General features: G+C 59.2%; 114 protein-coding genes and 1 pseudogene (2 of these 115 only partly in view). 58 read left to right on the top strand and 57 right to left on the bottom strand.

Going from position 1 to position 111,905, the window contains the following annotated elements; genetic code table 11:
- Positions 1-39, bottom strand: the 5' end (the start) of a protein-coding gene (gene bolA, locus ABLX76_RS08160) for a transcriptional regulator BolA (RefSeq protein WP_002891649.1). 279 nt of this gene lie to the left of the window's left edge; only the first 39 of its 318 coding nucleotides appear in the window; its start codon is at positions 37-39; its stop codon lies off the left edge, out of view.
- A 302-nt stretch (positions 40-341) separates the two neighbouring features.
- Between bolA and ABLX76_RS08165 the strand changes: the two genes are divergently transcribed.
- The 8 genes from ABLX76_RS08165 to ABLX76_RS08200 all read left to right on the top strand — a co-directional run bounded on the left by ABLX76_RS08165 (position 342) and on the right by ABLX76_RS08200 (position 8,285).
- A complete protein-coding gene (locus ABLX76_RS08165; RefSeq protein ID WP_004204800.1) occupies positions 342-920 on the top strand; it encodes a lipoprotein in 579 nt (192 codons plus the stop codon).
- A gap of 43 nt (positions 921-963) precedes the next feature.
- Positions 964-2,439 (top strand): muropeptide MFS transporter AmpG, encoded by a 1,476-nt coding sequence (gene ampG, locus ABLX76_RS08170; RefSeq protein ID WP_023288612.1) that lies wholly within the window; start codon positions 964-966, stop codon positions 2,437-2,439.
- Positions 2,440-2,918: 479 nt separating this feature from the next.
- Complete coding sequence (cyoA, locus tag ABLX76_RS08175; protein ID WP_004204802.1) at positions 2,919-3,863, top strand: cytochrome o ubiquinol oxidase subunit II; 945 nt, start codon at positions 2,919-2,921, stop codon at positions 3,861-3,863.
- A 19-nt stretch (positions 3,864-3,882) separates the two neighbouring features.
- A complete protein-coding gene (gene cyoB, locus ABLX76_RS08180) occupies positions 3,883-5,874 on the top strand; it encodes a cytochrome o ubiquinol oxidase subunit I (RefSeq protein WP_004204804.1) in 1,992 nt (663 codons plus the stop codon).
- Positions 5,864-6,475: a cytochrome o ubiquinol oxidase subunit III gene (locus tag ABLX76_RS08185; RefSeq protein ID WP_002891635.1), complete on the top strand. Its 612-nt coding sequence runs from the start codon at positions 5,864-5,866 to the stop codon at positions 6,473-6,475. Before cyoB ends, ABLX76_RS08185 begins: the two co-directional genes overlap by 11 nt.
- Positions 6,475-6,804, top strand: a complete 330-nt coding sequence (locus tag ABLX76_RS08190) for a cytochrome o ubiquinol oxidase subunit IV (protein ID WP_002891634.1) — start codon at positions 6,475-6,477, stop codon at positions 6,802-6,804. The genes ABLX76_RS08185 and ABLX76_RS08190 overlap by 1 nt, the downstream gene beginning before the upstream one ends.
- Positions 6,805-6,815: 11 nt before the next feature.
- Positions 6,816-7,703, top strand: a complete 888-nt coding sequence (gene cyoE / locus ABLX76_RS08195; protein ID WP_002891629.1) for a heme o synthase — start codon at positions 6,816-6,818, stop codon at positions 7,701-7,703.
- Between the two features lie 249 nt (positions 7,704-7,952).
- Positions 7,953-8,285: a hypothetical protein gene (locus tag ABLX76_RS08200; protein ID WP_348874411.1), complete on the top strand. Its 333-nt coding sequence runs from the start codon at positions 7,953-7,955 to the stop codon at positions 8,283-8,285.
- 38 nt (positions 8,286-8,323) lie between these two features.
- Here ABLX76_RS08200 and ABLX76_RS08205 read toward each other — a convergent pair whose 3' ends face one another.
- Positions 8,324-9,082, bottom strand: coding sequence for an IclR family transcriptional regulator C-terminal domain-containing protein (locus ABLX76_RS08205; protein ID WP_348874412.1), 759 nt, complete (start codon positions 9,080-9,082; stop codon positions 8,324-8,326).
- A gap of 152 nt (positions 9,083-9,234) precedes the next feature.
- Here ABLX76_RS08205 and ABLX76_RS08210 point away from each other — a divergent pair, with 152 nt between their 5' ends.
- The 8 genes from ABLX76_RS08210 (at position 9,235) to ABLX76_RS08245 (ending at position 19,050) form a co-directional block, all read left to right on the top strand.
- Entirely contained in the window at positions 9,235-10,056 is an 822-nt protein-coding gene (locus ABLX76_RS08210; RefSeq protein WP_348874413.1) for a shikimate dehydrogenase, read from the top strand.
- Positions 10,053-11,729 (top strand): FAD-dependent oxidoreductase, encoded by a 1,677-nt coding sequence (locus ABLX76_RS08215; RefSeq protein ID WP_348874414.1) that lies wholly within the window; start codon positions 10,053-10,055, stop codon positions 11,727-11,729. The genes ABLX76_RS08210 and ABLX76_RS08215 overlap by 4 nt, the downstream gene beginning before the upstream one ends.
- 13 nt (positions 11,730-11,742) lie before the next feature.
- A complete protein-coding gene (locus tag ABLX76_RS08220) occupies positions 11,743-12,063 on the top strand; it encodes an NIPSNAP family protein (protein WP_288360797.1) in 321 nt (106 codons plus the stop codon).
- A 10-nt stretch (positions 12,064-12,073) separates the two neighbouring features.
- Entirely contained in the window at positions 12,074-13,765 is a 1,692-nt protein-coding gene (locus ABLX76_RS08225) for an FAD-dependent oxidoreductase (protein WP_348874415.1), read from the top strand.
- Between the two features lie 58 nt (positions 13,766-13,823).
- A complete protein-coding gene (locus ABLX76_RS08230) occupies positions 13,824-14,642 on the top strand; it encodes a TIM barrel protein (RefSeq protein ID WP_086075213.1) in 819 nt (272 codons plus the stop codon).
- 10 nt (positions 14,643-14,652) lie between these two features.
- On the top strand, positions 14,653-16,014 hold the full coding sequence (locus ABLX76_RS08235; RefSeq protein WP_348874416.1) for an aromatic acid/H+ symport family MFS transporter: 1,362 nt from the start codon (positions 14,653-14,655) through the stop codon (positions 16,012-16,014).
- A 333-nt stretch (positions 16,015-16,347) separates the two neighbouring features.
- The gene (locus tag ABLX76_RS08240; RefSeq protein WP_023288604.1) at positions 16,348-17,526 is read left to right on the top strand and encodes a Gfo/Idh/MocA family oxidoreductase; all 1,179 of its coding nucleotides are present in this window, start codon (positions 16,348-16,350) and stop codon (positions 17,524-17,526) included.
- 159 nt (positions 17,527-17,685) lie between these two features.
- Positions 17,686-19,050 carry an MFS transporter gene (locus tag ABLX76_RS08245; RefSeq protein ID WP_023288603.1) on the top strand — a complete coding sequence of 455 codons (1,365 nt, stop codon included), beginning with the start codon at positions 17,686-17,688 and terminating at the stop codon, positions 19,048-19,050.
- A 43-nt stretch (positions 19,051-19,093) separates the two neighbouring features.
- On the opposite strand, the gene ABLX76_RS08250 is transcribed toward ABLX76_RS08245, so the two are convergent.
- The gene (locus ABLX76_RS08250) at positions 19,094-19,585 is read right to left on the bottom strand and encodes a YajQ family cyclic di-GMP-binding protein (RefSeq protein ID WP_002891465.1); all 492 of its coding nucleotides are present in this window, start codon (positions 19,583-19,585) and stop codon (positions 19,094-19,096) included.
- Positions 19,586-19,803: 218 nt separating this feature from the next.
- On the opposite strand from ABLX76_RS08250, the gene panE reads away from it, so the two are divergent.
- Genes panE through ABLX76_RS08265 form a run of 3 tightly spaced genes read left to right on the top strand, consistent with a single transcriptional unit; the run spans position 19,804 to position 21,799 of the window.
- Positions 19,804-20,715 (top strand): 2-dehydropantoate 2-reductase, encoded by a 912-nt coding sequence (panE, locus tag ABLX76_RS08255; RefSeq protein WP_023288602.1) that lies wholly within the window; start codon positions 19,804-19,806, stop codon positions 20,713-20,715.
- Entirely contained in the window at positions 20,678-21,271 is a 594-nt protein-coding gene (gene yajL / locus ABLX76_RS08260; protein WP_050533094.1) for a protein deglycase YajL, read from the top strand. The genes panE and yajL overlap by 38 nt, the downstream gene beginning before the upstream one ends.
- Before the next feature lie 51 nt (positions 21,272-21,322).
- Positions 21,323-21,799 (top strand): SRPBCC family protein, encoded by a 477-nt coding sequence (locus ABLX76_RS08265; RefSeq protein ID WP_023288600.1) that lies wholly within the window; start codon positions 21,323-21,325, stop codon positions 21,797-21,799.
- Between the two features lie 66 nt (positions 21,800-21,865).
- Here the strand turns inward: ABLX76_RS08265 and thiI are convergent, their stop codons facing one another.
- A complete protein-coding gene (gene thiI, locus ABLX76_RS08270) occupies positions 21,866-23,314 on the bottom strand; it encodes a tRNA uracil 4-sulfurtransferase ThiI (protein ID WP_004151340.1) in 1,449 nt (482 codons plus the stop codon).
- A 181-nt stretch (positions 23,315-23,495) separates the two neighbouring features.
- On the opposite strand from thiI, the gene xseB reads away from it, so the two are divergent.
- From xseB to ABLX76_RS08290, 4 genes are read left to right on the top strand one after another with little or no spacing between them, the layout of a single operon-like run.
- Entirely contained in the window at positions 23,496-23,738 is a 243-nt protein-coding gene (gene xseB, locus ABLX76_RS08275) for an exodeoxyribonuclease VII small subunit (RefSeq protein ID WP_004204824.1), read from the top strand.
- Positions 23,739-24,638 carry a (2E,6E)-farnesyl diphosphate synthase gene (gene ispA, locus ABLX76_RS08280; RefSeq protein ID WP_004204826.1) on the top strand — a complete coding sequence of 300 codons (900 nt, stop codon included), beginning with the start codon at positions 23,739-23,741 and terminating at the stop codon, positions 24,636-24,638.
- A gap of 18 nt (positions 24,639-24,656) precedes the next feature.
- Entirely contained in the window at positions 24,657-26,519 is a 1,863-nt protein-coding gene (gene dxs, locus ABLX76_RS08285) for a 1-deoxy-D-xylulose-5-phosphate synthase (protein ID WP_023288599.1), read from the top strand.
- Positions 26,520-26,579: 60 nt separating this feature from the next.
- Positions 26,580-27,554, top strand: a complete 975-nt coding sequence (locus tag ABLX76_RS08290) for an aldo/keto reductase (protein WP_348874417.1) — start codon at positions 26,580-26,582, stop codon at positions 27,552-27,554.
- Between the two features lie 45 nt (positions 27,555-27,599).
- Here ABLX76_RS08290 and pgpA read toward each other — a convergent pair whose 3' ends face one another.
- The 6 genes from pgpA to nrdR form a co-directional block, all read right to left on the bottom strand.
- On the bottom strand, positions 27,600-28,103 hold the full coding sequence (gene pgpA / locus ABLX76_RS08295) for a phosphatidylglycerophosphatase A (protein ID WP_004177266.1): 504 nt from the start codon (positions 28,101-28,103) through the stop codon (positions 27,600-27,602).
- Complete coding sequence (gene thiL / locus ABLX76_RS08300) at positions 28,096-29,067, bottom strand: thiamine-phosphate kinase (protein WP_023288597.1); 972 nt, start codon at positions 29,065-29,067, stop codon at positions 28,096-28,098. The genes pgpA and thiL overlap by 8 nt, the downstream gene beginning before the upstream one ends.
- Before the next feature lie 71 nt (positions 29,068-29,138).
- Positions 29,139-29,558, bottom strand: a complete 420-nt coding sequence (nusB, locus tag ABLX76_RS08305; RefSeq protein ID WP_002891356.1) for a transcription antitermination factor NusB — start codon at positions 29,556-29,558, stop codon at positions 29,139-29,141.
- A gap of 19 nt (positions 29,559-29,577) precedes the next feature.
- Positions 29,578-30,048, bottom strand: a complete 471-nt coding sequence (ribE, locus tag ABLX76_RS08310) for a 6,7-dimethyl-8-ribityllumazine synthase (RefSeq protein WP_001021161.1) — start codon at positions 30,046-30,048, stop codon at positions 29,578-29,580.
- An 87-nt stretch (positions 30,049-30,135) separates the two neighbouring features.
- Positions 30,136-31,239 (bottom strand): bifunctional diaminohydroxyphosphoribosylaminopyrimidine deaminase/5-amino-6-(5-phosphoribosylamino)uracil reductase RibD, encoded by a 1,104-nt coding sequence (ribD, locus tag ABLX76_RS08315; RefSeq protein ID WP_348874418.1) that lies wholly within the window; start codon positions 31,237-31,239, stop codon positions 30,136-30,138.
- A gap of 3 nt (positions 31,240-31,242) precedes the next feature.
- Positions 31,243-31,692, bottom strand: coding sequence for a transcriptional regulator NrdR (gene nrdR / locus ABLX76_RS08320; protein ID WP_002890417.1), 450 nt, complete (start codon positions 31,690-31,692; stop codon positions 31,243-31,245).
- A 147-nt stretch (positions 31,693-31,839) separates the two neighbouring features.
- On the opposite strand from nrdR, the gene ABLX76_RS08325 reads away from it, so the two are divergent.
- Both ABLX76_RS08325 and ABLX76_RS08330 read left to right on the top strand, forming a co-directional pair.
- Positions 31,840-32,379, top strand: a complete 540-nt coding sequence (locus ABLX76_RS08325; protein WP_348874419.1) for a DUF3251 domain-containing protein — start codon at positions 31,840-31,842, stop codon at positions 32,377-32,379.
- A gap of 300 nt (positions 32,380-32,679) precedes the next feature.
- Positions 32,680-33,564 (top strand): nucleoside-specific channel-forming protein Tsx, encoded by an 885-nt coding sequence (locus ABLX76_RS08330; RefSeq protein ID WP_004204836.1) that lies wholly within the window; start codon positions 32,680-32,682, stop codon positions 33,562-33,564.
- A gap of 42 nt (positions 33,565-33,606) precedes the next feature.
- Here ABLX76_RS08330 and ABLX76_RS08335 read toward each other — a convergent pair whose 3' ends face one another.
- The 8 genes and pseudogenes from ABLX76_RS08335 to ABLX76_RS08370 all read right to left on the bottom strand — a co-directional run bounded on the left by ABLX76_RS08335 (position 33,607) and on the right by ABLX76_RS08370 (position 40,520).
- Positions 33,607-34,302 (bottom strand): YafY family protein, encoded by a 696-nt coding sequence (locus ABLX76_RS08335; protein ID WP_049013800.1) that lies wholly within the window; start codon positions 34,300-34,302, stop codon positions 33,607-33,609.
- Between the two features lie 24 nt (positions 34,303-34,326).
- Complete coding sequence (locus ABLX76_RS08340) at positions 34,327-34,692, bottom strand: VOC family protein (protein WP_016160371.1); 366 nt, start codon at positions 34,690-34,692, stop codon at positions 34,327-34,329.
- A 136-nt stretch (positions 34,693-34,828) separates the two neighbouring features.
- Entirely contained in the window at positions 34,829-35,800 is a 972-nt protein-coding gene (gene secF / locus ABLX76_RS08345; RefSeq protein WP_008805371.1) for a protein translocase subunit SecF, read from the bottom strand.
- Positions 35,801-35,810: 10 nt separating this feature from the next.
- On the bottom strand, positions 35,811-37,658 hold the full coding sequence (secD, locus tag ABLX76_RS08350) for a protein translocase subunit SecD (RefSeq protein WP_008805370.1): 1,848 nt from the start codon (positions 37,656-37,658) through the stop codon (positions 35,811-35,813).
- A gap of 26 nt (positions 37,659-37,684) precedes the next feature.
- Positions 37,685-38,017 (bottom strand): preprotein translocase subunit YajC, encoded by a 333-nt coding sequence (gene yajC, locus ABLX76_RS08355; RefSeq protein WP_002890398.1) that lies wholly within the window; start codon positions 38,015-38,017, stop codon positions 37,685-37,687.
- A 22-nt stretch (positions 38,018-38,039) separates the two neighbouring features.
- On the bottom strand, positions 38,040-39,167 hold the full coding sequence (gene tgt / locus ABLX76_RS08360) for a tRNA guanosine(34) transglycosylase Tgt (protein ID WP_002890395.1): 1,128 nt from the start codon (positions 39,165-39,167) through the stop codon (positions 38,040-38,042).
- 108 nt (positions 39,168-39,275) lie between these two features.
- Complete coding sequence (gene queA, locus ABLX76_RS08365) at positions 39,276-40,340, bottom strand: tRNA preQ1(34) S-adenosylmethionine ribosyltransferase-isomerase QueA (protein ID WP_004204841.1); 1,065 nt, start codon at positions 40,338-40,340, stop codon at positions 39,276-39,278.
- 64 nt (positions 40,341-40,404) lie between these two features.
- Positions 40,405-40,520 (bottom strand): annotated as a pseudogene (locus ABLX76_RS08370) (hypothetical protein).
- A gap of 88 nt (positions 40,521-40,608) precedes the next feature.
- Between ABLX76_RS08370 and acpH the strand changes: the two are divergent.
- Positions 40,609-41,190 carry an ACP phosphodiesterase gene (gene acpH / locus ABLX76_RS08375; RefSeq protein ID WP_065882833.1) on the top strand — a complete coding sequence of 194 codons (582 nt, stop codon included), beginning with the start codon at positions 40,609-40,611 and terminating at the stop codon, positions 41,188-41,190.
- 127 nt (positions 41,191-41,317) lie between these two features.
- Entirely contained in the window at positions 41,318-41,920 is a 603-nt protein-coding gene (locus ABLX76_RS08380) for a peroxiredoxin (RefSeq protein WP_004178733.1), read from the top strand.
- A gap of 180 nt (positions 41,921-42,100) precedes the next feature.
- Here ABLX76_RS08380 and ABLX76_RS08385 read toward each other — a convergent pair whose 3' ends face one another.
- Entirely contained in the window at positions 42,101-42,211 is a 111-nt protein-coding gene (locus tag ABLX76_RS08385) for a hypothetical protein (RefSeq protein WP_065882852.1), read from the bottom strand.
- A gap of 55 nt (positions 42,212-42,266) precedes the next feature.
- Here ABLX76_RS08385 and ABLX76_RS08390 point away from each other — a divergent pair, with 55 nt between their 5' ends.
- From ABLX76_RS08390 to fba, 5 genes are all read left to right on the top strand, one after another.
- Entirely contained in the window at positions 42,267-42,710 is a 444-nt protein-coding gene (locus tag ABLX76_RS08390) for a PTS sugar transporter subunit IIA (RefSeq protein ID WP_065882834.1), read from the top strand.
- A 5-nt stretch (positions 42,711-42,715) separates the two neighbouring features.
- On the top strand, positions 42,716-43,003 hold the full coding sequence (locus ABLX76_RS08395) for a PTS sugar transporter subunit IIB (RefSeq protein ID WP_017898931.1): 288 nt from the start codon (positions 42,716-42,718) through the stop codon (positions 43,001-43,003).
- A 20-nt stretch (positions 43,004-43,023) separates the two neighbouring features.
- Positions 43,024-44,415, top strand: a complete 1,392-nt coding sequence (locus tag ABLX76_RS08400) for a PTS ascorbate transporter subunit IIC (protein WP_032453580.1) — start codon at positions 43,024-43,026, stop codon at positions 44,413-44,415.
- Between the two features lie 65 nt (positions 44,416-44,480).
- On the top strand, positions 44,481-45,443 hold the full coding sequence (locus ABLX76_RS08405; RefSeq protein WP_348874420.1) for a PfkB family carbohydrate kinase: 963 nt from the start codon (positions 44,481-44,483) through the stop codon (positions 45,441-45,443).
- A gap of 35 nt (positions 45,444-45,478) precedes the next feature.
- Positions 45,479-46,333 (top strand): class II fructose-1,6-bisphosphate aldolase, encoded by an 855-nt coding sequence (fba, locus tag ABLX76_RS08410; RefSeq protein ID WP_072199152.1) that lies wholly within the window; start codon positions 45,479-45,481, stop codon positions 46,331-46,333.
- 58 nt (positions 46,334-46,391) lie between these two features.
- Here the strand turns inward: fba and ABLX76_RS08415 are convergent, their stop codons facing one another.
- The 3 genes from ABLX76_RS08415 to ABLX76_RS08425 form a co-directional block, all read right to left on the bottom strand.
- On the bottom strand, positions 46,392-48,260 hold the full coding sequence (locus ABLX76_RS08415; RefSeq protein ID WP_317590543.1) for an amidohydrolase: 1,869 nt from the start codon (positions 48,258-48,260) through the stop codon (positions 46,392-46,394).
- A 24-nt stretch (positions 48,261-48,284) separates the two neighbouring features.
- Complete coding sequence (locus ABLX76_RS08420) at positions 48,285-48,830, bottom strand: antibiotic biosynthesis monooxygenase (protein WP_023288586.1); 546 nt, start codon at positions 48,828-48,830, stop codon at positions 48,285-48,287.
- A gap of 136 nt (positions 48,831-48,966) precedes the next feature.
- Positions 48,967-49,608 (bottom strand): hydrolase, encoded by a 642-nt coding sequence (locus tag ABLX76_RS08425; RefSeq protein WP_002890357.1) that lies wholly within the window; start codon positions 49,606-49,608, stop codon positions 48,967-48,969.
- Positions 49,609-49,873: 265 nt separating this feature from the next.
- Between ABLX76_RS08425 and ABLX76_RS08430 the strand changes: the two genes are divergently transcribed.
- Positions 49,874-50,776 carry a LysR substrate-binding domain-containing protein gene (locus ABLX76_RS08430; RefSeq protein ID WP_348874421.1) on the top strand — a complete coding sequence of 301 codons (903 nt, stop codon included), beginning with the start codon at positions 49,874-49,876 and terminating at the stop codon, positions 50,774-50,776.
- Here ABLX76_RS08430 and malZ read toward each other — a convergent pair.
- From malZ to phoB, 5 genes are all read right to left on the bottom strand, one after another.
- Positions 50,773-52,590 (bottom strand): maltodextrin glucosidase, encoded by a 1,818-nt coding sequence (gene malZ, locus ABLX76_RS08435; protein ID WP_348874422.1) that lies wholly within the window; start codon positions 52,588-52,590, stop codon positions 50,773-50,775. The genes ABLX76_RS08430 and malZ overlap by 4 nt on opposite strands.
- Positions 52,591-52,741: 151 nt before the next feature.
- A complete protein-coding gene (proY, locus tag ABLX76_RS08440) occupies positions 52,742-54,115 on the bottom strand; it encodes a proline-specific permease ProY (protein WP_023288583.1) in 1,374 nt (457 codons plus the stop codon).
- An 86-nt stretch (positions 54,116-54,201) separates the two neighbouring features.
- Positions 54,202-55,521, bottom strand: a complete 1,320-nt coding sequence (gene brnQ, locus ABLX76_RS08445; protein ID WP_023288582.1) for a branched-chain amino acid transporter carrier protein BrnQ — start codon at positions 55,519-55,521, stop codon at positions 54,202-54,204.
- 414 nt (positions 55,522-55,935) lie between these two features.
- Entirely contained in the window at positions 55,936-57,231 is a 1,296-nt protein-coding gene (gene phoR, locus ABLX76_RS08450) for a phosphate regulon sensor histidine kinase PhoR (RefSeq protein WP_023288581.1), read from the bottom strand.
- A 21-nt stretch (positions 57,232-57,252) separates the two neighbouring features.
- On the bottom strand, positions 57,253-57,942 hold the full coding sequence (phoB, locus tag ABLX76_RS08455; protein WP_004204861.1) for a phosphate response regulator transcription factor PhoB: 690 nt from the start codon (positions 57,940-57,942) through the stop codon (positions 57,253-57,255).
- Between the two features lie 182 nt (positions 57,943-58,124).
- Here phoB and sbcD point away from each other — a divergent pair, with 182 nt between their 5' ends.
- A complete protein-coding gene (sbcD, locus tag ABLX76_RS08460) occupies positions 58,125-59,330 on the top strand; it encodes an exonuclease subunit SbcD (protein WP_086075225.1) in 1,206 nt (401 codons plus the stop codon).
- On the top strand, positions 59,327-62,464 hold the full coding sequence (gene sbcC, locus ABLX76_RS08465) for an exonuclease subunit SbcC (protein ID WP_348874423.1): 3,138 nt from the start codon (positions 59,327-59,329) through the stop codon (positions 62,462-62,464). Before sbcD ends, sbcC begins: the two co-directional genes overlap by 4 nt.
- A 74-nt stretch (positions 62,465-62,538) precedes the next feature.
- On the opposite strand, the gene mak is transcribed toward sbcC, so the two are convergent.
- A complete protein-coding gene (gene mak / locus ABLX76_RS08470; RefSeq protein WP_049013804.1) occupies positions 62,539-63,453 on the bottom strand; it encodes a fructokinase in 915 nt (304 codons plus the stop codon).
- A gap of 91 nt (positions 63,454-63,544) precedes the next feature.
- Here mak and rdgC point away from each other — a divergent pair, with 91 nt between their 5' ends.
- Entirely contained in the window at positions 63,545-64,456 is a 912-nt protein-coding gene (gene rdgC / locus ABLX76_RS08475) for a recombination-associated protein RdgC (protein WP_002890285.1), read from the top strand.
- A gap of 72 nt (positions 64,457-64,528) precedes the next feature.
- Here the strand turns inward: rdgC and ppnP are convergent, their stop codons facing one another.
- From ppnP to aroL, 4 genes are all read right to left on the bottom strand, one after another.
- Positions 64,529-64,813 (bottom strand): pyrimidine/purine nucleoside phosphorylase, encoded by a 285-nt coding sequence (gene ppnP / locus ABLX76_RS08480; protein WP_002890284.1) that lies wholly within the window; start codon positions 64,811-64,813, stop codon positions 64,529-64,531.
- Between the two features lie 77 nt (positions 64,814-64,890).
- Positions 64,891-65,571 (bottom strand): AroM family protein, encoded by a 681-nt coding sequence (locus ABLX76_RS08485; RefSeq protein WP_072096489.1) that lies wholly within the window; start codon positions 65,569-65,571, stop codon positions 64,891-64,893.
- A 249-nt stretch (positions 65,572-65,820) separates the two neighbouring features.
- On the bottom strand, positions 65,821-66,012 hold the full coding sequence (locus tag ABLX76_RS08490) for a YaiA family protein (protein WP_008805350.1): 192 nt from the start codon (positions 66,010-66,012) through the stop codon (positions 65,821-65,823).
- 71 nt (positions 66,013-66,083) lie between these two features.
- Positions 66,084-66,617 (bottom strand): shikimate kinase AroL, encoded by a 534-nt coding sequence (gene aroL, locus ABLX76_RS08495; RefSeq protein ID WP_023288577.1) that lies wholly within the window; start codon positions 66,615-66,617, stop codon positions 66,084-66,086.
- A 328-nt stretch (positions 66,618-66,945) separates the two neighbouring features.
- Here aroL and ABLX76_RS08500 point away from each other — a divergent pair, with 328 nt between their 5' ends.
- Positions 66,946-67,638, top strand: a complete 693-nt coding sequence (locus tag ABLX76_RS08500; RefSeq protein WP_023288576.1) for a DUF2076 domain-containing protein — start codon at positions 66,946-66,948, stop codon at positions 67,636-67,638.
- Here the strand turns inward: ABLX76_RS08500 and ABLX76_RS08505 are convergent.
- Entirely contained in the window at positions 67,635-68,093 is a 459-nt protein-coding gene (locus ABLX76_RS08505; RefSeq protein WP_004204870.1) for a YaiI/YqxD family protein, read from the bottom strand. The genes ABLX76_RS08500 and ABLX76_RS08505 overlap by 4 nt on opposite strands.
- 116 nt (positions 68,094-68,209) lie before the next feature.
- Here ABLX76_RS08505 and proC point away from each other — a divergent pair, with 116 nt between their 5' ends.
- Complete coding sequence (proC, locus tag ABLX76_RS08510; protein WP_023288574.1) at positions 68,210-69,019, top strand: pyrroline-5-carboxylate reductase; 810 nt, start codon at positions 68,210-68,212, stop codon at positions 69,017-69,019.
- Positions 69,020-69,085: 66 nt separating this feature from the next.
- Here the strand turns inward: proC and psiF are convergent, their stop codons facing one another.
- The 5 genes from psiF to ABLX76_RS08535 form a co-directional block, all read right to left on the bottom strand.
- Positions 69,086-69,403 (bottom strand): phosphate starvation-inducible protein PsiF, encoded by a 318-nt coding sequence (gene psiF / locus ABLX76_RS08515; RefSeq protein ID WP_048296829.1) that lies wholly within the window; start codon positions 69,401-69,403, stop codon positions 69,086-69,088.
- Positions 69,404-69,494: 91 nt separating this feature from the next.
- Entirely contained in the window at positions 69,495-70,925 is a 1,431-nt protein-coding gene (phoA, locus tag ABLX76_RS08520; protein WP_032428614.1) for an alkaline phosphatase, read from the bottom strand.
- A gap of 89 nt (positions 70,926-71,014) precedes the next feature.
- On the bottom strand, positions 71,015-71,275 hold the full coding sequence (iraP, locus tag ABLX76_RS08525; protein ID WP_004204875.1) for an anti-adapter protein IraP: 261 nt from the start codon (positions 71,273-71,275) through the stop codon (positions 71,015-71,017).
- A 301-nt stretch (positions 71,276-71,576) separates the two neighbouring features.
- The gene (locus ABLX76_RS08530; RefSeq protein ID WP_023288571.1) at positions 71,577-72,776 is read right to left on the bottom strand and encodes a multidrug efflux MFS transporter; all 1,200 of its coding nucleotides are present in this window, start codon (positions 72,774-72,776) and stop codon (positions 71,577-71,579) included.
- Positions 72,777-72,945: 169 nt separating this feature from the next.
- A complete protein-coding gene (locus tag ABLX76_RS08535; RefSeq protein ID WP_023288570.1) occupies positions 72,946-73,629 on the bottom strand; it encodes an extensin family protein in 684 nt (227 codons plus the stop codon).
- Between the two features lie 99 nt (positions 73,630-73,728).
- On the opposite strand from ABLX76_RS08535, the gene ddlA reads away from it, so the two are divergent.
- The gene (gene ddlA, locus ABLX76_RS08540) at positions 73,729-74,826 is read left to right on the top strand and encodes a D-alanine--D-alanine ligase (protein ID WP_023288569.1); all 1,098 of its coding nucleotides are present in this window, start codon (positions 73,729-73,731) and stop codon (positions 74,824-74,826) included.
- 31 nt (positions 74,827-74,857) lie between these two features.
- On the opposite strand, the gene ABLX76_RS08545 is transcribed toward ddlA, so the two are convergent.
- Complete coding sequence (locus ABLX76_RS08545) at positions 74,858-75,061, bottom strand: DUF2754 family protein (protein ID WP_004204881.1); 204 nt, start codon at positions 75,059-75,061, stop codon at positions 74,858-74,860.
- A gap of 252 nt (positions 75,062-75,313) precedes the next feature.
- Here ABLX76_RS08545 and ABLX76_RS08550 point away from each other — a divergent pair, with 252 nt between their 5' ends.
- Complete coding sequence (locus ABLX76_RS08550) at positions 75,314-75,616, top strand: YaiY family protein (RefSeq protein WP_023288568.1); 303 nt, start codon at positions 75,314-75,316, stop codon at positions 75,614-75,616.
- Here the strand turns inward: ABLX76_RS08550 and ABLX76_RS08555 are convergent.
- The 3 genes from ABLX76_RS08555 to ABLX76_RS08565 form a co-directional block, all read right to left on the bottom strand.
- Positions 75,613-76,719: a DUF1615 domain-containing protein gene (locus ABLX76_RS08555; protein ID WP_117135869.1), complete on the bottom strand. Its 1,107-nt coding sequence runs from the start codon at positions 76,717-76,719 to the stop codon at positions 75,613-75,615. The two genes, ABLX76_RS08550 and ABLX76_RS08555, sit on opposite strands and share 4 nt — an antisense overlap.
- Before the next feature lie 18 nt (positions 76,720-76,737).
- Entirely contained in the window at positions 76,738-77,958 is a 1,221-nt protein-coding gene (gene sbmA / locus ABLX76_RS08560; protein WP_032453450.1) for a peptide antibiotic transporter SbmA, read from the bottom strand.
- 117 nt (positions 77,959-78,075) lie between these two features.
- Positions 78,076-78,588, bottom strand: a complete 513-nt coding sequence (locus ABLX76_RS08565) for an isochorismatase family protein (protein WP_072096510.1) — start codon at positions 78,586-78,588, stop codon at positions 78,076-78,078.
- 219 nt (positions 78,589-78,807) lie between these two features.
- On the opposite strand from ABLX76_RS08565, the gene ampH reads away from it, so the two are divergent.
- The 4 genes from ampH (at position 78,808) to ABLX76_RS08585 (ending at position 83,693) form a co-directional block, all read left to right on the top strand.
- Positions 78,808-79,968 (top strand): D-alanyl-D-alanine-carboxypeptidase/endopeptidase AmpH, encoded by a 1,161-nt coding sequence (gene ampH / locus ABLX76_RS08570; RefSeq protein ID WP_044521218.1) that lies wholly within the window; start codon positions 78,808-78,810, stop codon positions 79,966-79,968.
- A 106-nt stretch (positions 79,969-80,074) separates the two neighbouring features.
- On the top strand, positions 80,075-81,049 hold the full coding sequence (hemB, locus tag ABLX76_RS08575; RefSeq protein WP_002890201.1) for a porphobilinogen synthase: 975 nt from the start codon (positions 80,075-80,077) through the stop codon (positions 81,047-81,049).
- Between the two features lie 255 nt (positions 81,050-81,304).
- Positions 81,305-81,796, top strand: a complete 492-nt coding sequence (locus ABLX76_RS08580; RefSeq protein WP_072013399.1) for a transposase — start codon at positions 81,305-81,307, stop codon at positions 81,794-81,796.
- Between the two features lie 178 nt (positions 81,797-81,974).
- Entirely contained in the window at positions 81,975-83,693 is a 1,719-nt protein-coding gene (locus ABLX76_RS08585) for a GNAT family N-acyltransferase (RefSeq protein WP_072422257.1), read from the top strand.
- Positions 83,694-83,854: 161 nt separating this feature from the next.
- On the opposite strand, the gene tauD is transcribed toward ABLX76_RS08585, so the two are convergent.
- The 7 genes from tauD to ABLX76_RS08620 form a co-directional block, all read right to left on the bottom strand.
- On the bottom strand, positions 83,855-84,706 hold the full coding sequence (gene tauD / locus ABLX76_RS08590; protein WP_023288563.1) for a taurine dioxygenase: 852 nt from the start codon (positions 84,704-84,706) through the stop codon (positions 83,855-83,857).
- Positions 84,703-85,530, bottom strand: coding sequence for a taurine ABC transporter permease TauC (gene tauC, locus ABLX76_RS08595; RefSeq protein ID WP_348874424.1), 828 nt, complete (start codon positions 85,528-85,530; stop codon positions 84,703-84,705). The genes tauD and tauC overlap by 4 nt, the downstream gene beginning before the upstream one ends.
- Positions 85,527-86,294, bottom strand: coding sequence for a taurine ABC transporter ATP-binding subunit (tauB, locus tag ABLX76_RS08600; RefSeq protein WP_023288561.1), 768 nt, complete (start codon positions 86,292-86,294; stop codon positions 85,527-85,529). The genes tauC and tauB overlap by 4 nt, the downstream gene beginning before the upstream one ends.
- Before the next feature lie 11 nt (positions 86,295-86,305).
- Complete coding sequence (tauA, locus tag ABLX76_RS08605; RefSeq protein WP_087849702.1) at positions 86,306-87,268, bottom strand: taurine ABC transporter substrate-binding protein; 963 nt, start codon at positions 87,266-87,268, stop codon at positions 86,306-86,308.
- Positions 87,269-87,508: 240 nt separating this feature from the next.
- Positions 87,509-88,441, bottom strand: a complete 933-nt coding sequence (gene mmuM / locus ABLX76_RS08610; RefSeq protein ID WP_348874425.1) for a homocysteine S-methyltransferase — start codon at positions 88,439-88,441, stop codon at positions 87,509-87,511.
- The gene (gene mmuP, locus ABLX76_RS08615; protein ID WP_032453383.1) at positions 88,428-89,837 is read right to left on the bottom strand and encodes an S-methylmethionine permease; all 1,410 of its coding nucleotides are present in this window, start codon (positions 89,835-89,837) and stop codon (positions 88,428-88,430) included. Before mmuP ends, mmuM begins: the two co-directional genes overlap by 14 nt.
- A gap of 82 nt (positions 89,838-89,919) precedes the next feature.
- Positions 89,920-90,048, bottom strand: coding sequence for a hypothetical protein (locus ABLX76_RS08620; RefSeq protein ID WP_072199122.1), 129 nt, complete (start codon positions 90,046-90,048; stop codon positions 89,920-89,922).
- 62 nt (positions 90,049-90,110) lie between these two features.
- Between ABLX76_RS08620 and eat the strand changes: the two genes are divergently transcribed.
- Genes eat through eutC form a run of 3 tightly spaced genes read left to right on the top strand, consistent with a single transcriptional unit; the run spans position 90,111 to position 93,661 of the window.
- Positions 90,111-91,490, top strand: coding sequence for an ethanolamine permease (eat, locus tag ABLX76_RS08625; protein WP_023288557.1), 1,380 nt, complete (start codon positions 90,111-90,113; stop codon positions 91,488-91,490).
- A gap of 9 nt (positions 91,491-91,499) precedes the next feature.
- Complete coding sequence (locus tag ABLX76_RS08630) at positions 91,500-92,888, top strand: ethanolamine ammonia-lyase subunit EutB (RefSeq protein ID WP_023288556.1); 1,389 nt, start codon at positions 91,500-91,502, stop codon at positions 92,886-92,888.
- Positions 92,885-93,661: an ethanolamine ammonia-lyase subunit EutC gene (gene eutC / locus ABLX76_RS08635; RefSeq protein ID WP_023288555.1), complete on the top strand. Its 777-nt coding sequence runs from the start codon at positions 92,885-92,887 to the stop codon at positions 93,659-93,661. The genes ABLX76_RS08630 and eutC overlap by 4 nt, the downstream gene beginning before the upstream one ends.
- A gap of 442 nt (positions 93,662-94,103) precedes the next feature.
- Here the strand turns inward: eutC and ABLX76_RS08640 are convergent, their stop codons facing one another.
- A complete protein-coding gene (locus tag ABLX76_RS08640; RefSeq protein WP_032428606.1) occupies positions 94,104-94,247 on the bottom strand; it encodes a hypothetical protein in 144 nt (47 codons plus the stop codon).
- On the opposite strand from ABLX76_RS08640, the gene ABLX76_RS08645 reads away from it, so the two are divergent.
- From ABLX76_RS08645 to ABLX76_RS08665, 5 genes are read left to right on the top strand one after another with little or no spacing between them, the layout of a single operon-like run.
- The gene (locus tag ABLX76_RS08645; RefSeq protein WP_072096492.1) at positions 94,240-95,346 is read left to right on the top strand and encodes an ABC transporter substrate-binding protein; all 1,107 of its coding nucleotides are present in this window, start codon (positions 94,240-94,242) and stop codon (positions 95,344-95,346) included. The genes ABLX76_RS08640 and ABLX76_RS08645 overlap by 8 nt on opposite strands.
- A 19-nt stretch (positions 95,347-95,365) precedes the next feature.
- Entirely contained in the window at positions 95,366-96,265 is a 900-nt protein-coding gene (locus tag ABLX76_RS08650) for a branched-chain amino acid ABC transporter permease (RefSeq protein WP_002890128.1), read from the top strand.
- Positions 96,265-97,314 (top strand): branched-chain amino acid ABC transporter permease, encoded by a 1,050-nt coding sequence (locus tag ABLX76_RS08655; protein WP_049013815.1) that lies wholly within the window; start codon positions 96,265-96,267, stop codon positions 97,312-97,314. The genes ABLX76_RS08650 and ABLX76_RS08655 overlap by 1 nt, the downstream gene beginning before the upstream one ends.
- Positions 97,301-98,083 carry an ABC transporter ATP-binding protein gene (locus tag ABLX76_RS08660; RefSeq protein WP_032453292.1) on the top strand — a complete coding sequence of 261 codons (783 nt, stop codon included), beginning with the start codon at positions 97,301-97,303 and terminating at the stop codon, positions 98,081-98,083. Before ABLX76_RS08655 ends, ABLX76_RS08660 begins: the two co-directional genes overlap by 14 nt.
- Positions 98,076-98,771, top strand: a complete 696-nt coding sequence (locus ABLX76_RS08665; RefSeq protein ID WP_004204908.1) for an ABC transporter ATP-binding protein — start codon at positions 98,076-98,078, stop codon at positions 98,769-98,771. Before ABLX76_RS08660 ends, ABLX76_RS08665 begins: the two co-directional genes overlap by 8 nt.
- A 116-nt stretch (positions 98,772-98,887) precedes the next feature.
- Here the strand turns inward: ABLX76_RS08665 and ABLX76_RS08670 are convergent, their stop codons facing one another.
- Positions 98,888-99,058, bottom strand: a complete 171-nt coding sequence (locus tag ABLX76_RS08670) for a hypothetical protein (RefSeq protein ID WP_002890108.1) — start codon at positions 99,056-99,058, stop codon at positions 98,888-98,890.
- Positions 99,059-99,885: 827 nt separating this feature from the next.
- Between ABLX76_RS08670 and ABLX76_RS08675 the strand changes: the two genes are divergently transcribed.
- The 4 genes from ABLX76_RS08675 to ABLX76_RS08690 are packed head-to-tail and all read left to right on the top strand — an operon-like array spanning position 99,886 to position 102,943.
- Positions 99,886-100,695, top strand: a complete 810-nt coding sequence (locus tag ABLX76_RS08675) for an ABC transporter substrate-binding protein (RefSeq protein WP_002890106.1) — start codon at positions 99,886-99,888, stop codon at positions 100,693-100,695.
- Between the two features lies 1 nt (position 100,696).
- The gene (locus tag ABLX76_RS08680) at positions 100,697-101,515 is read left to right on the top strand and encodes an amino acid ABC transporter ATP-binding protein (RefSeq protein ID WP_023288551.1); all 819 of its coding nucleotides are present in this window, start codon (positions 100,697-100,699) and stop codon (positions 101,513-101,515) included.
- Positions 101,512-102,264 carry an amino acid ABC transporter permease gene (locus tag ABLX76_RS08685; RefSeq protein WP_023288550.1) on the top strand — a complete coding sequence of 251 codons (753 nt, stop codon included), beginning with the start codon at positions 101,512-101,514 and terminating at the stop codon, positions 102,262-102,264. Before ABLX76_RS08680 ends, ABLX76_RS08685 begins: the two co-directional genes overlap by 4 nt.
- Complete coding sequence (locus ABLX76_RS08690; protein ID WP_017900979.1) at positions 102,254-102,943, top strand: amino acid ABC transporter permease; 690 nt, start codon at positions 102,254-102,256, stop codon at positions 102,941-102,943. The genes ABLX76_RS08685 and ABLX76_RS08690 overlap by 11 nt, the downstream gene beginning before the upstream one ends.
- Positions 102,944-102,946: 3 nt before the next feature.
- Here ABLX76_RS08690 and ABLX76_RS08695 read toward each other — a convergent pair whose 3' ends face one another.
- The 6 genes from ABLX76_RS08695 to ABLX76_RS08720 form a co-directional block, all read right to left on the bottom strand.
- Positions 102,947-103,657: a fimbria/pilus periplasmic chaperone gene (locus tag ABLX76_RS08695; RefSeq protein WP_065882846.1), complete on the bottom strand. Its 711-nt coding sequence runs from the start codon at positions 103,655-103,657 to the stop codon at positions 102,947-102,949.
- Complete coding sequence (gene ecpD, locus ABLX76_RS08700; protein WP_194859298.1) at positions 103,626-105,269, bottom strand: fimbrial adhesin EcpD; 1,644 nt, start codon at positions 105,267-105,269, stop codon at positions 103,626-103,628. Before ecpD ends, ABLX76_RS08695 begins: the two co-directional genes overlap by 32 nt.
- Positions 105,259-107,784, bottom strand: coding sequence for a fimbrial biogenesis outer membrane usher protein (locus ABLX76_RS08705; RefSeq protein ID WP_023288547.1), 2,526 nt, complete (start codon positions 107,782-107,784; stop codon positions 105,259-105,261). The genes ecpD and ABLX76_RS08705 overlap by 11 nt, the downstream gene beginning before the upstream one ends.
- 25 nt (positions 107,785-107,809) lie before the next feature.
- The gene (locus tag ABLX76_RS08710; RefSeq protein WP_023288546.1) at positions 107,810-108,478 is read right to left on the bottom strand and encodes a hypothetical protein; all 669 of its coding nucleotides are present in this window, start codon (positions 108,476-108,478) and stop codon (positions 107,810-107,812) included.
- 58 nt (positions 108,479-108,536) lie between these two features.
- The gene (gene ecpA / locus ABLX76_RS08715) at positions 108,537-109,124 is read right to left on the bottom strand and encodes a common pilus major fimbrillin subunit EcpA (RefSeq protein ID WP_023288545.1); all 588 of its coding nucleotides are present in this window, start codon (positions 109,122-109,124) and stop codon (positions 108,537-108,539) included.
- Positions 109,125-109,197: 73 nt separating this feature from the next.
- Positions 109,198-109,740 carry a helix-turn-helix transcriptional regulator gene (locus ABLX76_RS08720; RefSeq protein WP_023288544.1) on the bottom strand — a complete coding sequence of 181 codons (543 nt, stop codon included), beginning with the start codon at positions 109,738-109,740 and terminating at the stop codon, positions 109,198-109,200.
- A gap of 901 nt (positions 109,741-110,641) precedes the next feature.
- Here ABLX76_RS08720 and phnC point away from each other — a divergent pair.
- Positions 110,642-111,484, top strand: coding sequence for a phosphonate ABC transporter ATP-binding protein (gene phnC / locus ABLX76_RS08725; RefSeq protein ID WP_102003836.1), 843 nt, complete (start codon positions 110,642-110,644; stop codon positions 111,482-111,484).
- Between the two features lie 22 nt (positions 111,485-111,506).
- Positions 111,507-111,905: the beginning of a phosphonate ABC transporter substrate-binding protein gene (gene phnD / locus ABLX76_RS08730; RefSeq protein ID WP_032428601.1), read on the top strand. It continues 540 nt past the right edge of the window; the window shows 399 of its 939 coding nt (coding positions 1-399); its start codon is at positions 111,507-111,509; its stop codon lies off the right edge, out of view.

Genomic DNA, 111,905 nt, shown 5'->3' on the forward strand with positions numbered 1-111,905 from the left:
TGCTCTAAGTTTTGCTTCGATCTGTTCACGTATCATCATGAATTTTCTCCTCCGACAACGCTGAGATGCCGCCACTCCTTTTAAATGTTAGCCGCTTTTACCGCTTCCATTAGGAGAAAACAACAAAAAATTAGCATTGTTCTGATATTTTCATTCAAAAGTATCACGTTTACTGGCTCTGGTCGCCAGATCCGCCGGGGAAAGAGCGATTAACCGTAGCGGGGCGCTCAGAAAACCGCCAGGGCGATGGATTTACACGCGTTGCCACTTCCCCTTGCCGTTGGCAATGCTATGATGGCGGTAATTTTCCTTATAACAACACCATGCGTTGAGACCTGAACATGCTTAAGAAGATCCTTTTCCCGTTGGTCGCCATGTTTATGCTGGCAGGATGCGCCACGCCGCCGACCACCATTGAAGTATCGCCGAAAATCACGCTGCCGCAGCAGGATCCGAGCCTGATGGGCGTGACCGTCAGCATCAACGGCGCCGACCAGCGTCCGGACCAGGCGCTGGCGAAAGTGACGCGCGACAACCAACAGGTCACCCTTACCGCCTCCCGCGATCTGCGCTTCCTGCTGCAGGAAGTGCTGGAGAAACAAATGACCGCGCGCGGCTACATGATTGGCCCGAACGGCGCAGTCGATCTGCAGATCATCGTCAACAAACTCTACGCTGACGTCTCCCAGGGCAACGTGCGCTACAACATCGCCACCAAAGCCGATATCGCCATCATCGCCACCGCGGCAAACGGCACGAAGATGACCAAAAACTACCGCGCCAGCTACTCGGTTGAAGGTGCCTTCCAGGCCTCGAACAAAAACATCGCTGATGCCGTCAACAGCGTCCTGACCGATACCATCGCCGATATGGCGCAGGACACCAGCATTCACGATTTCATCAAGCAAAACGCGCGTTAATGCCACCACGAACCCGGCCTCCGCCGGGTTCGTGCTTTATGCTATGTCCAGTCACTACTTACGCATTTTTCAGCAGCCTAAATCAGCGATTTTGCTGATCCTCGGCTTCGCCTCCGGTCTGCCGCTGGCCCTCACCTCCGGTACCCTGCAGGCCTGGATGACGGTGGAAAACATCGATCTGAAAACGATCGGTTTTTTCTCGCTGGTCGGCCAGGCCTATGTCTTTAAATTCCTCTGGTCCCCGCTGATGGACCGCTACACGCCGCCGTTTCTCGGCCGACGTCGCGGCTGGCTGGTCACCACCCAGATCCTGCTCCTGTTGGCCATCGCGGCGATGGGCTTTCTTGAACCCGTCTCCCAGCTGCGCTGGATGGCGGCGCTGGCGGTGGTGATCGCCTTCTGTTCAGCGTCGCAGGACATTGTCTTTGACGCCTGGAAAACCGACGTTCTGCCGGCGGAAGAGCGCGGCGCCGGCGCCGCGATCAGCGTGCTGGGCTATCGCCTCGGGATGCTGGTCTCCGGCGGTCTGGCCCTGTGGCTCGCCGACCGCTATCTCGGCTGGCAGGGGATGTACTGGCTGATGGCGGCGCTGCTGGTGCCCTGCATCATCGCCACGCTGCTGGCGCCCGAGCCGAGCGACGTCATCCCGGTTCCCCGATCGCTGGAGCAGGCGGTGGTTGCCCCGCTGCGTGATTTTTTCGGCCGTAACAACGCCTGGCTTATTCTGTTGCTCATCGTTCTTTATAAGCTTGGCGATGCGTTTGCCATGAGCCTGACCACCACCTTTCTTATCCGCGGCGTCGGTTTTGACGCCGGTGAAGTGGGGATGGTGAACAAAACCTTAGGCCTGTTCGCCACCATTCTCGGCGCCCTGTACGGCGGCGTCCTGATGCAGCGGCTGACGCTGTTCCGGGCGCTGCTGATTTTCGGTCTGCTGCAGGGGGTCTCCAACGCCGGCTACTGGCTGCTGTCGATTACCGATAAGCACCTCTATTCCATGGCGACCGCGGTATTCTTTGAGAACCTGTGCGGGGGAATGGGCACGGCGGCGTTTGTGGCGCTGCTGATGACGTTGTGCAACAAGTCGTTCTCCGCCACCCAGTTCGCGCTGCTCTCGGCGCTGTCCGCGGTTGGCCGCGTGTACGTCGGGCCGATCGCCGGCTGGTTCGTCGAGGCCCACGGCTGGTCCACCTTCTATCTCTTCTCTGTGGTCGCGGCGGTGCCGGGGATCGCGCTGCTGCTGCTGTGCCGGCAAACGCTCGAGCATACCCAACGCACGGCAAGCTTTATACCGCGTAGCGAATATCCGCAGGCCTATGCGCTGGCGCTGGGGATCCTGACGCTGGGCTGCCTGCTGCTGGCGGTATGGCTGGGTCTGCTGATCCTCAACGCGCTGGGTTATACGTCGTTCAGCTTCCTGTCCGGCCTGCTGGAGGTTGCCGCGCTGACGGCCGTTGGCGGTATTTTGCTCGGCGGCCTGCTCGACTACCTGGCGCTGCGTAAAACCCACCTGATTTAAGGACGCTGCATCATTATTAGCCGTTGTAATTACGAAGCGTAATTATAACGGCTTATTAACGCTTTTATATTGCCCGCCGCGCTATTTGTTGTTTTGTGCGTTTTTGTTTTCTGGAAATTATTGACAGTTTTCATTCGATTCTTTAAATAATTTAACCGATTCAGCTACGCCGTTTTTATTTCACGTTTCCACAATGTCTTTTATTTGATAATTAAATGTTAAACAATTGTTCTAATTTTTGGGTGGTTATGCCCATTCGCCGCTAAGCACTCCTTTTCTTATCCCTTTCGTTATCGATCCCACGAAAATCAGGCATTGCAAGCGATTACGTAACACTACGTAACATATGTGACAAAGCAAGCAGAAGCCGCTAACACAGAACTGACAGAGATCCAATCATGTTTACAGTAATGCAACCTTACCGTAAAATGCCCGTACACTTTAAACGCCACCAGATCCCGTGGAATTGAGGTCGTTCAATGAGACTCAGGAAATACAATAAAAGTTTGGGATGGATGTCATTAATCGCAGGTACTGTATTACTCAGTGGTTGTGATTCTGCACTCCTTGACCCAAAAGGACAGATTGGACTGGAGCAACGCTCTTTGATTCTGACGGCCTTCGGCCTGATGATGATTGTCGTTATTCCCGCCGTCTTGATGGCAGTAGGATTTGCCTGGAAGTATCGCGCGAGCAATAAAGATGCGAAGTATAGCCCGAACTGGTCACACTCCAATAAAGTGGAAGCTGTGGTCTGGACGGTACCTATTCTGATCATCCTGTTCCTGGCCGTTCTGACCTGGAAAACCACTCACGCACTGGAGCCAAGCAAACCGCTTGTCCATGACGAGAAACCAATCACCATCGAAGTCGTATCGATGGACTGGAAATGGTTCTTTATCTATCCGGAACAGGGTATTGCTACCGTTAACGAAATCGCCTTCCCGGCGAACGTACCGGTACACTTCAAAGTGACCTCTAACTCGGTGATGAACTCGTTCTTTATTCCGCGCTTAGGCAGCCAGATCTACGCAATGGCCGGGATGCAGACTCAGCTGCACCTCATTGCTGACGAAGCTGGTACTTATGACGGTATCTCCGCTAGCTACAGTGGCCCGGGCTTCTCTGGTATGAAGTTCAAAGCGATTGCTACCCCGGATCGTGCAACTTTCGATCAGTGGGTTGAAAAAGCGAAACAGTCTCCGAACGCTATGGACTCTATGGCCGCGTTCGAGAAAGTGGCTGTGCCTAGCGAATATAACAAAGTGGAATACTTCTCTAACGTGAAGCCGGATCTGTTCAAAGATGTTGTGAACAAATTCATGTCTCACGAGAGCATGAACATGTCCAAACCTGAAGGCGAGCATGCCGCTCACGACGGGATGGAAGGCATGGACATGAGCCACGCGGAAACCGCTCACTAAGGGGCCGAGGAAGAAAACGATGTTCGGAAAACTTACACTGGATGCAGTGCCCTACCACGAACCTATTATCGTGGTAACGGTGGCTGCGATTATCATTGGGGGACTGGCGCTTCTGGCGGCCATCACTTACTTCGGTAAGTGGTCCTACCTATGGAACGAGTGGCTGACCTCTGTCGACCACAAACGTCTCGGTATCATGTACGTTATCGTGGCAATCGTCATGCTGCTGCGTGGCTTTGCTGACGCCATCATGATGCGTAGCCAGCAGGTGCTGGCCTCGGCCGGGGAAGCAGGCTTCCTGCCGCCTCATCACTACGATCAGATCTTTACCGCCCACGGCGTTATCATGATCTTCTTCGTGGCGATGCCGTTCGTTATCGGTCTGATGAACCTGGTGGTTCCGCTTCAGCTCGGCGCACGCGACGTAGCCTTCCCGTTCCTCAACAACCTGAGCTTCTGGTTCACCGTTGTGGGCGTGATTCTGGTTAACCTGTCTCTGGGCGTCGGTGAGTTCGCGCAGACCGGTTGGCTGGCCTATCCGCCGCTGTCGGGAATTGAGTACAGTCCTGGCGTAGGGGTCGACTACTGGATTTGGGCGCTGCAGCTCTCCGGTATCGGTACTACCCTGACCGGTATTAACTTCTTCGTGACCATTATCAAGATGCGCGCCCCGGGCATGACCATGTTCAAGATGCCGGTATTCTCCTGGGCATCTCTATGCGCTAACATCCTGATTATCGCCTCTTTCCCAATTCTGACCGTCACCATCGCGCTGCTGACCCTGGATCGTTACCTGGGCACCCATTTCTTTACCAACGATATGGGTGGCAACATGATGATGTACATCAACCTGATTTGGGCCTGGGGTCACCCGGAAGTGTACATCCTGGTTCTGCCGGTGTTCGGGGTCTTCTCCGAAATCGCCGCGACCTTCTCGCGTAAGCGTCTGTTCGGTTACACCTCTCTGGTGTGGGCAACCGTCTGTATTACCGTTCTGTCGTTCATCGTTTGGCTGCACCACTTCTTCACCATGGGTGCCGGCGCGAACGTAAACGCCTTCTTCGGTATTACCACCATGATTATCGCGATCCCGACCGGGGTTAAGATCTTCAACTGGCTGTTCACCATGTATCAGGGTCGCATCGTCTTCAACTCGGCGATGATGTGGACTATCGGCTTTATCGTGACCTTCTCCGTAGGTGGGATGACCGGCGTGCTGCTGGCGGTACCGGGCGCGGACTTCGTTCTGCACAACAGCCTGTTCCTGATCGCGCACTTCCATAACGTTATCATCGGCGGTGTGGTGTTCGGTTGCTTCGCCGGTCTGACCTACTGGTGGCCGAAAGCCTTTGGCTTCACCCTGAACGAAACCTGGGGCAAACGCGCTTTCTGGTTCTGGATCATCGGCTTCTTCGTAGCATTTATGCCGCTGTACGTGCTGGGCTTCATGGGGATGACCCGTCGTCTGAGCCAGCAGATCGATCCGCAGTTCCACCCGATGCTGGTTGTTGCAGCTTGCGGTGCGGCGCTGATCGCCTGCGGTATCCTGTGCCAGCTGATTCAGTTCTACGTCTCTATTCGCGACCGCGATCAGAACCGTGACCTGACCGGTGACCCGTGGGGTGGCCGTACGCTGGAGTGGGCAACCTCTTCTCCACCGCCGTTCTACAACTTCGCTATCGTTCCTCAGGTTCACGAGCGTGACGCCTTCTGGGAAATGAAAGAGAAAGGTGAAGCGTACAAACAGCCTGCTCACTATGAAGAAATTCATATGCCGAAAAACAGCGGCGCCGGCATCGTCATTGCCGCCTTCGCGACGGTATTTGGTTTCGCCATGATCTGGCATATCTGGTGGATGGCGATCGCCAGCTTCATCGGCATCGTAGCGACCTGGATTATTAAGAGCTTTGACGAGGACGTGGATTACTACGTACCGGTTGCAGAAGTCGAAAAACTGGAAAAACAGCATTTCGATGAGATTAACAAAGCAGGGCTGAAAAATGGCAACTGATACTCTTGCGCATACTGCCCACGCGCATGAACACGGGCACCATGATACAGGACCGATGAAGGTATTCGGTTTCTGGATCTACCTGATGAGCGACTGCATTATCTTCGCTACGCTGTTTGCTACCTATGCCGTTCTGGTGAACGGCACGGCCGGCGGACCGACTGGCAAAGATATTTTCGAACTGCCGTTCGTTCTGGTTGAAACCGCACTGCTGCTGTTCAGCTCCATCACCTACGGCATGGCGGCTATCGCCATGTACAAAAACAACAAGAGCCAGGTGGTTTCCTGGCTGGCGTTGACCTGGCTGTTTGGCGCCGGATTTATCGGGATGGAAATCTATGAATTCCATCACCTGATCATGGAAGGCTTTGGTCCGGATCGTAGTGGCTTCCTGTCCGCGTTCTTCGCGCTGGTCGGCACCCACGGTCTGCACGTGACCTCTGGCCTTATCTGGATGGCGGTGCTGATGTTCCAGGTTTCACGTCGTGGCCTGACCAGCACTAACCGCACACGTATCCTGTGCCTGAGCCTGTTCTGGCACTTCCTGGACGTCGTGTGGATCTGCGTGTTCTCGGTTGTCTATCTGATGGGGGCGATGTAATGAGTCATTCTACCGATCATAGCGGCGCTTCTCACGGCAGCGTGAAGAGCTACATGACAGGATTTATCCTGTCCATCATCCTGACGGTCATTCCGTTCGCCATGGTGATGAGTGGCTCCGCCTCGCATGCGGTTATCCTTGGCACCATTCTGGTGACCGCTGTGGTGCAGATCGTGGTACACCTCGTGTACTTCCTGCATATGAACAGCAAGTCCGATGAAGGCTGGAACCTGACCGCATTTATCTTCACCGTAATCATCATTGCGATCGTGGTTGTCGGCTCCATCTGGATTATGTGGAACCTGAACTACAACATGATGATGCACTAAGAGCGGCGAGTATGTTTAAGCAATACCTGCAAGTTACGAAACCAGGCATTATTTTTGGCAACCTGATCTCCGTGATCGGCGGTTTCCTGCTGGCCTCCAAAGGCCACATCGACTATCCGCTGTTCGTCTGGACGCTCCTTGGAGTATCCCTGGTGGTCGCCTCGGGTTGTGTATTCAACAACTACATCGACCGGGACATCGATCGTAAGATGGAACGGACGAAAAACCGGGTGCTGGTCAAAGGGCTGATCTCGCCAGAAGCTTCGCTGGTGTACGCCACCTTGCTGGGTATTGCTGGCTTTATGCTGCTGTGGTTCGGCGCAAATCCGCTGGCCTGCTGGCTGGGGGTGATGGGGTTCGTGGTTTATGTCGGCGTCTACAGCCTGTACATGAAACGCCACTCTGTCTACGGCACGCTGATTGGCTCACTCTCCGGCGCAGCGCCGCCGGTGATTGGCTACTGCGCGGTCACCGGTGATTTCGACAGCGGTGCGGCGATCCTGCTGGCTATCTTTAGCCTGTGGCAGATGCCTCACTCCTACGCCATCGCGATTTTCCGCTTTAAGGATTATCAGGCGGCGAATATTCCGGTGCTGCCGGTGGTGAAAGGCATTTCGGTCGCCAAAAACCATATTACGCTGTACATCGTCGCCTTTGCCGTTGCGACCCTGATGCTCTCGCTGGGCGGTTACGCCGGGTATAAATACCTGGTCGTGGCGGCAGCGGTCAGCGTCTGGTGGCTGGGTATGGCGCTGCGTGGCTACAAAGTGGCAGATGACAAAGTCTGGGCGCGCAAGCTGTTCGTCTTTTCCATCGTCGCCATCACTGCGCTGTCCGTGATGATGTCCGTTGACTTTATGGTGCCGGATTCACATAGCCTGCTGGCTTACGTGAGATAATCTTGCTCTCCAGTACGATATAAAGCCCCGTTTTGACGGGGCTTTTTCTTTTCTGTTGCAAATTGGTTCCTTTCTCATTTCATACTTCCCCTCCCCTCCCCCGCACCGGTTTCGCTATCTCACGCCCAAAAAATGAGGAAAAAATGAGCTTGTGCTAACCGGGTATCGCTCGCGCCGCACGCGCCCGCGATGCTACTTTTCGCCTCGGGTTTACCCCCGTTTGGGAAATATTCACTACAAGGAATCGCAATGAAAGAATTAACACTGAACGAAATGGAGTACATCTCCGGCGGCTTTAACCTGTTCGGCGCGTCCAACGGCTTCGCCAGCTTTGTCGCCAACTCTGCCGTCGGCTTCGCCTCGTTTGTCCTCACCTCCGGTACCGCCTTCGCCTCATTCGTTGGCGACAGCGCGATGGCGTTTGGTTCCTTCCTGACCGGTCAGACAAACTGGGAAACCTTTGTGACCACCGGTAAGGAAAACTGGGGTAGCTTCGTCAATACCGCCGGCACCAGCTGGAACACCTTTGTCGATAACGCCGCCAGCGACTGGAGCAGCTTCCTCAACAAAGCGTCAGCCTAAACGACGTCTCCCCGAGGGCAGCGCATCGGCTGCCCTGTTTAACCCACCAGCATCGCCTGCGCGCTATAGAGCAGATCAAGGTGGTCGCGGCATAACGCGTCCAGCGAAGTCCGCGATTGATGACTGGTCAGACTTAACGCTCCCCACCAGGTCCCTTCCCTGTCGGTTAACGGTACCGCCAGCACCAGCATACCAATCTCAAACTCCTGCTCGATAGTGGCATACCCCTGACGCCGCACCTGGGCAATCTTCTCCATCAACGACGCGACGTCGGTCACCGTATAGGGCGTGCGTTGTTCCCGGTTAATGCGCTGTAGAACCGCTTCACACTCTGCTTCCGGCAGCGAAGCCAGCCATAACCGCCCCCCGGCGGTACAAAAGATGGGCACCCGCTCCCCAAGCCGAACCGACGTGGAGTTAAATGGCGTATGACGGCTGCGGGCGATATAGACCAGTTCATCTTCATCCACCACCCCCACCGAGGCGTGCTCCTCGGTCCGGCTGGCGATGTATTCGACAATCGGCCGCACCATGCGGGGAAACTGCGCCGAATCGACGTAGGCCTGACCAAGCCGCAGCGTCTTCGGGGTAAGCCAGTAATAGCGCCCATCGGTTTGCAAATAGCGCTCATGCAGCAGCGTCAACAGAAAACGTCGTGCCGCGCTTTGCGTCAGGCCGCTCATTTTCGCCGCCTGAGCGACGGTGAGCTTTGGGCAGGTTTTAGAAAAAAGCTGGATGAGCGCCAACCCTTTTTGTAAACCGACGATCAGATCGCGAGGATGAATGGTGTTTTGCATATTCGCTCACATTTTTGCAACATCATTATCGATTTCCTGCGATTATCGCAGCGATCGTGCGATTAACAACCGACATGTCCGAATTCTGCGTTGTCGCTCCCAGCTTCCACTGAAATACTTTCACAACATTCATTTAACAAATGAGGTTTGCAATGGTCAGTGGAACTACCCAGGTTGTCGCCGTGATTGGTCATCCGATCGCCCAGGTGAAATCACCGGATAACTTCAACCGCTACTTTGCCGAACAGCACATGGACAGCGTCATGATCCCGGTGGATATCGCCCCGGACGCGGTGGCCGCCTACCTCAACGCCCTGCGCGGCTGGCAGAACATGAGCGGCGTGCTGGTGACGGTGCCGCATAAACAACGCGCCGCCGCGCTGGTCGACGAGCTTACGCCGCGCGCCCGCCGACTCAACGCCATCAATGTGATCCGCAAGCTGGCGGATGGCCGGTTACAGGGCGATATGCTGGACGGCGTCGGCTTTCTGCTCGCCGCCGAGGCTCAGGGTTTTCAGCCGGCAGGTAAGCAGGCGCTGCTCTCCGGTTGCGGCGGCGTCGGCAGCGCCATCGCCTGGGGATTGTGCGAGGCGGGGCTCCGTCAGCTGGCTCTGCACGATCAAAACCCCGCCACCCGGCAACGCCTGCACGACCTTCTGGCTGAAGCCTTTCCGGCGGTGCGACTGAGCGCGCTGCCGGACACCCTGCACGGCGTCGATCTGCTGGTCAACGGCTCGCCGGCCGGCATGGCCGGATTTGATGCGCTGCCCCTGCCGCAGGCGCTGCTGGATACCCTCGACAGCGCCACCCACGTGGCTGACGTTGTCACCGCCCCGGTGATGACGCCGTTGCTCACCTTCGCCGCCGCCCGCGGCTGCCGGGTACAGACCGGGCCGGAAATGGCGCTGGCGCAGATGACGCTGATGGGCCAGTTTATCGGCGCCATCCCGCCGGCGCAGGGAGCGGCGGCATGAAGAGCTGGGATGTGATCGTCATCGGCAGCGGCGCCGCTGGCTTTGCCGCCGCGGTCACCGCCAGCTGCAAAGGGCTGTCGGTGCTGATGCTGGAGAAAGCCGGTCAGTTCGGCGGCACCTCGGCCATCTCTGGCGGCGCCGTGTGGCTGCACGATACCGACCAGGCGCGCGCTGAGGGCAAAAGCGGTAGCGCCGAAGCGATCAAAACCTATCTGCGAACCATTATCGGCGAGGACCACTACCGCGAAGATATCGCCGAGGCGTTTATCAGCGCCGGGCGAGAGGCCCTCGCCTTTCTGGAGCGCGAGGGGGCGGTGAAATATAGCCTGCGCCCACTCTCACCTGATTACTATCCGGATGAGCCCGGCGCCGTCGACGTCGGGCGGGCGTTGGAGGTGGTGGAGTATGACGGCCGTGAACTGGGGGACGCGTTTCGCGACCTGCGCTCGCCGCCGCCGGGGATGCTGCTGTTTGGCGGAATGATGGTCAACCGCGTCGACATTCAACATTTTCTCGATATGCGTCGCTCGCTGCGCTCCCTGGCCCATTGCACCCGACTGCTGCTGCGCTACGCCCGCGACCGGGTGACATACCCTCGCGGCACCCGCCTGGCGATGGGCAATGCGCTGATTGCCCGCATGGCGACCACGGCGCTGCGTAAAGGCATGAGCCTGCGGCTGAATGTCAATGTTCTGGCGCTGCGCGAAGCGCAAGGCGCGGTCACCGGGGTAGAGATCGAGTGTCAGGGGCAAAGAGAGACGCTGCACGCCCGGCGAGGAGTGGTGCTGGCCGCTGGCGGTTTTGCCGCTGGCGCGCTGGCGGCGCGCTATCGGCCTGACACCCGAGAGCACTTCACCATGTCGCCGCCGGCCAATGATGGCGCCGCGCTGCGTCTCGCGGCGGCGCTTAACGCTCGCGAGGGAGCCGATCGGGCATCCAACTTTTTCTGGGCGCCGGTATCGGTGCTGACCCGGGCCGACGGCAGCGAGGAGCGCTTCCCCCACCTGGTGACCGACCGGGCCAAGCCGGGCGTGATTGCCGTCAATCAGCGGGCGGTACGCTTCGTTAATGAGTCCAGCTCCTATCACCATTTTGCCAGCGCGATGCAGCATGCCGCGGAGAATGCCCCCTGCTTTTTACTGTGCGACGCTCAGGCGATGAAGCGTTACGGCCTCGGGCTGGCGCGCCCGGCGCCGGTGAACAATGACGCCCTGATCGCCGCCGGCTATCTGCACAAAGCCGACACCCTGGCCGCGCTGGCGCAGCAGCTTGGGCTGGATGCCCACACTCTGAGCGAGACGGTCGCCCGCTACAATCGTGACGCCGCGCAGGGCGTGGACCGTGAGTTTGCCAAAGGCGGCAACAGCTATAACCGGGCGATGGGCGATCCGGGCCATCACCCTGACGCATGCAACGCTCCCCTGCTCAGCGCGCCGTTCTATGCCATCAAACTCTATACCGGCGATCTGGGGACTTCCCGGGGTCTGGTCACCACCGCCGATGCCCAGGTCGTCAACGCCGAAGGAAAGCCTATCGCGGGGCTGTACGCGGTGGGAAACGACATGGATTCGCTGATGGCCGGCACCTACCCGGGTCCCGGCATCACCCTTGGCCCGGGGCTGACGTTTGGCTACCTCGCCGCCTGCCATCTGGCGCAACCCGCCACCCACTAATCAGGAAAACATCATGATCTACGAAAAACGCACCTACACCATCAATCCGCTGAAAATGGCCGACTGGCTGGCGCTGTACCAAAGCGATGCCCTGGAGGTGCAAACTGACCATCTCGGCAAACTGATCGGCTTCTTTTTTACCGAGATCGGCGTGGTCAATCAGGTAGTGCACATCTGGGCTTACGAAAGCCTGGACGATCGCCTGGTACGCCGCGCGCGGATGGCCCAGGACGAGCGCTGGCAGACCTTCTCGCGGAAAAATCGCGAACTGGCCGCCGTGGAGCGCCTCGAGTCGGTGCTGATGCGCCCCACCGCTTTTTCACCATTGCAGTAAGGAGTCCATCATGAGCGGGCCTGTGAAGGTGGATATGCTGGTGGTCGGCTCCGGCGCGGCGGGACTCTCTGCCGCGGTCACCGCGGCAATGCACGGCGCCAGCGTCATGGTGGCGGAGAAAGCGTCAGTGCTCGGCGGAACCAGCGCCTGGTCCGGCGGCTGGCTGTGGATCCCCCGCAACCCGCTGGCGCGAGCGGAGGGCATCGACGAAGCGGCCGATGCCCCGCTGACCTATCTGCAGCATGAGATGGGGGGAGAAGCCGCCGACGTTCGCTTGCAGACCTTCCTGCATTACGGGCCGGAAATGGTGGATTTTTTTCATCAGCGGACGGCGGTGAAGTTTCTGTCGGGCAGCACCATACCGGACTTTCACGCGTCGCCAGGCGCGGCGAACGGTGGGCGGTCGGTCACCGCTCAGCCCTACGATGGCCGCCTGCTCGGCGACTGGCTCCACCGACTGCGCCCGCCGCTGGAGACTATCAGCCTGGCCGGGATGGGCATCGCCGGCGGCGCGGACATGGCGCATTTTTTCAACGCTACCCGCTCGCCGCGCTCTGCGCTGTATGCCGCCCGCCGCCTGCTGCGCCACGGCTGGCAACGGCTGCGCGCCGGACGAGGGCTGCATCTGGTCAATGGCAACGCGCTGGTCGCCCGTCTGCTGCGATCCGCCCTCGACGCCGGGGTGCGCTTTCAGCTCAACGCCCCGGCAGTCAGACTGCTGCAGGGTCCGCAGGGAGTGTCCGGTGCAGTGCTGCGCAGCGACGGCGGGGAGATACTCGTCGAAGCGGGCGCCGTGGTGCTGGCCTGCGGCGGTTTTCCCCACGATCGGCAGCGCCTGGCGCAGGTGGTGCCTCACGCCGCGGAGGGCTACGGCCATTTCTCCGCCGCGCCGCCTGACAATCAGGGCGAGGGGATCCGCCTTGGCGAATCCGTCGGCGGCCAGTTCGATACCCGCCTGCGCCACCCGCTGGCCTGGGCGCCGGTGTCCCGCGTCACCCTCGCCAGCGGCCAGCAGCTGATGTTTCCCCATCTGGTGGAGCGAGCCAAGCCCGGGGTGATCGCCGTCCTGCCTAACGGCAAACGCTTTGTTAACGAGGCCGATTCCTATCACGACTTTATCGCCGCCCTACTGGCGGCGACGCCCGTGGGCGACACGCCGCAAGCCTGGCTGCTGGCCGATCGGCGCGCGCTGCGCCGCTATGGCCTGGGCCACGCCAGGCCCTTCCCGTTCACCCCTACCGCCTGGCTGCGTACCGGCTATCTGCTGCGAGGAAACACCCTGGCCGAGCTGGCGAAACTTTGCGCCATCGATACCGATGCGCTGGCGGAAACCGTTGAACGCTTTAATCACTTCGCCAGCACCGGTGAAGACGTCGATTTTCACCGCGGCGCATCGGCCTATAACCGCGCGCAGGGTGACCATCAGGTGACGCTCGGACCGCTGCGCGAAGGGCCGTTCTACGCGGTGCGCATTCTGCCCGGCTCGCTGGGCACCTTCAGCGGATTGCAAACCGACGAACACGCTCGGGTGCTGGACGGGCAGCAGCAGCCGATACCGGGCCTGTTCGCCATCGGCAACGACATGTCGAGCGTGATGCGCGGCTATTACCCCAGCGGAGGGATCACCCTCGGGCCGGCGATGACCTTCGGCTACCTGATGGGCAAAAAACTGGCAGAAAACACAATAAAAACAAAGCAATAAAAACCAGGGACGGCAATACCCCTGGCTAACTTCACCTGCAACTGAACCGGAGCCATTTATGAACATGCGTACCCTATCGCTCGCCGCGCTGAGCCTGCTCGATGTCTCTCCCCCCGAACAGGTGCGGATAGCGGCCAGAACCGGTTTTACCCACGTGGGTCTGCGGCTGCTGCCCGCCACCCCCGCCGACCCGGACTACGATATGCTGGGCGATACCCCCGCCGTCCGCGCGACCCTGGCCGCGCTGATGGAAACCGGCATCCGCGTCTCGGACGTGGAGATCGTCCGCCTGAGCCCGGGGTTTACCCTCGACGATCGGCTGCAGCGCTTTATGGAGACCGCCGCGCGGCTTGGCGCCGGGCAGGTGTTAGTCGCCGGGAATGACGACAACCTGCAGCGCAGCGCCGACAACCTGGCCACTCTCGCCGCGGCCGGCCGCCCGTTTGGCCTGACCATGAACCTTGAGCCAATGCCCTGGACCCAGCTGCGCACGATCGCCGATGCGCAGGCGCTGATCGCCGCCAGCGGGCGGGAGGATATTGGCATCCTGGTGGACGCCCTTCATTTCTGGCGCGCGGGAGAATCGCTCGCCGCCCTCTCCAGCCTGCCCGCGCATCATCTGAACTATATGCAGCTCTGCGATGGCGCGGCGCAGCGGCCGGAAAGCGAGCAGGAGCTCATCCGCCAGGCCCGCTCAGCGCGCAACGTGCCGGGGGAAGGCGGTTTGGATCTGTACGGTCTGATGTCGGCTCTGCCGGCGACGCTGCCGGTCTCCCTCGAGGTGCCGCTCGACGGCGAGCAGGGCGCCCTGCCGCCCCTCCAGCGGGCGCAATTACTGTTCACTGCCGCGCAGCCCTACCTGCGCTCCTGCGCATAAGGAATCCGCTATGACACAGACTCAACGCCTGGATGTCAGAGAGTTAATTAACCGTAACCCGCTGAGCCGCTTTCAAAAGCAGATTATTTTTCTCGGCTTTTGCGTTATCGCTCTCGATGGGTTTGATATCGCGATCATGGGCTTTATCGCCCCGACGCTGAAGCTGGAGTGGGGGGTAAGCAACCACCAGCTGGGCCTGGTGATCAGCGCCGCGCTGATCGGCCTCGCGCTGGGCGCTATTTTCTCTGGCCCGCTCGCCGACTGGCTGGGACGCAAAAAGATCATCATCAACAGCGTCTTCTTCTTCGGCTTCTGGACCATCGCCACCGCCTTCTCGCACAACATTGAGCAGATGATGTTCTTCCGCTTTATGACCGGCCTTGGACTGGGCGCCGCGATGCCGAACATCGGGACGCTGGTGTCGGAATACGCCCCGGAACGGCAGCGCTCATTTATTATTACCGTTATCTTCTGCGGCTTCACCTTCGGCGCGGCGGCCGGAGGATTTACCGCATCATGGCTGATCCCGCAGTTTGGCTGGCACTCGCTGATGGCGCTCGGCGGCATTCTGCCGCTGCTGTTCGCCCCCCTGCTTATCTGGCGGCTGCCGGAATCGGTTCGTTTTCTGGTGATCAAACAAGCGCCAGCGGCGCGCATTCGCGCCATCCTTAATTGTCTTTATCCCGGACAAATCAGCGACAACGTGACGTTTATCCTGCCGGCGCAGCCGGCGGCCGGCAACGCGATGCGCATTGTGCTTTCCCGCCAGTACGGCTTTGGCTCGTTGATGCTATGGCTGGTCTATTTTATGGGGCTGTTCCTGGTCTATATTCTCGGCAGCTGGCTGCCAACGCTGGTTAAGGAGGTCGGGCTTACCGTCAGCCAGGCGGCCGTGATGACGGCGATCTACCAGGCGGGAGGCACACTCGGCTCGCTGTTTGCCGGCTGGCTGATGGACCGCATCAATCCCCATCGCGCGCTGGGAATGATCTACGCCGTCGGCGGCCTGTTTACCATGGCGATGGGCTACGCCGCGGGCAGCTTTGCCTTGCTCTGTATGCTGGCGTTTATCAGCGGCGCCTGCCTGAACGGCGCCAATACGGGCATGAACGCCCTCTCCGCCCGTTACTACCCCACGCAGGCGCGGGCGACCGGCTCCAGCTGGATGCACGGCGTCGGGCGGATCGGCGCGATCCTCAGCGCCTTTTCCGGCGCTGAGATGATGGCGCTCAACCTGCCCTTCGAAAGCGTCTTTTTGATCCTCGGCATCCCGGCTGCCCTCACCGTCGCAGGCCTGGCGGCGAAGGGCATCTTCGCCGCAGGTAATCCTCCCGCCGCTTCGCCAGCCCCCGCCTCTGTGCGCGGAGCGTAATGCGGTATCCTTCCTCCGGTGCAATCTGCGGATTGCACCGCGCGCTGCGGCTAAAAAGAACATTTATTTCATCTTGCCGTGTAACGAAAAGTACTCCGCAACCGTCCGGCCTGCACCCATTGCCGTTGTTTCCCCTCTCCTCTTTTCAATCCAGCAGAAAATAAACTTCTGCTTATTCGATCTCCTTCGCATATATGAAAAATAAATTCCAAATAACAATTGAAACAGAACAAACATTTCCTTAAGTTTAGGTCAGTTTATCCGGATGCGCGTTGCCGCAGGCGTCGGCATTGAGCGCCTCAGAGTGCGAATGATTTCAAAAAGGAGAGCACCATGTTAAACGGTCTGAAACCCTTATCCCGTTCCCTGCGTTGGGGCATGGTCGGCGGCGGGGGAACCAGCCAGATCGGCTACAGCCACCGCTGTGCGGCGCTGCGTGACAATGTTTACACCCTGCTGGCCGGCGCGCTTGACGTTGATGCCGAGCGCGGGCGCGCGTTTGGTGAGCAGCTGGGCATCGCGCCGGAGCGCTGCTACGCCGACTACCAGACCCTGTTTCGTGAAGAAGCCCGCCGTCCTGACGGGATCGAGGTCGTCTCGGTCACCACCCCGAACAATACCCATTTCGCCATCACCAAAGCGGCGCTGGAAGCGGGTCTCCACGTCATCTGTGAAAAGCCCCTCTGCTTTACCGCCGAAGAGGCGCGCGAGCTGGTGGACCTGAGCAAAAAACAGAACAAAATCGTCGGCGTCACCTACGGCTACGCCGGCTATCAGATGATCCAGCAGGCGCGGCAGATGATTGCCGATGGGCTGCTCGGCGAGATCCGCATCGTCAATATGCAGTTCGCCCACGGCTTTCATAACCAGGCCGTCGAGCTGCAGGCAGAATCCACCCGCTGGCGCGTAACGCCGAAGTTCGCCGGGCCCAGCTATGTGCTGGGGGATCTGGCCACCCATCCGCTGTTTGTCGCCGAAACCATGGCGCCGCAGCTCAATATCAAACGGCTGATGTGCTCCCGCCAGAGCTTTGTCCCCTCCCGCGCGCCGCTGGAAGATAACGCCTTTGTCCTGATGGAGTATGACAACGGCGCGGTTGGTTCGATGTGGACCAGCGCGGTGAACAGCGGCGCCATGCACTCGCAAAAAGTGCGCATCGTCGGCGAAAAGGCGAGTATCGAATGGTGGGATGAGCATCCTAACCAGCTAAGCTATGAGGTGCAGGGCGAGCCGGCGCGCATTCTGGAACGCGGGATGCCCTACCTGAGCGCAAACGCGCTGGCGGACGATCGCATCGGCGGTGGCCACCCGGAAGGGCTGTTTGAAGCCTGGGCCAACCTGTATCGCCGCTATGCGCAGGCGATTGACGCCACGGACCGTGACGATCGCGCCTTCCTGCAAGACTTCTGGTATCCGGACGTCGAAGCCGGGCTGCACGGCGTCTACTGGGTCGAGCAGTGCGTCAAATCGGCTGATGCCGGCAGCCAGTGGGTTGACTTTACTTTACCTTAATTTTCCCCCTCGCCAGTGGAGTCCCCCTCCACTGGTTTATTGATTTTTACCAACTTGTCGCATCGCGCAACAGCCCCGTAATATCTGTTAAACAAACATTTATTTACGCTTCTTACCCCCCGCCGCTACACTAGGCGCAGTTTTTATATTGAGGTGGTAATGAACGATAACAAAATGACGCCAGGGGAACTGCGCGCGACCTGGGGTTTGGGGACGGTATTCTCCCTGCGCATGCTTGGCATGTTTATGGTCCTGCCGGTTCTGACCACGTATGGCATGGCATTGCAGGGCGCCAGTGAAGCGCTGATTGGCCTGGCGATCGGCATCTACGGTCTGGCGCAGGCGGTGTTCCAGATCCCCTTCGGACTGTTATCTGACCGTATTGGCCGTAAGCCGTTGATCGTCGGCGGCCTGCTTATCTTCGTGCTCGGCAGCGTCATCGCCGCGCTCACCGACTCCATTTGGGGCATCATTCTTGGCCGCGCCCTGCAGGGTTCCGGCGCCATCGCCGCCGCGGTCATGGCCCTGCTCTCCGATCTCACCCGCGAACAGAACCGCACCAAAGCGATGGCGTTTATTGGCGTCAGCTTCGGCGTCACTTTCGCTATCGCCATGGTGCTGGGGCCGATTATTACCCATCAGCTGGGCCTGCACGCCCTGTTCTGGATGATCGCCATCCTGGCGACCGTCGGCATCCTGCTCACCCTGTGGGTGGTTCCCAACAGCCAGAATCATGTGCTTAACCGCGAATCCGGGATGGTGAAGGGCTGCTTTAGCAAGGTGCTGGCGGAGCCGCGCCTGCTGAAGCTCAACTTTGGCATCATGTGCCTGCACATCATGCTGATGTCCACGTTTGTCGCGCTGCCCGGACAGCTGGAGGCCGCCGGCTTCCCGGCCGCCGAGCACTGGAAGATTTACCTGGTCACCATGGTTATCTCCTTCATCTCGGTGGTGCCGTTTATTATCTACGCCGAAGTGAAGCGCAAGATGAAGCGCGTCTTTTTGCTCTGCGTGGCCATCCTGCTGATTGCGGAAATTGTCCTCTGGGGCGCCGGTGGCTACTTCTGGGAGCTGGTAGCGGGCGTTCAGCTCTTCTTCCTGGCGTTTAACCTGCTGGAAGCGCTACTGCCGTCATTGATTAGCAAAGAGTCGCCGGCGGGCTATAAAGGCACCGCGATGGGCGTCTACTCCACCAGCCAGTTCCTCGGGGTGGCGATTGGCGGCGCCCTTGGCGGCTGGGTAGATGGTTTCTTTGATTCACAGACCGTGTTTCTGCTGGGCGCGCTGCTGGCGATGCTGTGGCTGCTGGTGGCCAGCACCATGAGCGAGCCGCCCTACGTCAGCAGTCTGCGGGTGGAGGTACCGGACGGCGTGGTGGTCGACAGCGCGCTGCAGGCGCGTCTGCTCAGCGCCAGCGGGGTTCATCAGGCGCTGGTGGTGCCCGAGGAGCGCTCGGTGTATATCAAAATCGACAGCAAGGTCACCAACCGCTTCGAGATAGAGCAGCTCATCAAAGGGGTATAAAAAAAGCGGGGAATTCCCCGCTTTTTGCTGTCAGTCTGCCGCCTTAGTCGCGGAAGTTTTTGAACTGGAACGGTTGTCCCAGATCGCCACCGCGTACCAGCGCCATCACCGACTGCAGATCGTCGCGGGACTTACCGGTCACGCGGATCTCTTCGCCCTGAATCTGGGCCTGCACTTTCAGCTTGCTGTCTTTGATCAGTTTAACGATCTTCTTCTGCACCGCGCTTTCAATGCCCTGTTTCAGCTTCGCTTCAACAAACCAGGTTTTACCGCTGTGTACGATATCTTCCGGCACGTCGAGGGAGGTGCCTTCAATGCCGCGCTTGAGCAGCTTGGCGCGCAGGATATCCAGCAGCTGATTCACCTGGAAGTCAGACTCGCTCAGCACTTTAATGGTCTTGTTGGCGTCGTTTAATTCAAACGTGGCTTCAACGCCACGAAAATCAAAACGCGACTCGACTTCGCGGCTCGCGTTGTCCACCGCGTTACGGGCTTCCTGAAGATCAACTTCAGAGACAATATCGAAAGATGGCATCTTTTCCTCTCCTTCCGTTTCTTTTGCGTTGCATAATACCTGCAACGCGGCATAACTCAACTTGTTATCCCGGAAGCTTAGCTGATTACGCAACGCTCGCGCTATTTTCCCCATGCTGCCCGACGACGCCGAAACCCCCTTTCCGTCCGACGATGCGAAAAGCGACGAGATATACTTTAGCCATCAGCGCCTGGGGTAGCGGCAGATGAGGAGGAACAATGAAAGTAACCGTACTGGGATGCGGTGCACTGGGACAACTATGGCTGACCGCGTTGTGCAAACAGGGACATGAAGTCCAGGGCTGGCTACGCGTACCGCAGCCATTCTGTAGCGTCAACGTCATTGAAACCGACGGCTCGGTGTTCAACGAGTCGCTGACGGCCAACGACCCCGATTTTCTTGCCAGCAGCGAGCTGCTGATTGTCACCTTAAAAGCCTGGCAGGTTTCAAACGCGGTGAAGCACCTGGCCGCGATCCTGCCGGTCACCACGCCGATTGTGCTGGTGCATAACGGCATGGGAACCGTCGAGGAGCTGCGCAGCGTGAAACAGCCGTTGCTGCTGGCCTCCACCACCCAGGCGGCGCGCCGCGACGGGAATGTCATCATCCACGTCGCCCAGGGCACCACGCATATCGGGCCGGCGAAAAGCTACGAAGAGGACTACAGCTACCTCGCTGAAGTGCTGCAGAGCGTGCTGCCGGATGTCGCCTGGCACAACAATATCTTCTCGGCCACCTGGCGCAAGCTGGCGGTTAACTGCGTGATTAACCCCCTGACCGCGCTAAAAGGATGTAAAAACGGCGATCTGCGCGACTATCCGCAGGAAGTTGCGGCCATTTGTCGCGAGGTGGCGGCAGTGATGGAGCGCGAAGGTATTCATACCTCGGCGGAAAACCTGCTATTTTATGTCGAACAGGTGATTGAAAGTACGGCAGAAAATATCTCATCCATGCTGCAGGACGTTCGCGCCCAGCGGCACACGGAGATCGACTATATCACCGGTTTTCTGCTCAACCGCGCCCGCGCCCACGGCGTTGCCGTACCGGAAAACGCCCGCTTATTTGAACTGGTCAAGCGTAAGGAGAATGAATATGAGCGCGTCGGCACTGATTTGCCTCGCCCCTGGTAGCGAAGAGACCGAAGCGGTCACCACCATCGACCTGCTGGTCCGCGGCGGAGTCAAAGTGACCACCGCCAGCGTCGCCAGCGACGGCAATCTGACCATCCTCTGCTCGCGCGGCGTCAAACTGCTGGCGGATGCCCCGCTGGTAGAGGTGGCCGATGGCGATTTCGATATCATCGTCCTCCCGGGCGGTATCAAGGGCGCAGAGTGCTTCCGCGACAGCCCGTTGCTGGTGGAAACCGTCCGACAGTTCCATCTCTCCGGGCGCATTGTGGCCGCCATCTGTGCCGCCCCGGCGACCGTGCTGGTGCCCCATCAGCTGTTCCCGATCGGCAACATGACCGGTTTTCCGGCGCTGAAGGATCATATCCCCGCCGATCAGTGGCAGGATAAACGGGTGGTCTGGGATCCACGGGTGAATCTGTTAACCAGCCAGGCGCCGGGAACATCGATTGATTTCGCCCTGAAAATGATCGATCTGCTGGTGGGGCGCGAGAAAGCGTATGAGGTCGCCTCGCAGCTGGTGATGGCCGCCGGCATCTATAATTACTACGAAGCCTGATAGCCGGTCCGCGCCGCGGACTGGCTCCCCCTTTTCCTGAGGAGTCGTAGCATGTCCCGAAGCGCAACCGATTCTCGCGATCTTGTTATCAGCCGCCTGCTCAGCGCGCCCGTCCCTGCCCTGTGGCGCGCGTGGGCCGACCCGGCATTACTCAAAACCTGGTGGTGCCCGAAGCCCTGGCAAACCGAGGTGCTGGCCTTTGATTTTCGCGCCGGCGGGGCCTTTCACACCGTGATGCACGGCCCTGACGGTGAACGCAGCGATAACCCCGGCTGTTTTCTTGAGGTTATCCCGCAACAAAAAATCGTCATGACCTCGATGCTGACGGCGGATTATCGTCCCGCCGTTTCCCCCTTCGCGATGACGGCCATCATCACCTTTGCCGATGAACAGGGCGGGTGTCGCTATACGGCCACGGTGCTGCATGCCGACGATGAAACCCGCGAGCAGCATGAGCAGATGGGATTTTTCGAGGGCTGGAATATTGTCATCGATCAGCTGAATGACCTGGCGCTGACCCTGCGCTAATACACGCCCCTGCCAATAGTAAAAAGGCCTTCCATCAGGGAAGGCCTTTTGCATCCTATTAACCTGTTACGGGCGATAAACTTTTACGTTGCTGAAGCCCTGCTCGCGCAGATAAAGCGCCTGCAGACGGCTCATCACCCCGCGTTCGCACCACAGCAGCCAGGTTTTGCTCTGATCGAGATCGCCAAATTTGGTGCTCAGCTTGTAGAACGGCAGGGAAACGACCTCAACCCCCTCGACCTTCAGCGGCTTGTCTTCCTGCTCGTCGATGGAGCGAATATCGAGGATCGCATCGTTGGCGCCAAAGCCGGTCACGGTTTCCACTTCCACCACCGTCTCTTCCGTCTGCTGGGCGATTTCGCGAATATCGATATTGCTCGCCTCTTCCACCACTTTATCGAGGATGCTGAAATCGAAGTGTTCTTCTTCCGCTTCAATCTTCGCCTTCACCGCCTTCACGGTCGGGCTTTTGGAGATCACGCCGCAGTACTCCGGCATGGTGCGGGCGAAATCTTCCGTGCCGATCTCGCGGGCCAGGTCGATGATGTGCTCTTTATCGTGCGAAATCAGCGGACGCAGGATCAGGGTATCGGAGACGTTGTCGATCAGGCGCAGGTTGGTGAGAGTCTGACTGGAGACCTGGCCCAGCGCTTCGCCGGTGACCAGCGCCTGCACGCCGTAGCGTTCCGCGACCTTTGACGCGGCGCGGACCATCATGCGCTTGAGCACCACGCCCATCTGACCGTCATCCACTTTTTCGAGGATTTCGCCGACCACCGGCTCAAAGTTAATCGCCACAAAGCGAACGCGGTGCGAGCTGCCGAAGCGGTTCCACAGATAATGCGCGACCTGGCGGACGCCAATCTCATGGGCGGCGCCGCCAAGGTTAAAGAAGCAGTAGTGCACACGGCAGCCGCGGCGCATCAGCATGTAGCTGGAGACGCCGGAGTCAAAGCCGCCGGAAATCAGCGACAGCACATCTTCCTGCGTGCCGATCGGGAAGCCGCCGATACCTTCATAGCGGCCTTTCACCAGCAGCAGGCGATCGTTTTCAATCTCAAGATTGACGGTGACGTCCGGGTCGGTCAGCTTCACGCGCGCCGTTTCAATATGCTGATTCAGGCCGCCGCCGACGTAGCGCTCCACCTCAATTGAGGTGAATTCATGTTTGCCGCGACGCTTCACCCGCACGCAGAAGGTTTTGCCTTCCAGCGCCTCGCGCCACAGCGGCAGCGTCTGCTCAAAAATATCGTGCAGCGAGGTGAACGGTACGTCTTCGACTTCCAGAATATGGTGGATGCCGGGAATACGGGTCAGCGCATCGCGAATAGCCGGGCGCTGATTTTCATCTTTCGCGCGAACTTCGATATGATCCCAATGACGAACGACGGCCAGCGTCTCGTCATAGTTTTTGAGAACGTTACGAATGTTCCCGGTTAAGATTTTAATGAAGCGCAACCGCACAGATTGGCTTTTGATGGTGATTTCCGGGAACAATTTAATGATAAACTTCATGGCGACAATAGTTCGTTGGCAAGCCCGACGGGGCTTTAAGCAAAAGTTGTAAAGCAGCGCACACCGGTGCCTGCATCCTGGGCGCGGAGTATATCACCATTGCGCGTTATTTGCTTACACGCGTGACTTCGTTACCATACCCGGTATTGCCGTCGCGACATAACAAGAGTCTACATTCACTATGCCAAAGAAAAATGAGGCCCCGGCCAGCTTTGAAACTGCGCTGGGCGAACTGGAGCAGATCGTTAATCGTCTGGAAAGCGGCGATTTACCGTTAGAAGAAGCGCTCAGCGAATTTGAGCGCGGGGTCCAGCTGGCCCGCCAGGGGCAAAGCCAGCTACAGCAGGCCGAACAGCGCGTGCAGATCCTGCTGGCGGATAGTGAAGATTCCCCGACCACGCCTTTTACGCCGGACGCTGAATAAATGGATTTCCCGCAACAATTGCAGGCCTGTGTGGAACAGGCTAACGAGGCGCTGCGCCGTTTTATCGCGCCGCAGCCCTTTCAGAACACTCCGCTGGTGGAAGCGATGCATTATGGCGCACTCTTAGGCGGTAAACGCCTGCGTCCCTTCCTTGTCTACGCTACCGGCGAGATGTTCGGCGTGAGCCGCACCACGCTGGACGCCCCTGCCGCCGCGGTCGAATGCATTCATGCTTATTCCCTGATGCATGATGATTTGCCGGCGATGGATGATGACGATCTGCGTCGCGGACTGCCGACCTGCCATATTAAATTTGGCGAAGCCAACGCAATTCTTGCGGGAGATGCCCTGCAAACGCTGGCGTTTTCTATACTCAGTGATGCACCGATGACGGACGTCCCTGACCGGGATCGTCTGGCGATGGTTTCTGAACTGGCGCAGGCCAGCGGCGTGGCGGGCATGTGCGGCGGCCAGGCGCTGGATCTGCAGGCGGAAGGACAGCAGGTGAATCTGCAGGCGCTGGAGCGTATCCACCGCCACAAAACGGGCGCGCTGATCCGCGCCGCCGTCCGCATGGGGGCGCTGAGCGCCGGCGAACGTGGGCGCGCCGCCCTTCCCGCGCTGGATCGCTATGCGGAAAATATCGGCCTGGCCTTCCAGGTCCAGGATGACATTCTCGACGTGGTAGGGGATACTGCGACCCTTGGCAAACGTCAGGGTGCCGACCAGCAATTGGGTAAAAGCACCTATCCCGCCCTCCTGGGCCTTGAGCAAGCCCGGAAGAAAGCGCACGACCTGATCGCTGATGCCCGCCGGTCGTTAGATGAACTGGCCGCACAATCTCTGGATACTTCGGCACTGGAAGCGCTCGCGAATTACATTATTCAGCGCGATAAATAAACAATAAATGAGTCTCTGATGAGTTTTGATATTGCCAAATACCCGACCCTGGCGCTGGTAGATTCCACCCAGGAGTTGCGCCTGTTGCCAAAAGAGAGCCTGCCGAAGCTGTGTGATGAGCTGCGGCGCTACCTGCTGGACAGCGTCAGCCGCTCCAGCGGTCACTTTGCCTCTGGCCTCGGCACCGTGGAACTGACCGTGGCGCTGCACTACGTCTATAACACGCCCTTCGATCGCCTGATCTGGGACGTCGGCCACCAGGCCTACCCGCATAAAATTCTGACCGGCCGCCGCGACAAAATCGGCACCATTCGCCAGAAAGGCGGCCTGCACCCCTTCCCGTGGCGCGGTGAGAGCGAGTACGACGTACTGAGCGTCGGTCACTCCTCCACCTCCATTTCCGCTGGCATCGGGGTGGCTATCGCCGCCGCGAAAGAGGATAAGCAGCGGCGCGCGGTGTGCGTGATTGGCGACGGGGCGATCACCGCCGGCATGGCGTTTGAGGCGATGAACCACGCCGGAGATATCAAACCCGATCTGCTGGTGGTGCTGAATGACAATGAAATGTCGATCTCTGAGAACGTCGGCGCGCTGAACAATCATCTGGCGCAGCTGCTCTCCGGTAAGCTCTACTCCACCCTGCGCGAAGGCGGCAAAAAGGTCTTCTCCGGCGTACCGCCGATTAAAGAGCTGCTTAAGCGGACCGAAGAGCATATCAAAGGCATGGTGGTGCCTGGGACGCTGTTTGAAGAGCTGGGCTTTAACTACATCGGCCCGGTGGATGGCCACGATGTGCTCGGTCTGGTCAGCACGCTGAAGAACATGCGCGACCTGAAGGGCCCGCAGTTCCTGCATATTATGACCAAAAAAGGCCGCGGCTATGAGCCCGCCGAGAAAGACCCGATCACTTTCCACGCGGTGCCGAAGTTCGACCATACCAGCGGCGTGCTGCCCAAAAGCAGCGGCGGTCTCCCCTCCTACTCGAAAATCTTCGGCGACTGGCTGTGCGAAACGGCGGCCAAAGACAGCAAGCTGATGGCCATCACCCCGGCGATGCGCGAAGGTTCAGGGATGGTGGAATTTTCGAAGAAATTCCCCGATCAGTACTTTGACGTCGCCATCGCCGAGCAGCATGCGGTCACTTTCGCCGCCGGACTGGCGATTGGCGACTACAAGCCCGTCGTCGCCATCTACTCCACGTTCCTGCAGCGAGCCTACGATCAGGTGATCCACGATGTGGCTATTCAGAAGCTGCCGGTGCTGTTTGCCATCGACCGCGCCGGGATTGTCGGCGCAGACGGCCAGACGCATCAGGGGGCGTTCGATCTCTCCTTCCTGCGCTGTATTCCGGATATGGTGGTGATGACGCCGAGCGATGAAAATGAATGCCGCCAGATGCTGCACACCGGCTACCACTACAGTGACGGACCCTGCGCGGTGCGCTATCCGCGCGGCAGCGGCACCGGCGCAACGCTGGAGCCGCTGGCATCGCTGCCGATCGGCAAAGGGGTCGTGAAGCGCCAGGGCGAGAAGGTAGCGATCCTTAACTTCGGCACCCTGCTGCCGGAAGCCGCGGCGGTGGCGGACAAACTCAACGCCACCCTGGTGGATATGCGCTTTGTGAAGCCGCTGGATACCGCGCTGATCCTGCAGCTGGCAGGCGAGCACGACGTTCTGGTGACGCTGGAAGAGAACGCCATTATGGGCGGCGCCGGCAGCGGCGTGAATGAAGTGCTGATGGCCCATCGCCGGGCGGTACCGGTGCTTAATATTGGCCTGCCGGATGTCTTTATTCCTCAGGGCACTCAGGAAGAGATCCGCGCCGACCTCGGCCTTGATGCCGCCGGCATTGAAGCCAAAATCCTCGACTGGCTGGCATAATCGCCCCTCCCGCTCCTGCTATGCTTAAGGGATACCCTTGATGAATAGCAGGAGCGCACTATGCACTATATCCCCCTCGGCGATACTGCCTTACGTGTTTCCCGACTCTGCCTCGGCTGCATGACCTTCGGCGAGCCGGACCGCGGCAGGCACGCCTGGACGCTTCCGGAAGAGAGCAGTCGCCCGCTCATTCAGCACGCCATTGAAGGCGGCATCAACTTCTTCGATACCGCAAACAGCTACTCCGACGGCAGTAGCGAAGAGATCGTCGGCCGCGCCCTGCGCGACTTTGCCCGCCGCGATGAGGTGATTGTCGCCACCAAGGTCTATCACCAGGTCGGCGATCTGGCGGAAGGGCTTTCCCGGGCGCAGATCCTGCGCTCCATCGACGACAGCCTGCGCCGTCTCGGGATGGACTATGTCGACCTGTTGCAGATCCACCGCTGGGACTACAGCACCCCGATTGAAGAGACGCTCGAAGCGCTGGACGAGGTGGTGAAAGCCGGCAAAGCGCGCTATATCGGCGCCTCGTCCATGCATGCCCGGCAGTTTGCCCAGGCGCTGGCGCTTCAGCAGCAGAACGGCTGGGCGCGCTTCGTCACCATGCAGGATCACTACAACCTGATTTACCGGGAAGAAGAGAATGAGATGCTGCCCCTGTGCCAGCGTAACGGCGTGGCGGTGATCCCGTGGAGCCCGCTGGCGCGCGGCAGGCTGACCCGCCCATGGGGTGAGACCACCGCCCGGCTGGTATCGGATGAGTTCGGCAAATCGCTTTACAGCACCAGCGAAGAGAACGACGCGCAAATTGCCGGGAATCTCGCGGACGTGGCGGAAGAGCTCGACGCCAGTCGCGCGCAGGTCGCCCTCGCCTGGCTGTTAAGCAAGCCCGGCGTCGCCGCGCCGATTATCGGTCCGTCGCGTCAGGAGCAGCTCGATGACCTGCTGCTGGCGGTGGATTTGACGCTATCTTCGGAACAGATCGAAAAACTGGAGGCGCCCTATCAGCCGCATCCGGTGGTGGGATTTAAGTGACGGGCGTGATTTCCCCGACAGCATGGCGCTGCCGGGGAGAAGCGGTCAAAGCAGACCGATCGGCCAGTGATGGCCAATAACATACAGCACGCCGGCGGAGATCACGCCGGCGACGATATCGTCCACCATGATCCCCATTCCGCCGTGAATATTGCGGTCAAACCAGCGAATCGGCCACGGTTTCCACATATCGAAGATACGGAAAATGACGAAGCCGGCGGCCACCCACTGCCAGTCGAGGGTCGGCAGCGCCATCAGGGTGATCCACATCCCGACGAACTCGTCCCAGACGATGCTGCCGTGGTCATGGGTGCCCATATCTTTGGCCGTACGATGGCACAGATAGACTCCGATACAGATGCTCATCATCACCACCAGCGAGTAGAGCTGCCAGGGGAGAAAAGTCATCAGATACCAGAACGGGATCGCCGCCAGCGAGCCCATCGTCCCCGGCACCACCGGGCTTAAGCCGCTGCCAAAGCCGGTCGCCAGCAGATGCCACGGATTACGCATACTCAGGCGGCTAAGCGCCTCGTCTCGACTACGCAAAGTGATCGTATCCCTTTAAATCAAGCGTGACCGGCTTACCGTCGCGGATAAACTGCAGACCTTCGCTCTCCGGCGCAATCTGTCCGATACAGGTAAAACGCGCGCCTAGATGGCCAAGGGCCACGTCCAGCGCCCCGCGGTTCAGTTCCGGTACGGTAAAGCACAGTTCGTAATCTTCTCCACCGGCGAGCGCCCAGCGCAGCGCCTGCTCGGGCTCAACCTGGCGCAGCATGGCGTCGGAGTACGGCATGGCATCAAGATCGATGCGCGCGCCGCAGTCGCTGGCTTTGAGAATATGACCCAGATCGGAGATCAGGCCGTCGGAGAGATCGATGGCCGACGTCGCCAGGTCGCGCAGCGCCTGGCCCTGCAGCACGCGGGGCATCGGACGCAGGTGACGGGCCAGCAGGTAATCGGCATCCGTCGGCGCATCCACCGTCAGACGGTTCTGCAACAGCGCCAGGCCGGCGGCGCTGTCCCCCGGGGTGCCGGTGACATAGATCCAGTCTCCCGGCTTCGCGCCTGAACGTTTCATGGCGCGCCCTGGCGGCACAAAGCCGTGGATACCCAGGGTCATGGCGAGCGGGCCGCGGGTGGTATCGCCGCCAATCAGCTGCATATCGTAGTAGTCAAGCTGGACAAACAGGCTGTCGCTGAAGGCTTCCAGCCAGGCTTCATCCACCTCCGGCAAGGTCAGCGCCAGGGTGAGCCACGCCGGCTCCGCGCCCATCGCCGCGAGGTCGCTCAGGTTTACCGCCAGCGCTTTATAGGCGAGGTCGGCCGGGTCGATATCGGGTAAGAAGTGATTGCCCGCCACCAGAGTGTCGGTGCTGATTGCCAGCGTTTTTTTCTCGGGAATATTCAGGAGAGCGCAGTCGTCGCCGATACCGGTTTCGACATCAAGACGAGCGCTTTTAACGCGATCAAAATAACGGGCAATCAGGGAGAATTCGCCACATGCCATACGTTATGCCTCAGCAAAATAATAAATAAGGCCGGGTTGCGAGGCGACCCTCGCAAAACCCGGCCTGCAGTTTACTTCTTGTGGGGACGAATTACCGGAGCCGCTTTGTCCAGCACGCCGTTGACGAACTTGTGGCTATCTTCAGCGCCGAAGGTTTTCGCCAGTTCGATAGCTTCATTGATGGCCACTTTATACGGTACGTCATCACGTTTGGATAGCTCAAACAGCGCGATACGCAGCACCGCTTTTTCCACCTGACCCAGCTCTTCCAGCTGACGGGACAGGTAGGGCTTCATCAGGCCGTCGAGGTACGCGCTGTTAGTCGCCACTCCGGACAGCAGTTCGCGGAAATACAGAACATCAACATCTTTTACGTCCTGTTCCGCCAGGAACTGGTATTCGACATCAGCGATGTCGTTGTGGGACAACTGCCAGGAGTAGAGCGCCTGAACGGCACACTCACGGGCGCGGCGACGAGCAGCAGGTTTCACGGAATTCCCCTTACAAAAATCAGGCCTTGATGGCTTTCAATACGTTAATCATTTCCAGCGCGGTCAGCGCAGCTTCAGCGCCTTTGTTACCGGCTTTGGTGCCAGCGCGCTCGATGGCTTGTTCAATACTTTCAGTGGTCAGAACACCAAAGGCTACCGGGATTTCGCTGTCCTGAGCGACGTGCGCCAGGCCATTGCTGGCACCGCCAGCCACATATTCAAAGTGGGCGGTACCGCCGCGAATCACCGTACCCAGCGCAATCACCGCGTCATATTTACCGGTTTTCGCCAGTGCGCCAGCCGCCAGCGGCAGCTCGTACGCGCCTGGAACCCAAACAACGGTGATGTTTTCATCTTTTACCTGACCAATGCGTTTCAGGGCGTCAATCGCACCTTCCAGCAGGCTGTCATTGATAAAGTTGTTGAAACGCGCAATGGTGATGGCGACGCGAGCGTCCGGGGTAGCAACGTTAGCTTCAATAATGTTCATACTCTTCCTTCGGGTTCATGTGCCCCGCAAGGGGGGCGGATTTTATCATATTATTCTGAGCGCTGCTTCCTAATAATCAGGAAAGCCTCACGCAGTGGTTAAATGCAGGCAGACATCCGGGCCAACCTGACGTATCTCATTGAATTTGAAATGGGGCGCCTGGCTCAGTTCTTCAAGCCCCGGCAGCGCGCATAATCCACGCGCCGCATTGCCTAACAGTTTAGGCGCAATATAGACGATAAGCTCGTCGACCAGGCCCGCCTGCAGCAGCGCCCCGGCAAGCGTGGCCCCCGCCTCCACCCAGATGCTGTTGATCTGCTGTTTGCCAAGCAGCATCATCAGCAGCACCAGATCGAGATGGCCGTTATGTTCCGGAACCAGCAGCGTGCGCACGCTGTCCGGCCACTGGCGCTCATCGGCGCCCAGGCGGGCAAACAGCATTTCCCCCGCCTGCTGCACCATACGATGCTCAGGCGTGACGCGGTTCTGGCTGTCGATAACGACGCGCAGCGGCTGGCGCAAATTCTCTTCGGGATACAGCGCCTGGGTATCGGCGCTCAGCTCCTGCCAGCGCACGGTCAGCGCCGGATCGTCCGCCAGCACGGTGGCGCTGCTGGTCAGGATAGCATGGCTCTGGGCGCGCAAACGCTGCACGTCGCGTCGCGCCTGCGGGGAGGTGATCCACTGGCTTTCGCCGCTGGCCATCGCCGTGCGGCCGTCCAGCGAGGCGCCCAGCTTGAGCTGGACCCAGGGAAAACCGGTGCGCATCCGCTTCAGGAAGCCCTTATTCAGCGCTTCCGCCTCGTTCATCATCAGCCCGTGGCTGACGTCAATACCGGCCTGCTGCAGACGGTACAGGCCGCGCCCCGCCACCTGCGGGTTAGGATCCTGCATCGCGGCGACCACGCGGCTGACGCCGGCGGCAATCAGGGCGTCGCAGCACGGCGGCGTACGACCGTGGTGGCTGCAGGGCTCGAGGGTGACGTAGGCGGTGGCGCCTCGCGCCTTTTCCCCGGCCATCCGCAGGGCGTGCACTTCGGCATGCGGCTCGCCGGCGCGATAGTGGAACCCTTCGCCGACGATCTCGCCGTCTTTAACAATGACGCAGCCAACGTTAGGGTTAGGATGGGTGGTAAAGCGACCGCGGGCGGCGAGCTTGAGCGCACGCGCCATGTACATTTCGTCCTGCATGGCTTAGTCCTGTAAGCGGGCGATCTCTTCGCCGAATTCTTTGATATCTTCGAAGCTGCGATAGACCGACGCAAAGCGAATATAGGCGACTTTATCCAGTTTTTTCAGCTGCTCCATCACCAGGTTGCCGATCATTTTGCTGGCCACTTCGCGCTCGCCGGTGCCGCGCAGATGGGTTTTGATATGGTTGACCGCCATTTCGACGTCATCGGCGCTGACCGGACGTTTCTCCAGCGCTTTCAGCATCCCACTGCGCAGCTTGTCTTCGTTGAAGGGTTCACGCACATCGTTACTCTTCACCACCCGCGGCATGACCAGCTCCGCCACTTCGAAGGTAGTAAAGCGCTCATTACAGACCAGACACTGCCGACGGCGACGCACGGAAGAGCCTTCCCCTACCAGACGAGAGTCGATCACTTTGGTATCCACGGCGAAACAGAAAGGGCAATGCATAGCGCGTCCTGACAGGTAGTTAAACTGAAGGGTAGTTTACCGCGAAGTGACCTGACTACAAAGAAAGAGCTTTTGAGACAAAGGATCTATGGGAGAGTCAGGCGGTTTGGCTACCATTAAGCATCCTCTGCAAACGGAATCCTGACTATGACAAGACGTTACCTGAAACTCGCCATCGCGGGCAGCCTGTTTACCCTGACCGCCTGCGCCCAGCAAAGCGAAATCCGCCAGATGCACCAGAGCGTGAGTACGCTGAGCCAGGAGATGACCCAGCTAAATCAGCAAACGATCAAAATTACCCAGCAAAACGCGCTGAACGCGAAATCCACCCGCGGCGTCTATCTGCTGCCGGAGGCGAAAACCCCGGCGCGGCTGGAGAGCCAGATCGGCACCCTGCGCATGTCGGTGGCGAGCATTACGCCGGATGGCGACGGGTCACGCCTGACCTTACGTATTCAGGGCGAATCCAACGATCCGCTGCCGGCCTTTACCGCCACCGTCGCCTCCGGACAGGTCACCGGTACTACCCACAGCTACCAGGAAGTGAATGTTCAGGATCAATTGATCAGCGCCCCGGCCAGCATTCTCGCCCCCAGCGATGTCGATATCCCGCTGCGCCTGAACGTGACGCCGGACAAAGTCGGTTTTATTCGCGTCCACGATATCCAGCCCGCCGCCGCGCAGTAAGCCTTGCCGCCGGGCTTCCCCCTGCCCGGCGACGCCCTGTCCCGTTATTCTTATCCACTTACAACTTTTCGCAAGAGTTCATTAGAAATCGTTCTGCATCGCGATTTTCAGTAGCATTTTGTCAAGAAATGCATAGAATCGTGAACGCAATCGATTACGCATGTTCTGGTTATGTGAAACAACACGTATTTTTGTGAGCAATGATTCCTATAATAGACCCCCACAGAAACACGAAATATTTAGAAACGCTTCGGCACTTCTTTTAACGCCTTCAGGCTCAATTTAAACAGTGGCATTCCTATGAAAAAAACATTACTGGCAGCGGGTGCGGTTGTGGCGCTCTCCACTTCTTTTACCGCGGGCGCGGCAGAAAACGATAAACCGCAGTATCTGTCTGACTGGTGGCACCAGAGTGTTAACGTGGTGGGTAGCTACCACACCCGTTTTGGACCGCAGATCCGTAACGATACCTACCTGGAATACGAAGCGTTCGCCAAAAAAGACTGGTTTGATTTCTACGGCTATATCGATGCCCCGGTATTCTTCGGCGGCAACAGCACGGCAAAAGGTATCTGGAACAACGGCTCCCCGCTGTTTATGGAGATCGAACCGCGCTTCTCTATCGATAAGCTGACCAACACCGACCTGAGCTTCGGGCCGTTCAAAGAGTGGTATTTCGCGAACAACTATATCTACGATATGGGCCGCAATGACTCCCAGGAGCAGAGCACCTGGTATATGGGTCTGGGTACCGATATCGACACCGGCCTGCCGATGAGCCTGTCGCTGAACGTCTACGCCAAATACCAGTGGCAGAACTACGGCGCGTCCAACGAAAACGAGTGGGACGGCTACCGCTTCAAAGTGAAATACTTTGTGCCGCTGACCGACCTGTGGGGCGGTTCGCTGAGCTACATCGGCTTCACCAACTTCGACTGGGGCTCTGACCTCGGCGATGACAACTTCTACGATCTGAACGGGAAGCACGCGCGCACCAGCAACTCCATCGCCTCCAGCCATATCCTGGCGCTGAACTATGCGCACTGGCACTACTCGGTGGTGGCCCGTTACTTCCATAACGGCGGCCAGTGGGCTGACGATGCCAAGCTGAACTTCGGCGATGGCGATTTCAGCGTCCGCTCAACCGGTTGGGGTGGTTACTTCGTGGTTGGTTACAACTTCTGATTGCTGAAACGGCAGGACAGCGCCCGGGCCACCCGGGCGTTTTTATTTCTCCCACACGTCGCAGCGGACCTTGCGCAGAAAATCGCTTAACGAGCGGTCGGCGCACTCGCTGAATCGACGCTCGGTCGCCCTGACCGCCAGACAGCGGTCGAGGCGAAAGTTGCGATAATCATTGCGCAGCTCGCACCAGGCCACCAGCAGCCAGCGCTCCCCCCAGAAAAACAGCCCCAGCGGCAGCACGTCGCGCTCGGTCACCCGACCGGACTCATCCTGATAGCGCAGCGCCAGCACCTGCTGGCTGGAGACCGCCTGATGAATGACGTCAAAGAAGGTTTTGGCATAGCGATGGGCGCCGAGATCGGGGGCAAACAGGCGGGTCTGCTCCGCCTGGCGCCGGCGCGCCTCCGGCAGGATCGCCAGCATCTTCTCCTGGGCAGACTCCAGCGATTGCGACAGCGCCTCGCCGCCCCAGGTTTTCAGCAGCCGGATCGCGGCGATCAGCGCTTCGGATTCTTTGGTGGTCAGCATCAGCGGCGGCAGATCGTAGCCCGCCAGCAGGCGATAACCACTCCCCGCCTCGCCCTCCACCGGCACGCCGGAGAGGGAGAGATCGCGAATATCGCGATACACGGTGCGCTCCGACACGCCCAGCCGCTCCGCCAGCAGCGCGGCGGTAGTGAGCCGCCTGCCGCGCAGGATCTGCACAATCTGAAATAAACGGTCGGCGCGTCGGGTCATGTCTCACTTCACAAAAAGTTCAGGTTAAGCCGGTTGGTGCAGGCCGACGCGGTTGCCCTCGCTGTCAGTAAACAGCGCGATGGTGCCAATATCATTCGGCAGCGTCAGCGGCCCGAAAACACATGCCCCACCCGCCGAGGCAACGCGGTCGAGGGTGGCGGCAAGATGGTCTGTATGCAGGTAAATAATAGCGCCCTGCGCAGAGGGCGCGATACCCTCAAATTTGGCCAGCGCGCCGCCGGGGGCCGGATCCTGATGCGGGAACACCGCCAGCTCGGCGCAGTCCATGGTTTCGCGACGCAGTGTCACCTGCATCACCGGCTCATAAAACGCGACGGCGCGATCCATATCGGCGACCGGAATTTCAAACCAGTTAATCACGTTATTCATACTTCCTCCTGCTCGTTAGTGAGTTCAGAAGGAGTGTATGGGAGGGCTCCTGACAGCATACTGTCAGCAGGTTTTGTCGCGGGCAAAAAAAATCCCGGCCGCCTGGCCGGGATTGCGTTATTTCTACTGAACCGTATTACGGCAGAATAGACGGCTGGTCCGCCCCTTCTTTTTCGACCTTCTGCTGCAGCAGATGCTCGCGCTTCATGCCCAGCTTCAACGCCAGCGCGGAGGCGACGTAGATAGAAGAAGCCGTACCGATGGAGACACCGATCAGCATGGTCAGCGAGAAGCCTTCCAGAATCGGGCCGCCGAACAGGAACAGCATCAGGATCACCATCAGGGTGGTCCCGGAGGTGATCAAGGTACGGTGCAGCGTCTGGGTCAACGACACGTTGAAGATCTCGTACGGCGTACCGCGGCGGATCTTACGGAAGTTTTCACGGATACGGTCCGATACCACGATACTGTCGTTCAGCGAGTAGCCGATAACCGACATCAACGAGGCCACAATGGTCAGGTCGATCTCGATATGGAACAGCGACAGCACCCCCATGGTGATCACCACGTCGTGCGCAAGGGCGATAACCACCCCCGCCGCCAGACGCCATTCGAAGCGGAAGCCGACGTAGATCAGGATACAGACCAGCGCGGCAATCAGCGCCAGGGCGCCGGTTTGCGCAAGGTCCGCGCCGACGCTCGGGCCGACAAACTCAATACGCTTCACCGCCGCGTTCTGGCTGGTCGATTCGTTAATCACCGTCACGACCTTGCTGCCCAGCTCCTGGCTGACGTTGGCGTCATGCACCGGCGGCATACGTACCATGATGTCGCGGCTGCTGCCAAAGTTCTGCACCTGCGGCTCTTCAAAGCCCGCTTTTTGCAGAGAATCGCGCATCTGGTCCAGATCGACCGGCTTCTCAAGGGTAATTTCGATCACCGTACCGCCGGTGAAGTCGAGCCCCCAGTTAAAGCCGCGGACGCCGATGATGGCGATCGACACAATCAGCAGAAAACCTGAAATGCCGAAGGCCCAGTAGTCCCAGCGCATAAAGTCCCAGACTTTACGGCCGTGGTTCAATTGTTCAACAGTATATTCCTGTGCCACAACGCACTCCTCAGATAGACAGCTTTTTAACGCGCTTGCCGCCGTACAGCAGGTTCACGATGGCACGGGTGCCGACGATAGCGGTAAACATTGAGGTCGCGATACCGATACCGGTAGTAATCGCAAACCCTTTAATGGCACCGGTACCGACCGCGTACAGGATGATCACTTTGATAAGCGTCGTCACGTTGGCGTCGAAGATCGAGCTGAACGCGCCGCGATAACCTTCGTCAATCGCCTGCTGAACGGTACGCCCGTTGCTCAGCTCTTCTTTGATACGCTCGTTGATCAGAACGTTAGCATCGACCGCCACCGCAAGGGTTAACACGATACCCGCGATGCCCGGCATGGTCAGCGTCGCCCCCGGGATCAGGGACATAATGCCGACAATCAGCACCAGGTTGGCAATCAGCGCCGAGGTCGCAATCAGACCGAACTTCTTATAGAAGAGGATCATGAACAGGATGGAGACCACCAGGCCGGCCAGACAGGCTTCCAGACCCTGCTTGATGTTCTGCATGCCAAGGGTTGGGCCGATAGTCCGCTCTTCGACGATCTGAATCGGCGCAATCAACGCGCCGGCACGCAGCAGCAGCGACAGCTGGCGCGCTTCGTTCGGGTTGCTGATACCGGTAATACGGAAGCTGTTGCCCAGACGCGACTGGATGTTGGCGATGTTAATCACCTCTTCCTCTTTCGCCAGGATAGCGCGACCGTTGGCGTCTTTCTTACCGCTGTCTTTATACTCCACGAACAGGGTCGCCATCGGCTTGCCGATGTTGTCCTTGGTGAAGTTGGACATGATGTTACCGCCCGCGCTGTCCAGCGAGATGTTGACCTGCGGCTGGTTGTACTCATCCATGCTGGAGGTCGAGTCGGTGATATGGTCACCGGTCAGGATCACCCGCTTGTACAGCACCACCGGCTGGCCTTCACGCGTCTCTTTCACTTCCGAGTCGCCCGGCACGCGGCCTGAGGCGGCGGCGGACTGGTCCACGTTGGTATTGACCAGACGGAACTCGAGGGTCGCGGTCGCGCCAAGGATCTCCTTCGCCCGCGCGGTATCCTGGATACCCGGCAGCTCAACCACGATGCGGTCAGCGCCCTGACGCTGAACCAGCGGTTCGGCGACGCCCAGCTGGTTCACACGGTTACGCAGAATGTTAATGTTCTGCTGAACCGCATACTCACGAGCTTCTTTCAGGCGCTCATCGGTCATCACCGCTTTCAGGCTGTTGTCACCCTGAGAGGAGATCACCAGATCGCGATGGCGAGGGCTGAGATAAGAGATAGCCTGGTCGCGCGCCGCGCTGTCGCGGAAGACGATGCTCAGACCATAGTTGTCTTCCTTACGCACGGTCGCGTAAGGAATGCCTTTGTCGCGCAGCTCGCTGCGCAGGCTATCGATGTTCTGTTCCTGCAGTTTGCCTAACGCGGTGTCCATGTCGACTTCCATCAGGAAGTGCACGCCGCCGCGCAGATCAAGACCCAGCTTCATCGGCTCGGCATAGAGTGCCGCCAGCCAGCGTGGGGTTGCCGGAGCAAGGTTTAGCGCCACGACGTATTTGTCACCCAACACGGTAAGCAGCGCTTCACGCGCGCGCAGCTGGGTATCAGTGGTGTCGAAGCGCGCAAGAATAGCGCCCTCTTCCAGTGCCACAGACTTCGCGGTAATTTTTTCTTCTTGTAAAGTTTTCTGGACCTGGATCAGCGTTTGCTCACTGGCGGCGACGCCGCGCGCGCCAGTGATTTGAACAGCCGGATCCTCACCATACAGGTTGGGAAGCGCATAGATCAGGCCGACGACAATGACGACGACCAGCATGACATACTTCCACAAAGGATAACGGTTTAACACGGCAGTTCCCTTTGGGAAAAGTTAGATTACAGCGCCTTCATGGTGCCTTTCGGCAGAACGGCAGCAACGAAGTCACGTTTGATAACCACTTCAGTGGTATCGTTCAGCGCGATAGCAATGTAGCCAGTTTCCGCTACTTTGGTCACGCGACCGACCAGACCGCCGTTGGTCAGCACTTCATCACCTTTGGCGATGGAGTTCATCAGGTTCTTATGTTCCTTGGTGCGCTTCTGCTGTGGACGCAGGATCATGAAGTAAAAAATCAGACCGAACACCACCAGCATCAGAATCAGAGACATCGGGCTGCCCTGCGCCGGTGCACCCGTTGCCGCTACCGCATCAGAAATAAAAAAGCTCATTGAAATTCCCTCATTATTAAAATTAATCAACGTTCAAAGGAGGCACGGTGCGCCCCTGACGTTGGTAAAAATCGGTCACGAAGCTCTCTAATTTACCCTCTTCGATAGCCTTGCGTAAACCAGCCATTAAACGCTGATAGTAGCGCAGGTTATGAATGGTATTGAGACGCGCGCCCAATATTTCGTTGCAACGGTCAAGGTGATGCAAGTAAGCGCGTGAATAATTGCGACATGTATAGCAATCACACTCGGCGTCCAGCGGCGCGGTATCGCTTTTGTGCTTCGCGTTGCGGATTTTCACCACGCCGTCGGTGACGAACAGGTGGCCGTTACGCGCGTTGCGCGTCGGCATGACGCAGTCGAACATATCGATACCGCGACGTACCCCTTCCACCAGATCTTCCGGCTTCCCGACGCCCATCAGGTATCGTGGTTTATCGGCCGGGATCTGCGGGCAGACGTGCTCCAGAATACGGTGCATGTCTTCCTTCGGCTCGCCGACCGCCAAACCGCCGACAGCGTAGCCATCAAAGCCAATCTCTACCAGACCTTTCACCGAGATATCACGTAAATCTTCGTAAACGCTGCCCTGAATGATGCCGAACAGCGCATTTTTATTGCCAAGGCTATCGAAACGGTCGCGGCTGCGCTTCGCCCAGCGCAGAGACATTTCCATCGAGCGCTTGGCGTAATCCCAGTCCGCCGGGTACGGCGTACATTCGTCGAAGATCATCACGATATCAGAACCGAGATCGTACTGAATCTCCATGGATTTTTCCGGATCGAGGAAAATCGGATCGCCGTTGATCGGGTTACGGAAGTGGACGCCCTGCTCGGTGATCTTACGGATATCGCCAAGGCTGAACACCTGGAAGCCGCCGGAGTCGGTCAGGATCGGTCCTTTCCACTGCATAAAATCGTGCAGATCGCCGTGCAGCTTCATGATCTCCTGACCCGGGCGCAGCCACAGGTGGAAGGTGTTGCCGAGAATAATCTGCGCGCCGGTGGCTTCCACCTCTTCCGGCGTCATCCCTTTGACGGTGCCGTAGGTGCCAACGGGCATAAAGGCCGGTGTTTCCACCACGCCGCGCTCAAACACCAGGCGACCGCGGCGGGCGCGACCGTCGGTGGTATCCAGTTCAAATTTCATGCTTGCTCCTGCGTCAGAAAAACAGTCCGACGTTTTGATACTCGCCACGGAATGATTCCGTGGCTAAAAATGCGTCATGGCGTGCCAAAAGCCGGCGGGCCGGCCTTTTCAGGGACGCTCAGAAATAGCCTGCGGATTGTACGTGATAAACATCGCATCCCCGTAGCTAAAAAAGCGATATTTCTGCTCCACCGCTACCTTATAGGCGTTCATGGTGTGCTGATAACCCGCAAACGCCGACACCAGCATAATCAGTGTGGATTCAGGGAGATGGAAGTTGGTCACCAGCGCATCGATCACCTGGTACTGATAACCCGGATAGATGAAAATCTGCGTATCGTCGAAGAACGGCGCGATCAGGGCGTCTTTCGCCGCCTGCGCCGCGCTCTCCAGCGAGCGTACCGAGGTGGTGCCCACCGCGATCACGCGATTGCCGCGCGCTTTCGCCGCCAGCACCGCATCAACCACCTCCTGCGGCACTTCCGCATATTCTGAGTGCATCGTGTGCTCTTCAATGCTGTCGACGCGCACCGGCTGGAAGGTACCCGCGCCCACGTGCAGGGTGACAAACGCCATCTCAACGCCTTTAGCGCGCAGTTTGTCCAGCAGCGGTTCGTCGAAGTGCAGACCCGCAGTCGGGGCGGCTACCGCGCCCGGCCGGGTGCCGTAGACGGTTTGATAGAGCTCGCGGTCAGCGTCTTCGTCCGGGCGATCAATGTAGGGCGGCAGCGGCATATGGCCGATCCCGTTAAGGATCTCCAGCACCGGTCGCTCGTCGTTAAATTCCACTTCAAACAGCGCGCCGTGACGCGCCAGCATGGTGGCCTGAATGCTCTCGTCGTCGCCCAGCAGCAGCTCGGCGCCCGGCTTCGGCGCTTTCGAGGCGCGAATATGGGCGAGGATGCGCTTATCATCCAGCATCCGCTCCACCAGCACTTCAATCTTGCCGCCGCTGGCCTTGCGGCCGAACAGACGCGCCGGGATCACCCGGGTGTTGTTAAACACCAGCAGATCGCCGGGATTGAGCTTATCGAGGATGTCGGTGAAGGTGCCATGCGTCAGCGCGCCCGTCGGCCCGTCCAGGGAGAGTAAGCGGCAGCTACTGCGCTCAGGCATCGGATAGTGGGCGATCAGGGATTCGGGTAGTTCAAAAGCAAAATCGGTAACGCGCATGACGATAACTCAGACTGAATAAAGAGGCGGGTAGTCTAGTGCCGGGGCGGTCTGCCTGCAACCTTTACCCCTCCGGATGAATGACATAATCTATATTCCAAATCATTCCGAATGCCGCCATGCGGCAGCCGAATGCATCACCGGTGGCAGAGGGCCGCGCGCGGCCAGACAGCACGCCATCCGGGCACCGGGGCTGCCGTTCAGGGCGACGCGCAGCGCTACACCGCTCACTCTGCCCGCCAGAAAGTATTTGAAGGATGTCGTCACTATGAATTTTCTCGCCCACCTGCACCTGGCCCATCTCGCCGGCAGTTCGCTGCCCGGCAATCTGATGGCCGACTTTGTGCGCGGCAACCCGCAGGGCGACTATCCGGCGGAGATTGTTGACGGCATCTATATGCATCGGCGGATTGACGTGCTGACTGACAACCTTGCGGAAGTCAAAGAGGCGCGGGAGTGGTTTCGCCCGCAGACCCGCCGCGTCGCCCCGATCACCCTCGACGTCATGTGGGATCATTTCCTGTCGCAGCACTGGGCGCAGCTCTCCCCTGACCTACCGCTGGAGGAGTTCGTGCGCTACGCCGAGCGGCAGATCGTGCCGATCCTTCCCGACTCGCCGCCCCGCTTCGTCAATCTCAACCAATATCTGTGGTCGGAGCGCTGGCTGGAGCGCTATCAGGAGATGGATTTTATTCAGCGCGTGCTTAACGGCATGGCCAGCCGCCGCCCGCGTCTCGAGGCGCTGCGCGACTCCTGGCAGGATCTGGATACCCACTACGACCGGCTGGAGGGGCAGTTCTGGCGCTTTTATCCGCAGATGATGCGTCAGGCGAAAAACAAACAGCTGTAATCACTGCGACATTGATAGGTAAAAGCTGGCTGAACGATTGTCGGTGCCTCTTTGTGTTATTGGCGGACAGGCTCTATACTTGCCGGCGTTGCGTTTTAAATAACCTTAGTAATTACAGGAGAATCAAATGGTTCTGGTCACTCGTCAAGCGCCGGATTTTACTGCAGCCGCTGTGCTGGGTAATGGTGAGATCGTTGAGAAATTCAATTTCAAACAGCACACCAACGGTAAACCTACCGTTCTGTTCTTCTGGCCGATGGACTTCACCTTCGTTTGCCCGTCTGAGCTGATCGCGTTCGACAAACGTTACGAAGAATTCCAGAAACGCGGTGTGGAAGTGGTTGGCGTTTCCTTCGACTCCGAGTTCGTGCACAACGCATGGCGTAACACCCCGGTAGACCAGGGCGGCATCGGCCCGGTTAAATACGCGATGGTTGCTGACATCAAACGTGAAATCCAGAAAGCTTACGGTATCGAGCATCCGGACGAAGGCGTTGCCCTGCGCGGTTCCTTCCTGATCGACGCTAACGGCGTGGTTCGCCACCAGGTGGTTAACGACCTGCCGCTGGGCCGTAACATCGACGAAATGCTGCGCATGGTTGACGCGCTGCAGTTCCACGAAGAGCACGGCGAAGTTTGCCCGGCGCAGTGGGAAAAAGGAAAAGAAGGTATGGCTGCCTCTCCGGAAGGCGTTGCAAAATACCTGACCGAAAACGTCTCCAGCCTGTAATCGGCACACGTTTTTATAAAAGGCTCGCTCAGGCGGGCCTTTTTTGTTAGCGATGTCAAAATTTAGGAAAATGACCCGGCGATATTTGTGACCAGGAATACACTTCTGCCGAAAAATTTCGCTCTGCCTCTCATTTTTTCTCTGTCAAATTTCAGCGCCAAATCTCAACCACTCCATAACTCACTGAAAATCATATAAATTATTTATATGGTTTTCTGCCGGCACTTTGCCGTCGATGTGATCGCCATCAATATTTAAAACCGCGGATGTGATCTCATCCATCATTTTTATCAATGTATTTAGTCATGATTTTACTCAGGAACAGGAATACGTTCAGGAGAAGAGAATGGATATTATTTTTGACCCGACGTTAATTGCCCTGAAGCAGAATATTTCCCATGCGGAAGAGGCCATCGAACTGGCGGGTTCTTTACTCGCCAGGCGTCAGATTTGCAGCGCCGAATATGTCAGCGAGATGCTGACGGTATACGAAGATTTTGGCGCCGCCATCGTGATAGATGACGGGATTGCCATGCCGCACGCCCGCCCGGAAAAAGGGGCATTGCAGACCGGATTTTCGCTTGTCACCACCGCCAAGCCAGTGACCTTCGGCCACGATGAGTTCGATCCGGTTACCGTCGTCATCGCCATCGCCGGCGCCGATGCTGACAGTCATATCAAAATGATCCAACTGATAGCCTCGCTGATCGAGTCAGATATCGTGACCTTTCTTCAGCAGGAAACTGACGTGAATTCAGTCTTACATTTCATCCAAAAACAAATGGAGTAGTCATTATGTTAGTTATCAGAACGGTTTGTGGTAACGGTATTGGCAGTTCATTGATGGCTGCGAATAATGTGAAGAAGATCTGTGAAGAATTAGGTATCAAAGCGGACGTCGCCTCGGTCGATTTTGCTAACGCCGTCGGGGAAAAAGCCGACCTTTATGTCACGATCAAAGAACTGGCAAATCAATTTCCGGCCCACTGTCATGTCGCCATTATTCGCAGCTATGTCCATAAAGCAAAAATCGCCGAGGATATTACCGACGCGCTGATGAAAATTGCTGCGACTCACTCTTAATCAGCATAGAGGGAACGACCATGCAGGCTATTCTTAGTTTCTTAACGGAAATATTCAGTCAACCCGCTTTTTTAATGGGGCTTATCGCCTTCGTTGGCTTAGTGGCGCTGCGCTCCCCCGGCAACAAACTCCTTACCGGCACATTAAAGCCGATTTTAGGCTATTTGATGTTGAGCGCTGGCGCAGGCGTTATCGTTGCCAATCTCAACCCGTTGGGCGGCATTATCGAAGCGGGATTTAATATCCGCGGCGTTATTCCGAACAATGAAGCCATTGTCTCCGTCGCCCAGAAGATGCTGGGCGTGGAAACCATGAGTATTTTGCTGTTGGGCTTTATTTTCAATCTGATCATTGCCCGCTGCACAAAATATAAATATATCTTTCTCACCGGTCATCACTCATTCTTTCTCGCCTGCCTGTTCTCCGCCGTCCTGCAGGCGGCGGAGTTCCAGGGCTGGATGTTGATCCTGATCGGCGGATTCCTGCTGGGCTCATGGTCGGCCATCTCCCCCGCCATTGGCCAGCGTTACACCAGGCAGGTGACCGAGGACGGCGGGATCGCCATGGGCCATTTCGGCTCACTGGGCTACTACCTCTCGGCGTGGATCGCCAGCCGGACCGGTAATCCGGCAAACTCCTTCGCCGATACCGAAATCTCAGAGAAATGGGGTTTTCTGCGCGATACCACCGTCACCACCGGTATCGTGATGTTTGTCATCTACTTTGTCTGCAGCGCTGTCGCCGGGTCGGCGTACCTGAGCACCATCACCGACCAGAACATGCTGATCTTCTCCGTGCTGACCGGTCTGCAGTTCGCCGTTGGCGTAGCCATTGTCTACAACGGCGTGCGCTTGATCCTGGGCGATCTGGTGCCGGCATTCCAGGGCATCAGCCAGAAACTGATCCCGGACTCCATCCCGGCCGTTGACTGCGCGGTGTTCTTCACCTTTAGCCCCACCGCAGTGGTGGTGGGATTCATCAGCTCCTTTGTGGGCGGGCTGGTCGGGATGCTCATGCTCGGCGGACTGGGCATGGCGCTGATTATTCCCGGCATGGTGCCGCACTTCTTCTGCGGCGGTACCTCCGGGGTCTTTGCCGACAAGCTGGGCGGTAAGCGCGGTTGTATCATCGCCGCCTTTATCGGCGGGATCTTCCTGGCCTTCCTGCCGGCGATGCTGCTGCCGGCGCTCGGCAACCTCGGGTTTGAAAACAGCACCTTCGCCGATTTCGACTTCGCGGTGTGGGGCATCATTATCGGTAACGCGTTTACCCAGTTTGGCCAGGTCACTATCTACCTGATTTGTCTGGCGCTGCTCGTCGCGCTGCTGGCGCCTTTCTGCTTCCGTCAGGTACGAGTGGTGGGCAACACGCTCAGCTATGAGGAGCTTATCGCCAAGCAGAAAAATGAATAAGCGAGGTCATTTTTCCCGGCGGGACGGTCAAGCTTCCCGCCGCTGACAAATAATCAGGAGTGGTTATGGCTATTTTGTCCATTGGATTTGCTTGTTTCGATCAGTTTTTCTTTCTCAATGAATGGCCCCAGGAGAATACTAAAAACTTTTGTCATGATTTTATCGAAAGCGGCGGCGGCCCGGCGGCCAATGCGGCCTGGCTGCTGGGATTATGGGGGGAGGAGGTCTATTACATCGGCCATCTGCATCAGGATCTTTACGGTCAGCGCATTATCGATGAGTTTGCCGAAGCGGGCGTGGATACCAGCCAGGTGGTTTTCTCCGATGACATGATCACCCCGCTGGCCTCGGTGCTCGTCAATCGCTTAACGGGTTCGCGGACGATTATTACCCGCAAGATGCAAACACCGCCTTCCCTGACCTACGATCAAAAGCTCAAACTGGACGACCTCGCCGAGCGACTGATTGCCGCCGAGGAGCCAGTCACTATTTTAATTGACGGCCATGAGGCGGAAATCAGTGAATATTTAATTAAGAAACTACCCAACGCCAGAGTCGTGATGGACGGCGGGTCACTGCGTGCCAGCAATATTAAACTGGCGGCCTGGACCGACTATTTTGTGGTGAGCGAACATTTTGCCCGCGACTATATGAGCTATCGCTCTCTGAGCACCGAAGCAGAAATTAAAGCGGCGCTGATTGAGCTGAATAAAATTTGCCGCGGCGAGGCATTTATTACCCTTGGCGAAAAAGGCTGCGCTTTTTTAAAAAGCGGTATGCTGCAGATCGTTCCTTCCTGGCTGTGCAATGCCGTGGATACCACCGGAGCCGGGGATGTATTTCACGGCGCCTTCAACTATGGCGTCCACTACTCATGGCACATAGATAATATTATTTTATTTGCCAGCCTCACCGCCGCCATTTCTATTGAGAAAAAAGGGGTACGGGAATCTATGCCGGACCTGGCGGTCGTCCACCACTCGTTAAATAGCTACGAGAGAAACTTAAAGCAATATTTTGAAGAATAACTGTATTTAATAAATATCAAGAGGTGAATATGTTAGTGTCGATGAAGGACATGCTTCAGCATGCCCTGAGGGACGGCTACGCCGTCGGTCAGTTCAACATTAATAATCTGGAATGGGTTGGCGCCGTATTAAGCACCGCCCAGCAGTGCCGCTCACCGGTTATTTTGGGCGTGTCCGGCGGCACGGTTAAGCATATGCTCGGGTTAAAATGTATTCATGACATCGTGGTTAACGCCATGGAGTATTTACATATTGATGTTCCGGTGGCGCTGCATCTGGATCATGGCACCACCCGGGAGGCCTGCGAAGCGGCGATCGCCGCCGGCTTCAGTTCCATTATGTTTGATGGCTCGCATCTGCCGTTCAGGGAAAACCTGGCCATTACCCGCCACCTGGTGACGCTGGCGCACAGCAAAGGTATCTCCGTGGAGGCCGAACTGGGGACTATCGCTGGTAGCGAAGACGGCATTGTCAATTCCGAAGTCATCTATGCCGATCCGCAGGAGTGCTACACCCTGGTGACAGAAACCCAGGTGGACTGCCTCGCCGCCGCGCTGGGCTCCACCCATGGCCTGTATAAAGGCAAAGCCAGGCTGGGATTTAGCGAGATGAAAGCCATTGCCGAGCGGGTGAAGGTTCCGCTGGTACTGCATGGCGGCACCGGTATTGCCGATGAGGATATGCGCCGGGCGATTGCCTGCGGCACCGCCAAGATTAACGTTAATACCGAAAATATGTACGCCTGGTGCCAGCAGGTGAAGGCGATCTTCGCTGCCGACACCGGGCACGATGTGAACGATCCGCGGAAAGTGATCGCCCAGGGACTGCAGCCGGTACGCGAGATGATTGCCCGCCGCATGGCGCTATTTGGCTCACAGCAGCGCTATTGATGCGTGAAAGGTGGCTGAGACCTCCGCCCCTGAGCTACCGGGGCGGAGGCGTCAGGCATCAGAAGGCAAAGCAGGAGCAGCCCAGCACGCCCCAGAAGGCCTGCTCGTCGGAGACCGGGATCGACGATTTCCGCGCGATATCATGCTGATGGCCGTGAACGCCGCAGCTACCGCAGCACTGGTGCATCTGTACCATGGCGCCAATTTTAGCCGCCGCCGGCGGAGCGGAACGGTAATGGCCCGGGACCTTCGCCACCGGCGACCACTCCGGCAGCACTGGAATCGGCGGCGGCGCCAGCGGCGAGAAGTGACCGGCGGCATACACCACTTTGCCGTCAACCACCGTCAGCACCGACTCAATGCCTTTGATCTCCTCTTCCGCGACGCTGAAATAGTCCTTCGACAGCACCACCAGATCGGCAAGCTGACCGGCGGCCAGACGGCCCTTTTTCCCCTGCTCGCTGGAGAACCAGGCGCTGCCCGCCGTCCACAGCTCCAGCGCGACATCGCGCGGCAGCCGGTTGTTGTCGTCATACATCGCCATCCCGCCGACGGTGCGCCCGGATACCAGCCAGTACAGCGCGGTCCACGGGTTATAGCTGGCGACGCGGGTGGCATCGGTCCCCAACCCTACCGGTACGTCCAGCTCCAGCATTTTCGCCACCGGCGGCGTATGTTTCACCGCCTCTTTGCCGTAGCGATCGACAAAATATTCGCCCTGGAAAGCCATCCGGTGCTGCACCGCAATGCCGCCCCCCAGCGCCTTCACCCGCTCAATGTTGCGCTCGGTAATGGTCTCGGCATGGTCGAAGAACCAGTGCAGGCCGTTAAACGGAATGTCGCGGTTCACCTTCTCAAACACGTCCAGCATCCGGCTGATGGACTCGTCGTAGGTGGCATGCAGGCGGAACGGCCAGCGATGTTCCACCAGGTGGCGCACCACCCGCTCCAGCTCATCCTCCATGCCTTGCGGCAGATCCGGCCGCGGCTGCAGGAAATCTTCAAAATCCGCCGCCGAAAACACCAGCATCTCGCCGGCGCCGTTGGCGCGATAGAAGTCGGTCCCCTGCCCCGGCTTCAGCATGTCGGTCCAGCGTTCGAAGTCCTCCAGCTCCTGCTTCGGCCGCTGGGTAAACAGGTTGTAGGCGATGCGCACGGTCATTTGCTCTTTCGCATGCAGCTGTTCGATAATTTCGTAATCTTCCGGGTAGTTCTGGAAACCGCCCCCGGCGTCGATGGCGCTGGTCAGCCCCAGCCGGTTCAGCTCGCGCATAAACTGGCGGGTGGAGTTCACCTGCAGATCCAGCGGCAGCTTCGGCCCTTTGGCCAGGGTGGCGTAGAGGATCATGGCGTTTGGTTTGGCGATCAGCATCCCGGTCGGGTTGCCGTGGCTATCGCGGACGATCTCGCCGCCCGCCGGATCCGGCGTCTCTTTGGTATATCCCACAGCTTTCAGCGCCGCGCGGTTCAGCAGCGCGCGATCGTAGAGATGCAGCACAAACACCGGCGTATCGGGCGCCGCGTCGTTTAGCTCTTCCAGGGTCGGCATCCGTCGTTCGGCGAACTGGAATTCGCTCCAGCCGCCGACCACCCGCACCCACTGCGGGGAGGGTGTGCGATCCGCCTGCTCCTTGAGCATTCGCAGCGCATCGGCCAGCGAGGGCACCCCCTCCCAGCGGAGCTCAAGGTTGTAGTTCAATCCACCGCGGATCAGGTGCAGGTGAGAATCGTTGAGGCCCGGGATCACCGTATGCCCTTTGAGATCGACGATCTGCGTCCCCTCGGCGGCAAAGCTCATGATCCGATCGTGGCTTCCGGTGGCAACAATTTTTCCGTCGGCGATGGCCACGGCTTCCGCCAGCGGATTCGCGCGATCGAGGGTATGAATCTGGCCGTGGGTCAGAATCAGTGTGGCAGTTTGCGACATAACGCACTCCTTGGGGAGGCTGACTCAGTTTTTCTTCAACCAGCCAGCAAACAGGCGGGTCACGATGGGCATCCAGAACCAGACCACCAGCGCAACCACGCAGGCATCATTGATCAGGTGCAGCAGCAGGCTCCCCTTAAGCGACGGCAACAGCATGCCGGTCACCGCCGGCACCAGGTTGGTGCTGGGGAAAATCACCAGCAGGGTGATCAGAAACTGTTTCCAGCGCCGCGGCTGGCGCACATTCGCCACCGGCGGGGTAAACCAGAAGGCCGGTTCGGTCCGCACCTCCGTCCGATCGCCCTCCGTCAGCAGCGGGGCAATCTCCGCCACCAGCTGACGACGGGTTTCCGACTGCGTCCAGGCGTAGAGATGCTCCAGGGTGTCGAAGCGGATAATCACGCTCCACAGATTCTGCCCTGCGGCGGGCCGGATCACATTTGCCCCGAGATGGCCGGGAAATTCAGCCGCGATGGGCATAATTTTGCCGAGCCACTCTTCGTAGCGCTGGCCGTGTTGCGGATCGAGCAGATGGCTGATGACCAGGGTCACCGATTTTTGCTGCGCCATAAAGAGTTCCTTGCTTCAGGGGAATGGCAGGATTGCTCCTGCCATTAGCGATAAATGGCTCTGCACAACATCATTCATGCTGCGTCGGGGCGGACAAACGCAGCCAACAAAGAGGCAGCTTGAAGGATGAAGTGAGTTACGCTTTACGCTCTGGCGCGCCGTGCACCATGGTATAAGCGTAATCCACGCCCATCCCGTAGGCGCCGCTGTGTTCGCGCACCAGGTCCATGACCGCATCGTAAGTCGCTTTGCGCGACCAGTCGCGCTGGTACTCCAGCAACACCTGCTGCCAGGTCACCGGCACCGCACCCGCCTGCACCATCCGGTCAATAGAACGCTCATGGGCGTCGACAGAAGTACCGCCGGAGGTATCGGTGACCACATACACTTCGTAGCCCGCTTCCAGGGCCATCAGCGCCGGAAACGTCAGGCAGACTTCGGTCCACAGAGCGGAGATCACCAGCTTTTTACGGCCGGTCGCTTTCACCGCCGCGACGAAGGCATCGTCTTCCCAGGAGTTCATTGAAGTACGCTCAATCGGCTTGACGTCAGGATGCACGGCCAATAATTCCGGCCAGATATAACCGCTGAAGCTTTTGGTCTCTACGGAAGTGTAAATCACCGGTACATTAAAAATTTTGCCGGCTTTGGCCAGCGCCACGGTGTTATTTTTGAGGGTCTGGCGATCGATATTCGCCACGCCAAATGACATTTGTGGTTGATGATCAATAAAGATAAGGGCGGAATTAGTGGGATCGAGCAGTTCACGAATAGACATTAAATACCTTCTTAATCAATTAGTTAAAAAGATGACATGATGGTTAATGCGTCGTGTAGATCCTGACTGATAAAGCATGGTGAGTATAGCCAGTTATTTCTAACAAGTTATTAAAGTTTTTTTGTGATTTATATTTTGTCAGCGGTTAGTATTGACTCACGCCAGCTTTCATCAAATTTTTACGTCAAACTGTTCTGATTTATTCACTGGCATTGATTATTGCGCTTAGGTACAACAAGGGAAAATAAATTAATGGAAACCCCTGATGCGCGTAAACTTTGATGTTCTGATGATCCTTGATGCGCTGGACCGACACGGATCCTTCGCCACCGCCGCGGAGTCGCTGTATAAAACCCCCGCCGCGCTGAGCTATATGATCCAGAAGCTGGAGAACGATCTGGACATTGTCTTATTGGATCGCTCCGGTCACCGGGCGAAGTTTACCGATACCGGGCGATTGATGCTCGAGAAAGGACGCCAGCTGTTGAGCGCCGCCAGAGATCTGGAAAAGCAGGCCCAGCAGCTAAGCGCCGGCTGGGAGCGAGAGCTGGCGATCGCCCTCGACGCCTCGTTTCCCTTTTCAGCCCTGCTGCCGCTGATCGCCGAGTTCTACGCGCAAAACCCGCAGACGCGGCTGAACTTCAGTCATCACACCCTCGCCGGTTCGTGGGAAGAGCTGACCCACCATGGCGCGGATATTATCCTCGGCGCCATCAATGAGCCGCCTACCTCCGCCGAGTGGTCATGGCAAACCCTCGGCGCGCTGGATAACATTTTCGTGGTCGCCCCGGCCCACCCGCTGGCCGGCGCGGAAGCGCCGCTCAGCAATAAGCAGCTCAGCCAGCACCGGGCGGTAGTGATCCGCGACAGCGCCCGCTATTGCCATCCGCTGAACAGCAACCTGCTTGATGAACAACCGCAAATCGGCGTCGATGATTTCGCCAGCAAAGTCGAACTGCTGTGCGCCGGGCTGGGATGCGGCTTTCTGCCGCGTCATATCGCCCGCCCGTGGCTGGAAAAAGGCTGTCTGGTGGAGAAAAGCGTCGCCGGCTGGCGGGAAAAAGATATCACCTACATGGCCTGGCGCAGCGGGAATGACGGGCTGGCTCAGCGCTGGTGGCGGGAGGCGCTCCTCCGCGACGACCTGCTGAGCCAGCTCTATCGTTAACGGCCGGACCAGACGCAGGCGGAGATAGCCGGGAGGGTCAGCACCCCGTCATGGAAGGCGCCGGCGCCTTCCTGCTGCGTCCAGGCCCCCACGTCCAGCAGCGGCGAATCCTCGATAACCACCTCGCAGGCTTCGCCGCGGTTAATCGCCACCAGCACCCGCTGCTGTTTATAGACGCGGACAAACACCACCACGTTATCCTCGGCGTAAATCACCTGGCAGCCGCCGTAGCGCAGCGCCTGCTGGGCTTTACGCAGTTTCGCCATCCGCTGATACAGCGCCAGCAGCTGGGTATCCTGCAGCGCCGGATCCCACGGGAACGGTTTACGGCAGAACGGATCGTTATTACCATCTACGCCCACCTCATCGCCGTAGTAGATACACGGTACCCCGGGCCAGCTGAACAGCCACACCACCGCCAGCGGCAGGCGCGCTACGTCTTTGCCAAGGAGAGATTTAAAACGCGCTGTATCATGGCTGTCGAGCTGATTGAACATCCGTAGCTGCTGCTGATGCGACAGCCCGGCGCGATAATTATCCATCCACGCCATACAGGTCTGGGCGTCTATCTTCTGCGGATCGTAAGAGATATCGGTATTGGCAAGGAATCCCCAGATCGGGAAGGTGAAGCCGCGGTAGTTCATTGCCGAATCTTCGGCATCCGCCTGCAGCCACTGGCGCGCGTCGCCAAAATGTTCGCCAAAGACAAAGGCTTCTGGCTGCGTTTGCTTCGCCGCCTGGGTGATGCCGGCGATATGCCGCAGGTTATTTCGCGCCCCGCCGCCTTCGCCGAGCATATGCACCACGTCCAGACGCCAGCCGTCCATGCTCCACGGCGCCTTCAGCCAGTGGCGTACGATGCTGTCCTCGCCGGCATAGATCTCGTTGACCAGGCTGGTCGACCGATAGTCGAGCTTCGGCAGACTGGCATAACCCAGCCAGTTGTGCGCCTGCCCCTCCCCGGAGAAGGTAAACCAGTCGCGCCACGGGGAGTCCGGATGATGGCCGGCGCCGCCGCTGCCCTGCTGGTGACGGTCGAACCAGGGATGGGAATCGCCGGTATGGTTGAACACGCCGTCGAGGATCATGCGCATTCCCGCCCGCTGGGTGTTATGGCGCAAGCGGAGCAGCGCCGCATCGCCGCCAAACTGCGGATCGACGCGCCGATAATCCTCCGTGTCATATTTATGCACGCTGGGGGCGGCAAAGACCGGGTTCAGATACAGGGCGGTCACGCCGAGCTGCTTCAGATACGGCAGTTTTTCGCTGATGCCGTCGAGATCGCCGCCGTAGAACGTCGATCCGCCCGCCTCGCCGGTAAGCGGTTCATCCCACGCCTTGCGTACAATCTCCCGTCCCGCCGCGTGATGGTAATAGACCGCGTCCTGTTCGCCGTCACGCGCAGCGCTGCGGGCAAAGCGATCGGGGAAAATCTGATAGAAAACCTGATCGGCCACCCACTGCGGGCCGGCGTCCGGCAGGTCGACGGCGAACTGCTCCAGCCTCGCCGGCGGAAAACGGCTGAAGCCCTGCGGCGTAAACCAGCGCTGATGGTCGGCCCACAGCAGCTTAAAGCTGTAGCGGCGGCGCGGCTGACCGCTGGCGAGATGGATTTCACCGCGCCATGCCACCACCCCCGGCCTCGGCGCCTGGCGGAGGCGCTGCATCGGCAGCGACAGCTCTTCGTTATCTTCTTCCGCGCGCAGCGTGATCCGCTGCGGCAGCGACTCACCGCTTAACCACAGGGTAATAAACAGTCGGTCCTGTTGCACCTTGATAAAGGGTGCAACCGGAAGGTGCCATGCCTTCAACATCGTGAATCCTCATTGTGCAGAATGGGCACACCTTGCCATAGCCGTCAGGCGCAGAACTCATCGTCACAGGATTTTTTGGGGGAGGATAACGGGGGAGGACGCGGGTCGGCAAGCCGCCCCGGTCGCGCGATGCTGACCGGGGCGATGTCGATTACTGAGCCTGCGCCAGGCGGCGCTCGCGACGGGTCTTAAAGACCCAGCCCAGCAGCAGCAGCGCAATCCACGCCATACCGACATACAACGAAATGCGGGTGTCCGGATGATAGCCGATCAGGGCGATAATAAACGCCAGGAACACCAGGCCGACAACCGTGGTCGCCACCCCGCCGGGGACTTTGAATTTCAGGGCCTTGACCTCCTCTGGCGACAGACGGCGGCGGAAGGCAATCTGCGACAGCAGGATCATAATCCACACCCACACGGTGGCGAAAGTGGCCAGCGAGGCGATCACCAGGAAGACGTTTTCCGGCATGATGTAATTGAGGTATACCGCAAACAGCAGCGCAATGGTCATCACCATCACCGTCACCCACGGAATACCGCGACGCGAGGTTTTGGCGAACACCTTCGGCGCGCTCCCCTGCTCGGCCATGCCGTGCAGCATACGGCCCACGCCGAACACGTCGGAGTTAATCGCCGACAGCGAGGCCGTCAGGACCACGAAGTTAAGAATGCTGGCCGCGAAGGTAATGCCCAGATGCTGGAAGGTCAGGACAAAAGGGCTGCCGTCGGTACCCACCTGGTTCCACGGATAGATAGACATAATGACGAACAGCGTGCCGACATAGAACACCAGAATGCGCATCGGCACCGAGTTGATGGCGCGTGGAATGGATTTCTCCGGATCTTTCGCCTCACCGGCGGTAATGCCGATGATTTCGATACCGCCGTAGGCGAACATCACCATCTGCAGCGACATCACCATTCCCAGCCAACCGTTGCTGAAGAAGCCGCCGTTGCTCCACAGGTTATGAATCCCCGTCGGCTGGCCGCCGTTGCCGATCCCCCAGATAATGATGCCGAACCCGGCGAGGATCATGATGATGATGGTGGCCACTTTGAAGAACGAGAACCAGAACTCCAGCTCGCCAAACACCTTGACGCTCATCAGGTTGACGGCGCAGATGATCAGCACCACGCTGAGCACCCAGATCCAGTGCGGCACCGTCGGGAACCAGACGCCCATGTAGATCCCGAAGGCGGTGACGTCGGCGATGGCGACAATCAGGATTTCAAAGCAGTAGGTCCAGCCGGTGATATACCCCGCCAGTCCGCCGAGGTTTTCCTGGGCATAGCGGGAGAATGAGCTGGCGGAAGGGTTATGCACCGACATCTCACCGAGCGCGCGCATAATGATATATGCCGCGACGCCGCCGATAATGTAGGCCAACAGTACGCTGGGTCCGGCCATTTTAATCGCGTCGGCTGAACCGTAAAAAAGCCCGGTGCCGATGGCGGAACCCAGGGCCATAAAGCGAATGTGCCGGGTGCTTAGCCCGCGCTTAAGCTTGTTACTACTTTCCATCGTGGTTTTTCAATGCCGTTTAACACAAAAAATAAAAAACCACGGAACCCGAAGTCCCGTGGTTAAACGCTTGTCCTCAACGCCGGTTAGTGCGCGCTGGAGGTCACCTGACGTCCGGCGGCACGGTCCCAGATCACCGCGAGAATTGCCATCACGGCGGTCGGCATCAGCCAGGCCAGGCCCTGCTCCGCCAGCGGCAGACGCGCGGTCCAGGCCGGCAGGATAGCGGCAAACGCCGATGACTTAATCCCGTCAATGATACCAAACATCAGACTGATAAACATGGCCGGCGCGATAACACGGGACGAATTATGCCACCAACTGCGGGTAAAGCTTAATACAACCAGTGCGATACACGGCGGGTAGATAGCGGTCAGCACCGGAATCGACACCTGAATCAGGTGGCTCAGACCGAGGTTGGAGACCGCCATCGAGAACAGGCCGAGGATAAAGACCAGCGTGCGATAGGAGAACGGCAGATACTGGGCAAAGAATTCGGCGCAGGCGCAGGTCAGGCCCACCGCCGTCACCAGGCAGGCGATGAAGATCAGCGCCGCCAGCAGGAAGCTGCCCGCCCCGCCGAAGGTATGCTGCACGTAGGCGTGGAGGATCGCCGCGCCGTTAGCGGACTGGTCCACGAGGGTGGCGCTATCCGAGCCCAGACGGAACAGCGCCAGATAGAGCAGGGTCAGACCGACGCCTGCCATCAGGCCCGCCCAGACGGTGTAGCGGGTCAACAGACGCGCTTCGCTGACGCCGCGGGAGCGTGCGGCATTGACAATCACGATCCCGAACACCATCGCGCCGAGGGTGTCCATGGTCAGGTAGCCGTTGACGAAGCCATTGGAGAATGGCGCGGTACGATACGCTTCCAGCGCGTCGCTGATCGGGCCTGCCGGCCAGACAATAGCGGCGACCGCCAGCACAATCAGGGCGATAATTTTCAGCGGCGCCAGGAAGTTGCCCACCGTATCCAGCAGTTTGCCCGGATAGAGCGAGACCAGGATCACCAGCGCGAAGTAGATAACGCTGTAGATCAGCAGCGGCAGCGGGCCGTCGCCGGTCAGCGGCGCAATCCCGACTTCAAAAGAGACGGTCGCGGTGCGCGGGGTCGCGAACAGCGGTCCCACCGCGAGATAACACACCACCGCCAGCAGGATACCAGCCACTTTACCAATCGGGGTGCTCAGGCTTTCAACGCCGCCGCCGACTTTCGCCAGCGCCACCACCGTCAGCACCGGCAGACCCACCGCGGTGATCAGGAAGCCGATCGCCGCCGTCCAGACGTGCTCGCCCGCCTGTAAGCCAACCATCGGCGGGAAAATAATGTTGCCTGCGCCAACGAACAACGCGAAGGTCATAAAGCCCAACGCTATGATGTCGCGAGATTTTAACTGATGGGTCATAAATTCATTACTGCCTGTGGATGTGGTGTTGTAAAAAAATGGAAAAATACCGCGCTACCCTCTCAGGGACGATACAGCGGCGATTGCCGGTAAACTCAGCGAGATATGCTCCCGAAGCGGCGTGGGAAAGAATTGTTTTTGGTATTACCACGCAAAAGCAGTCTGTCATCGACTACGCAGGCGCAATTTAAACGCTTATAACGTTTTAAAGCAAGGCACGATCGCAAAAGCAGATGATTATGCTGGTTATCAGTTTCACGCCAGAATCATTTACCATATTGATGGAAAACCCGTGGCTTATCATGCGAACAAAAAAGCAGCGCGCGTTCATTAAATAGGCGAGAGAAAAACGACTGCCAGGGAAAATGACCAGCCGAAGCTGGTCATTGGCAAGATAAGCTGACAGCGCGCCGCTCAGGCGTCATTTCTGGCAATTAATCGTTCCGGGAGCAGGAAGCTAAAACGGGTTCCCTTGCCCACCGTGCTGTCGATCTCCAGCCGGCTGTCATGATGGTTGACCGCGTGTTTGACGATCGCCAGCCCCAGGCCGCTGCCCCCGGTTTGCCGGGAGCGAGCCTTATCCACCCGATAGAAGCGCTCGGTCAGACGGGGAATATGCTCCGGCGCAATGCCCGGCCCATTATCCTCGACGCTGAACAGCGCCCCCTGGGGCGTTCGCTGCCAGCTGACGCGAATTTCGGTGCCCGGCGGGGTGTGGTTCACCGCGTTATAGACCAGGTTAGAAATGGCGCTGCGCAGTTGTTCCTCGTTGCCCAGCACCTTGAGCTGCTCATCGACGGTAAAAATCAGCGTCTGCTTATCCTGGCTGAGGGTCTGCGCCTCGCGCTCCACGACCCGCAGCATCATCGGCACGTCGATGCGGTCATTCATCGCCAGCGCCGGCGCCGCTTCAATACGCGACAGCGTGAGCAACTGCTTCACCAGCCCCTCCATACGCTGGGTTTGCTCACGCATGGTGTGCAGGGCTTTTTCACGGGTCGCCCCTTCCAGCACCTGCTCCTGCATCATCTCCAGATAGCCCTGCAGCACCGTCAGCGGGGTGCGCAGCTCATGGCTGACGTTGGCGAAAAAGTTACGCCGCGCCCCTTCCAGCTGATGCATCTGCGTCACGTCGCGCGCCACCATCAACCACTGTTTGTCGCTGTAGGGCATCACGCGAATTTCCAGATGACGGGCATTATTCAGCACCAGATTGAGCGGCTTTGAAAAATCACGCTGTTTCAGGTAGTTGGCGAACTCAGGATAGCGCAGAAGGTTAAGAATGTTTTGCCCACTGTCGTCCGGCCAGCGCAGGTTTAAAATCTGCTGCGCCAGGCCGTTACACCAGAAAATGGCCCCCTCTTCCGTGGTCAGGACCACCGCGTCCGGCAGGGATTCCGCCCCGCTGCGAAAGCGCTTGATCAGGCTTCCCAGCTCACGTCGACGCTTTTTATTACGCATCTGCATCTGGTGCAGACCATACAGCAGCGGCTCCCAGCTGCCGCGGCCGGGCGGAGGGGTCATGCTCCGGTCCACCCACAGCCACCACGACAGGCGCATCAAATTCCAGAAATGCCAAATCAACAAACCGGTCACTGCCGCCAGTAAAAACCACGGCAAATGACCCACAAACGCCCCCAGAATCAGGGCCGGAATACACGCTAAAAAGAGCTCCAGCGCCAGCCTTTTCCATGACAGCCGTTCCAGCACGGGTCACACTCCTGTCAAAATTCAGAAACGGGCGGAGAAACGATACCCCGTGCCGCGAACCGTTTGCACCATGCGATCATGGCCACTGTGTTCCAGCGCTTTACGCAGGCGGCGAATATGGACGTCTACCGTGCGGTCTTCCACATAGACGTTGGTTCCCCAGACGTGGTTCAGCAGTTGCTCGCGGCTGTACACCCGCTCCGGATGGGTCATAAAGAAGTGCAATAATTTAAATTCCGTTGGCCCCATGTCCAGCGGACTTTCGCCGGTCATCACCCGGTGCGATGAGGGATCGAGGCTCAGCCCCTGCATTTCAATCACCTCTTCCACCGCCATCGGCGAAATACGGCGCATCACCGCTTTGATTCGCGCCACCAGCTCCTTCGGTGAGAAAGGCTTGGTAATGTAGTCGTCCGCCCCGGTCTCCAGGCCGCGAACGCGATCCTCTTCTTCTCCGCGCGCGGTCAGCATCACCACCGGAATATCCCGAGTCATCGCCTCGCGCTTGAGCAGCTTAATAAACTGCAGCCCCGAACCGCCCGGCAGCATCCAGTCAAGGAGAATCAAATCAGGCCAGGGTTCATTGAGTTGATTCACCGCGCTGTCATAATCTTCCGCTTCGACAGGCTGAAAGCCATTTTGCTCCAGAACAAAGCAGACCATTTCGCGGATTGGAGCTTCATCTTCAACGACCAGAATTCTTCTCGCCATTATTTACCCTGTGTTTTTTAGCCATCAGTATAGAAGTGCGGCGTCATTATGCGTCACTTTTGTGACAGATTTATGAAAAAAATGACCGTCTGACGATCGGGTATTTTGAAGCATGACGCGGACTTACCCCTCTCCGACAAATGGTATACTGCCGCTCATGCTTTTTTCGCTAGGGAAGATTTATGCGCATCCTTCACACCTCCGACTGGCACCTGGGCCAGAATTTTTACAGCAAAAGCCGTGCGGCCGAACATGACGCCTTCCTGACCTGGCTGCTGGCCCGCGCGCAGGAGCATGAAGTCGACGCCATCATCGTGGCCGGCGATATTTTTGATACCGGATCGCCGCCGAGCTACGCTCGCGAACTGTATAACCGCTTTGTCGTCCAGCTGCAGCAGACCGGCTGTCGCCTGGTGGTGCTGGCGGGCAACCACGATTCGGTGGCGATGCTTAATGAATCCCGCGATATCCTCGCCTTTTTACACACCACCGTCGTGGCGAACGCCGGCTGCCCGCCCATTGAGCTGCCGCGGCGCGACGGCACCCCAGGCGCTATCTTCTGCCCGGTGCCGTTTTTACGCCCGCGCGAGCTGGTGACCAGCCAGGCCGGCCACTCCGGTCGGGAAAAACAGCAGCAGCTGCTGCACGCCATCAGCGACTATTATCAGGAGCAGTATCAGCAGGCCTGCGCCCTGCGCGGCGATCGGCCGCTGCCCGTCATTGCCAGCGGCCATCTGACCACCGTCGGCGCCAGCAAAAGCGATGCCGTTCGCGACATTTATATCGGCACGCTGGATGCCTTCCCGGCGCAGCACTTCCCCCCTGCCGACTACATTGCGCTGGGCCATATTCACCGGGCGCAGGTGGTTGGCGGCTGCGAGCACATCCGCTACAGCGGCTCGCCGCTGCCGCTGAGCTTTGATGAAACCGGTAAAGCGAAATCGGTGCATCTGGTGAGCTTTAGCGATGGGCGACTCAGCGCCGTGGAGACCCTTGAGGTGCCCGTCACCCAGCCGCTGGCGGTCATCAAAGGCGATCTGGCAGCCATCACTGCCCAGCTGGCGCAGTGGCGCGGCGTTGAACAGGACCCGCCGGTGTGGCTGGATATCGAAATCGCCACCGAGGAGTACCTGCACGATATTCAGCGTCATATTCAGGCGCTGACGGAGGATCTGCCGGTGGAAGTCTTGCTGGTGCGCCGCAGCCGCGAGCAGCGCGAGAAAATACTGCTCAACGCCCAGCGGGAGACCCTCAGCGAACTGAAGGTGGAAGAGGTGTTCGAGCGCCGGCTGGCGCTGACCGAGATTGACGATGAGAAGCGCGCACGGCTGCACGAGCTGTTCGCTCATACGCTGCATACGCTCACCGCGGAGGACGAAAACGCATGAAAATCCTCAGTCTGCGTCTGAAAAACCTCAACTCCCTGAAAGGGGAATGGAAGATAGACTTTACCGCCGAGCCGTTCGCCAGCAACGGCCTGTTCGCCATTACCGGCGCCACCGGCGCCGGGAAAACCACCCTGCTCGACGCCATTTGCCTCGCGCTCTATCACGAGACGCCGCGCCTGAATAAAGTCTCCCAGTCGCAAAATGACCTGATGACCCGCGATACCGCCGAGTGTCTGGCGGAGGTGGAGTTTGAAGTGAAAGGCATCGCCTACCGCGCCTTCTGGAGCCAGAACCGGGCGCGTAACCAGCCAGATGGCAACCTGCAGGCGCCCCGCGTCGAGCTGGCGCGCTGCGCCGACGGCAAAATCCTCGCCGATAAGGTCTCGGATAAGCTGGAGCAAACCGCGACGCTCACCGGCCTCGACTATGGCCGCTTCACCCGCTCGATGCTGCTCTCCCAGGGACAATTTGCCGCCTTTCTGAACGCCAAGCCGAGCGATCGCGCGGAGCTGCTGGAGGAGCTGACCGGCACGGAAATCTACGGTCAGATTTCGGCGATGGTCTATGAACAGCACAAAGCCGCTCGCCATACGCTGGAGAAGTTCGAAGCCCAGGCGGCGGGCATCGTCCTGCTGACGGAGGCCCAGCAGCAGGCGCTGCAGGAAAGTTTGCAGGTACTTACTGACGAAGAGAAAGCCCTGCTGGCGCAGCAGCAAAACCAGCAGCAGCAGCTTCAGTGGCTAACGCGTCGCGATGAGCTGGCGCAGCAGCAGCAGCAGGCGGTCAGCGGCCAGCAGCAGGCCCGTCAGGCGCTGGCCGACGCCGCACCGGCGCTCGCCAGGCTTGAGCTGGCCCAGCCCGCCGCCCAGTTGCGCCCCTTATGGGAGCGGCAACAGGAGCACGCGGCAGGCCTGGCGCAAACCCGCCAGCGAATCAATGAAGTGAATGCTCGCTTACTTACCAGCACGGCGCTGCGCGCGCGCATTCGCCGTAGCGCCGTGCATGCCCAGCGGCAGCGTCAGGCTGAACTGGCCGACCTGGCGCAGTGGCTGGCGGCCCATGAGCGATTTCGCTTATGGGGCCAGGAGATCGCCGGCTGGCGGGCGCAATTTTCGCAGCTGACTCGGGATAATCAGCAGCTGACGGCCCAGACCACCCGCCTGGCCGCGCTGCGCCAGAAGCTGGCCGATCTGCCGGCCAGCCCTCTGTCGCTGACCGCCGATGACGTTGCGGCGGCGATGGCGCAGCAAACCCAGTCGCGACCGCTGCGCCAGCGGCTGCTCTCCCTTCATGAACAGCATCAGCTGCTGCGCAAGCGTCTGCGCCAGAACGCCGAAAGCGTACAGCAGACGCAGGCGGAGCAGGCAAAACTCAACGCCACCCTGGCGCAGCGCCGGGAGCAGTACAAAGACAAAAACCAGCACTATCTCGACCTGAAGGCGCTCTGCCAGCGGGAAGAAACGATTAAAGATCTGGAGGGTTACCGCGCCCGGCTTGAGGCCGGTAAGCCCTGCCCGCTGTGCGGCTCCTGTGAACACCCGGCGATTGAACAATACGCCTCGCTGACGGTCACGGATAACCAGCGCCGCCGCGATGCGCTGGAAAAAGAGGTCGCCGCGCTGAAAGAAGAAGGTCTGCTGATCCTCGGGCAGGTCAACGCCCTGACGCAGCAGCTCCAGCGTGAAACCGAAGCGGCCGGGCGGCTCGCTGAGGAAGAGCAAGCGCTCACTAAAGCGTGGCAGGAAACCTGCGCCTCTCTTCAGGTCACGCGGGATATTGCGCAAGAGATAAACGACTGGATACAGGAGCAGGAGCGCTACGAGCAACAGCTCTACCAGCTCAGCCAGCGCCTGATGCTGCAGAGCCAGCTTAACGATCAGGAGGCGCTGGCGCGCCAGGCTCAGCAGCAGCTGACGGCCACGCGCCAGGGGCTGGAAAGCGCCCTGCAGACCCTGACGCTGAACCTGCCGGAAGAAGGGACAGAAGCCGCCTGGCTGAACGCTCGCGAAAGCGAATTTGCCCAGTGGCAGGCGCAACAGACCCGGCATGGCGCCATTCAGGAGCAGATTGCCGCCCTGCAGCCGCTGCTGGAGACGCTGCCAGCCAGCGACGAGGCAGAGGCTGAAGCTGAGCCGGTGGTTCCCGACAACTGGCGCGCTATCCATGAGGAGTGCCTGGCGTTGCACAGCCAGCTTGTCGCCCAGCAGCAGCTGGAGACCGAAGAGAAGGCGCGCCTGGACCAGTCGCAGGCGCAATTTACCGCCGCCCTGGCCGCCAGCCGCTTTAGCGATCGGCAGGCGTTTCTCGCCGCGCTGCTGGATGACGAGACCGTCCAGCGGCTGACGCAGTTAAAACAGACGCTGGAGCAGCAGCGCCAGCAGGCGACGGCGCTCTGCGAGCAGGCGACCCGTCAGCAGCAGGCGCACCTGGCGCTGCGTCCGCAAGGGACGGACGCGGACATCCCCGCCCTGCAAACCCAGCTGCACGCCCTGGCCCAGCGGCTGCGGGACAACACCACCCGCCAGGGCGAGATCCGCCAGCAGCTCAGGCAGGACACAGAGAGCCGTCAACATCAGCAGGCGCTGGGGCGACAGATTGCAGAGGCGGCGCAGCGGGCGGATGACTGGGGCTATCTCAATTCGCTGATCGGCTCCAGCACCGGCGACCGGTTCCGCAAATTCGCCCAGGGGCTGACGCTGGATAATCTGGTCTGGCTGGCAAACCAGCAGCTTAACCGCCTGCACGGGCGCTATCTGCTGCAGCGCAAAGCCAGCGAAGCGCTGGAGCTGGAGGTTGTCGATACCTGGCAGGCCGACGCCGTGCGCGACACCCGCACCCTCTCCGGTGGCGAAAGTTTCCTCGTCAGCCTGGCGCTGGCCCTGGCGCTGTCAGATCTGGTGAGCCATAAGACGCGGATTGATTCCCTGTTTCTTGATGAAGGCTTCGGCACCCTCGACAGCGAAACGCTGGACACGGCGCTGGACGCGCTGGACGCGCTGAACGCCAGCGGCAAGATTATCGGGGTGATCAGCCACGTGGAGGCGATGAAAGATCGCATTCCGGTGCAGATCAAAGTGAAGAAGATCAATGGCCTGGGCTACAGTCGGCTGGACAGAGCGTTTGCGGTGGAGTGAGGTTTGAATCATTGCGATGTCCCCTCACCCTAACCCTCTTCCGGAGCGAGAGGGTCGGGGTGAGGGGGAGCGGTTCAGGTCCCCTGGAGCGGCCACAGCCATGCCGCGCCGCGTACTCCGCTGGAGTCGCCGTGCATCGCTTTGCGGATCGGCGTTGCACACTCGCCGCCGAAGACCCACTGTTTCACCAGGTCCGGCACCGTCTGATACAGCCGCTCGACGTTGCTCATCCCGCCGCCCAGCACGATAACGTCCGGGTCGAGGATATTCACCACGTGGGCCAGCGATTTCGCCAGCCGCTGCTCGTAGCGACTCAGCGCCAGTTCGGCTTTTTCGTCACCTTCCCCCACCAGGCGCATAATCTCGCTGCCGGTTAACCCCTTGCCGCTCAGCCGCTGGTAGTCAGTGGCAAAGCCGGTGCCGGAGATAAAGGTTTCGATACATCCCTGTTTACCGCAGTAGCAAGGCACTTCCGCACGGTAGCGCAACTCATCGTCGTTCATCCACGGCAATGGGTTATGTCCCCACTCGCCGGCGTTACCATTGCCGCCGATATGCGCCCGCCCGTTGAGCGCCACGCCCGCGCCGCAGCCGGTGCCGATAATCACCGCGAACACCGTGTGCGCCCCCGCCGCCGCGCCGTCCACCGCTTCCGACACCGCCAGACAGTTGGCGTCGTTAGCCAGCCGCACTTCACGGTCGAGGCGCAGGCTGAGGTCCTTATCAAAGGGCTGGCCGTTGAGCCAGGTCGAGTTGGCGTTTTTCACCACCCCGGTATAGGGCGAAATCGCGCCCGGGATCCCCATCCCCACGGTGCCACGCTGTCCGGTCGCCTGCTCGGCCATCGCCACCAGGGTGGCGATAGTCTCGATGGTTTGCCGGTAATCCTCCCGCGGCGTGGGTAACCGATGGCGAAACAGCTGCTCTCCCTGGTCGCTCAGGGCTATCACTTCGGTTTTTGTGCCACCTAAATCAATACCAATACGCACGCTCAGCTCCTCACCCCGATTAACAATGCAAGCATAGCGACAATTCGCTATCATGCCCGCCTGATTTAACGACAAAGCCGTGGAAATTATCATGCTGTGGTTCAAAAATTTAATGGTTTACCGTCTCAGCCGCGATATCGAATTGCGCGCCGAGGAGATGGAAAAACAGCTGGCCGAGCTGACATTTACCCCTTGTGGCAGCCAGGATATGGCGAAAACCGGTTGGGTATCGCCGATGGGATCGCACAGCGACGCGCTGACGCATACGGCGAACGGCCAGATCATTATCTGCGCGCGTAAAGAAGAAAAGATCCTGCCGTCGCCGGTGATCAAGCAGGCGCTGGAGGCGAAGATCCAGAAGCTGGAAGCCGATCAGGGGCGCAAGCTGAAGAAAACTGAGAAAGATTCCCTGAAAGATGAAGTGCTGCACTCGCTGCTCCCGCGCGCCTTCAGCCGCTTCAGCCAGACGATGATGTGGATCGACACCGTCAACGGCCTGATCATGGTGGACTGCGCCAGCGCGAAGAAAGCGGAAGATACCCTGGCCCTGCTGCGTAAAACCCTCGGCTCGCTGCCGGTGGTGCCGCTGACCCTGGAGAATCCGATTGAGCTGACGCTGACCGAGTGGGTCCGCTCCGGCACCGTGGCGCAGGGCTTCCAGCTGCTGGACGAAGCCGAGCTGAAAGCGATGCTGGAAGATGGCGGCGTGATCCGCGCCAAGAAGCAGGATCTGGTGAGCGACGAAATCGCTGTGCATATTGAGGCCGGGAAGGTCGTCACCAAGCTGGCGCTGGACTGGCAGCAGCGTATTCAGTTTGTGATCTGCGACGACGCGTCAATTAAGCGCCTCAAGTTCTGCGATGAATTACGCGACCAAAACGAAGATATCGATCGGGAAGATTTCGCCCAGCGCTTTGACGCCGACTTTATCTTAATGACCGGCGAACTGGCTGCCCTGATCCAAAGCCTGGTGGAAGGGCTCGGCGGCGAAGCGCAGCGCTAAGCGCCGCTTTCCTTCCTGCCAGGCAGGAAGGAAAAATACAACCCGGCGGCAAGCGCCGGGCGTTACGCTGGCTTACAGATAGCGGCACAGATAAGAGGTTGGCTCAGCCACCTGCAGATGGAATTCGCTGTTGCCTGGCACATTGAAGACTTCGCCGGCGGCGTAAACTTTCCACTCAGTCTCACCCGGCAGCAGGACATTCAGCGCCCCGCTGACCACCGTCATCTCTTCCGGCTGCGCCGTACCAAAGGTGTATTCCCCTTCCGCCATCACGCCAACGCTGGCGCGACCGGTACTGCTGCTGGTGAAGCCAATGGATTTCACTTTTCCGTCAAAGTATTCATTGCTTTGAAGCATAAACAAGCCCTTCTGATCGTCGTTGAAAGGCTCAATATAGGGGGCGCTCCTTGCCCCTGTCACGTGAAATTAACACATTAGACTAATAGTTCTGCCGCCAGTCGGGAAACCAGCACATTCGACAGCAAAACCGGGACATCAAGGGCTTTTTGTAACACATCGCGATGATGCTGATAGTAACCAAGACAGTCGAGGACCAGCACGTCGGCGCCCTGCTCCAGCAGCGCTTTACCGGCGGTTAACAGCTCGCTGTCGCTACCGGTAAACGGGTTGGCCAGCGCGTAGTATGGCGACTTCTCCAGTGAATGCCACTTTTGTCGCTGCATGGGCATGATCTCTTCCACCGGCACGATCACCCCGACCTGGTGCCCATCGACGATTGACGCCACCAGCGGCGGAATGATCCGCTGCGGCTCGAGGAGGATCGCGTGGTGGGTGGTAAACCCGGTCAGCTGTTCGGAGCTGAGCAGCAGGATCACATCAAAATGCTGTCGATCCAGCATGGCGATCACGCTGCGAACATCACGTTCAATTTTTTGTCGCGACACCATCACCAGCTGGTTATCGCTGAGCAGGGTCAAGAGACCCTGTTCGCCGTCACCCACGGCGTACTCTGCCATCACGTCATCACGCGTCATCTCGCCCAGCAGGCTGATGTGAGCGATCTGTTCTTCCCTGATATGTTCGGTCAGGAGCGGTAATACTCCCGCCAGCGGCACAACGCCGATGGTCAAAATTGCCATCGTTGCACTACTCATATCATGTACCTTTTCACTACCACTGCTTCAACACAGGCTTACCACACACAGCATTCGCCCCCCTGGTGAGTAAAAATCAACCGTCGAGAAGCGTAGCAGCTCCACGCCGCAGTAGAATGTAAAGATTGCCCGGCGGCGGCGGCGCGCCTGAAAAATCCGTGTGTTAGATATTCATTAGTACGACTGATAAATAAAAAGTGTGAGGTATGCCCGATATTGCCCGCAGAGCAGGCAATCCGGGCTCAGGGGTTACGACTTGTCAGGATCTTCGTAGCGCCGCTTGGCATCCACGGCTTCCTGCTCGGTAGGATGTTCGCTGATCAGCGAATTGGGTTCAGGATAGTCCGCGCGAAGTTGATACCAGGTGACCGTCTGACCCTGCGGGCCTTTCTCTACCGCAACCACGCGCGCTTCTCTCGGATATGGGGGCCTGTTTGGCATAGTTCTTCCTTCTTCTGGTATCAGAACTATCAAGTATAGGCGCCCCTCGCCGCCTTAATGTAAGTAAATTCTTAACTTACCGGGGTGGCCGCCGCGCCGCACAGCATGGTCATAATCTGTTCCACCACCCGATCCGGGGCGGCCGTAGCATCGACAATATGATGGGCAGCATCACGATATAACGCTTCACGCTGCGCCAGCACCTCGCCCACTTCCTCACGCACCGGTTTCCCGGTGAGCGTCGGCCGCTGTTCGGCTTTCGGGTACGCTTCCAGACGGTCAATCAGCGCCGATACCGACGCCTGCAGATAGATCACCACGCCGTTCTCCCGCATAAACTGGCGGTTACATTCCGCAAGGATGATGCCGCCGCCGGTGGCGATCACCGTATTCGGCAGGGTTACGGCCTTCAGCGACAGGGTCTCCAGCTCGCGAAAGCGCGCCCATCCTTCCGCCTGCACGATCTCCGCCACCGTCCGCTGCTCATGGGCCTGCAGCCGATGATCGGTATCGGAGAACTGAAAATGCCGCGCTCGCGCCAGCGCATGGCCGACGGTGGTTTTACCGCAGCCGCGTGGCCCGATGAGAAAGATTGGCTGTGTCATAACCGAAGACCCCCTGGTTCCGTCTGTCGCAAAAAAAGGAAAACGAAAGAACGTATTATCGCTGTCTGTTTCGCAACGCATACGTAAAGAAAACGTTACATAACTTCTTTACACCCCATCACCACAGTGAGACAAGGGGCTCTTAATGTAAACTTATCATTGCATACACTGTTTAACCAGCTTTACTTTCCGCCGGGCGTTATTTTTTATCCGCTGCTGGCGTAAACGGTAACACATTTATGCATAGCTTTACGAAGCAACATATTTACAACATCGTGTTTCAGACGCACCCTGATGCCTATTCGACAGTGTGACAGAGGAATGTAACATGCAATCTGAAGAACAACGCCTTATTGATGGACTGTTTTCCCGGCTGAAAGAGGCTGAGGCGCACAGTGCATCGCGCGATGCCAGCGCCGAGGAGCGGATTGCCCAACACGTGAGCGCGCAGCCGGCGGCCCCCTACTATATGGCGCAAACCATTCTTATCCAGGAAGCCGCGATTAAACAGCTCAACGATCGCATCCAGGCGCTGGAGAGCCAGGTCAGCCAGCTGCAGGCGGCGAAGCCCAGCAGCGGCGGATTCCTCTCCGGCCTGTTTGGCGGCGGCGGCTCGTCACGCGGTTCTGACCCGATCCCGGGCGCGGAGCAATACGGTCGCCCGCAGGCCAGCGCGCAGCCGCAGTATGCCCCACAGCAGCAGCAGAGCTATGCCCCGCAGGCTGCCGCACGCGGCGGCGGCTTTATGGCGGGCGCGCTGCAAACGGCCGCAGGCGTAGCGGGCGGCGTGGTGCTGGGCAATATGCTGACCAATATGTTCAGCGGCTCGCACCCGCAGGAGATTGTTAATATCATCGAAGAGAAGCCGCAGCCTGATGCCGCCGCGCAGGACGCCGCCGCAGGTGACGATCCGTTCCGTCAGGGAGACGATCAGTTCCTTGCCGACAACACCTGGAACGACGACTTCGACGCCGGCTTTGGCGATGATGATATCGGCAGCGATGACGACAGCTGGGTTTAACCCTGCTGACGTTTAACCGCCAGCAACCACTTCTCCAGCTCGGCGGCAAACTGTTGCCGATCGCGCTGCGATAAACTATCCGGGCCGCCGGTCTGAACGCCGCTGGCCCGTAATGTCTCCATAAAATCCCGCATCGTCAGCCGCTCGCGGATCGTCGCCTCGCTGTAGCGCTCTCCGCGCGGGTTGAGCGCCGCCCCGCCCTTCGCCAGCACCTCCGCCGCCAGCGGAATATCGGCGGTGATCACTAAATCCCCCGCCGCGCACTGACGGACGATTTCGTTATCCGCCACGTCAAAACCCTGCTCAACCCGCAGGGTGCGGATGAAACGCGACGGCGGTACGCGCAGCGGCTGGTTCGCCACCAGCGTCAGCGGTGTCTGGGTCCGCTCTGCCGCGCGGAACAATATCTCTTTAATCACGTTCGGACACGCGTCTGCATCCACCCAAATGGCCATGCCAGCTCCTGTTACCTGCAATAAGTGCCGCCAATGTTACCTGCTTTTCTCCCCCATGAAAGCGCCAGGATGATAAGCTAATCAGATCGTAACGAAAAAAGCAGAGGGGAATGGTGATGGATAAGAAAATTGGCTTTATCGGCTGCGGCAATATGGGTAAGGCCATTCTGGGTGGACTGATCGCCAGCGGCCAGGTACAGCCGGGACAAATCTGGGTCTACACCCCGTCGCCGGACAAGGTTGCGGCTCTGCGCGACCAGTACGGCATCAACGCCGCCGATAGCGCCCAGGAAGTGGCGCAGATTGCCGATATCGTCTTCGGCGCGGTGAAGCCGGGGATCATGACCAAAGTGCTGGGCGATATCGCCTCCAGCCTGAATAAAGAGTCTCTGGTGGTCTCTATCGCCGCCGGCGTCACGCTTGACCAGCTGGCGCGCGCGCTCGGCCACGATCGCAAAATTATTCGCGCGATGCCCAATACGCCGTCGCTGGTTAACGCCGGCATGACCTCCGTTACGCCAAATGCGCTGGTGAGCAGCGAAGATGTGGCCGAAGTGCTGACCATTTTCCGCTGCTTTGGCCAGGCGGAGCAAATTGCCGAACCGATGATCCATCCGGTGGTCGGCGTTAGCGGCTCCGCGCCGGCCTATGTCTTTATGTTTATCGAAGCGATGGCCGATGCCGCCGTGCTCGGCGGAATGCCGCGCGCTCAGGCTTACAAATTCGCCGCTCAGGCGGTGATGGGCTCCGCCAAAATGGTGCTGGAGAGCGGTGAGCATCCGGGGGCGCTGAAAGATATGGTCTGCTCTCCTGGCGGGACCACCATCGAAGCCGTGCGCGTGCTGGAAGAGAAAGGCTTCCGCTCCGCGGTGATCGAAGCCATCACCCAGTGCATGGAAAAATCAGAGAAACTGAGCCGCTCCTGAAGCTGAGCAGGCGGGCTGCAAGCCCTGAGAGGTCAAAGAACAAGGGAGCGCGAGCGCTCCCTTTTTTCAGGCTTTCTTCAGACAGCTACTCATGAAGGTACTGCGTTCATCGCCCTTCAGTGATTTTGCCGAAGCCGCTTTGTTGCAGTCGCTCATCTTCTGCTGCTGAGGCGTGAGGGTCTTTCCTTGCGGCGTGGTGGTCTCTTTTTTCAGGCACTGGCTCATAAAGGTTTTGCGCTCATCCCCCTTCAGCGCCTTGGCTGACGCTTGCTGATTGCAGTCCGTCATCTTTTGCTGCTGGGGAGTAGGCGTTTTTTCTGCCGCGCCAACCGCGCTGATAAAGATCAAGCCAAACAGTAGGGTCATCAGTAAGGTTATTTTCATCGCACCATCCTTCTGTGAGTGGAACGTTGTAAGTCTGGACGCAGATAGAAAAAAAACCAGCCGGTGACGCGAATTCGCCACCGGCAGCGACTTATTTGAGACTCAGGGCCGCTTTCATGGTCGAGAAGAGGTCGGTCTGGTCGGTCAGGCCGACGACGTTAGCCGCATGCGGACCGTAGGCCGCAATGCGCAGCTGGGTGCCGGTGTGCTCCATCGACTCTTCCTCGGAGTTACCGTAACTCATCACCATCACCGCGCCATCGTGCGTGTTCAGGGCCTGGGTGAGCCCCGGGGCTTTGCTATCCGCCGGGATAATCTGGCTGGCGTGCGCATGGTCGGCGGTGACGATCACCAGGGTATTGCCGTCTTTTTTGGCAAATTCCAGCGCCTTCTGCACCGCCTCGTCGAGGTCCACGGTTTCGCCGATCTGGCCGCACGGATTCGCCGCATGATCCTGCTTATCGATGGAGGCGCCTTCCACCTGCAGGAAGAAGCCTTTCTCGTTGCGGCTCAGCAAGTCAATCGCTTTCTCCGTCATCTGCGCCAGCGTCGGCACCGAGGCGTCGCGTTTCGGGTTTGGCGTACAGGTCACCGGCGGCTTATCGATATTACCGTGATAAGACGCCTTCGGCCCTTCCCAGCGTACCGGCATATTGCCGTCGGCGAAGAGTCCCAGCAGCGGTTTATCCTGGCTGGCTGCCGTCGCGGCGGCAAGAGAGGCCGCGTCGGTCACAATCTGGTAGCCGCGCGCTTCCGCCTGCTCGCGCAGGGTTTTGCCCTGCCACTCGCCCGCCGTCGCCGTTTCGGCAAAGGTCTTCGCGCCGCCGCCCAGGGTGACATCCGGCCGGGCGTTCAGCAGCTGTTCGGTAATGGAGCCTTTGCCCCCTTTCTCCAGCGCATTACTGGGGCATTTTTCGCTGGTGACCGTGGGTCCGTAGCATTTACGCGATGTCACATGCGCCACCAGCGCCGCGGGGGTGGCGTCCTGCAGCTCGGCGGTAGAAACGTTGCCGGTGGCCAGGCCCGCCGCTTTCGCCAGCTCGAGGATGGTCTGATGCGCGTTCTCATGAATATCGACGCCCAGCGCGCCGTTATAGGTCTTCACGCCGGTGGTCCAGGCGGTGGCGGAGGCCGCCGAGTCGGTGACGTAGTCCGGTTTACCGGTTTTTTTATCCAGCGAATAGTGCGTGTACTGCCCGGTTAACGGCAGGGCGTCAATGCCTTTAAAGAAACCGCCCGCCCCTTCCGCATAATTTCGCGCAGCGGTAATTTCAGAATCACCCATGCCATCGCCAATCAGCAAAATAACGTTTTTGGCCGGCTTATTGATTATCGAGGCGCGCAGCGCTTCGGTTTGATCGCCCGTTAAACGACGCGCGCCGCCGGGAGTGGTGATATCTCCCTGGGCAGCGCGATTTTCCAGAACCGGCGCGGCAGTAGTTTCCGCATGAATAACCGGCGAGCCCAGCAGAGGCAGCAGGGCAATAAACAGGGCGCTTAATTTCACTTTTGTCATCTCCATGTAAAAAATACTTAAAAAAACAAAACGTGGGAGACTTTATAAAAGGGAGATGACAGAAAAATGACGGCATCCTTGTCGCGTCGCAAAGATTAGCTACGAGGATGCCGCAACAGCTTCTTTAGATATTGCTGCAGCAGGATGGCATCCTGGTCGTTGACCGGCGGACAGGGCGTCACCTGGTCTATCGCCTGCTCAATATCCTGAATCAATGCCTGCTGGGCATCATGCTCCATATGGCGCAATAATGCGGTGACCACGATCTCCAGCGCTTCAACCTGCACCGTCAGTTCCTTTGCTTCTTCTTCCTTTTGCGCCAGTTTAACCAGTAACTCAGCAATGAGATTCTTCATAGCACCAGTTCCTTATGCGAGGTCTGTTTTTCGATTGAGATGTCATACCCGATGACGGACCTCAGAATTACTTAAAATAAGAATCGTCGCAACACCCAATATACAGCGAAACGTTTTACCACAACAAAATACCACTATAAATAGTATTGTTTAATCATGAACGGCGCTGTTTATAACCAAAGTACGTCGGAAATAATAAAACGGAATAGCGCTCACGCCATGGCGATAACAAAAAGTAATGATAAATCTACTGTCGGTGAAAAACGCTGACGGTATGACGTTAAATACCGTCAGCCGAGGTTCAGGCCTTCGCCCGGCGGGTGCGGCGCAGCATCCATGCCAGCTGCCAGAGGTTGATGAAGACGATAATGGCGGTGGCAATAAATACCCAGCGGAAGCCGGCCATCGCCGATACGGAGGCGCCAATCAGCGGCCCGGCGACGTTGCCCAGATACATAAACGACTGGTTATAGCCAAAGATGCGCCCGGTGACGCTGTCGCTGCTGTATTTCAGCAGCAGGGTCTGCACCGCCGGAAGCATCGCGCCATCGGCAAAGCCGAGCAGAAAACGTAGCGTCCCCAGCTGCAGCGGGGTGGTGACAAAGGACATGGCGAAGAACATCACCACCGCGCAACAGAGCGTCGCCAGCAGGATCCGCGAAGTGCCGATGCGGTCGCCAAGCTTACCCAGCCGTGGGGCAGAGATCAGCGCCGACACCCCGGGCACCGCGGCGATCATCCCGGCCAGAAAAGCGATATTGTTGCTGTCCGGCGCCATCGACTTGATAAACAGCGCCAGGATCGGGCCAATTGAGCCGTTGCACAACTGGATCACCAGGGTGGTGAAAAAGAGGCTGATCACCAGCCCCGGATAGGGCAAGGAGGCAAAGACCTGTTTCCCGGTGAGACGATCGGTTTTGCTGACCGGCGGGCGGCCCCCCTCTTTGATCAGAAACAGGGTGACCAGAAAACTGATGGTCAGCAGGATCGCCGTAATAAAAAAGACCATCCGCAGCCCGACGTGGTCCGCCAGGAAACCGCCCAGCAGCGGGCCGCCGATCACCCCGCTGATTTGCGCCGTCGACAGGGTGCTCAGCGCCCAGCCGCTACGCTCGCGCGGCACCTGGGAGGCCACCAGCGCCATGGCGTTGGGGATATAACCGGAGGTTAAGCCCATGATCGCGCGCAGGATAAACAACTGCCAGACGTTGGTGGCGAAGGCCTGGAGTAAAATGGCGATCGCCATTCCCAGCGAGGCGCGCAGCAGCATCAGCTTGCGGCCTTTGCGGTCCGCGAGGCTCCCCCACATCGGCGAGACGATCGCCGAGACCAGAAAGGTGACGCTGAAGGTCAGCCCCGACCACATCGACAGCGCTTCATGCGAGGTGACGCCCAGCTGGGAGACGTAGAGGGGTAAAAAGGGGAGAATTTGACTGATCGCCAGGCCGGTAAAAAAGCACCCAAACCAGACGGAGATGAGATTAACCTTCCAGGATTCCATAACTACGCGTATTCATTAATGATTTGCCAATTATTACCTAGCTTAGCAATTTCATTCCACTGGTGTACTACCATAGATGCGCTGGCGGTGAGTTTGGTGTTTTATGAATGCGCATGAGAGGCTGACGAAGTATTTTCTGGTCATTCAGGCTGCTCACAGGGCTTTATGCTCAAAAGCAGAAGCCCTGCCCGCGCATCCCAAAGTGAAAATGGTTGGCGTGCGCCGCGTTGTACTCCGGCCCCAGCGCGTTGCCGAAGTAAGGGCAGCTGTTGCTCAACAGCGCCGCCAGCCAGGGGTGAGAGCGCTCGCTGCGCCAGCCCTGCAGGACGCTGATGCGTCTGCCGTCCGTCAGGCGGAAGCCGCTGACATCAAGGGCATCCGCCGTAGCGTGTTCACTGCGCCGCGCCTGTTCCCGATGGTAGATATTACGGCAGGCGAAGCTGCCGAGATGATCGATCTGGCGCAGATCGCTGGCCATCAGCTGACGGGTCAGCGGCTTCGCCTGCTGTTCGACGTACAGCGCGCTGCTGAGCGCCAGCGGGCAGCTGGCGAGGAAACTGCTGCTCAGCTGCACCGAGCCAAAATTAGCTACCCGCACCACGTTACGCAGCGGGCAGGCGCCCTCGCTGTCGGCCACCGGCTGGCTGGCGATGAGCCGCCGGCGGTTGGCCTCCGCCAGCAGAGAGGCGCACTGGTCGGCCGTCAGGCTGCGCAACTTGAACGACGTCAGCCAGCCCGGGGGATCGTCAAGGGCCAGCGGCGCCAGCGGATTCAGGTGTGGCGGCAGATAGCGATATCCCACCAGGCCCGCGCCGAGCAGCCCGGCCAGCACCAGCAGCGTCTTTCCTCTCACGCCCGCTCCCGTCAATTGATCAGGTAAATATTATGGCAGGCAGGCGGCGGTTTCACATGGTATGTTATGCCCTTTGATGTAATCTGGATGGAAGTTGAAATGGCAAAGATGAGGGTTGGGATCGTTTTTGGCGGTAAGTCGGCAGAGCATGAAGTGTCGCTGCAGTCAGCGAAGAATATCGTGGAAGCGATTGATAAATCACGCTTCGATGTGGTTCTGTTGGGGATTGATAAACAGGGGCTATGGCACATCAACGACGCCGGCAACTACCTGCTCAATGCTCAGGATCCTGCCCGCATCGCCCTGCGCCCTTCAACGGTGACCCTGGCGCAGATCCCGGGCCGTGAAGCGCAGCAGCTGATTAACGCCGAAAGCGGCCAGCCGCTGGCGGCCATCGATGTGATTTTCCCCATCGTCCACGGCACGCTGGGCGAAGACGGCTCCCTGCAGGGGATGCTGCGCATGGCCAATCTGCCTTTCGTCGGATCCGATGTGCTGGGCTCTGCGGCCTGTATGGACAAAGATGTGACCAAACGCCTGCTGCGCGACGCCGGGCTCGCCGTCGCGCCGTTTATCACCCTGACCCGCGCCAACCGCGCGCAGTTTAGCTTTGCCGATGTCGAAGCGAAGCTGGGCCTGCCGCTGTTCGTTAAGCCGGCCAACCAGGGATCGTCGGTTGGCGTCAGCAAAGTTAAAAACGAAGAGCAGTACCATCAGGCGGTGGCCCTGGCCTTTGAATTTGACCATAAAGTGGTGGTAGAGCAAGGCATTCAAGGCCGGGAAATTGAGTGTGCGGTGCTGGGTAACGACCACCCGCAGGCCAGTACCTGCGGCGAAATTGTCCTCAACAGCGAGTTTTACGCTTACGACACCAAATATATCGACGACCAGGGCGCGCAGGTGGTGGTCCCCGCCGCTATCGCCCCGGAGATCAACGACAAGATCCGCGCTATCGCGGTGCAGGCTTACCAGGCCCTGGGCTGCAGCGGCATGGCCCGCGTCGACGTCTTCCTCACCGCCGACAACGAGGTGGTGATCAACGAGATCAACACCCTGCCGGGCTTCACCAACATCAGCATGTATCCGAAGCTGTGGCAGGCCAGCGGCCTCGATTACACCAGTCTGATCACTCGCCTGATTGAGCTGGCGCTGGAGCGCCATGCCGCGGACCGGGCGCTGAAAACCTCCATGAACTAAAACGCGTTTACCCCGTCTGGCAGCGGCGGCCTCAGGCCTCTTCTGCCGGGCGGCGGCGGATCACAAAGCCCGCGATCCAGAAGCTTATCACCCAGGTGACCAGACCGACGGCGTAAGATTGCCAGCCCTGCGTCTCAAACCCCAGCAGCCCCACCACGCCATTTAGAATAAAAATTAACCCCAGCGCCACCGCGTAGTAGTGCCAGTCGCGGCGAATTTTATCAGTGAGCTTCATGCGGCCTCCAACAGCAAAAAACGCATCTTCGCATAGCCGCCCGCGGCGGTCTGTAGCGATATGGAGAATGTTGCTGGATTGCGACGCCGGTCTCCCTTTTCCCTTCCTGTGGCGCGGTTAACACAACGGCGAAAACAGGATTATTCCTGGAGGGCAATTACCAGCAATCTGATACTGGCGACGGCGTCGCACTGCCAGAATACCTGCCATAGAGCTGGAGAAAAAACCAGCAGTACAGAGGTGGGAGGGCCTATGGCTGAATTCAGTTTTTCAAAATCGCTTTTGGGAAATAAAAAAAGAGGGGCGCTGACCGGCAGCCATGTCGCTTACGGACTGTTCGTCCTGATCTGCTGCTGGGCCGGCGCGCAGATGCTCAGCATGCTGATCCACGCCCCGGGAGTTTTTGAGCGCCTGATGCAGGCCCAGGACGCCAGCCGTCCGCAGGTCGATATCAGCCTCGCCGTTGGCACCCTCTTTGGCCTGATCCCTTTTCTGATCGGCTGCTCGTTCATCGGGCTGCTGGCGCTCATTGTGCGCTGGCGTCGGCGCCGTTAACGCCGCGCCATACAGCTTGCCCGCCGCTCATCGACCCGTTTCGCAAACCACGCCGTCGTCAGATTACGGGTGATTTTCGGACTCTCAAGCTGGATCCCCGGCAACATCTCCCGCGGCAGGGTTTTGCCCGCTTTTTTATCCGCGAGGCGGAAAACCTGTTGATAGAGGTCAGTCTTCTCAAACGCCAGGCTGTCGCCCTTTTTCAGCTGGCTATGGATCTCGCTGTCGCTCATCCCCAGCTGGCCCGCCAGGCGGCGCACCGCCAGCTCGGTGCTGCCCGGCTCATCGCTGTCATAGCGGATAAGGTCGCCGTCGAGCGCCAGTTTCACCCCGCTGGCTTTCACCACCGCGTTCTGGAAGGCGGCGTTACGGCTGGCATACCAGCCGGCGTTAAAGTCGGCAAAACGGTACAGCGGCACGCTGTAGCTGGCCGGGTAGTTCAGCAGATGATAGGTGCCAAACCACAGGCCGCCGCGCAGGCTGAAGACCTCCTGGCGCACCGTACCGTTCATTTCCCACGGGTAGCCGGAGGTGTGCTGCTCGGCAAAGGCGATGCTGACCTGCATTGGGCCGCCGGTGTGCACCGGGTTCAGGGAGCCGAACAACTTCTGCCCCATCGGCACCATCCCGATAAAGTCATCAAAAATAGCGCTCAGCTGCTTTTCCGTCTTCACGTTGTCCAGACGGTCGCTGTAGCTTTTGCCGTTTGGCGAGGTGATCTTCAGCGCGGTATGGACCAGAAACAGCGGAATGTGCATTTTTTCCGCCCGGCGGTCAATCTCCTGCCAGGCGATTTTATTCAGCCCCGGCACCACCGGGTCGGACTGATAATTGGACTCCTGCTGCGCGACCGCCAGCACCGAGCAGACGTTCTCTTCCGTCGGCGCCAGCTTCTGGCTGTCAAAGGCGGTGGCGATGGCTTGCGCCCAGGCCTCCCGATCCTTGACGCTGGCGGGCATTTTCTGCCGCACCACCGACGCCACGTCAACGGGCTTCTCGCCCTCTTTCAACACCGGCGCCTGTTGGCTGGTACAGGCGCTTAGCACCACGGCCGCCAGCAGCGTCAATGAACCGGGTATAATGCGCGATAAACGTGCGGCCATCCTGCTTCCTTGTCTTGATTAACGTAATGTCGGGATCGCTTCCTGCAGCGGCTTGCCGTCCAGTTCGCGCTCAAAGCTGCGCAGACGTTTGTAGATGGACATCAGTTCCACCAGCGTCGTCCACGAGCTGATCAGGTACTGGAACGAACCGCGCACCTGGCCGAAAACGTTGGTAATTTGCGTCATCAGCCCGAGGGTAATCGTACCGGCAACGATCGACGGAAACAGCAGGAAAAGGCCGAAAACGTTATCCACCTGCAGATAGAGAATGCGGGCGATATTGAAATACATATAGTGGAAATAGAGACGGAAATAGTTGCGACGCACCGCGCTGAACAGCTCGCGCACCGTCGGCGGCGTGGCGCGGGTTTCATCGTCCTCGCCGTAGACCAGCTCTTTACGATAGGCCGCTTCCACGCGCTGGTTTTTAAACTCCAGACCCGGCAGCTTAATCCCCACCACCGCCAGCAGGCCGGTCCCCATCAGCGACCAGACGATCGCGGCAATCACCAGGCCATACGGCAAGTGACCGACGATGGGCAGGTCGGGAACGTGTTGCGAGAGCGTCACCAGCACCGGCAGGAAGGCGATCAGGGTCATCACCGCGTTGATAAAGCTCACGCCCATATCCTCCAGGGTGGAGGCAAAGCGCATGGTGTCTTCCTGCACACGCTGCGCGGCGCCTTCGATATGGCGCAGATGCTGCCAGTGGGCCATGTAGTGTTCGTTCATCGCCGTGCGCCAGCGGAAGACGTAGTGGCTGACGAAAAAGTTGTTCATCACGCCGATGATCACCGCGATGAGCGCGATGCCGAGAAAGATGCCGATCTCATGATAAAACTGGTTGATGCTGACCTTATGCGGGGTGGCCAGCGCGCTCTGGATCAGGTCATAGAACGGCGCATACCAGGCGTTGATCGCCACCCCCACTTCCACCAGAAACCAGGTGACGAAGATGATGAGCGACGTGCCGAGAATCGACCAGTACTGCCAGCGATGCGGGCAGTAGACAAACCAGAACAGCGCAAACACGCCGACGCAAAACAGATAGTAAGCGTAGAACACCAGATAGTTGAGCGACCAGAAGCGCGCCGCGCTGATCGCCACATCCTGCGATGCCCCGGTGACCCGCAGCAGCCAGTCGCCGCCGCCCGCCTGCCAAAAGATCACCGCCAGCAGCGACCAGATAAAGGCAGAAATAAAAAACGGCCCCGGTTTGGGGAAAAAAGATTTAAACATCATTGTCTCCTGCTAACTTCTTATCGTTCTGCTATTGCTGTATACGACGCATACGTCGGCCGCCGCGTGAAAGCGTTCTCGCGGGGCAGACGGATGATAAGACCGGATATCAACAGCTTAGTTCTGCTGCCAGGCGTGCAGAATTGTTTCTGTGGGTTTCACCTGTAAAGGATTGCCAGGAACGGTCAGCGTACGCCACACCTCATTGTAGTGGGCGATGAGCGTCGCGGCCTGCGCGGCGGGGCGGTTGGCGGTGGTGTGGGCATCTTCCGCGATAACAATGCCGTATCCGCGGCTGGCGCCGTTTTTGATGGTGGTGTCGAGGCAGTAGTCGGTGGCGCAACCGCAGATGACAAACTGCTGAATGTCGTGTTCCCGCAGCACCTGCTCCAGCGAGGTGTGATAGAAGGCGTCGCAGGCGGTTTTAGTGACATAGAGCGCGCCGGCCGGCTGCTCCAGCTCAGGGAGCAGGGCGAAGCCTTCGCTGCCGGCTTCGAGGCCGCCGGCCTCATCATGTTGAATAAAAATAACCTTATCCGCCGCGCGCACCAGACGATTAATTTGCGCGACGCAGCGCTCGCGCGCCAGACGCGGCGTGGCGAACACGCCGTTTTGCATATCCACGACCATCACTACCCGTTGAGCCGCCATTGTTTTCTCCCGCAAACCTTCAGCCAAACGGTCATCATACGCGCCGGCGAAAAAAGCCGATATCCGAAAGCGTAAAAAAGTCTTTTTTACGCACCGTTACCTTTTTCCTGCAGGAATGTCGTGAATCCCGCTTTGTTCTGCGCCACTTCGTAGTATAAATACCCTCTTCTTTTTTATTTATTTAATGGATGATTTCCGTTGAAACGTAGTTTGCTCATTTTTGCTGCGCTGTGCGCGGCGTCGTGGACCTCGGCGCAGGCCGCACAGCCCACCGTTGACCCGGTTTTCGCCTCGGATGTGGTCGATCGTTACGCCAATCATATCTACTACGGCAGCGGCGCCACCGGCATGGCGCTGGTGGTGATCGATGGCAATCAGCGTGTGTTTCGCAGCTTTGGCGAAACCCGCCCCGGGAATAATCAGCACCCGCAGCTCGACTCGGTGATCCGTATCGCCTCCCTTAGCAAACTGATGACCAGCGAGATGCTGGTGAAGCTGCTCGACCAGGGGGTGGTGAAACTCGACGATCCGCTGAGCAAATACGCCCCGCCGGGCGCCCGGGTGCCTGACTGGCAGGGAAAACCGATCACCCTGGTGAATCTCGCGACCCATACCAGCGCCCTGCCGCGCGAACAGCCTGGCGGCGCCGCCCATCGCCCGGTGTTTGTCTGGCCGACCCGCCAGCAGCGCTGGAGCTGGCTCTCTACCGCGACCCTGAAGACCGCGCCGGGCTCGCAGGCGGCCTACTCCAACCTGGCCTTCGATTTGCTGGCGGACGCGCTCTCCACCGCCGCCGGCAAACCTTATCCGCAGCTATTTGAAGAGCAGATCACCCGACCGCTGGGGATGAAGGACACCACCTTTACCCCGTCGCCGGACCAGTGCCAGCGGCTGATGATCCCGGAAAAAGGCGCCAGCCCGTGCAACAACACCCTGGCGGCGATCGGCAGCGGCGGAGTCTACTCGACGCCGGGGGATATGATGCGCTGGATGCAGCAGTTCCTGTCATCCGATTTCTATACCCGCGGCCAGCAGGCCGACCGGATGCAGACGCTGATTTATCAGCGTAACCAGCTGACCCGGGTGATCGGTATGGACGTGCCGGGCCGCGCCGACGCGCTGGGGCTTGGCTGGGTATATATGAAGCCGAAGAATGGCCATCCGGGGATTATTCAGAAAACCGGCGGCGGCGGCGGATTTATCACCTATATGGCGATGAATCCGCAGGCTAACGTCGGCGCTTTTGTGGTGGTGACCCGCTCGCCGTTAACCCGCTTCAACAATATGAGCGATGGCATCAACGACCTGGTCAGCGAACTGAGCGGCGCGCAGCCCAACATGCAGACGGCCAGCCAGTAAGCCCGGAGGAGGTTTCGCCGATGCGACATAACGATCGTTTTGGCGAAACATCCCGCTGCCATTTCAGTTACACTATCGTCTTTCATTTCACAAAATCAGGCAAACCATGACAGATTTAATCACTCGCCCCCGCCGCCTGCGTCAATCCGCTGCACTGCGCGCCCTGTTTGAAGAGACAACACTGAGTTTGAACGACCTGGTGTTGCCGATCTTTGTTGAAGAAGAAATTGATGATTACAAAGCGATCGAGGCTATGCCCGGCGTGATGCGTATTCCGGAAAAATATCTGGCGCGCGAGATCGAACGCATCGCCAATGCCGGCATTCGCTCGGTGATGACCTTTGGTATTTCTCATCACACCGACGCCACCGGCAGCGATACCTGGAATGAAAATGGTCTGGTGGCGCGTATGTCGCGGATCTGTAAGTCCACGGTGCCGGAGATGATCGTCATGTCCGATACCTGCTTCTGCGAATACACCTCCCACGGCCACTGTGGCGTGCTGTGCGACCACGGGGTGGACAACGACGCGACCCTGGAAAATCTCGGCAAACAGGCCGTTGTCGCCGCCGCCGCCGGCGCGGACTTCATCGCCCCTTCCGCCGCGATGGATGGTCAGGTGCAGGCAATTCGCCGCTCACTGGACGCTGCCGGATTCACCAATACGGCGATCATGTCCTACTCGACCAAGTTCGCGTCTTCCTTCTACGGCCCGTTCCGCGAAGCGGCCGGTACCGCGCTGAAGGGCGATCGTAAAACCTATCAGATGAGCCCGATGAACCGCCGGGAAGCCATTCGCGAGTCGCTGCTCGATGAAGCCCAGGGCGCCGACTGCCTGATGGTGAAACCGGCTGGCGCCTACCTGGATATTCTGCGCGATATCCGCGAGCGCAGCGATCTGCCGCTCGGCGCGTATCAGGTCAGCGGGGAGTACGCGATGATCAAATTCGCCGCCCAGGCGGGCGCTATCGATGAAGAGAAAGTGGTTCTGGAAAGCCTTGGCGCGATCAAACGCGCGGGCGCCGACCTGATCTTCAGCTATTTCGCCCTCGACCTGGCCGAGAAAAAAATCCTCCGTTAAGCCTCCCTCTCCCCGGTGGCGCTACGCTTACCGGGGCTACCAAACCTCATCCCCGGTGCGCTGTATTTATCGCGACCACCACACCGTAGCCCGGATAAGGCGCTTGCGCCGCTATCCGGGGACAGGCGCTAACCAATATCTGTAGCTAAAACTTTGCGCGCCGCTTTCCACCTTCTGCGCCTTCTCCTTGGCGTACCGGATTTCGCCTTCTAACGTGTTAAACCACATCATAAATACCGAATTCCAGGAGATCCTGTGGTGGCTTATCGACGTTATTACATTAAGGGGGGAACCTGGTTCTTCACTGTTAACCTTAAAGACCGTAGAAGCATGCACCTAACTGAAAACATAGAATTATTGCGCTACTCTGTCGCTGTTGTTAAACAACATCGCCCCTTTATTATTGATGCCTGGGTGGTGTTGCCTGAACATCTGCATTGCATCTGGACACTACCTCATAATGATGACGATTTTTCTTCACGCTGGAGAGATATCAAAGGCTGTTTTACCAGAACGTTAAAACGACAACCCCTCTGGCAACCGCGCTTCTGGGAGCATGCCATACGCGATGAAGATGATTACCGCCGACACGTTGATTACATCCATATCAATCCACTTAAGCATGGCTGGGTCACCCGGGTGATCGATTGGCCATTTTCAACCTTTCATCGCGATGTCCAGCGCGGGCTATATCCCCCAAATTGGGCTGGCGATAGCTTTGATCTTAGCTGCGGTGAACGCCGATAGCCTCTCCCCGGTGGCGCTGACGCTTACCGGGGCTACAAATCGGCGCCAACCGTAGCCCGGATGAGGCGTTAGCCGCTATCCGGGAAACCTCCCCCGCTGCGAGCGAAACTTCACCCAACTGTAATCTGAACGACATCTCTACCTTCTACTGTCTGGGCAGGACGGAGGAGGAGCCACTATGTTTAGTCTCGACAACGTACTCGATGACCTGTGGCCTCAGGCGAGGCCCGCCCCCTGGCAAAAGAAACTGTTAAAAAAGCTATTTTATGAGGAAGAGTTTCAACAATTTGCCGACCGTCACCGCCACCTGAAGGGGCTTGATACGGTCGAACAGGTGCTGGAATACCTCAATATCCGCTGCGCTATCCCGGCGCACGATCTCGAACAAATCCCCGAATATGGCCCGCTGGTCATTATCGCCAACCACCCCACCGGCACCCTCGACGGCCTGGCGCTCCTGTATGCGGTATCCCGCGTGCGCCGCGATGTCAAAGTGGTCACCAACCGCATGCTCACCCATCTTGAGCCCCTGAGCTCGCTGTTTATCCCGGTGGATAATATTCATGGCCGCACCGCTAAAACGGCGCTGCAGCAGATGGACCAGCAGCTGCAGGCCGGCGGGGTGCTGATCTTCTTCCCGGCGGGGGAAGTCTCCCGCCTCACCCGTCGCGGCATCCGCGATAAAAAATGGCACTCGGGCTTTATTAAGCTGGCGGCAAAATATCGCGCCCCGCTGCTGCCGGCATGGATTAACGCCCACAACAGCGCCCTGTTTTACGCCAGCACCCTGGTCTCCGACAACCTGCCGCTGCTCCTGCTGATGCAACAGATGTTTCGCCGGCGCAACAGCAGCCTGCCGGTGCGTATCGGCCAGCAGATCCCCTGGTCGAGCTGGTTCGATGCCCAGTCCAGCGCTCGCGAGCTTACCGGCCGCTGCTATCAGCACCTTGACCAGCTGCGCAAAGGGCTGCCGGGGCGGTTTAAAACCGAAAGCGCCATCGCCCGTCCGGAAGACCGGGCGCGGCTTAAACGCGAACTGCACAAGGCCGAATGCCTGGGCCGCACCGCCGACGGCAAAGTGATTTACCTCTGGCAGCGCAACGGCCAGGAGGAGGCGCCGCTGCTGCGCGAGCTGGGACGCCTGCGGGAAATCGCCTTCCGCGCGGTCGGGGAAGGCAGCGGCAAACGGCGGGATATCGACCGGTATGACGACGACTATCTGCATCTGATCCTGTGGGATGAAGAAGATCTGGAAATCGTCGGCGCATACCGCTTTATGCCGACGGCCATACAGCTGGCAAAGCGCGGCCTGGAGGGGATCTACAGCTCCAGTCTCTTCCACTACGACGGGCGGATGGACGACATCCTGCAGCACGGCATTGAGCTGGGGCGCAGCTTTATCCAGCCGCGCTACTGGGGTCGACGCGGGCTGGACTATCTGTGGTCCGGCATCGGCGCTTATCTGGCGCGCTATCCGCACTATCGCTATCTGTTTGGCCCGGTGTCGATTTCTGGCGGGCTGCCGCCCGCCGCTCGCGATCTGCTGGTGGCGTTCTACCGGCTGTGGTTCCCGGCGACGCATCCGCTGGCGGAGTCGCGTCGCCCTTATCCGGCGTCGCTACCCGACGTGCTGGCGCAGTTTGGCGGGGAGGATTACAACGACGACCTGGCCCGGCTGAAGTCCCTGCTGGGCAATCTCGGCTGCGCGATCCCGCCGCTGTATAAGCAGTACTCGGAAGTGTGCGAGCCGGGCGGAGTGCAGTTTATCGATTTCGGCAGCGATCCGGATTTCAATAACTGCGTGGATGGTCTGGTGCTGGTGGATCTCACCTACCTGAAGGCGAATCGCTATCAGCGCTATATTGGCGCGCATCTGGGTGCGCAAAAATCGGCATAAACGCTTTTTCCCGGCTTGCGGCGCGTTGCGCCTTAGCCGGGCTACGGTTCACCGTTTCCGACGGTTCGGTAGCCCGGAAAAGCCGCGTCAGGCGCCGCCTCCGGGAAGCAGCGGGCAATGCAGCATCCGCTTTTCCCCGCGGCTCGCGGCTGATACAAGCCTTACCCCGCCCGGTAATACGGCTTATCGCCAAGGATCGTCGCCCGGTGCATGATCCGCCGCTGCGGCAGATAGTCGGCGTTGGCGTAATGCTGGGTTACCCGGTTATCCCAGATAGCGACATCGTTCGGCTGCCAGCGCCAGCGCACCTGAAACTCCGGTTTGGTGATATGGGCAAACAGGAAGCTCAGCAGCGCCGCGCTCTCTTTCTCGGTCACGTCGACAATCCGCGTGGTAAAGCCTTCGTTAACGAACAGCGCCTGCTTGCCGGTCACCGGGTGGGTACGCACCACCGGGTGCAGCAGCGGCGGATGCTTCGCCACCGCCTCCTGCCAGCGCCGATGCTCGGCTTCCGTGTGGTTGTACTTATACTCCTGGAATGATTTACGGAAATCATGTTCCGCATGCAGGCCGCTCAGCAGCTGCCGGAAGGGCTCTGACAGCGCCTCCCAGGCGGCGATACCGCTGGTCCACAGGGTGTCCCCGCCGGTCGTCGGCAACTCTTTCGCCGCCAGAATAGCGCCGGCGGGCGGCGTGTCGATAAAGGTGACATCGGTATGCCAGTTGTCATTATCCGGCGGATTATCGTTATGGGTATCGAGGACGATAATCTCCTCCACGCCTGGGGCGTGAGGGTAGACCGGATGGATATGCAGGTCGCCAAACCGCAGCGCCAGGTCGCGCTGTTGCGCCGGGGTGATATTTTGCTCGCGCAGGAATACCACCTGATGACGCAGCACAGCGTGATACAGCTGTTCAAACTGGTTGTCGCTCAGCGGACGGGTTAAATCCGCCCCGGTCACCTGCGCGCCAATATACGGCCCCAGCGGGGTAATGCTCAGACGTTCACTCATTGTACTTCTCCATGCCAGGGCGTCAGGCGCCGCTGCAGCGCGCGCAGACCCAGTTCCAGTAAAAAGGCGATAATGGCAATCACCGCGATCCCCGCCAGCACCACATCGGTGGCGAGAAACTCGCCGGCGGACTGCACCATAAACCCTAACCCGCGGGTGGCGGCGATCAGCTCAGCGGCCACCAGCGTTGACCAACCGACGCCAAGACCAATGCGCAGCCCGGTGAGGATCTCCGGCAGCGCGCCGGGCAGGATCACCAGCCACAGCACCTGCGCCCGGCTGGCGCCCAGCGAACGGGCGGCGCGAATCCGCACCTGCTGCGCGCTTTTTACCCCCGCCAGCGCCGACATCGCTACCGGGGCGAAAATCGCCAGGTAGATCAGCAGGATCTTCGACGTTTCACCGATGCCAAACCAGATCACCATCAGCGGTAAGTAGGCCAGCGGCGGCACCGGACGATAAAGCTCGATCAGCGGATCGAGGATCCCGCGCACCGTTGAGTTGAGCCCCATGGCGATCCCCACCGGCACGCCGATCAGCACCGCCGCCAGCAGAGCGATAACGATCCGCGTCAGGCTCGCCGCCAGGTGCTGCCAGAGCGTCGCATCCATAAAGCCCTGCGGCCCGGCGATAGTGATAAGCTTCTGCAGCACCTGGCCCGGCGGCGGCAGAAATAGCGGGCTAATCAGCTGCAGCGCCGCGACCGCCCACCAGACGGCCAGTAACACCGCCAGGGTCGCCGCGCTGAGGGTGAGCTGACGGGAGAGCGGCCAGCGCCACTTCAGCGTCAGTTGACGCGGTTTGTCGTTCAGTACCACGCTCATGAGAAAGCCTCCCGTTGGTCAAACACCCGGCTCAGAATGTATTCCCGCTGTTCAATAAACCGCGGGTCGGATTTGATGCTGCGGCAGGGTTCGCCCGCGACAAAGCGGCGGCTGAAATCCAACGGCAGCCGCTCCACCACCCGCCCCGGCCCCGGCGACAGCAGCACCAGCTCGGTCGCCATAAAGATGGCCTCTTCAATGTCATGGGTGATGAGCAGCACCTGTTTGCCGGTCTCATGCCAGAGCGTCAGCAGCAGCGTTTGCATCTGCTCGCGGGTAAAGGCGTCAAGCGCGCCGAAGGGCTCATCCAGCAGCAACAGCTGCGGATTCGCCGCCAGCGCCCGGGCGATGCCCACCCGCTGGCGTTGACCGCCGGACAGCTGCCAGATAAAGCGCTTTTCCGCCCCTTCGAGGCCAACCTTTTTCAGCATCTGCGCCGCCGCTTGCCGCCGCTGCGCTTTATCCACGCCCGCCAGCTGCAGCCCCAGCGCCACGTTATCCTGCACATTGCGCCATGGCAGCAGGCCTTCGTTCTGGAAGACCACGCCGCGCTCTGCGCCCGGCCCGGTCACCCGCTGACCTTCGAGGGTGATGCTGCCGTGCTGATAGGGCACGAATCCGGCAATCAGGTTCAGCAGGGTAGTTTTACCGCAGCCCGAAGGCCCCAGCACCACCAGCAGCTCCCCACTCTCCAGCGTCAGGTTGATATCCGCCAGCGCCGGTTTACCGCCGTAGTCGGCGGAAAGATGCGAGATTTGCAGCATCGCCGCCTCCTTTACTTCACGAAACGGTCAGTAACGTACTGACGATAATCGGTTCCCGCCGCAGGCACTTTGCCCTGCTCTTTCAGAAAGCGCGCGGTATCGACGATGGCCTGATTGACCGGCCCATTCAGCGCCTGCGCCTGCTCAGCGGCGGTCAGGTAGGTGTTCCCCTTCACCAGCCCGGGGACATCGGCTTCCGGCACGCCGCTCAGGCGCGCCAGCTTGCTGATGTGGTCCGGCTGTTTCAGCCATGCCTCCGGGTTGGCGATGTAGGGCTGCTGGGCGTCGATGGCGCTTTTAGCAAACGCTTTGACGATCTCCGGATGCTGCTCGGCGAAGTCCTTACGGACCACCCAGACGTCGAGGGTCGGTGCGCCCCACTCCCCGACCTGCGCGGAATCGGTCAGCACCTTGCCCTCTTTTTCCAGTTCGTTAACCGCTGGCGCCCAGACGTAAGCCCCGTCGATATCCCCGCGCTGCCAGGCGGCGATAATCGCCGGCGGCTGCAGGTTAATAATCTGCACCTGGCCCGGCTTGATGCCCCAGTGTTTGAGCGCCGACAGCAGGCTGTAGTGGGTGGTGGAGATAAACGGCACGGCAATGCGCTTGCCGATCAGATCTTCCGGTTTGGTGATGCTTTTCTTCACCACCAGCGCTTCGGAGTTGCCGAGCTTTGAGGCGAGCAGGAACACTTCAATCGGCACCTGCTGGCTGGCGGCCACCGCCAGCGGGCTGGAGCCGATATTGCCGATCTGCACATCGCCGGAGGCCAGGGCGCGCACCACGCTGGCGCCGCTGTCAAATTTCCGCCAGTCGACGGTCGCCCCGCTGGTTTTGGCGAAGGTGTTGTCCGCCTGGGCGACTTTCGCCGGCTCAGCGGAGGTTTGATACGCCACGGTCACATTGACCGCCTGCGCCTGGAAGGCGGCGACGGCCAGCGCCGCCAGAAGAGTAATTCGCGATGTGAATGCCATAATGTCTGCTTCCCCTGAGTTGTTATAGGTGCAGTATTTCCGGCATCAGGATGGAGATGAAGTAATTAAAAATTCTGGCTAATAGCGAATCGTTTTTAGAACAAAAGCGGGAAAGGATAGTTGATTTTGAGCGGTTGGTTGGTGGCAGAGGGTTGGCGCCGGGTGGCGGCTGCGCCTTGTCCGCCCTACGGATCGCGCAAGGTGTAGGCCGGGTAAGCGCAGCGCCACCCGGCAAAAAACTCAGCGCTTCGCGTTAAGCTCAGCAATATCCTGCGGCGTGGTGCGGCAGCAGCCGCCGATCAGCTTCGCCCCGGCCGCCAGCCACTGCGGCAGATAATCCGCCAGGCTGGCGCAGGCTTCGCCATGATGGTGCCAGGTCTTGCTCACCGCATCATAATGCTCGCCGGAGTTAGGATAGACCACCAGCGGCAGCGCCGTCAGGCTGTGCAAATGCGCCAGCGCCGCGGGCGTATTTTCCAGCGCGATACAGTTGATCCCCACCGCCACCACCTGTGGGTTATCCGCCAGAGCGGCCATCACCTCGCGCAGCGGCGTGCCATCGCTGAGATGTTCGGCGTCGCGCAGCGTGAAGGAGTACCAGGCGCGGGCGCGGGGATACTCCTGCAGCAGGGCTGTCAGGGCCAGGATCTCGGCGAATGACGGCAGGGTTTCACAGGCCAGCAGGTCAGCGCCCGCATCCAGCAGCGCTTCGACGCGCGGGCGGTGGAAGGCCTGGAACTCTGCCGCGCTGCGCTGATAATCGCCGCGATACTCCGAGCCGTCGGCGAGAAAGGCGCCATACGGCCCCACCGAACCGGCGACCAGCAGCGTGCCGGCCTGCGGATTCTCAGCGAGGTACGCCTCGCGCGCTTTGCGCGCCAGCTCAACGCTTTTGCCGATCAGCGCCCGGGACTGCGCATCATCCAGGCCGCGCGCGGCAAAGCCGGCGGGAGTGGCCTGATAGCTGGCGGTGATCGCCACCTGCGCCCCGGCGCGAAAGTAGTCGAGATGCACATCGCGGATCAGCTGCGGGTTCTCCAGCAGCACTTTCGCCGACCACAGGCTGTCAGCCAGATCGCAGCCGCGGGCCTCCAGCTCGGTGGCCATGGCGCCGTCCAGCAGCACAAAAGGCTGGGCGGCAAGCAGGGCGGTAAACGGATTAGTCTGCGACATGTTGTGGCTCCTGAGTCATTTTCCGTGAACGAGTAAGATACCAGGCACCATAGCACAGGGCCACAAAGGGGATCCCGCACCACAGCGCAATTCTCTGGCTCGGGTCAAAAGCGAGGCCCACGCAGGCCACCAGGCACAGCACAAAGCCCAGAATCGGCACCACCGGATACCAGGGGGCGCGATACTGCAGATCGCTCAGCGCCTTACCCTGCTGCAGATGGCGGCGGCGGAACATAAAGTGCGAGGCGCAGATGCTCAACCACACCGCCACCACCGCAAAGCCGGAGATCGCCGACAGCGCCACAAACACCGTATCGGGCGCCACCACGCTGGAGAACAGCGCCAGCACGCCGCCCAGCATACTCACCGACAGCGCGGTCACCGGCACGCCCCGTTTATTGACTTTGGCAAAGCAGGCCGGCAGCGTCTTCTCGTTCGACAGCGACCAGAGCATCCGCCCGGAAGCGTACAGGCCGGAGTTGGCCGCCGAGAGGATCGCCGTCAGGATCACGAAGTTGAAAATATCCGCCGCGTAAGGGATGCCCACCTTTTCAAACACCAGCACGAAGGGGCTTTTCTCCACCCCGGCCTGTTGCATCGGGATCAGCGCCGCCAGCACAAACACGGTGCCGATAAAGAAAATAATCAGCCGGGCGATGGTGGTGCGGATGGCGACCGGAATGACCTTATGCGGGTTTTCCGTCTCTCCGGCGGCAATGCCGATAAGCTCCGTCCCGGAGAAGGCGAAGTTCACCGCCACCATGGTCATCAGGATCGGCAGGCCGCCGTGCGGGAACCAGCCTTCGGCGGTGAGATTGCGCAGGCCCGGCGCCGGGGAGCCATCCTGCATCGGAATGATGCCGAAAATGGCCGCGCCGCCGAGAATAATAAACGCGATGATGGTGATCACTTTCACCAGCGAGAACCAGAACTCGCCTTCGGCGAAGAAGCGGGTCGAAATGATGTTAAGACCGAAAATCACCGCGCAGAACACCACGCACCAGATCCAGACCGGCACCTGCGGGAACCAGTACTGCATACAGAAGCCGGCGGCGGTGAAGCTCGAACCCAGCGCCACCGTCCACGTCAGCCAGTAGAGCCACGCCACGGTATAGCCCGTCGCCGGGCCAAGGTAGCGCGCCGCGTAAACATGGAAGGCGCCGGTCTCCGGCATCGCCACCGACAGTTCGCCGAGGCACTGCATCACCAGCCAGACCACCAGGGCGCCAATCAGATACGCCAGCAGCGTTCCGGCCGCGCCGGTGGTGGAGATGATATAGCCGGTATTAAAGAACAGGCCGGTGCCAATCACGCCGCCGAGCGACAGCATGATCAGATGGCGCGTTTTCATGGTGCGCTTCAGTTGCCCACCTTGTTGTTGTGTTGTGCTTTGCATTTTATTTTCTCACGCCAGCCCGCTTGCCCGGGCCATGATGCGTATAAACGTATAGACATCTAAACATCCAAAAGAAGAAGTGTTATACCGTGCCACCGCGGAAAAAGCAAAGCCGCTGCACCAGGTCGCGCGCCGACAGCGTGCAGCCTGCCCCATTTTTGCGCAGCGCCGGTGAGCGCGCCACGGGCTGGCGCCTCATCGCGGCGGACAACGTTCTGGCACTCTCTTTGCAGCCTGTCGTTCAGAACCTTTCTATCTGGCGAGGCAACACGTATGACAGAGCAAACCACCACCTTAAAAAGAACGCTCGGCAGTTTTCGTTTATGGGGGATCGCCGTCGGACTGGTGATATCCGGGGAGTACTTCGGCTGGAGCTACGGCTGGTCGCAGGCGGGCACGATGGGGTTTATGGTCGTCGCCCTGGCGGTCGCCGCCATGTACTGCGCCTTTATTTTCAGCTTTACCGAGCTGACCACCGCCATCCCGCACGCTGGCGGCCCTTTCGCCTACGCCTACCGCGCCTTCGGGCCCACCGGCGGCTTTATCGCCGGTTTTGCCACCCTGATTGAATTCGTCTTCGCCCCGCCGGCCATCGCCATGGCCATCGGCGCCTACCTCAACGTGCAGTTTCCGGCGCTGGATCCGAAGTGGGTCGCCTGCGGCGCTTACGTGATCTTTATGACGCTCAATATCCTCGGCGTCGGCATCGCCGCCACCTTCGAGCTGATCGTCACCCTGCTGGCCATCTTCGAGCTGCTGGTGTTTATGGGCGTGGTCGCCCCCGGCTTCTCCTGGAGCCACTTCACCGCCAACGGCTGGGCGGGCGCGGAAAGCTTTAGCGGCCTGGCGCTGCCGGGGATGTTCGCCGCCATTCCGTTCGCTATCTGGTTTTTTCTCGCCATTGAGGGGGCTTCCATGGCCGCCGAAGAGGCCAAAGATCCGCAGCGCACCATTCCGCGCGCCCTGGGCGGAGGCATTCTGACGCTGACGGTGCTGGCGATCGGCGTGATGGTATTCGCCGGCGGCGTCGGCGACTGGCGCGCGCTGTCCAATATCAACGACCCGCTGCCTCAGGCGATGAAGACGGTAGTGGGCAACGGCAGCGGCTGGCTGCATATGCTGGTGTGGCTGGGGCTGTTTGGCCTCGTCGCCTCCTTCCACGGCATCATTATGGGCTACTCGCGGCAGATCTACTCCCTCGCCCGCGCCGGCTATCTGCCCGCCGGGCTGGCCTCCCTCAACCGCCGCACCCGCACCCCGCATCTGGCGATCCTCGCCGGCGGCGTGGTGGGTATCGCCGCGATCTTCTCCGACTCGCTGATCACCATCAGCGGCATGCCGTTGACCGCCTGCATCGTCACCATGTCGGTATTTGGGGCTATTGTTATGTATATCACTTCCATGGCGGCGCTGTTCAAACTGCGCCGTAGCGAGCCGAAGCTGATCCGTCCGTTCCGCGCGCCGCTCTACCCGCTGGCGCCGGCCTTTGCCCTCGGCATGGCGGTGATCTGCCTGGTGGCGATGGTCTGGTATAACCTGCTGCTGGCGCTGATTTTCGCGGCGATGATGCTCGGCGGCTACCTGTGGTTCCGCAAAACCGCAGCGGCCCGTGAACGGGCGCCAGTGGATCCTCAACTGCGCACGGTCTCCTGAGGAGGCGGCATGTATAAAACCACGCTATCGGGCCAGGTATGGCGCTTTGATAGTCTGAAAACGCTGATGGCGAAAGCGTCGCCGGCCCGCTCCGGCGACGCCCTGGCGGGCGTTATCGCCCACTCGGCCGAAGAGCGGATGGCGGCGAAAATGACCCTCGCCGAGGTGCCGCTGACCGACATTCTCGACAACCCGCTTATCCCCTACGAGCAGGACGAAGTGACCCGCCTGATCCTCGACACCCATGATGCGCAGGGCTTTGCCGCCCTGCGTCACCTGACGGTCGGCGATTTCCGCGACTGGCTGCTGGACGATGCCACCGATACCGCCACGCTGCAGCGGGTCGCCCGCGCTATCACCCCGGAGATGGCGGCGGCGGTAAGCAAGCTGATGCGCAATCAGGATCTGATCCTCGCCGCCAGCAAATGTCAGGTGGTGACGCGCTTTCGCAACACCATCGGCCTGCCCGGCCACCTCAGCGTGCGCCTGCAGCCCAATCATCCCACCGATGACCTGAAAGGCATCGCCGCCAGTATGCTCGACGGACTGCTGTACGGCGCCGGGGATGCGGTGATCGGCATCAACCCGGCCAGCGACAGCTTACCGGTGCTGGCGCAGCTGAACGTGATGCTGGACGATATTATCCAGCGCTTCGCCATTCCCACCCAGTCCTGCATTCTGACCCACGTCACCAATACGCTGCAGCTGATTGAGCGCGGCGCGCCGGTGGATCTGGTGTTTCAGTCGGTGGCGGGAACCGAAGCGGCCAACAGCGGCTTCGGCATCAACCTTGCCATGCTGCAGGAGGCCCGCGAGGCGGCCCTCAGCCTCGGTCGCGGCACCCTCGGCAACAATGTAATGTATTTTGAGACCGGCCAGGGGAGCTGCCTGTCGGCCAACGCCCACCACGGCGTCGACCAGCAGACCTGCGAGGCGCGGGCCTACGCCGTCGCCCGCCACTTTGAACCGCTGCTGGTCAATACGGTGGTCGGCTTTATCGGTCCGGAGTATCTCTACGACGGTAAGCAGATTATTCGCGCCGGGCTGGAGGATCACTTCTGCGGCAAGCTGATGGGTCTGCCGATCGGCTGCGACGTCTGCTATACCAACCACGCGGAAGCGGATCAGGATGATATGGACACCCTGCTGACCCTGCTGTGCGCCGCCGGGCTCACCTTCCTGATCGGCGTGCCAGGGGCGGACGATATCATGCTTAATTACCAGAGCACCTCGTTCCATGACGCGCTCTACGCCCGTCGTCTGCTGGGCTTAAAGCATGCCCCGGAGTTCGCCGACTGGCTGGCGAAGATGCAAATTATCGATCCGCACGGCGCGCTGCGGCTCACCGATGCCCGCCATCCGCTGCTGTCCGTTCTGCCGCAAGGAGCCCCCGTATGAACCGTCCCGACGCCTGGAACCCGCTGCGTGAATTTACCGATGCGCGGATCGCCCTGGGCCGCAGCGGCGCCAGCCTGCCGACCCGCGAAGTACTTAACTTTGGTCTGGCCCACGCCAGAGCGCGGGACGCCATTCATCAGCCGTTCGCCAGCCAGCAGCTGGTGGCGCCGCTGGCGGCGCTCGGCCTCGACACCCTGACGGTGCACAGCGCCGCGCCGGACCGTCATACCTATCTGCGGCGCCCGGATCTCGGGCGGCAGCTCGCCGACGAGAGTCGCGCCGACCTCGCCGCCAGCGGCGTCCGCCCCGCCGACCTGCTGCTGGTGATCGGCGACGGCCTCTCTTCCTGGGCGGTAGAGCGCCAGGCGGTGCCGTTGATCCGCGCCCTGCTGCCCTGGCTGCAGACGCTGGGGATCGGCCTGGCGCCGGTGGTGCTGGCCCATCAGTCGCGGGTGGCGCTGGGGGATGATATTGGCGAAACCCTGAAAGCCCGCGCGGTGGCGATCCTGATTGGCGAACGACCGGGCCTCTCCTCGCCGGACAGCCTCGGCGTCTACCTCACCTGGCAGCCCCATCGGCAGCGGCTGGAGTCGGAGCGCAACTGTATCTCCAATATTCGCCCGGAAGGGCTGAGCCATGACGCCGCCGCCTTTAAACTGGCCTGGCTGCTGGAGCAGGCTTTTTTACGACGGCTTACCGGCGTGCGCCTGAAAGATGAAAGCGATAATCCGGCGCTGCATGGAAAAATAAAACCATTGACCCCTTTAAAATAATAAGTCACGCGAGCCGAAGAATAGATTTTTAATATTACCTGGCGCACCTGAATATTATATTCGGGTGCGCGCTGAAATCGCCCGGCGGCGCTTCGCTGGCGCGAGCCTGTGGAAACCGTTCAACCGGTTTATAGTGCGTATTTTCCAGGCCGGATAAGTCGCCAGTCGCTACCCGGAAAAATACGTTCAGCGTATCAAAAGCCGTGTTGTCACCAGCCTTATGCCCTTGCCTGCAGGTAATAAGAATATTGCATGAGTAAAAACGAAACGGACGTTGTAAGGTAATTCAGCGCCTTAAAAAATACCCGTCATACTTTAAGTTGCATGTGCGTTGGCTGCGTTCTCTCCCCCCAGTCACTGACTTCTGCAAGCGCCTGGGGACTCGCTCACATGCCGCCTTCATGCGACTCGAATTATTTAGGGTATATATCTCGTTATCTATTCAACATAACAGCCAATAATTCGCCAGATACGCTGGCGAATTATTCCTCAATGTTATGCAGTCATTGATGGTTAAAGATAAATAATCGACCGACGGAGAAATACCAATGAAATCGTTTTCCGGGAAAGCGTCTTTAATGGCCACGCTGGTAGCCGCGCTGGCCGGCGCGAGCAGCGCGCAGGCAGCGGAAATTAAAATCGGGGTGGTATTACCCCTGAGCGGCGCCCTCAGCGGCTATGGTCAGCCGTCGCAGAAAGGGCTGGACATTATTCAGACCATCACCCCGACGTTAAAAAATGGCGATACCATCAAGCTTATCGTTATCGATGATAAAAGCGACAAAGTCGAAGCGGCCAACGCCATGCAGCGGCTGGTCTCCAGCGATAAAGTGGATGCCGTGATCGGGGAAGTTACCTCCTCCAACACCCTGGCGATGACCAAGATCGCCGACGACAGCAAAACGCCGCTGGTCTCCTCCACCGCCACCAACGACCGCGTCACCCGCAACCATCCGTACGTCAGCCGGGTCTGCTTCTCGGACAGCTTCCAGGGGGTGGTCGGGGCCAATCTGGCCTCCCGCGATCTGAAAGCCAAAACCGCCGCCATCGTGTTTGACAGTAGCAACGATTACTCCGTCGGCCTGGCGAAAGCGTTCCGCACCCAATTCCTGAAAAACGGCGGCACCATTCCCATCGAGGTACAGGCCCCGGGAGGCAGCAAGGACTTTAAAGCCCAGCTGGCGAGCGTCAAGGCGAAGAATGTCGACATGATTTATATGCCGATCTACTACACCGAAGGGGCGCTGATTGCCGTGCAGTCAAAACAGCTGGGGCTCAACAAACCGGTGGTGGGCGGCGACGGTCTGGCCGCAGATCAGGTCTTCTTCGATGTGGGTAAAGACGCGGTCAACGGCTATATGACCACCGATTACTACTCGCCGAACGCCAAAGAGCAGACCCCGGCCGGGGAAACCTTCATCAAAGCCTGGGAAGCCAAATACCAGCAGCCGACCCATACCTGGGGCGCAATGGCGGCGGACGCCTATAACGTTATCGTCAACGCCATGAACCAGTGCAGCGATCCCCACGATCGGGTCTGCGTGAATGAAAAAATCCGCGCCACCAAAGATTTCCAGGGCGTGACCGGCACGCTGACGTTACAGAACGGCGACGCCATTCGCAGCGCGGTCATCAACGAAGTGAAAGATGGCAAGCTGGCGTTTCGTACCGTGGTTAACCCTTAAGTTGTGACGAGGCTACAAAATGGACGGCGCCATTTTTCTCCAGCAAGTGGTCAATGGAATGAGTCTTGGGGGCATGTACGCCCTGATTGCCATCGGTTATACGATGGTTTATGGCGTGCTAAGGCTGATCAACTTCGCCCATGCGGACGTGATGATGGTCGGCGCGTTTAGTACGCTGTTTTTATTTTCTTCGGTTGGGCTACCCTTCGGGGTAGCCGTTTTCCTGACTCTCGGGCTGTGCGGCCTGTTTGGCATGCTGATTGACCGGGTCGCCTATCGTCCGCTGCGCCAGGCCTCGAAAATTTCCATGCTGATCACCGCCATCGGCGTCAGCTTCTTCCTCGAAAACCTGTTTAACGTGCTGTTTGGCGGCAGCTCGCGCTTCTTCTCCGCCCCTGACTTTTTCAACCAGACCCGGGCCTTCGGCAGCGTCATCATTACCAACGTGGCGTGGATTGTGCCGCTGATCACCGTCCTGCTGCTGCTGGCGATCCTCTGGCTGCTGTACCGCACCCGCTATGGAATGGCGATCCGCGCGGTAGCCTTTGACGTCAACACCGTGCGTCTGATGGGCATTGACGCCAACCGGATCATCTCCCTGGTCTTCGCCCTCGGCAGCAGCCTCGCGGCGCTCGGCGGCGTGTTCTACTCCATCAGCTACCCGACGATCGATCCCCTGATGGGCGTGCTTATCGGCCTGAAGGCCTTCGCCGCCGCCGTGCTGGGCGGGATCGGCAGCGTCACCGGCGCGGTGCTGGGCGGCTTTATCCTCGGTTTTACCGAGGTGGTCGCGGTGGCGATCTTCCCCGAACTGGGCGGCTATAAAGACGCTTTCGCCTTCCTGTTCTTGATTCTGGTCCTCTTGTTCCGCCCGGTCGGCATTATGGGCGACGAACGTCTGGAAAGGAGCCGTTTCTGATGCTCAACGCGACGACCACCGCCGGGGCGCAGCTGCGCAACCTGGCCATTATTGTCATCTGTATCGCGCTGCTGGCCGGAATCAACGTGGTTTTCAATGACTACATTGTTCGCGTCATCAGCACCATTTTTATCTTTATGATCCTCGCGGTCAGCTACAACCTGATCAACGGCGTGACCGGCCAGCTGTCGCTGGAGCCGAACGGCTTCGTGGCGGTAGGCGCCTACGTCACCGCCCTGCTGATCCTCTCCAGCGACAGCAAAATAGATATGTTTGAAATGGCCGCCCCCAGCCCGTGGATCCTCAGCCTGCACGCGGGCTTCCTCCCCGCCCTGCTGATAAGCGGCCTGTGCGCGGCGGCGCTGGCGGTGTGCCTCGCCGTACCGGTCTTCCGGGTGCGCGGCGACTACCTGGCCATCGTCACCCTCGGCTTCGGGTTTATCATCAAGATCCTCGCCATTAACAACCCGCAAATCACCAACGGCGCCATCGGGCTGAACGATATTCCCCAACAGCCGCATCTCCTGTTCTGGTGCGGCCTGTTCGCCCTGCTGGCTACCGGCATGATCCTCCAGCTGGTGTGGTCGAAGTATGGCCGGATGATGAAAGCCATTCGCGACGACGAAGATGCGGCGATCGCCATGGGGGTCAACACCTTCCGCATTAAAACCTGCGCCTTCGCCACCAGCGCCTTCTTCGAAGGGATCGGCGGCGGTCTGCTGGCTTCCCTGCTGACCACCATTTCCCCGGGGCTGTTCGACTTTATGCTCACCTTCCAGCTGCTGATTATTATCGTCCTCGGCGGACTCGGCAGCACCACCGGCGCCCTGCTCGGCACCGTGCTGGTGGTCGGCAGCGGCGAGTGGCTGCGCTTTCTCGACCAGCCGCTGCAGTTCTTCGGTCACGATCTCGGCGCCTATCCGGGCCTGCGAATGGTGGTCTTCTCCCTGCTGCTGCTGATCATCATGCTTTTCGCCCGCGAAGGGCTGCTGGGGAAAAAAGAGATTTGGCAGATGGGAAGAAGGAACAGCAGCTATGGCGGAAAATAAAATCATCCTGCAGGTGCAGGACGTCACCATGCAGTTTGGCGGCCTGCGGGCCATCGACAACGTTAGCTTCCATGTTGACGAAGCGGAGATCTTTGGCCTTATCGGCCCGAACGGCGCGGGCAAAACGACCCTGTTTAACGTCATCACCGCCAACTATAAGCCCACCAGCGGCAGCGTCACCCTCGCGGGCACCTCGCTGAAGGGGCTAAAGCCCAACCAGGTGGTCAACGCCGGGATCGCCCGCACCTTCCAGAATATCCGTCTGTTTAACTCGATGACGGTGCTGGAGAACGTGATGGTCGGGCTTGACCGCGCCAGCCGCTATTCGTTGCTGGAGGCGGCCCTGCACATTGGCCGCTACTTTCCGGCCGAGCGGGCGGCGAAGGCCAAAGCGATGGCCATTCTGGAAGACATCGGCATCGCCCACTTCGCCCATATGCAGGCCACGAACCTGAGCTATGGCAACCAGCGCAAAGTGGAGATCGCCCGCGCGCTGGCCACCTCGCCGAAGCTGCTGCTGCTCGATGAGCCGGCCGCCGGGATGAACCCGAAGGAGACCGAGGATCTGGCGGAGCTGATCTTCCGCATGCGCCATGACTATCAGCTCAGCGTCCTGTTAATCGAGCACGATATGCCCTTCGTCAACCGCCTGTGCGAACGGGTGATGGTCCTGGAGTATGGTAAGCCATTGTTCAGCGGCCTGATGGCCGAGGCGATCCAGCATCCGGACGTCATTTCCGCTTATCTGGGAGAAGCCAATTATGCTTAACGCCAGGGAACTGAAGGTCTTTTACGGCGTGATCCAGGGACTGAAAGGCGTCGATATCGATGTTTATGACCGTGAGATCGTCACCCTGATCGGCAGCAATGGCGCCGGTAAAACCTCCACCCTCAATGGGATCGTCAACCTGGTGCGCTCCAGCGGGCGCGTCAGCTTCCTCAACGACGATATCTCGCGCAGCCAGACCCACCAGATCGTACGTCGCGGGCTGGCGCTGGTGCCGGAGGGACGCCGGGTCTTTACCAACCTGACCATCGAAGAGAACCTGCGCATGGGCGCTTACAATAATCTCGCCGGCTACACCCGCCTGCGCGATCGTATGTACGCCCTCTTTCCACGGCTCAAGGAGCGGCGTCATCAGATGGCGGGCACCATGAGCGGCGGCGAGCAGCAGATGCTGGCCATCGCCCGGGCGCTGATGAGCGAGCCGGTGTTATTGATGCTGGATGAACCAAGCCTCGGGCTGGCGCCGAAAATTGTCGGCGAGCTGTTCGGCATCATTAAGCAACTGCGCGAAGAGAATATGACGGTGCTGCTGGTGGAGCAGAATGCGACGGCCGCGCTGGCGATCGCCGATCGGGCGTATGTCCTGGAGAATGGCCGGATCACCTTGTCAGGCGCGGCGCGGGAGATGCTGACTAACCCGGAAATTAAGCGGATGTATCTGGGGGGATAAGGGTGGTTAAAACTGCCTGGGCTGCGGCGGCGCCTCCTGCGATGCCGCAACCTCAGGCAGTCTCTTGCTACACAAAGCACACCTCGTTCCAGTAGGCTTCTCGCGTCCTGCGTCGCTCAGTATGTCTTATCATGACGGAACCACCGGGTTTCCACGTTGCCAATGTCCACGCCGTAGAGGCTGGCCACCGGCAGGATCGCCTCCATGACGCGTTGGGTATCTTGCTGTCCGGCTTCACCGTTGGACAAAAAAGCCAGCCAGCCCGTTAACCGTTGCCACAATGCCACTTTCGTTTTCTCCTCTGTCGGGAAGCGAATCGCCTGGGTCTATTTCAACCACAGTTGGCCGGGCGCGGGAAATATTAATTCCGAATTTGCAATCCTGGCTGGCGCATATTACGCCCGGTCCTGTCACCCTCACCCTCTCTCCGGAGGGAAAGAGGGCCGTTCGGCTGTCGTTGCCGCACCGGTATACACCGCGGGGCCACAGGGAAAGGCACATACCATTTTTAACGGATATGTTCTGATAGCTATGAAATGGCTCCTGAAACCTACGGGCGTGCAGCGGGCCCGATTCCCGCTGAAATCGGCGAACCGGAGGTCGGCAGACAAGGGCTGGCCGCCATGGAGGGCGGCCAGAGGCGATTCGAGACACGACAAAATTGCCGGGAGCAATTTTGAACAGCGCTTGCGCTGGCCCCGCAGGGGCGAGTCCCAGGGATGGGACGAGTAGTATCGAGTTGAGCCGACCGCAGGCTGATGACCGGGAGGTGAGCGTAGTGCGCAGCACCGATTTCTCTGCGGGACCGGGGGGATTGTAAAGGGGAGACGGTTTTCTCCCCCTTTACCCGTTCACCGGCAAAGAACCACCATTTTCTCGCAAACGCAAAGTGAACGGAAAATTACCCCTATCCCTCACCCTCTCTCCGGAGGGAAAGAGGACCGCCCGGCAGTCGTGACTGCGCCGGTAAAACGCTACCTGCGCATAAAGAATACCCACAGGTTTGTTAAGTTCTTTTTCGTTATAGATAAGAATTTTTTCTTCTTTGCCGCCGACGGGGAATGTGTGGGAGCGTGATGTCCACAAAACAAAACAGGGATTCAGGGGAAAAAATATGCGCAACAAAACCACAAAAATCGCACTGGCGCTGGGTATGCTGCTGCTCGCCTCGCAGGCGCAGGCCGACCAGCTGGCTGACATCAAAGCCGCCGGCGTCGTGAAAGTCGCCACCTTTGACGCCAACCCGCCGTTCGGCTCCGTGGACGCCAAAACCCACCATATCGTCGGCTACGACGTCGACTTTGCCCAGGCGCTGGCGAAAGCGCTCGGCGTCAAACTCGAACTGGTGGCCACTAACCCGGCCAACCGTATTCCGCTGCTGCAGTCCGGCAAAGCCGACCTGATCGTCGCCGACATTACCATCACCCCGGAGCGGGCCCAGGTTATTGATTTCTCAACGCCGTATTTCGTCACCGGCCAGCAGTTCCTCGTGCCGGCCGGCTCTCCGGATAAGCTTGATGAGTACAGCAAAGCGCGCATCGGCGCGGTGAAAGGCACCACCGGCGAACAGGCGCTGCACCAGCGTTTCCCGCAGGCTCGCGTCCTCTCCTATGACGATATTCCGCTGGCCCTGACCGCCCTGCGCAACGGCAACGTCCAGGCCATCACCCAGGACAGCACCATCCTTGCCGGTCTGCTGGCGGAAGCGCCGGATAAAGCCAAGTTTAAAATTCTGCCCGACCTGCTCAGCAAAGAAGAGATTGGCGTGGGGGTGAAGAAAGGCGAACCAGCCCTGCTGAAGGCCGTCAACGATGAGCTGGTGAAGCTGGAGAAAACCGGCGAAGCTGCGAAAATTTACGATGTCTGGTTTGGCCCTGCCACTAAAACGCCGCAGCCGCGCGCCTTTACCATAGAAGCGAAATAATATGTTCTCGGGTTTATTCTCCCACTCCGCGGCCCCGGCCGCGGATTTTTCACGTCTACAGCGCGCCAGCATTACCTTTCGTGAGGTGGCCAAGCGCTACGGCGATCATCAGGTGCTTAACGCCATCAACCTGCAGGTCGATCCCGGCGAAGTGGTGGCGATCCTCGGCCCTTCCGGATCGGGAAAATCGACGCTGATCCGCCTGATCAACCAGCTCGAATCCTTAAGCGGCGGCGAGATCCTGATCGACGGCAAACCCACCAGCCGGCTGAGCGGCAGCGCCTTGCGCCAGCTGCGCAGCCGCGTCGGCTTTGTCTTCCAGCAGTTCAACCTTTACGCCCACCTGACGGCGCAGGAGAACATCACGCTGGCGCTGGAGCGCGTCCACGGCTGGGGAAAAAGCGCGGCACAGGAGCGAGCGCTGGCGCTGCTGCGTCAGGTTGGGCTGGAGGAGAAAGCGCAGCAGATGCCGGCGCAGCTCTCCGGCGGCCAGCAGCAGCGGGTGGCGATCGCCCGCGCCCTGGCCTCCTCGCCGCAGATTATCCTGTTCGATGAGCCCACTTCGGCCCTCGACCCGGAGATGATCGGCGAAGTTTTGCAGGTGATGAAAAACCTCGCCCACAGCGGGATCACCATGCTGGTGGTGACCCACGAGATGCAGTTTGCCCGCGAAATTGCCGACCGGGTGGTGTTTATCGACGGCGGCGACATTCTCGAGGTCGCCCCGCCGGCTGAGTTTTTCGCCCATCCGCAGCATGCCCGCGCGCGGCGTTTTCTGCAGAAGGTGCTGGATCCGCTGCACCAGGAGAGCCTCGAGTGACGCCGATGCTTGACTGGCACGGCGTCCTGAGCGGACAGCCGTTGCAATGGATTATCTCTGGTTTTCTCACCACCGTCTGGGTCAGCGTCGCCGGGATCCTGCTCGCCACTCTGCTGGCGGTCCTGCTGCTGGCCCTGCGTCTCGGCGGCGGCCGCGCGGGGCGCGGGCTGGTGGCCGCGTGGGTCTCGCTGTTTCGCAATACCCCGCTGCTGGTCCAGCTGCTGTTCTGGTACTTTGCCGCCTGGAACCTGCTGCCGCTGGCGGTGAAGAACGTGGTGAACGACGAGCACGCCTGGTCCATTCTGCCGGGCAACGTCTGGTGGCTGACGCCGGAGTTCCTCTGCTCAATGTGGGGGCTGGGGGTTTTTACCTCCGCCTTTCTGGTGGAAGAGATCGCCTCCGGACTGCGCGCCGTCAGCCACGGGCAGCGGGAAGCCGCGCTGTCGCAGGGCTTTACGCCGTGGCAGGAGCTGCGCTTTATCCTTCTGCCGCAGGGGCTGGCCAACGCCTGGCAGCCGATTGTCGGCCAGTATCTCAACCTGATGAAACTCTCATCGCTGGCCAGCGGCATCGGCTTTGCGGAACTGACCTATCAGGTGCGGCAGATTGAGAGCTATAACGCGCACGCCCTGGAGGCTTTTGCCGTCGGCACCGCGCTGTACCTGGCGCTGGGGGTGGCGATGGGCGTGGCGCTAACGCGTCTCGGCCCGGGAAGAAAACTGCAACGGAGCGCCCAACATGAACGCTAATCTGGCGGTGATCGCCGATAACCTTGATTACCTGCTGTGGGGCCGGCTGGCGGAGGGCCAGCCCGGCGGCGTGGCCCTGACCCTGCTGATGGCTATCGGCGCCACGCTGCTGGCGCTGCCGGGAGGCATTGCGCTGGCGGGCCTGGCCTGGCGCTACGGCGGACTGACGCGGCGTCTGCTGTTTCTGTGGGCGGAAATTATCCGCGGCATCCCGCTGATATTTGTCATCTTCTGGCTGTGGTATCTGCTGCCGATGCTGACCGGCGGCGATCTGCCCGGCGCGGTGACCGTGACCCTGGCGCTGGCGTGGTTTACCGCCGCCTCGGTGATGCACTCGGTGCTGGCCGGGCTGCAGTCGCTGCCGAAAGGTCAGTATGAGGCGGCGCTGACTCAGGGCTTCGCCCCCGGGCAAACGCTGCGCCTGGTGCTGCTCCCGCAGGCGCTGCGCAACGTTCAGCCGTCGCTGGTGGGGATCTTTATCGGCCTGCTGAAGGACACTTCGCTGGCGTTTATCGTCAACGTCCCGGAGCTGACCACCGTGGCCGGCCAGGTCAACAACCGGGTGCAGATCTATCCCCTGGCGATCTTCGTCTTCACCGGCGCGGTGTACTACCTGCTGTGCTGCGGTCTGAGCCTGCTGGCCAGCCGGCGCTTTACCCGCCGTGCGACCGCCGGGTAAGGTTCACTCCGCGGGGCGGGGCTTCAGCGGGCAGGTATCGCTGATCTTAATAAATTTGTCGTTATAGACCAGATAGTGGTTCCCCGGCTTGCGCAGCGCCGGCTGGCGAACCACGTCCCCGGGACGCAGATACCACGCGTCCCCCTCCTCTTCGGTCGAATCGCATCCTGGCTTAATCAGCAGCTTAAACCAGGTATTGCCGGTGTTGCTCACCGTCCCGGCCACCTTATCGAAAGACCATTTAAACTGCACCTCGCGCGGGCGCACCACCAGAATGGTATCCATCACCACCACCGGCTCCATGCTGACCTCGCCGCCGGTCGGGCCGCGCCTCGTCAGGTTGCGGGTGGGGATTTCGCGAAACGAGACCCGATAATAGCGCTCGCGGTTGTCTCGCGGGCCATGATAGTAAAATTTGAAGTATTCGCTCTCCCCGGCCTGCAGCGCCAGCTGACGGGGGGCGAACAGCAGCTCGCCATCCACCGGCCGGGAGCGCACTTCGCTGCCGCCCGGGCGATCGATGGCGCTGACGGTGATGCGGTACAGCCGCGCGCTTTTATTGTTGTTGACCACCCGTTTGCTGGCGAAATCCGCTTCAGCCGGCAGGGAAAAGGTCAGGTTGCCGACCGAGATAGCCTGCGCCAGCGGAGCCACCAGCAGGCAGCCCACCGTCAGCAGGGCCTTAGTTAATGTTGCGCCACGTCGCCTGGACATGAATCTCTCCTGAAGCGCTGACTTCGCCAAACCAGCCGTTATCGTCTACCGTCCGCAGCGAAATGGCGTTATCCATCGGAATCGAGAATTTCACCGTGGTCTTATCCATCTGCCCCACTTCGCCGGAGATATCGGTCCACGGCGTGGTCAGCCACAGCGCATCGGTCATATCCCGCCAGCTGTCATCGCACCCGGCGTCGTAGGTCTGTGTCGCGCCGCTGCGGGTGATAAAAGAGAGCGTCGCCGGGAACGGCACTTTCGCCGTACCGTCATCGGAGCTAAAGAGACAGTAGGAGCGCCCGCCAATCACCTGCGCCGGTCCGGTCACTTTGATCAGCACTTCGTCGGCGGCCGTTTTACCGCTGGTGGTGACGATGTAGCCGAAATCGAGCGCCGGTTCGCCGCTGCCGACATACCCCTCCCGCGACGGCGCCGAGGTATATTCGTCGGAGATAATGCTGATGCTGAAATCACGGGGCTTGATAATCAGCGTATTGGAGGTGGAAAACTCATACCAGCCTGACTCCGGCGAGGTGGTGTTCTGGAAGCGAAAGTTGAACAGATCCTTGGTATTGATATCGCTGATCCCGAGATTCACCATCTGCTTAAAGAAGTTGCTGGAGAAGAATACATAGATTGCGTCTGAGCTCTTCATCTCGTTGAAGGTGTAGTAATAGGCGGTATTGCTCACCGGCTTCCATGAGCTGCCGTTGAGGCTGAACTGCATATCGTACGCCCCGACGGCCGAGGCCAGCGACGAGTTGGCGATCGCCGGGAAAATATGGATCGAGGTGTTGCTTAACCCATTGGTCTGCAACGTATAGTTGACCATCTTACAGCTTAACCCTGAGCGGCTGCCGATGGTCTGCGTCCGGCAGTCGGCGTTCCCTTCCCCGAGGGTCGGCACGCCATCGCTGTTGATAAACACCTCCGCCAGCGAGTGGGTGTTTATCAACCGCAGGCTCGCGGCTTTGGTGTGGGTGACATTGCGCACATACCAGTTGCCGGAGGCTTGATCCTTACAGCGCGCGCCGCTGCTGGCGTCGTAGTTCACCGAGGTCTGGCAGGCATTGATGGTCATCGTGAAGCTGCCGCCGACCGGCATCTGCTGCAGATACTGATAGAAGGCGTCCGACATCATACCGTGCATCCACTTCGCGCCGCCGCTGGTCACCGTCGCGCCATAGAACCCGCTGGCGTCGGTGGTTTGCGGCAGGATCAGACTGGTGGCCATATCGCACCCGGCGTACCAGTTGATGCAGCGCAGGCCGGTTAAAGGGTGCGAAACCGGCGAGTTTTCCAGCCACATATCAAACTTCCAGTTGGCATTGAGCCCGGTGTTGTAGCCGTTATCGATATAGCCGAGACTCTGCTGATAGATGGTCCCGGAGCCGGTGTATTTTAAGCCGGTCCAGCGGTTGGCGCCGGTCATGCGCGGATCCAGCGCCCCGCCGGGGGTGACGAAAAAGTTGTCGTCGGCGTTGTTTTCCACAAACACAAACTCGCGCGCCGGCGCATCCGACCAGGTGGTCTTCGACACCGCCGCCCTGAGCGCGGCCGCCGGCCAGAGCAGCGCGAGGATCGCCAGGGCGATTAAGGGGTTAACTTTCATTCTCTTCTCCTGTCTGCTGCGCCGCCGCCCACGACGAGAGGCCGCTGCAAACCACATCCCCCACCCAGACGGCGCCGCGCGCCTGGCTGAGCTCCAGCGCCACTTCGCAGGTTTTATTGCCGCCGTAGCTGAAATCGATCGTGGGGTATTTCTTATCCACATCCATGACAAACTCGCCATTTTCATCGGTGCGGGTACGGCCGATATGGTTGTTAATCCGCGCATTCGCCAGCAGCGTGCCGTCTTCCGCCCGAATACGACCGGAGACGGTGACCATCTGCTTCACCTCAGGCTCAATCACCGCCACGTTGCCGGGATAGAGGGTCAGATGACTCTTGCGCCCGCTGACGATGTCGTAACTGTCGAGCGAGTTTTTGCTGTTTTGCAGCTCCACCTCATAGCGGCCATAGGGAGAGAGCGGCAGATAGTTACGCTTGCCGCTGAGCGGGAAGATCCGCCCGTTGACCCTGGCGCTGATCTGACCGTCATCCTCCAGTCCGGTGTTGAAGATCACCCCGGCGTTGCCGTCGGTTCGTCCGCTGGCGGCGATATTTTTGCCCTGCCAGCCGACGCTGCCGCTGGCGGTGAGGTTGGTGTTGACGTAGCCGTCCGCCGCGCTGTTGACGTTCAGCGTGCCGCTGGCGTAGCGGGCGTCGAACTGGGCATACGCCCCGCCGCTGAGGGTTTTGTCATCCCCGGTATCGCCGGAGATGGCCCGCGACAGATTGGCGCCGATGGTGCGAATGGTGCCTTCATCAAACTGCTTGCGCGCTGAGAGGTTAGCCATGGTGTAGCCGTTCTGATGGGTCATCCCGGCGCTGAACCAGTTGCCCAGCGGCAGCGACAGATCGAGGGCGATATATTTCCCGGTGTTGGCGCTGCTGTCGCCATTGTTATAGCGCTGGATCCCCGCCCGCAGGCCGAGCGATCCAAAAGCGCCGCTGTAGACCGTCTGATAGTAATCCGCGGTGTAGTAATGACTGTTGTAGCGACGGTCATCGTTGTAGCTGACGCTGAATGTCCCCAGCTTCGACCACAGCGCGTTGAGGTTGAGGGTGCCGCCGATCGCCCGGTTGTCGGCATCGCTGCGTCGCAACTGATCGCCAATGCGGGTTCTCTCCTGGTTGACCCACACTGAACTAAAGCCCCCCGGCAGCGTGGCGCTGATGCTGCCGACGCTGCTCCACGAGCTGTCGCTGGCCAGCATATTTTGCAGGTTAACGTTGATCGACTCGCCCAGCGGCAGCGTCAGGCGGGTTTCTCCCACCGCCTGGTTGTCGTAGCCATAGCCCGTTGCCGCCCAGCTTAGGGTGCTGAGCGACCCGGAGGCCGAGAGGCCCGCCAGCCAGCTCTCTTTCGCCGGCCGGGTCTTTTTCCCGCTCTCCGACCAGCGATCCATATGAAAACTGCCGCCCCACACCTGCCACGCCAGCGGCGCGCCGGCGCCGCGTCCCCGGCTGAACAGCTTATTGACCCGCTGGGTGCGTTTGCTGACCACCCGCCCGTTGACGATCACCTCCACCTCCACGTCGTAAATACCGTACGGCAGGCCGCGGGTATCCACTTCATGGTTCCCCATGGCGAAGTTCTGGACGCTCAGCAACCGGCCGTCACGAGTGAGATGCACCTCGCCCGCCGCCGGCAGAAAGGCGATCACCGGCGTGGCGGACTGGCTGTTGTCGAAGACGGTGGAGCTGGCCTGGTTCCCCCAGGAAAGGCCGTAAATCTTGCCCGCCGAAATAGCGGTCATCGGCCCCAGGGACTGCAGGTTCCAGGTGTCAAGCATCCCGCCGGCAAAGCGGTGGCCGGCGAAATCGCGTTCATACATGGCCTTATATAATTCACTGTCCTGCTGACCGCTGCCGATCCCGTACAGCGAGCCGTCGAGCACCACATGATGCTCACGCAGCGCCGTGACGTTGTTCAGCGACAGATAGCTGGAGGTGTTGCTCCCGCCGTTGCGCATCTGGTTGTTATAGACGCCGAGGTTATAGCTCAGGTTGCTGCTGAGGGCGTTGACGCTCGACTGGCCGATGTCTTCGCTGCGCGAGCGCAGCACGGTGCCCAGCGCCTCGCGCTTGACCACCAGCTGCAGCAGCAGCTGGCGCAGGCTGAGATCCAGCTGCGCGCTGTCGGTCAGCGTGATGGTGAGCGCCTCGCTGAACGGGGCGTTGGCGAGGCCAGTCAGCTGCTGGCGGGTCTGTTCGCTGACGCTGGCGTTACCCTCATTGTCCTCCAGCCGGATCTGCCGAACGCGCAGCTGGCCGCCGTCCAGCCAGATAAAGGCGCTGCCGATCCGCTGATCGTCCCGGGTGTCCTGGCTGCCGGCAAGATGAATATAGAGCGGAACGCTCATGCCGTCCTGCAGCGCCTGGCTGAAGGCCTGCGGAATAATCACCCCGCCAATCTGCTGCGCCCCTGGGGCAGCCGCGCTGGCGTCGGGCTGAACGAACAAAAAAAACATGCCGAAGGCAAGTCGTGTTTTCAGTCCTGGGGAAATCCGTTGTAGAGGCATCGTCGTTATCCATCTGCACAGCTGTCTATTTCACGGGAACAAACTGCTCACCCTGCCAAAGCGCAACCCGCCCTTTTTTATCCGCCGTGTCCACGCGCGTAAAACGGCGTGATTTACCCGGCATCAGGTAGTAGTTCTCCTTACACTCCTTACCCTCGGCGGCCTTCAGGCAAGGGCCGTAGGCGAGGATCCGCAGCGTCGCGTTCCCGGTGTTGGTCAGGGAGCCGTTGGCGTACTGAAAGCGGTAGTTCACCTGCCGGGGCGCCACCACCAGGATGGTGCCGATGCGGGCGGAAGCGGTGGCCACCGCGCTGCGGGTGGCGTTATCGCGCTGGGCATCGCTGAGCGCCTGGTCGAACCAGACAATGCGGTAGTAGCGCTCTTTGTCATCCGCCGGGCCTTTGTAGAAGAAGCGGATTACATCGCTGGCCTGGGCGGGTAGCAGCAGGCTGGCGGGAGTGAGCAGCACCTCATCCGGTTTATCCATCGGGATAACCTGTCCGTCATCCAGCGGGGAAGAGAGCCGTTCGAGATGGATATTAATCAGCCGGCCGCTGTCAGTGCTGTTCTTGATCGTTTTGCTCAGCGTGCTGCTGCCGCTGTTCATAAAAGATGAGATATCGCCGACATCCAGCGCCTGCGCCGGCGATACTCCGGCAAGCAGCAGTCCGAGGGCCAGAAGGTGCTTTTTCATAACAATTCCGTCCGTGAAAAAAGCAGGGGGAGCCCCCCCTGCTGGTGCATCAGAAGGATCAGCTGGTCCAGGTGGCGTCGAACTGGACGCTAACGTCGCCGCTCCAGATCCCTTCCGGCAAGGTGCTGTAATCGGTCACGGCGGTGGTGCCGTCAGTGGTGCCGCTGATGATAGAGAAGGTGAAACCATCCTGCGCGGTGGTGCGGCCGCTGGCGTTGTAGCCATTAGCCAGCGCGCTGAGGTTGCCGCCCAGAATGTTGTTGGCGGTATCGATCATCACGGTATCACCGGTTTTTTCCACCGCTGCGCCGTTATAATCCACGCCCACGCTCAGCGTGGAGCCGGAGGTATCCAGCTGGGTTAAGGTGTTGGTGATAAGACGCGAGGTCAGCTTAAAGGCGGTCGCCGTTGCGTCACCCTCAATTGCCACGTCAAACAGACCTTTCTGTGAGTTAAAACCTTTCACGCCTTCGGCATACTGGAACGCCAGGCTGCCGAGCGGGGTGACGACCAGTTTGCTGGTGGTGTCTTTTTTGGCGGTCGCAGACCAGGTCGCTACAGCCTGAGCCGTTACGTCAGCAGCCTGCGCCACACCCATACCGGTAAACGCCGTTACCAGAGCTATTGCCAGAACCTTTTTTTTCATCGCTTTTTCTTCCTGAGTTGAATTAAGGACATGATGTCCCGGTGAACCATTCAAAAATTAAATTGCCTGGGTGTTACTGAACTAACTTATATATTTTGGAATACAGCTTGGCCTCAGCATTGCGCCGATGGGTATACACTGTCTTCACGCTACAATTTTCAATTCTGGCGATCGATTTCGGCTGCATGCCCTGGGCGGTCATGCGGATAATTTTCATTTCCCGGTCTGTGATTTTATCTTTCTTAATATCTTTACGGAGAAACCTGCCATTAATCACATAGGCCAGCTCTTTTCGAATATCGCGACTCAGGCCAACATATACCACGCCGCGAATATCGCTATTGTAATACCAGTAATTCGCTAAGGCCTCTGACTTTCTGGCCGCAATTAATACGACCTGTTTCCCCTTTACCGCGGATAGCCATTCGCTGTCGCGCCTGATAAACTCGTTTAACGAAGCCGTATTGAGATTGATAAACACGAAATCTCTTCTGATTTTCTCTAGCGACAGATAAATTAACTCGTCGATATCAACAATCAGTTCGGATAATCCTTTATAGAAGTAGGAGTCATGGGCAGACCAAATATACTTATCGGAACAGCTTTTATATTCCATATAGTTTTTAACCTCATAGTCCTTGAAGTAATCATTTTTACAACGTCACTGCTTGCCAGGCCTATTAAGTTAACTGGCGTATTCCATTCCTTTAATAAATCGCCATTAAATAAGACACGCATTACCTATCAATATTGGATAAGCGGGGTTGAGCTATAATTATTTTCTGCTTGGCGTTGAATTTAAGTTTTTTCCTATAGAGTGTCAACATGCGGAAAGGCAATGAATTTCGCGCCCAGGTCAATATTTACAAAAACTGAAAATATCGTTTTTTTGAGGGAAGAAAAAAGACATTTATTTTCATAAGGTTATTGGCAATATTACCGTCGACTCTTAGCTGAATTTTATATTACCCAGGATCTTCACCCTATTATGTTAGGAATATTCTTAATGGAGGGTAGAGTGAAGCTGTCGAATAGACCAAGTTTATTAAAAAATAAAGAATATAAATCCAAAAACTAGCAATAACCAGGATGATTCACCAACACATAAGACTCATGAATAGATTAACCTGCCGCACAAAATAGTTATGTATATGTTAATACCTGCGGAATGTTGAATGCTAAACAAAGGCAGACGCATTATCTATTCGATATAACAGTTCTTATCAGCAAGATTAAACGAAGATTGACGAGGATTCTGGCCGTCAAGGGGCGCCTGTCTCCGCGTCCCCGAAAGCATAGCCGCTTTTCGGCGCTTCGCCAGCGCGCCACGCGCGCGCGGGTGGACCGGGGGCCGAGGGTGCCGTGATCGGCAACGTTGCCAGCGTGCCGCGCGCGCGGGTGGACCGCTCACCGCCGCCCTTTCCCGCCTGTTCACGGTTTGTTCGCAATACCGTCATCGAAATTTCACATAAAGACCTATTAATAGTGGCCAGTTAATGACGAACCTGGACACTCTTATGAACAGCTCTCTTGCCGCGGTGGCCGAAACTGATTTCCAGCCGTTCACCGATCTCAATGCCGGCCGGCAGCGGAAGGTCTTAAGCGTGCGCAACCTGAGTAAAGCCTACGAGGCTCAGCACAAGGTGCTGGACGGCATCAGCTTTGACCTGCACGCCGGTGAAATGGTCGGGGTTATTGGCCGTTCCGGCGCCGGTAAATCGACGCTCCTGCATGTTCTCAATGGCACCCACAGCGCCAGCGGCGGCGAAATTCTTAGCTACCCGGAAGTCGGTACCCCGCACGATGTCTCCCGGCTGAAAGGCCGCGCGCTCAACGCCTGGCGCAGCCACTGCGGGATGATCTTTCAGGACTTCTGCCTGGTGCCGCGCCTCGACGTGCTCACCAACGTTCTGCTGGGCCGCCTCAGCCAGACTTCAACCCTGAAATCGCTGTTTAAAATCTTTCCCGCAGCCGACCGGGCGCGCGCCATTGCGCTGCTTGAATGGATGAACATGCTGCCGCACGCGCTGCAGCGGGCGGAGAACCTCTCCGGCGGACAGATGCAGCGGGTGGCGATCTGCCGGGCGCTGATGCAAAACCCCGGGATCTTGCTGGCCGACGAGCCTGTCGCCTCGCTGGATCCGAAAAACACTCAGCGCATCATGGATGTGCTGCGCGAGATTAGCGAGCAGGGCATCAGCGTGATGGTCAACCTGCATTCGGTGGAGCTGGTCAGGTCCTACTGCACCCGGGTTATCGGCGTCGCCAACGGACAGCTTATTTTTGACGATCACCCCTCCCGGCTGACGCAGGATGTACTGCAGCAGCTGTACGGCGATGACGTTAGCCAATTGCATTAATTTCACTCACACGGGCAACATAATGAAAAAATATATGACTGGCGCAGTTCGTTTATCCGCAATGGTCGCGGGCATGATGATGGCATGGCAGGCAGCGGCGGCGCAGCCGAAAGAGCTGAATCTGGGCATTCTCGGCGGCCAGAACGCCACCCAGCAAATCGGCGACAACCAGTGCGTGAAGACCTTCCTCGATAAAGAGCTGAACGTGGATACCAAACTGCGTAACTCTTCCGACTATTCCGGGGTGATTCAGGGTCTGCTGGGGGGTAAAGTCGACGTGGTGCTGAGCATGTCCCCCTCCTCTTACGCCTCGGTTTATCTCAATAACCCGAAAGCGGTGGATATCGTCGGCATCGCCGTGGACGACAAAGATCAGTCTCGCGGCTATCACTCGGTGGTGATTGTCAAAGCCGACTCCCCA

The sequence above is a fragment of the Klebsiella sp. JB_Kp004 genome (assembly GCF_040065795.1).
GTDB lineage: Bacteria > Pseudomonadota > Gammaproteobacteria > Enterobacterales > Enterobacteriaceae > Klebsiella > Klebsiella quasipneumoniae.

What these genes read in the sequence shown, in the direction of transcription:
- ABLX76_RS08690 (WP_017900979.1), top strand. Translation starts at nt 102,254, where the DNA reads ATGAACGCTAATCTGGCGGTGATCGCCGATAACCTTGATTACCTGCTG.
- ABLX76_RS08225 (WP_348874415.1), top strand. Translation starts at nt 12,074, where the DNA reads ATGAGCGGGCCTGTGAAGGTGGATATGCTGGTGGTCGGCTCCGGCGCG.
- iraP (WP_004204875.1), bottom strand. Translation starts at nt 71,275, where the DNA reads ATGAAGAATCTCATTGCTGAGTTACTGGTTAAACTGGCGCAAAAGGAA.
- ABLX76_RS08240 (WP_023288604.1), top strand. Translation starts at nt 16,348, where the DNA reads ATGTTAAACGGTCTGAAACCCTTATCCCGTTCCCTGCGTTGGGGCATG.
- ABLX76_RS08190 (WP_002891634.1), top strand. Translation starts at nt 6,475, where the DNA reads ATGAGTCATTCTACCGATCATAGCGGCGCTTCTCACGGCAGCGTGAAG.
- ABLX76_RS08220 (WP_288360797.1), top strand. Translation starts at nt 11,743, where the DNA reads ATGATCTACGAAAAACGCACCTACACCATCAATCCGCTGAAAATGGCC.
- ABLX76_RS08650 (WP_002890128.1), top strand. Translation starts at nt 95,366, where the DNA reads ATGGACGGCGCCATTTTTCTCCAGCAAGTGGTCAATGGAATGAGTCTT.
- ABLX76_RS08675 (WP_002890106.1), top strand. Translation starts at nt 99,886, where the DNA reads ATGCGCAACAAAACCACAAAAATCGCACTGGCGCTGGGTATGCTGCTG.
- eat (WP_023288557.1), top strand. Translation starts at nt 90,111, where the DNA reads ATGACAGAGCAAACCACCACCTTAAAAAGAACGCTCGGCAGTTTTCGT.
- thiL (WP_023288597.1), bottom strand. Translation starts at nt 29,067, where the DNA reads ATGGCATGTGGCGAATTCTCCCTGATTGCCCGTTATTTTGATCGCGTT.
- ribD (WP_348874418.1), bottom strand. Translation starts at nt 31,239, where the DNA reads ATGCAGGACGAAATGTACATGGCGCGTGCGCTCAAGCTCGCCGCCCGC.
- malZ (WP_348874422.1), bottom strand. Translation starts at nt 52,590, where the DNA reads ATGTTGAAGGCATGGCACCTTCCGGTTGCACCCTTTATCAAGGTGCAA.
- ABLX76_RS08420 (WP_023288586.1), bottom strand. Translation starts at nt 48,830, where the DNA reads ATGGCGCAGCAAAAATCGGTGACCCTGGTCATCAGCCATCTGCTCGAT.
- ABLX76_RS08335 (WP_049013800.1), bottom strand. Translation starts at nt 34,302, where the DNA reads ATGACCCGACGCGCCGACCGTTTATTTCAGATTGTGCAGATCCTGCGC.
- mmuP (WP_032453383.1), bottom strand. Translation starts at nt 89,837, where the DNA reads ATGCAAAGCACAACACAACAACAAGGTGGGCAACTGAAGCGCACCATG.
- thiI (WP_004151340.1), bottom strand. Translation starts at nt 23,314, where the DNA reads ATGAAGTTTATCATTAAATTGTTCCCGGAAATCACCATCAAAAGCCAA.
- tauC (WP_348874424.1), bottom strand. Translation starts at nt 85,530, where the DNA reads ATGAGCGTGGTACTGAACGACAAACCGCGTCAACTGACGCTGAAGTGG.
- ABLX76_RS08425 (WP_002890357.1), bottom strand. Translation starts at nt 49,608, where the DNA reads ATGTCTATTCGTGAACTGCTCGATCCCACTAATTCCGCCCTTATCTTT.
- ABLX76_RS08660 (WP_032453292.1), top strand. Translation starts at nt 97,301, where the DNA reads ATGGCGGAAAATAAAATCATCCTGCAGGTGCAGGACGTCACCATGCAG.
- ABLX76_RS08165 (WP_004204800.1), top strand. Translation starts at nt 342, where the DNA reads ATGCTTAAGAAGATCCTTTTCCCGTTGGTCGCCATGTTTATGCTGGCA.
- ABLX76_RS08250 (WP_002891465.1), bottom strand. Translation starts at nt 19,585, where the DNA reads ATGCCATCTTTCGATATTGTCTCTGAAGTTGATCTTCAGGAAGCCCGT.
- ABLX76_RS08230 (WP_086075213.1), top strand. Translation starts at nt 13,824, where the DNA reads ATGAACATGCGTACCCTATCGCTCGCCGCGCTGAGCCTGCTCGATGTC.
- queA (WP_004204841.1), bottom strand. Translation starts at nt 40,340, where the DNA reads ATGCGCGTTACCGATTTTGCTTTTGAACTACCCGAATCCCTGATCGCC.
- ABLX76_RS08705 (WP_023288547.1), bottom strand. Translation starts at nt 107,784, where the DNA reads ATGCCTCTACAACGGATTTCCCCAGGACTGAAAACACGACTTGCCTTC.
- dxs (WP_023288599.1), top strand. Translation starts at nt 24,657, where the DNA reads ATGAGTTTTGATATTGCCAAATACCCGACCCTGGCGCTGGTAGATTCC.
- rdgC (WP_002890285.1), top strand. Translation starts at nt 63,545, where the DNA reads ATGCTGTGGTTCAAAAATTTAATGGTTTACCGTCTCAGCCGCGATATC.
- ABLX76_RS08380 (WP_004178733.1), top strand. Translation starts at nt 41,318, where the DNA reads ATGGTTCTGGTCACTCGTCAAGCGCCGGATTTTACTGCAGCCGCTGTG.
- phnC (WP_102003836.1), top strand. Translation starts at nt 110,642, where the DNA reads ATGAACAGCTCTCTTGCCGCGGTGGCCGAAACTGATTTCCAGCCGTTC.
- proY (WP_023288583.1), bottom strand. Translation starts at nt 54,115, where the DNA reads ATGGAAAGTAGTAACAAGCTTAAGCGCGGGCTAAGCACCCGGCACATT.
- proC (WP_023288574.1), top strand. Translation starts at nt 68,210, where the DNA reads ATGGATAAGAAAATTGGCTTTATCGGCTGCGGCAATATGGGTAAGGCC.
- ABLX76_RS08555 (WP_117135869.1), bottom strand. Translation starts at nt 76,719, where the DNA reads ATGGCCGCACGTTTATCGCGCATTATACCCGGTTCATTGACGCTGCTG.
- cyoE (WP_002891629.1), top strand. Translation starts at nt 6,816, where the DNA reads ATGTTTAAGCAATACCTGCAAGTTACGAAACCAGGCATTATTTTTGGC.
- acpH (WP_065882833.1), top strand. Translation starts at nt 40,609, where the DNA reads ATGAATTTTCTCGCCCACCTGCACCTGGCCCATCTCGCCGGCAGTTCG.
- ABLX76_RS08680 (WP_023288551.1), top strand. Translation starts at nt 100,697, where the DNA reads ATGTTCTCGGGTTTATTCTCCCACTCCGCGGCCCCGGCCGCGGATTTT.
- xseB (WP_004204824.1), top strand. Translation starts at nt 23,496, where the DNA reads ATGCCAAAGAAAAATGAGGCCCCGGCCAGCTTTGAAACTGCGCTGGGC.
- ABLX76_RS08215 (WP_348874414.1), top strand. Translation starts at nt 10,053, where the DNA reads ATGAAGAGCTGGGATGTGATCGTCATCGGCAGCGGCGCCGCTGGCTTT.
- psiF (WP_048296829.1), bottom strand. Translation starts at nt 69,403, where the DNA reads ATGAAAATAACCTTACTGATGACCCTACTGTTTGGCTTGATCTTTATC.
- ABLX76_RS08415 (WP_317590543.1), bottom strand. Translation starts at nt 48,260, where the DNA reads ATGTCGCAAACTGCCACACTGATTCTGACCCACGGCCAGATTCATACC.
- sbcC (WP_348874423.1), top strand. Translation starts at nt 59,327, where the DNA reads ATGAAAATCCTCAGTCTGCGTCTGAAAAACCTCAACTCCCTGAAAGGG.
- ABLX76_RS08630 (WP_023288556.1), top strand. Translation starts at nt 91,500, where the DNA reads ATGTATAAAACCACGCTATCGGGCCAGGTATGGCGCTTTGATAGTCTG.
- aroL (WP_023288577.1), bottom strand. Translation starts at nt 66,617, where the DNA reads ATGACACAGCCAATCTTTCTCATCGGGCCACGCGGCTGCGGTAAAACC.
- ispA (WP_004204826.1), top strand. Translation starts at nt 23,739, where the DNA reads ATGGATTTCCCGCAACAATTGCAGGCCTGTGTGGAACAGGCTAACGAG.
- eutC (WP_023288555.1), top strand. Translation starts at nt 92,885, where the DNA reads ATGAACCGTCCCGACGCCTGGAACCCGCTGCGTGAATTTACCGATGCG.
- ribE (WP_001021161.1), bottom strand. Translation starts at nt 30,048, where the DNA reads ATGAACATTATTGAAGCTAACGTTGCTACCCCGGACGCTCGCGTCGCC.
- ABLX76_RS08655 (WP_049013815.1), top strand. Translation starts at nt 96,265, where the DNA reads ATGCTCAACGCGACGACCACCGCCGGGGCGCAGCTGCGCAACCTGGCC.
- ABLX76_RS08665 (WP_004204908.1), top strand. Translation starts at nt 98,076, where the DNA reads ATGCTTAACGCCAGGGAACTGAAGGTCTTTTACGGCGTGATCCAGGGA.
- ddlA (WP_023288569.1), top strand. Translation starts at nt 73,729, where the DNA reads ATGGCAAAGATGAGGGTTGGGATCGTTTTTGGCGGTAAGTCGGCAGAG.
- ABLX76_RS08550 (WP_023288568.1), top strand. Translation starts at nt 75,314, where the DNA reads ATGGCTGAATTCAGTTTTTCAAAATCGCTTTTGGGAAATAAAAAAAGA.
- ampG (WP_023288612.1), top strand. Translation starts at nt 964, where the DNA reads ATGTCCAGTCACTACTTACGCATTTTTCAGCAGCCTAAATCAGCGATT.
- ABLX76_RS08390 (WP_065882834.1), top strand. Translation starts at nt 42,267, where the DNA reads ATGGATATTATTTTTGACCCGACGTTAATTGCCCTGAAGCAGAATATT.
- ppnP (WP_002890284.1), bottom strand. Translation starts at nt 64,813, where the DNA reads ATGCTTCAAAGCAATGAATACTTTGACGGAAAAGTGAAATCCATTGGC.
- yajC (WP_002890398.1), bottom strand. Translation starts at nt 38,017, where the DNA reads ATGAGCTTTTTTATTTCTGATGCGGTAGCGGCAACGGGTGCACCGGCG.
- ABLX76_RS08405 (WP_348874420.1), top strand. Translation starts at nt 44,481, where the DNA reads ATGGCTATTTTGTCCATTGGATTTGCTTGTTTCGATCAGTTTTTCTTT.
- ABLX76_RS08205 (WP_348874412.1), bottom strand. Translation starts at nt 9,082, where the DNA reads ATGCAAAACACCATTCATCCTCGCGATCTGATCGTCGGTTTACAAAAA.
- ABLX76_RS08430 (WP_348874421.1), top strand. Translation starts at nt 49,874, where the DNA reads ATGCGCGTAAACTTTGATGTTCTGATGATCCTTGATGCGCTGGACCGA.
- ABLX76_RS08530 (WP_023288571.1), bottom strand. Translation starts at nt 72,776, where the DNA reads ATGGAATCCTGGAAGGTTAATCTCATCTCCGTCTGGTTTGGGTGCTTT.
- ABLX76_RS08210 (WP_348874413.1), top strand. Translation starts at nt 9,235, where the DNA reads ATGGTCAGTGGAACTACCCAGGTTGTCGCCGTGATTGGTCATCCGATC.
- ABLX76_RS08585 (WP_072422257.1), top strand. Translation starts at nt 81,975, where the DNA reads ATGTTTAGTCTCGACAACGTACTCGATGACCTGTGGCCTCAGGCGAGG.
- phoA (WP_032428614.1), bottom strand. Translation starts at nt 70,925, where the DNA reads ATGGAGATGACAAAAGTGAAATTAAGCGCCCTGTTTATTGCCCTGCTG.
- tauA (WP_087849702.1), bottom strand. Translation starts at nt 87,268, where the DNA reads ATGGCATTCACATCGCGAATTACTCTTCTGGCGGCGCTGGCCGTCGCC.
- ABLX76_RS08720 (WP_023288544.1), bottom strand. Translation starts at nt 109,740, where the DNA reads ATGGAATATAAAAGCTGTTCCGATAAGTATATTTGGTCTGCCCATGAC.
- ABLX76_RS08645 (WP_072096492.1), top strand. Translation starts at nt 94,240, where the DNA reads ATGGCCACGCTGGTAGCCGCGCTGGCCGGCGCGAGCAGCGCGCAGGCA.
- ABLX76_RS08245 (WP_023288603.1), top strand. Translation starts at nt 17,686, where the DNA reads ATGAACGATAACAAAATGACGCCAGGGGAACTGCGCGCGACCTGGGGT.
- tauB (WP_023288561.1), bottom strand. Translation starts at nt 86,294, where the DNA reads ATGCTGCAAATCTCGCATCTTTCCGCCGACTACGGCGGTAAACCGGCG.
- sbmA (WP_032453450.1), bottom strand. Translation starts at nt 77,958, where the DNA reads ATGTTTAAATCTTTTTTCCCCAAACCGGGGCCGTTTTTTATTTCTGCC.
- ecpA (WP_023288545.1), bottom strand. Translation starts at nt 109,124, where the DNA reads ATGAAAAAAAAGGTTCTGGCAATAGCTCTGGTAACGGCGTTTACCGGT.
- tgt (WP_002890395.1), bottom strand. Translation starts at nt 39,167, where the DNA reads ATGAAATTTGAACTGGATACCACCGACGGTCGCGCCCGCCGCGGTCGC.
- ABLX76_RS08330 (WP_004204836.1), top strand. Translation starts at nt 32,680, where the DNA reads ATGAAAAAAACATTACTGGCAGCGGGTGCGGTTGTGGCGCTCTCCACT.
- cyoA (WP_004204802.1), top strand. Translation starts at nt 2,919, where the DNA reads ATGAGACTCAGGAAATACAATAAAAGTTTGGGATGGATGTCATTAATC.
- ABLX76_RS08185 (WP_002891635.1), top strand. Translation starts at nt 5,864, where the DNA reads ATGGCAACTGATACTCTTGCGCATACTGCCCACGCGCATGAACACGGG.
- ABLX76_RS08200 (WP_348874411.1), top strand. Translation starts at nt 7,953, where the DNA reads ATGAAAGAATTAACACTGAACGAAATGGAGTACATCTCCGGCGGCTTT.
- ABLX76_RS08235 (WP_348874416.1), top strand. Translation starts at nt 14,653, where the DNA reads ATGACACAGACTCAACGCCTGGATGTCAGAGAGTTAATTAACCGTAAC.
- panE (WP_023288602.1), top strand. Translation starts at nt 19,804, where the DNA reads ATGAAAGTAACCGTACTGGGATGCGGTGCACTGGGACAACTATGGCTG.
- ABLX76_RS08490 (WP_008805350.1), bottom strand. Translation starts at nt 66,012, where the DNA reads ATGCCAAACAGGCCCCCATATCCGAGAGAAGCGCGCGTGGTTGCGGTA.
- ABLX76_RS08400 (WP_032453580.1), top strand. Translation starts at nt 43,024, where the DNA reads ATGCAGGCTATTCTTAGTTTCTTAACGGAAATATTCAGTCAACCCGCT.
- ABLX76_RS08565 (WP_072096510.1), bottom strand. Translation starts at nt 78,588, where the DNA reads ATGGTCGTGGATATGCAAAACGGCGTGTTCGCCACGCCGCGTCTGGCG.
- phoB (WP_004204861.1), bottom strand. Translation starts at nt 57,942, where the DNA reads ATGGCGAGAAGAATTCTGGTCGTTGAAGATGAAGCTCCAATCCGCGAA.
- ABLX76_RS08395 (WP_017898931.1), top strand. Translation starts at nt 42,716, where the DNA reads ATGTTAGTTATCAGAACGGTTTGTGGTAACGGTATTGGCAGTTCATTG.
- mmuM (WP_348874425.1), bottom strand. Translation starts at nt 88,441, where the DNA reads ATGTCGCAGACTAATCCGTTTACCGCCCTGCTTGCCGCCCAGCCTTTT.
- cyoB (WP_004204804.1), top strand. Translation starts at nt 3,883, where the DNA reads ATGTTCGGAAAACTTACACTGGATGCAGTGCCCTACCACGAACCTATT.
- ecpD (WP_194859298.1), bottom strand. Translation starts at nt 105,269, where the DNA reads ATGAAAGTTAACCCCTTAATCGCCCTGGCGATCCTCGCGCTGCTCTGG.
- sbcD (WP_086075225.1), top strand. Translation starts at nt 58,125, where the DNA reads ATGCGCATCCTTCACACCTCCGACTGGCACCTGGGCCAGAATTTTTAC.
- ABLX76_RS08500 (WP_023288576.1), top strand. Translation starts at nt 66,946, where the DNA reads ATGCAATCTGAAGAACAACGCCTTATTGATGGACTGTTTTCCCGGCTG.
- yajL (WP_050533094.1), top strand. Translation starts at nt 20,678, where the DNA reads ATGAGCGCGTCGGCACTGATTTGCCTCGCCCCTGGTAGCGAAGAGACC.
- ABLX76_RS08290 (WP_348874417.1), top strand. Translation starts at nt 26,580, where the DNA reads ATGCACTATATCCCCCTCGGCGATACTGCCTTACGTGTTTCCCGACTC.
- nrdR (WP_002890417.1), bottom strand. Translation starts at nt 31,692, where the DNA reads ATGCATTGCCCTTTCTGTTTCGCCGTGGATACCAAAGTGATCGACTCT.
- ABLX76_RS08265 (WP_023288600.1), top strand. Translation starts at nt 21,323, where the DNA reads ATGTCCCGAAGCGCAACCGATTCTCGCGATCTTGTTATCAGCCGCCTG.
- ABLX76_RS08545 (WP_004204881.1), bottom strand. Translation starts at nt 75,061, where the DNA reads ATGAAGCTCACTGATAAAATTCGCCGCGACTGGCACTACTACGCGGTG.
- ABLX76_RS08695 (WP_065882846.1), bottom strand. Translation starts at nt 103,657, where the DNA reads ATGTCCAGGCGACGTGGCGCAACATTAACTAAGGCCCTGCTGACGGTG.
- ABLX76_RS08325 (WP_348874419.1), top strand. Translation starts at nt 31,840, where the DNA reads ATGACAAGACGTTACCTGAAACTCGCCATCGCGGGCAGCCTGTTTACC.
- ABLX76_RS08505 (WP_004204870.1), bottom strand. Translation starts at nt 68,093, where the DNA reads ATGGCCATTTGGGTGGATGCAGACGCGTGTCCGAACGTGATTAAAGAG.
- ABLX76_RS08710 (WP_023288546.1), bottom strand. Translation starts at nt 108,478, where the DNA reads ATGAAAAAGCACCTTCTGGCCCTCGGACTGCTGCTTGCCGGAGTATCG.
- tauD (WP_023288563.1), bottom strand. Translation starts at nt 84,706, where the DNA reads ATGAGTGAACGTCTGAGCATTACCCCGCTGGGGCCGTATATTGGCGCG.
- hemB (WP_002890201.1), top strand. Translation starts at nt 80,075, where the DNA reads ATGACAGATTTAATCACTCGCCCCCGCCGCCTGCGTCAATCCGCTGCA.
- brnQ (WP_023288582.1), bottom strand. Translation starts at nt 55,521, where the DNA reads ATGACCCATCAGTTAAAATCTCGCGACATCATAGCGTTGGGCTTTATG.
- ABLX76_RS08485 (WP_072096489.1), bottom strand. Translation starts at nt 65,571, where the DNA reads ATGAGTAGTGCAACGATGGCAATTTTGACCATCGGCGTTGTGCCGCTG.
- ABLX76_RS08340 (WP_016160371.1), bottom strand. Translation starts at nt 34,692, where the DNA reads ATGAATAACGTGATTAACTGGTTTGAAATTCCGGTCGCCGATATGGAT.